Source organism: Salinisphaera sp. T31B1 (genome assembly GCF_040361275.1).
Lineage (GTDB): Bacteria > Pseudomonadota > Gammaproteobacteria > Nevskiales > Salinisphaeraceae > Salinisphaera.
Genome location: NZ_APNH01000002.1, coordinates 230,687 through 346,029 on the forward strand (window position 1 = coordinate 230,687; position 115,343 = coordinate 346,029).

At 63.8% G+C, this 115,343-nt stretch carries 85 protein-coding genes, 2 tRNA genes and 1 pseudogene (2 of these 88 running past the window's edge); 46 read left to right on the forward strand and 42 right to left on the reverse strand.

Annotated elements, in window-relative coordinates:
• From tolB to T31B1_RS08045, 7 genes are all read left to right on the forward strand, one after another.
• On the forward strand, nt 1-769 hold the 3' portion of the coding sequence (gene tolB / locus T31B1_RS08015) for a Tol-Pal system beta propeller repeat protein TolB (protein WP_353248970.1). It extends 530 nt beyond the left edge of the window; only the last 769 of its 1,299 coding nucleotides appear in the window; its start codon lies off the left edge, out of view; the stop codon is at nt 767-769.
• 66 nt (nt 770-835) lie between these two features.
• Nucleotides 836-1,414 carry a peptidoglycan-associated lipoprotein Pal gene (pal, locus tag T31B1_RS08020; protein ID WP_353248971.1) on the forward strand — a complete coding sequence of 193 codons (579 nt, stop codon included), beginning with the start codon at nt 836-838 and terminating at the stop codon, nt 1,412-1,414.
• 9 nt (nt 1,415-1,423) lie between these two features.
• Nucleotides 1,424-2,170 (forward strand): tol-pal system protein YbgF, encoded by a 747-nt coding sequence (ybgF, locus tag T31B1_RS08025; RefSeq protein WP_353248972.1) that lies wholly within the window; start codon nt 1,424-1,426, stop codon nt 2,168-2,170.
• An 83-nt stretch (nt 2,171-2,253) separates the two neighbouring features.
• Entirely contained in the window at nt 2,254-2,886 is a 633-nt protein-coding gene (gene queE, locus T31B1_RS08030) for a 7-carboxy-7-deazaguanine synthase QueE (RefSeq protein WP_353249597.1), read from the forward strand.
• Between the two features lies 1 nt (nt 2,887).
• Entirely contained in the window at nt 2,888-3,601 is a 714-nt protein-coding gene (queC, locus tag T31B1_RS08035) for a 7-cyano-7-deazaguanine synthase QueC (RefSeq protein ID WP_353248973.1), read from the forward strand.
• Between the two features lie 182 nt (nt 3,602-3,783).
• Nucleotides 3,784-3,859 (forward strand) — tRNA-Lys (locus tag T31B1_RS08040).
• A gap of 1,304 nt (nt 3,860-5,163) precedes the next feature.
• On the forward strand, nt 5,164-13,620 hold the full coding sequence (locus T31B1_RS08045; RefSeq protein WP_353248974.1) for a hypothetical protein: 8,457 nt from the start codon (nt 5,164-5,166) through the stop codon (nt 13,618-13,620).
• Between the two features lie 79 nt (nt 13,621-13,699).
• Here T31B1_RS08045 and T31B1_RS08050 read toward each other — a convergent pair whose 3' ends face one another.
• Nucleotides 13,700-14,665, reverse strand: coding sequence for a zinc-binding metallopeptidase family protein (locus T31B1_RS08050; protein ID WP_353249598.1), 966 nt, complete (start codon nt 14,663-14,665; stop codon nt 13,700-13,702).
• A gap of 510 nt (nt 14,666-15,175) precedes the next feature.
• On the opposite strand from T31B1_RS08050, the gene T31B1_RS08055 reads away from it, so the two are divergent.
• The 8 genes from T31B1_RS08055 (at nt 15,176) to T31B1_RS08090 (ending at nt 22,187) form a co-directional block, all read left to right on the forward strand.
• Nucleotides 15,176-15,910: a glycosyltransferase gene (locus T31B1_RS08055; RefSeq protein WP_353248975.1), complete on the forward strand. Its 735-nt coding sequence runs from the start codon at nt 15,176-15,178 to the stop codon at nt 15,908-15,910.
• 19 nt (nt 15,911-15,929) lie between these two features.
• On the forward strand, nt 15,930-16,202 hold the full coding sequence (locus tag T31B1_RS08060) for a lipid-A-disaccharide synthase N-terminal domain-containing protein (protein WP_353248976.1): 273 nt from the start codon (nt 15,930-15,932) through the stop codon (nt 16,200-16,202).
• The gene (locus T31B1_RS08065) at nt 16,199-17,791 is read left to right on the forward strand and encodes an ArnT family glycosyltransferase (protein ID WP_353248977.1); all 1,593 of its coding nucleotides are present in this window, start codon (nt 16,199-16,201) and stop codon (nt 17,789-17,791) included. The genes T31B1_RS08060 and T31B1_RS08065 overlap by 4 nt, the downstream gene beginning before the upstream one ends.
• Before the next feature lie 13 nt (nt 17,792-17,804).
• Nucleotides 17,805-18,485 (forward strand): response regulator transcription factor, encoded by a 681-nt coding sequence (locus T31B1_RS08070; RefSeq protein WP_353248978.1) that lies wholly within the window; start codon nt 17,805-17,807, stop codon nt 18,483-18,485.
• Nucleotides 18,472-19,812 (forward strand): sensor histidine kinase, encoded by a 1,341-nt coding sequence (locus tag T31B1_RS08075; RefSeq protein WP_353248979.1) that lies wholly within the window; start codon nt 18,472-18,474, stop codon nt 19,810-19,812. The genes T31B1_RS08070 and T31B1_RS08075 overlap by 14 nt, the downstream gene beginning before the upstream one ends.
• 132 nt (nt 19,813-19,944) lie before the next feature.
• On the forward strand, nt 19,945-20,883 hold the full coding sequence (locus T31B1_RS08080) for a phosphoethanolamine transferase domain-containing protein (RefSeq protein WP_353248980.1): 939 nt from the start codon (nt 19,945-19,947) through the stop codon (nt 20,881-20,883).
• Complete coding sequence (locus T31B1_RS08085) at nt 20,880-21,641, forward strand: phosphatase PAP2 family protein (RefSeq protein ID WP_353248981.1); 762 nt, start codon at nt 20,880-20,882, stop codon at nt 21,639-21,641. The genes T31B1_RS08080 and T31B1_RS08085 overlap by 4 nt, the downstream gene beginning before the upstream one ends.
• Before the next feature lie 132 nt (nt 21,642-21,773).
• A complete protein-coding gene (locus T31B1_RS08090; protein WP_353248982.1) occupies nt 21,774-22,187 on the forward strand; it encodes a hypothetical protein in 414 nt (137 codons plus the stop codon).
• 567 nt (nt 22,188-22,754) lie between these two features.
• On the opposite strand, the gene gloA is transcribed toward T31B1_RS08090, so the two are convergent.
• Nucleotides 22,755-23,267, reverse strand: a complete 513-nt coding sequence (gene gloA / locus T31B1_RS08095; RefSeq protein WP_353248983.1) for a lactoylglutathione lyase — start codon at nt 23,265-23,267, stop codon at nt 22,755-22,757.
• Between the two features lie 78 nt (nt 23,268-23,345).
• Here gloA and T31B1_RS08100 point away from each other — a divergent pair, with 78 nt between their 5' ends.
• From T31B1_RS08100 to T31B1_RS08120, 5 genes are all read left to right on the forward strand, one after another.
• Nucleotides 23,346-23,774, forward strand: coding sequence for a hotdog fold thioesterase (locus T31B1_RS08100; protein WP_353248984.1), 429 nt, complete (start codon nt 23,346-23,348; stop codon nt 23,772-23,774).
• A 69-nt stretch (nt 23,775-23,843) separates the two neighbouring features.
• Nucleotides 23,844-25,499 carry an acetolactate synthase large subunit gene (locus tag T31B1_RS08105; protein ID WP_353248985.1) on the forward strand — a complete coding sequence of 552 codons (1,656 nt, stop codon included), beginning with the start codon at nt 23,844-23,846 and terminating at the stop codon, nt 25,497-25,499.
• Between the two features lie 33 nt (nt 25,500-25,532).
• Nucleotides 25,533-28,109: a bifunctional diguanylate cyclase/phosphodiesterase gene (locus T31B1_RS08110; protein ID WP_353248986.1), complete on the forward strand. Its 2,577-nt coding sequence runs from the start codon at nt 25,533-25,535 to the stop codon at nt 28,107-28,109.
• Between the two features lie 63 nt (nt 28,110-28,172).
• Nucleotides 28,173-28,259, forward strand: a tRNA-Leu gene (locus T31B1_RS08115).
• A gap of 559 nt (nt 28,260-28,818) precedes the next feature.
• Nucleotides 28,819-29,307, forward strand: coding sequence for a DUF302 domain-containing protein (locus tag T31B1_RS08120; protein ID WP_353248987.1), 489 nt, complete (start codon nt 28,819-28,821; stop codon nt 29,305-29,307).
• Here T31B1_RS08120 and T31B1_RS08125 read toward each other — a convergent pair.
• The 17 genes and pseudogenes from T31B1_RS08125 to T31B1_RS08205 all read right to left on the reverse strand — a co-directional run bounded on the left by T31B1_RS08125 (nt 29,288) and on the right by T31B1_RS08205 (nt 47,174).
• A complete protein-coding gene (locus T31B1_RS08125) occupies nt 29,288-29,812 on the reverse strand; it encodes a DUF3280 domain-containing protein (RefSeq protein ID WP_353248988.1) in 525 nt (174 codons plus the stop codon). The two genes, T31B1_RS08120 and T31B1_RS08125, sit on opposite strands and share 20 nt — an antisense overlap.
• Before the next feature lie 118 nt (nt 29,813-29,930).
• Nucleotides 29,931-30,734: a hypothetical protein gene (locus tag T31B1_RS08130; protein ID WP_353248989.1), complete on the reverse strand. Its 804-nt coding sequence runs from the start codon at nt 30,732-30,734 to the stop codon at nt 29,931-29,933.
• Nucleotides 30,727-31,653, reverse strand: coding sequence for a quinoprotein dehydrogenase-associated putative ABC transporter substrate-binding protein (locus T31B1_RS08135; protein ID WP_353248990.1), 927 nt, complete (start codon nt 31,651-31,653; stop codon nt 30,727-30,729). The genes T31B1_RS08130 and T31B1_RS08135 overlap by 8 nt, the downstream gene beginning before the upstream one ends.
• Nucleotides 31,650-32,486, reverse strand: coding sequence for a quinoprotein dehydrogenase-associated SoxYZ-like carrier (locus tag T31B1_RS08140; RefSeq protein WP_353248991.1), 837 nt, complete (start codon nt 32,484-32,486; stop codon nt 31,650-31,652). Before T31B1_RS08140 ends, T31B1_RS08135 begins: the two co-directional genes overlap by 4 nt.
• A 65-nt stretch (nt 32,487-32,551) precedes the next feature.
• The gene (locus T31B1_RS08145; RefSeq protein ID WP_353249599.1) at nt 32,552-33,463 is read right to left on the reverse strand and encodes a quinoprotein relay system zinc metallohydrolase 2; all 912 of its coding nucleotides are present in this window, start codon (nt 33,461-33,463) and stop codon (nt 32,552-32,554) included.
• A 66-nt stretch (nt 33,464-33,529) separates the two neighbouring features.
• Nucleotides 33,530-34,156 carry a c-type cytochrome gene (locus T31B1_RS08150; RefSeq protein WP_353248992.1) on the reverse strand — a complete coding sequence of 209 codons (627 nt, stop codon included), beginning with the start codon at nt 34,154-34,156 and terminating at the stop codon, nt 33,530-33,532.
• A 126-nt stretch (nt 34,157-34,282) separates the two neighbouring features.
• A pseudogene (locus tag T31B1_RS08155) lies at nt 34,283-36,088 on the reverse strand (methanol/ethanol family PQQ-dependent dehydrogenase); the annotation flags it as partial.
• Between the two features lie 569 nt (nt 36,089-36,657).
• Nucleotides 36,658-37,077, reverse strand: coding sequence for a hypothetical protein (locus tag T31B1_RS08160; RefSeq protein ID WP_353248993.1), 420 nt, complete (start codon nt 37,075-37,077; stop codon nt 36,658-36,660).
• 381 nt (nt 37,078-37,458) lie between these two features.
• The gene (locus T31B1_RS08165; RefSeq protein WP_353248994.1) at nt 37,459-38,142 is read right to left on the reverse strand and encodes a response regulator transcription factor; all 684 of its coding nucleotides are present in this window, start codon (nt 38,140-38,142) and stop codon (nt 37,459-37,461) included.
• 151 nt (nt 38,143-38,293) lie between these two features.
• Entirely contained in the window at nt 38,294-40,504 is a 2,211-nt protein-coding gene (locus tag T31B1_RS08170) for a xanthine dehydrogenase family protein molybdopterin-binding subunit (protein WP_353249600.1), read from the reverse strand.
• A 34-nt stretch (nt 40,505-40,538) separates the two neighbouring features.
• Nucleotides 40,539-41,522: an FAD binding domain-containing protein gene (locus T31B1_RS08175; RefSeq protein WP_353248995.1), complete on the reverse strand. Its 984-nt coding sequence runs from the start codon at nt 41,520-41,522 to the stop codon at nt 40,539-40,541.
• A 9-nt stretch (nt 41,523-41,531) separates the two neighbouring features.
• A complete protein-coding gene (locus tag T31B1_RS08180) occupies nt 41,532-42,212 on the reverse strand; it encodes a (2Fe-2S)-binding protein (protein WP_502950940.1) in 681 nt (226 codons plus the stop codon).
• Between the two features lie 118 nt (nt 42,213-42,330).
• On the reverse strand, nt 42,331-42,963 hold the full coding sequence (locus T31B1_RS08185; protein ID WP_353248996.1) for a nucleotidyltransferase family protein: 633 nt from the start codon (nt 42,961-42,963) through the stop codon (nt 42,331-42,333).
• Nucleotides 42,960-43,997 carry an XdhC family protein gene (locus T31B1_RS08190; RefSeq protein WP_353248997.1) on the reverse strand — a complete coding sequence of 346 codons (1,038 nt, stop codon included), beginning with the start codon at nt 43,995-43,997 and terminating at the stop codon, nt 42,960-42,962. Before T31B1_RS08190 ends, T31B1_RS08185 begins: the two co-directional genes overlap by 4 nt.
• Nucleotides 43,998-44,232: 235 nt before the next feature.
• Nucleotides 44,233-45,180 carry a CbbX protein gene (cbbX, locus tag T31B1_RS08195; protein WP_353248998.1) on the reverse strand — a complete coding sequence of 316 codons (948 nt, stop codon included), beginning with the start codon at nt 45,178-45,180 and terminating at the stop codon, nt 44,233-44,235.
• A gap of 99 nt (nt 45,181-45,279) precedes the next feature.
• Nucleotides 45,280-45,696, reverse strand: a complete 417-nt coding sequence (locus T31B1_RS08200; protein WP_353248999.1) for a ribulose bisphosphate carboxylase small subunit — start codon at nt 45,694-45,696, stop codon at nt 45,280-45,282.
• Between the two features lie 26 nt (nt 45,697-45,722).
• Nucleotides 45,723-47,174, reverse strand: a complete 1,452-nt coding sequence (locus T31B1_RS08205; protein WP_353249000.1) for a ribulose-bisphosphate carboxylase large subunit — start codon at nt 47,172-47,174, stop codon at nt 45,723-45,725.
• 190 nt (nt 47,175-47,364) lie between these two features.
• Between T31B1_RS08205 and T31B1_RS08210 the strand changes: the two genes are divergently transcribed.
• On the forward strand, nt 47,365-48,297 hold the full coding sequence (locus T31B1_RS08210; protein ID WP_353249001.1) for a LysR family transcriptional regulator: 933 nt from the start codon (nt 47,365-47,367) through the stop codon (nt 48,295-48,297).
• A 58-nt stretch (nt 48,298-48,355) separates the two neighbouring features.
• Here T31B1_RS08210 and T31B1_RS08215 read toward each other — a convergent pair whose 3' ends face one another.
• From T31B1_RS08215 to tkt, 3 genes are all read right to left on the reverse strand, one after another.
• Nucleotides 48,356-49,237 (reverse strand): phosphoribulokinase, encoded by an 882-nt coding sequence (locus T31B1_RS08215; RefSeq protein WP_353249002.1) that lies wholly within the window; start codon nt 49,235-49,237, stop codon nt 48,356-48,358.
• Nucleotides 49,238-49,310: 73 nt separating this feature from the next.
• Nucleotides 49,311-50,339, reverse strand: a complete 1,029-nt coding sequence (locus T31B1_RS08220; protein WP_353249003.1) for a class I fructose-bisphosphate aldolase — start codon at nt 50,337-50,339, stop codon at nt 49,311-49,313.
• Nucleotides 50,340-50,378: 39 nt separating this feature from the next.
• Nucleotides 50,379-52,445, reverse strand: a complete 2,067-nt coding sequence (gene tkt, locus T31B1_RS08225) for a transketolase (RefSeq protein WP_353249004.1) — start codon at nt 52,443-52,445, stop codon at nt 50,379-50,381.
• 235 nt (nt 52,446-52,680) lie between these two features.
• Here tkt and T31B1_RS08230 point away from each other — a divergent pair, with 235 nt between their 5' ends.
• The 6 genes from T31B1_RS08230 to T31B1_RS08255 all read left to right on the forward strand — a co-directional run bounded on the left by T31B1_RS08230 (nt 52,681) and on the right by T31B1_RS08255 (nt 61,270).
• Nucleotides 52,681-53,016 carry a hypothetical protein gene (locus T31B1_RS08230; RefSeq protein ID WP_353249005.1) on the forward strand — a complete coding sequence of 112 codons (336 nt, stop codon included), beginning with the start codon at nt 52,681-52,683 and terminating at the stop codon, nt 53,014-53,016.
• A 160-nt stretch (nt 53,017-53,176) separates the two neighbouring features.
• Nucleotides 53,177-54,376 (forward strand): TolC family protein, encoded by a 1,200-nt coding sequence (locus T31B1_RS08235; RefSeq protein ID WP_353249602.1) that lies wholly within the window; start codon nt 53,177-53,179, stop codon nt 54,374-54,376.
• Nucleotides 54,366-55,682 (forward strand): efflux RND transporter periplasmic adaptor subunit, encoded by a 1,317-nt coding sequence (locus T31B1_RS08240; protein WP_353249006.1) that lies wholly within the window; start codon nt 54,366-54,368, stop codon nt 55,680-55,682. Before T31B1_RS08235 ends, T31B1_RS08240 begins: the two co-directional genes overlap by 11 nt.
• 14 nt (nt 55,683-55,696) lie before the next feature.
• A complete protein-coding gene (locus tag T31B1_RS08245; RefSeq protein ID WP_353249007.1) occupies nt 55,697-58,801 on the forward strand; it encodes an efflux RND transporter permease subunit in 3,105 nt (1,034 codons plus the stop codon).
• Nucleotides 58,802-58,942: 141 nt separating this feature from the next.
• Nucleotides 58,943-59,842: a cation diffusion facilitator family transporter gene (locus tag T31B1_RS08250; protein ID WP_353249008.1), complete on the forward strand. Its 900-nt coding sequence runs from the start codon at nt 58,943-58,945 to the stop codon at nt 59,840-59,842.
• Nucleotides 59,843-60,553: 711 nt separating this feature from the next.
• Nucleotides 60,554-61,270, forward strand: a complete 717-nt coding sequence (locus tag T31B1_RS08255) for a GntR family transcriptional regulator (protein ID WP_353249009.1) — start codon at nt 60,554-60,556, stop codon at nt 61,268-61,270.
• A gap of 80 nt (nt 61,271-61,350) precedes the next feature.
• Here T31B1_RS08255 and T31B1_RS08260 read toward each other — a convergent pair whose 3' ends face one another.
• Nucleotides 61,351-61,572, reverse strand: coding sequence for a hypothetical protein (locus T31B1_RS08260; RefSeq protein ID WP_353249010.1), 222 nt, complete (start codon nt 61,570-61,572; stop codon nt 61,351-61,353).
• Nucleotides 61,573-61,773: 201 nt separating this feature from the next.
• Here T31B1_RS08260 and T31B1_RS08265 point away from each other — a divergent pair, with 201 nt between their 5' ends.
• Together T31B1_RS08265 and T31B1_RS08270 are read left to right on the forward strand one after the other, a co-directional pair.
• On the forward strand, nt 61,774-63,141 hold the full coding sequence (locus T31B1_RS08265; RefSeq protein ID WP_353249011.1) for a virulence factor family protein: 1,368 nt from the start codon (nt 61,774-61,776) through the stop codon (nt 63,139-63,141).
• A 116-nt stretch (nt 63,142-63,257) separates the two neighbouring features.
• Nucleotides 63,258-63,506, forward strand: coding sequence for a DUF7218 family protein (locus T31B1_RS08270; protein ID WP_353249012.1), 249 nt, complete (start codon nt 63,258-63,260; stop codon nt 63,504-63,506).
• A gap of 95 nt (nt 63,507-63,601) precedes the next feature.
• Here T31B1_RS08270 and T31B1_RS08275 read toward each other — a convergent pair whose 3' ends face one another.
• On the reverse strand, nt 63,602-64,030 hold the full coding sequence (locus T31B1_RS08275) for a hypothetical protein (RefSeq protein WP_353249013.1): 429 nt from the start codon (nt 64,028-64,030) through the stop codon (nt 63,602-63,604).
• Between the two features lie 25 nt (nt 64,031-64,055).
• Here T31B1_RS08275 and T31B1_RS08280 point away from each other — a divergent pair, with 25 nt between their 5' ends.
• Nucleotides 64,056-64,418, forward strand: a complete 363-nt coding sequence (locus T31B1_RS08280) for a hypothetical protein (RefSeq protein WP_353249014.1) — start codon at nt 64,056-64,058, stop codon at nt 64,416-64,418.
• Nucleotides 64,419-64,610: 192 nt separating this feature from the next.
• Here the strand turns inward: T31B1_RS08280 and T31B1_RS08285 are convergent, their stop codons facing one another.
• Nucleotides 64,611-65,075: a hypothetical protein gene (locus tag T31B1_RS08285; protein WP_353249622.1), complete on the reverse strand. Its 465-nt coding sequence runs from the start codon at nt 65,073-65,075 to the stop codon at nt 64,611-64,613.
• A 64-nt stretch (nt 65,076-65,139) separates the two neighbouring features.
• Here T31B1_RS08285 and T31B1_RS08290 point away from each other — a divergent pair, with 64 nt between their 5' ends.
• From T31B1_RS08290 to T31B1_RS08355, 14 genes are all read left to right on the forward strand, one after another.
• The gene (locus T31B1_RS08290) at nt 65,140-65,853 is read left to right on the forward strand and encodes an SLBB domain-containing protein (RefSeq protein ID WP_353249603.1); all 714 of its coding nucleotides are present in this window, start codon (nt 65,140-65,142) and stop codon (nt 65,851-65,853) included.
• The gene (locus T31B1_RS08295) at nt 65,850-67,301 is read left to right on the forward strand and encodes a capsular biosynthesis protein (RefSeq protein WP_353249015.1); all 1,452 of its coding nucleotides are present in this window, start codon (nt 65,850-65,852) and stop codon (nt 67,299-67,301) included. Before T31B1_RS08290 ends, T31B1_RS08295 begins: the two co-directional genes overlap by 4 nt.
• A gap of 2 nt (nt 67,302-67,303) precedes the next feature.
• The gene (locus T31B1_RS08300) at nt 67,304-67,984 is read left to right on the forward strand and encodes a CpsD/CapB family tyrosine-protein kinase (protein WP_353249016.1); all 681 of its coding nucleotides are present in this window, start codon (nt 67,304-67,306) and stop codon (nt 67,982-67,984) included.
• A 66-nt stretch (nt 67,985-68,050) separates the two neighbouring features.
• Nucleotides 68,051-69,379: an O-antigen ligase family protein gene (locus T31B1_RS08305; RefSeq protein ID WP_353249017.1), complete on the forward strand. Its 1,329-nt coding sequence runs from the start codon at nt 68,051-68,053 to the stop codon at nt 69,377-69,379.
• On the forward strand, nt 69,376-70,812 hold the full coding sequence (locus T31B1_RS08310) for a BNR-4 repeat-containing protein (protein WP_353249018.1): 1,437 nt from the start codon (nt 69,376-69,378) through the stop codon (nt 70,810-70,812). The genes T31B1_RS08305 and T31B1_RS08310 overlap by 4 nt, the downstream gene beginning before the upstream one ends.
• Complete coding sequence (locus T31B1_RS08315) at nt 70,809-72,671, forward strand: ulvan lysase-like protein (RefSeq protein WP_353249019.1); 1,863 nt, start codon at nt 70,809-70,811, stop codon at nt 72,669-72,671. Before T31B1_RS08310 ends, T31B1_RS08315 begins: the two co-directional genes overlap by 4 nt.
• A 3-nt stretch (nt 72,672-72,674) precedes the next feature.
• Nucleotides 72,675-73,790: a glycosyltransferase family 4 protein gene (locus T31B1_RS08320; protein WP_353249020.1), complete on the forward strand. Its 1,116-nt coding sequence runs from the start codon at nt 72,675-72,677 to the stop codon at nt 73,788-73,790.
• Nucleotides 73,791-73,892: 102 nt separating this feature from the next.
• A complete protein-coding gene (gene asnB, locus T31B1_RS08325) occupies nt 73,893-75,767 on the forward strand; it encodes an asparagine synthase (glutamine-hydrolyzing) (RefSeq protein ID WP_353249021.1) in 1,875 nt (624 codons plus the stop codon).
• The gene (locus tag T31B1_RS08330; protein ID WP_353249022.1) at nt 75,764-76,951 is read left to right on the forward strand and encodes a glycosyltransferase family 4 protein; all 1,188 of its coding nucleotides are present in this window, start codon (nt 75,764-75,766) and stop codon (nt 76,949-76,951) included. Before asnB ends, T31B1_RS08330 begins: the two co-directional genes overlap by 4 nt.
• Before the next feature lie 53 nt (nt 76,952-77,004).
• Nucleotides 77,005-77,886: a glycosyltransferase family 2 protein gene (locus T31B1_RS08335; RefSeq protein WP_353249023.1), complete on the forward strand. Its 882-nt coding sequence runs from the start codon at nt 77,005-77,007 to the stop codon at nt 77,884-77,886.
• On the forward strand, nt 77,883-79,280 hold the full coding sequence (locus tag T31B1_RS08340; protein ID WP_353249024.1) for an undecaprenyl-phosphate glucose phosphotransferase: 1,398 nt from the start codon (nt 77,883-77,885) through the stop codon (nt 79,278-79,280). The genes T31B1_RS08335 and T31B1_RS08340 overlap by 4 nt, the downstream gene beginning before the upstream one ends.
• Complete coding sequence (locus T31B1_RS08345) at nt 79,261-80,442, forward strand: outer membrane beta-barrel protein (RefSeq protein ID WP_353249025.1); 1,182 nt, start codon at nt 79,261-79,263, stop codon at nt 80,440-80,442. The genes T31B1_RS08340 and T31B1_RS08345 overlap by 20 nt, the downstream gene beginning before the upstream one ends.
• A gap of 70 nt (nt 80,443-80,512) precedes the next feature.
• Nucleotides 80,513-81,964, forward strand: coding sequence for an oligosaccharide flippase family protein (locus T31B1_RS08350; protein ID WP_353249026.1), 1,452 nt, complete (start codon nt 80,513-80,515; stop codon nt 81,962-81,964).
• Nucleotides 81,961-82,638: a 4'-phosphopantetheinyl transferase family protein gene (locus T31B1_RS08355; protein WP_353249027.1), complete on the forward strand. Its 678-nt coding sequence runs from the start codon at nt 81,961-81,963 to the stop codon at nt 82,636-82,638. Before T31B1_RS08350 ends, T31B1_RS08355 begins: the two co-directional genes overlap by 4 nt.
• Here the strand turns inward: T31B1_RS08355 and T31B1_RS08360 are convergent.
• The 7 genes from T31B1_RS08360 to T31B1_RS08390 form a co-directional block, all read right to left on the reverse strand.
• Nucleotides 82,613-83,464 carry an alpha/beta hydrolase family protein gene (locus tag T31B1_RS08360; protein WP_353249028.1) on the reverse strand — a complete coding sequence of 284 codons (852 nt, stop codon included), beginning with the start codon at nt 83,462-83,464 and terminating at the stop codon, nt 82,613-82,615. The two genes, T31B1_RS08355 and T31B1_RS08360, sit on opposite strands and share 26 nt — an antisense overlap.
• Nucleotides 83,465-83,470: 6 nt before the next feature.
• Entirely contained in the window at nt 83,471-84,268 is a 798-nt protein-coding gene (locus T31B1_RS08365; RefSeq protein ID WP_353249029.1) for an alpha/beta hydrolase family protein, read from the reverse strand.
• Nucleotides 84,269-84,275: 7 nt separating this feature from the next.
• On the reverse strand, nt 84,276-92,339 hold the full coding sequence (locus tag T31B1_RS08370) for a non-ribosomal peptide synthetase/type I polyketide synthase (RefSeq protein WP_353249030.1): 8,064 nt from the start codon (nt 92,337-92,339) through the stop codon (nt 84,276-84,278).
• A gap of 19 nt (nt 92,340-92,358) precedes the next feature.
• The gene (locus T31B1_RS08375) at nt 92,359-95,598 is read right to left on the reverse strand and encodes a non-ribosomal peptide synthetase (RefSeq protein WP_353249031.1); all 3,240 of its coding nucleotides are present in this window, start codon (nt 95,596-95,598) and stop codon (nt 92,359-92,361) included.
• 374 nt (nt 95,599-95,972) lie between these two features.
• A complete protein-coding gene (locus tag T31B1_RS08380) occupies nt 95,973-96,698 on the reverse strand; it encodes a YbaY family lipoprotein (protein ID WP_353249032.1) in 726 nt (241 codons plus the stop codon).
• A gap of 12 nt (nt 96,699-96,710) precedes the next feature.
• Nucleotides 96,711-97,382, reverse strand: coding sequence for a DNA-3-methyladenine glycosylase I (locus T31B1_RS08385; RefSeq protein WP_353249033.1), 672 nt, complete (start codon nt 97,380-97,382; stop codon nt 96,711-96,713).
• Between the two features lie 155 nt (nt 97,383-97,537).
• Complete coding sequence (locus tag T31B1_RS08390; RefSeq protein WP_353249034.1) at nt 97,538-99,340, reverse strand: NAD(P)-binding domain-containing protein; 1,803 nt, start codon at nt 99,338-99,340, stop codon at nt 97,538-97,540.
• A 176-nt stretch (nt 99,341-99,516) separates the two neighbouring features.
• On the opposite strand from T31B1_RS08390, the gene T31B1_RS08395 reads away from it, so the two are divergent.
• A complete protein-coding gene (locus T31B1_RS08395; protein ID WP_353249035.1) occupies nt 99,517-101,544 on the forward strand; it encodes an oxidoreductase in 2,028 nt (675 codons plus the stop codon).
• A 59-nt stretch (nt 101,545-101,603) separates the two neighbouring features.
• Here the strand turns inward: T31B1_RS08395 and T31B1_RS08400 are convergent, their stop codons facing one another.
• From T31B1_RS08400 to T31B1_RS08420, 5 genes are all read right to left on the reverse strand, one after another.
• Nucleotides 101,604-102,662: an NAD(P)H-dependent flavin oxidoreductase gene (locus T31B1_RS08400; protein WP_353249036.1), complete on the reverse strand. Its 1,059-nt coding sequence runs from the start codon at nt 102,660-102,662 to the stop codon at nt 101,604-101,606.
• A gap of 31 nt (nt 102,663-102,693) precedes the next feature.
• Complete coding sequence (locus T31B1_RS08405) at nt 102,694-105,444, reverse strand: glycine betaine ABC transporter substrate-binding protein (protein WP_353249037.1); 2,751 nt, start codon at nt 105,442-105,444, stop codon at nt 102,694-102,696.
• A gap of 154 nt (nt 105,445-105,598) precedes the next feature.
• Nucleotides 105,599-107,419 carry a DNA helicase RecQ gene (recQ, locus tag T31B1_RS08410; RefSeq protein WP_353249038.1) on the reverse strand — a complete coding sequence of 607 codons (1,821 nt, stop codon included), beginning with the start codon at nt 107,417-107,419 and terminating at the stop codon, nt 105,599-105,601.
• The gene (gene trhA / locus T31B1_RS08415; RefSeq protein WP_353249039.1) at nt 107,420-108,127 is read right to left on the reverse strand and encodes a PAQR family membrane homeostasis protein TrhA; all 708 of its coding nucleotides are present in this window, start codon (nt 108,125-108,127) and stop codon (nt 107,420-107,422) included.
• 214 nt (nt 108,128-108,341) lie between these two features.
• Nucleotides 108,342-110,600 carry an acyl-CoA dehydrogenase gene (locus T31B1_RS08420; RefSeq protein ID WP_353249040.1) on the reverse strand — a complete coding sequence of 753 codons (2,259 nt, stop codon included), beginning with the start codon at nt 110,598-110,600 and terminating at the stop codon, nt 108,342-108,344.
• Nucleotides 110,601-110,876: 276 nt separating this feature from the next.
• Here T31B1_RS08420 and T31B1_RS08425 point away from each other — a divergent pair, with 276 nt between their 5' ends.
• Nucleotides 110,877-111,563 (forward strand): TetR/AcrR family transcriptional regulator, encoded by a 687-nt coding sequence (locus T31B1_RS08425; RefSeq protein ID WP_353249041.1) that lies wholly within the window; start codon nt 110,877-110,879, stop codon nt 111,561-111,563.
• A gap of 10 nt (nt 111,564-111,573) precedes the next feature.
• Here T31B1_RS08425 and T31B1_RS08430 read toward each other — a convergent pair whose 3' ends face one another.
• The 5 genes in view from T31B1_RS08430 to pabC are tightly spaced (at most 40 nt apart) and all read right to left on the reverse strand, a layout consistent with a single transcriptional unit that may run on beyond the window.
• Complete coding sequence (locus tag T31B1_RS08430; RefSeq protein WP_353249042.1) at nt 111,574-111,945, reverse strand: PilZ domain-containing protein; 372 nt, start codon at nt 111,943-111,945, stop codon at nt 111,574-111,576.
• A complete protein-coding gene (gene holB, locus T31B1_RS08435; RefSeq protein ID WP_353249043.1) occupies nt 111,942-112,934 on the reverse strand; it encodes a DNA polymerase III subunit delta' in 993 nt (330 codons plus the stop codon). Before holB ends, T31B1_RS08430 begins: the two co-directional genes overlap by 4 nt.
• Nucleotides 112,931-113,566, reverse strand: coding sequence for a dTMP kinase (gene tmk / locus T31B1_RS08440; protein ID WP_353249044.1), 636 nt, complete (start codon nt 113,564-113,566; stop codon nt 112,931-112,933). The genes holB and tmk overlap by 4 nt, the downstream gene beginning before the upstream one ends.
• Nucleotides 113,566-114,564, reverse strand: a complete 999-nt coding sequence (gene mltG, locus T31B1_RS08445) for an endolytic transglycosylase MltG (protein WP_353249045.1) — start codon at nt 114,562-114,564, stop codon at nt 113,566-113,568. The genes tmk and mltG overlap by 1 nt, the downstream gene beginning before the upstream one ends.
• A 40-nt stretch (nt 114,565-114,604) precedes the next feature.
• Nucleotides 114,605-115,343 carry the 3' portion of an aminodeoxychorismate lyase gene (gene pabC, locus T31B1_RS08450; RefSeq protein ID WP_353249046.1) on the reverse strand. The gene runs 71 nt beyond the window's last position, so the window shows 739 of its 810 coding nt (coding positions 72-810); the start codon falls outside the window, past its right edge — the gene reads right to left on this strand; the stop codon is at nt 114,605-114,607.

A 115,343-nucleotide genomic window follows, 5' to 3' on the forward strand; every position in this document is an offset into this window, starting at 1 on the left:
TGGCCTGCGTTACCGGTTGATCGTGTCCGACTACGATGGCAACAATCCGGCCACGGTTTATTCCTCGCGCGATCCGATCATGTCGCCGGCCTGGTCGCCGGACGGCAGCAAGCTCGCCTATGTGGCCTTCGACGTCAATCGTGGCCGCTCCAGCCTGCGCGTGCAGGATCTGGCGAGCGGTAATATCCGCGAAATCTCGTCGCGCTCGGGGATCAACGGTGCGCCGGCCTGGTCTCCGGATGGCCGTCGTCTGGCGATGACGCTGTCGTTCCGCGGCAATCCCGATATCTATACATACGACCTGAATACCAACCAGCTCACCCAGCTGACCAACAATGGCGCGATCGATACCGAGGCCAGCTGGTCGCCGGACGGCAGTCGGATCGTATTCACCTCCGACCGAGGCGGGAAACCGCAGGTCTATCGGATGCGCAGCGACGGCAGCAGCGTCGAACGGCTGAGCTACGACGGCGAAAGCAATCAACGGGCCAGCTATTCGCCCGACGGCAAACAGCTGACGTTGGTTCAGAAGAGCGGAAACGGCTTCCGTATTGCGGTTATGGACCTGGACAATAATAATATCCGTATCGTAAGCGACGGCCCGCTCGACGACAGCCCGAATTTTGCACCCAACGGGCAGGCGATCATCTACGCCAAACAGGGCCGGAACAACGAGCTGGCAACAGTATCCACCGACGGTCAGACGCGTTCGCGGCTCTCGCAGAGTGGCGAAGTGCGCGAGCCTGCCTGGGGCCCGCTCGGCTATTGATGGTTGACCGACAATTCACAACAAACGGCCGCAAGGCCTGCCTGGTTTTACAAGGAGTCTGAAGGGATGAGTGTTATCAAGAACGTTTTGGGGCAGCGCGCTGCGCTGGTTGCATTGCTGGTCTGCGCCATGCTCGCGCTGTCGGCGTGCGGCAAGAAGAACCTGCGCGATGGCGACGACATGCCGATGGCTGGCATGGGCGATAATTCCGATCAGGGCATGGGCATGCAGTCCGGTCGTGACATCGATGTCCGCGGGCTCGAGGGTATCGATCCGGCCGATCGTGCGATGTTCACGGATCCGAACAACCCGCTGTCGACGCGTATCGTATATTTCGATCTCGACAGCAGCGCCATTCCGTCGCGCTTCTCCGATGCGATTCAGGCACACGCGCGTTACCTGAGCCAGCATCCGAACGTGAAGCTTCGTCTAGAAGGTCATACCGACGAGCGTGGCACGCGTGAATACAACGTCGCTCTGGGCGAGCGTCGTGCCGAGTCGGTCCAGCAGGCCCTGGTGCTCTCCGGCGCCAGCGCAAGCCAGCTGTCGACCCTGTCGTTCGGTGAGGAACGGCCTGCCGAACTGGGTTCGAGCGAGTCGGCCTACTCGAAGAATCGTCGCGTCGAGTTCATTTACACCAAGTAAGTAATCCCCATGCGTCACGTACTTCCGATCGCGGTCGTCACGTTTGCCATGGCCACGGCGGCCGGGACTCTGTCCCGGCCGGCGCTGGCAGCGAGCAGTGATCAGACGAACCAGCCGGTGCTGCTCGCACAGAACAGCGGCGGGCCCAACATGTTTTCGCTGCTGCAGGATATCCAGCGGCTTCAGGAGCAGGTCCGCGATCTGCGAGGCCAGATCGATACGCTCAAGTATCAGTTGCGCCAGAATGAGCAGGGCCAGCGAGATCTATACGAAAATCTGGATAAGCGGCTCAGCGCGCTCGAAAATGGCAGTGCCGGCGGTACGGGTCAGTCGAGCACTGGCAGCGACGATTACGGATCGGCCGGTGGCGGTGAAGACGGCGAGATCCAGGCGCAGTACACCGACGCATTCAACAAACTCAAGAATGGCCAGTACGACGGTGCCATTACCGGCTTCAAGAACTTTCTGCAGCAGCATCCGGAATCCGCGTACAGCGATAATGCCTGGTACTGGTTGGGCGAAGCCAACTATGTCCAGCGCAACTACGACGAGTCGCTCAAGGCATTCCAGACGGTCGTCAACCGTTTCAAGGCCAGTAACAAGGTCGCCGGATCGTTGTACAAGATCGGCGTGATTCAGGCCGAGCAGGGCGAAACCGATAACGCGCGGGCGACACTCGAGCGGGTCGTTTCCCAGTATCCGGACGACAGCGCCGCGGACATGGCGCGCAAGCGTTTGCAGTCCATGGGCGGCTAGTGCCGATCGAAGTCGATCGCTCTATTATCCGGACGAAGTCGGCGCCGGTCACGGCAAGCCGATGGCCCGGACGTGTCGATGCCCTGCGTATCACCGAAATATTCTGCTCACTCCAGGGCGAAGCCCGCGAAGCGGGTGCAGTCACGACATTCATCCGTCTCACCGGCTGCCCTTTGCGGTGCCGGTACTGCGATACCTCGTATGCATTCACCGGCGGGCAATGGTGGCCGTTGGCCGAGATTCTCGCCGAAGTCGAAACGCTGGCCGCTGAATATGTCTGCGTGACGGGCGGCGAACCGCTGGCCCAGCCGAACGCTATTCCGCTGATCCGGCAACTCTGTGATGCCGGTTATCGGGTGAGCGTTGAAACGGCAGGTGCGCTGGACATCCGGCCGGTGGATACGCGCGCATCCCGCGTGGTGGATATCAAGACGCCGGAATCCGGCGAATCCGCACGCAACCGCTGGGACAACATGCCGGCACTCACCGGGCACGACCAACTCAAATTCGTACTATGTTCGCGGTCGGATTATGACTGGGCAGTCGAGCAACTCGCCGCGCTGAGACTGCCGCCAGGCTGTACGGTCTGGTTCTCGCCAAGCCATGGCGAGATCGACCCGACCCAACTCGCGGATTGGATCGTGGCCGATCGTCTGCCGGTGCGCATGCAACTGCAACTCCATAAACAACTCTGGGCCGACGCGCCGGGGCGCTGATATGAACCATTCCGATGGCAGGCCCGCCGACAATGCCACCCGTCGGCGCGCCGTCGTACTTTTTTCCGGCGGTCTGGATTCGACTACCTGTCTGGCCCAGGCGGCTGCCGACGGCTACGATTGCTATGCGTTGAGCTTCGACTACGGGCAGCGTCATACCGCCGAGCTAGCAGCGGCCCGGCGTATTGCCGCGAATGACCCAGCGGTCGTGGAACATAAATGTGTCACCCTGGACTTCGACGGCATGGGAGGCTCGGCGCTCACGGACGCGACGATCGCGGTGCCTGAAACGCCGACCGACGGTATTCCCAGCACGTATGTCCCGGCACGCAATACCGTTTTTCTATCCGTCGCGCTGGGTTGGGCCGAGGTACTCGGCGCCGAGTCGATCTATATCGGCGTCAACGCGGTCGACTACTCCGGCTATCCTGACTGCCGTCCGGCTTTTATCCGGGCCTTCGAGCAGTTGGCCAGCCTGGCCACGCGCGCGGCCGTCGAGCAGGGCGTTAGGGTGCGTATCCGAACCCCGCTCATCGATGACAGTAAAGCCGAGATCGTAACGCGAGGCACTGCACTGGGCGTCGATTACGCACAGACGGTGACCTGCTATCAAGCCGACGACGACGGCCGCGCCTGCGGTCGATGCGAGGCCTGCCGATTGCGCCGCAATGGCTTTGAGCAGGCCGGGCTCGCGGATCCGACACGCTACCGGTAAGCAGAATTGCGGGTTGGCCTATCATCGCGGCCGGTACGTGAATGGCGGCCAGCCCGTGCTGGCTGCTGTCATCACCTGAATCAACCGACCGGATGACAGCCAGCCAGTCGAGGATTGATAACGGATGACAAAAATCGCTGATTTTCGTCCGTAGATCGGGTATCATGCGCCGCGGTCGGACGGGGTCGTTAGCTCAGTTGGTAGAGCAGTTGACTTTTAATCAATTGGTCGCAGGTTCGAATCCTGCACGACCCACCATCTTTCCGCCCTGGCGCAGGTGCATCATGCAGGCGCATCGCGGTTTCGTTTAATGATTCCGATATCGCTCGCCATCCGGCTTTTTATCACCGCGGCTTCGTTGACCGTTTGACTGCCCGGTCGCCTCGCTCGTATGTCTTTCCAGGCACCGACGCCGTACGCGGTGTCGCCCATGGCCAACGTGCCGCGACAATGGCTCCGGCCCAGGTGACTGTCTGCCTTCATCTGTGCCGGCGGTCAAGTACTCAAAGCTATTATGGCGGCGCCCCGGGTGGCTCAGGTTGTTGGTTGAGTCACCTGTCCCAAACATGTCACCGAGTGACTTCTTCGCGTATCGAAAAAGCGGTTGCCGTGGCGGTGCAGTACCGATCGTTTCCGCTTGTAGCGTATCGTTGGACGACAGAGCGCATTACATCCCTCCGCCGCCATCCAGCCCTCGTAATCGGCGCCGGGTCTGCGTCAATATGCTTGCATCGCCTGCCATGGGCATACGCGTTCTAATCAGCGGAATCGCGCGCCTTGTTCTTAGCCCTGTCCATACGTCGACAGGCTCGGCCCACTGCTACGATCCCTGGCCCCCCGTACCGGGACAGCCGCGCGCAACCATCCCCTCATTCCCGCGTCCGATGGCCAGGCTGACGGCGGGCACTGCCTTGGCCCGCGTAGACGCCTTTGCGAGAAGAATCTGACGAATTCTTCGTAATTGTGCGGAATAGCGATGAGTCTGCACGGCAGCGTTGAGTTCGATCTATCATAGACATCACAGGGGCTGAACGGGGCAGCATCGGGGGAATTCAACTAGATCGTTCGGGTCGACCTCAGCGGTTTCAATCACGAGAGTAAGTGAGCGAGCATCGTGTGGTGATACAAGCTACGCGCGCTATCGCCACGATCCGCTAAGGGCGCGAGCCTAGGCCGTCGTCGCAAGCAAACGCGGACACATTCCAGTGTGTGCTGCTTCGAGACGACGTCAAACAGGCCGCCGCATAACGCCGACGCACGAATTTCTATATATCCGATGAACCGCCGCGCCGCGGCATGGCCACGCGTGGGTCCAGCATGCGCGCCGTCGCGCAGGCTATATGGGGTCGATACGATAGTTATCTCCGGCGTTGTTAATTATGAAATTTTTCCAGTTGCCTCGGTTTTTCGTCTCACTCCCAGGCAGCATTTCCCGCCGTCCGATGCTCAGCGTCGTCTTGAGTGTCACAAGCCTTTCTTTCTGGCACGCGCCAGCGTTCGCACAAAGCATCTCGAGTTGTCCGGCGCCACTACAGAACGGCAAATGCACGATCTCGGAGAACGTGCAGAGCTCGCTGATTCTGCTGCGCTCCTATGGCGCCGACTACGCGGGCACCAAGGATCGCCAGGGCGGCAATGGCGGCACGCTAGACATCGAGAATCACGCGAATGTGAGTTACTCCGGTAGCCAGAGCCAGGATTTTCTGGCCGCGGCGCTGTCTATTGGCGGACGATCCGATAAAGGCAATGGCAAGCACCCGGGCGGTAACGGCGGTACGGTCACATTCGTCAACTACGGCAATCTGACGTTCACCGGCAGCACGACGAGCTATTCGCCGATCGGCAACTACGGTTACCAGGGCGTGTGGGACGATGCCGGCATCGTGTTCGGACTGTACGCCGCCAGCGAAGGCGCGGTCGGGCAGAAGGGTTCGAGCAGCATCTTCGATGACAACGACGAGCAGAACGGCGCCGACGGCGGCAACGGCGGCTCGATCGAACTGTTGCAGAACGACGGCCACATACGCATCGAAACCGCGATGCCGAAGGGCGCGGTCGGCGTGTTCGCCAGCAGCGAAGGCGGTTCTGGCGGCGAGCAGGGTTGCAGCGGTTTCGATCCGTGCGGCGTGAGCGGCGACCAGAACGGCGGGCTCGGCGGTTCGACCGGGCCGATCAACATCGTCAACAACGGCAAGGTGGAACTCACCGGCACGGTGTCCAATATCTTCTGGGGCATCGGTGCCGAGAGCTATGGCGGCCATGGCGGCACCGAAGCCGCCGACGGCGGCACCGCCGGCGCGATCCAGATCGAGCATCACGGCGACGGCGGGATTATTCTGCGATCGCAGAATCTCAACGAGGCGTCGTTCGACCACGGCGTCGCCGGCATCAAGGCCGTGGCGCGCGGCGGCCACGGCTCCCAGTCGGACGACAACAGCGATCGCGGCGGCCGCGGCGGTGATCTGACCAGCGTCAAGGTCGTGGGCGCTCCCGAGGGCACACCGGAAGAGATCATCGGCATACGCGCCGACAGCGATATCACCGTCTATGCCGAGGGCATCCGGCCTAAAGAGGCATCCGCCGTGCCGGGCAACAACTCGGACAAGAGCCTGCCCATCATCGATATCCTGGCCCAGTCCGGCGGTATCGTGGCGGTGGCGCGCGGTGGCGACGGCGGCAATTCCCCGGACAATCAGCAGGGCAAGACCTATGCCGGCGGCGCTGGCGATGAAGCGGTCGACGGCGCGCGCGTACATGTGACGACCGATTCCAACACGATTCTCACGAGCGGCGATTATCTGCACGGCATTTTTGCCGGCGCCCGCGGCGGCGACGGCGGTACCGGACGCGGCCAATCGGATGCCGGGGGTGGCTCCAACGCCGCCGCCGTACGCGTGGATGCACTGGCGAATTCGCGGATTCGCACTGATGGCCGAGAAGCGATCGGCATCGCCGCACTGAGCGTCGGTGGGCGCGGCGGCTATGTCGACCGCGACAGCGACGGCGCGATCGATATCTTCTCGACGTCGGCTGGTTCGAGCGGTCGCGGCGGTACGGTGGGTGTGCGGGTCGAGGCCACCGACGGCGACGATTTCACGATCGCTACACGCGGGCGTAATTCCCACGCCATTCGTGCTCAGTCACTGGGCGGCACCGGCGGCGATGCCAACGGCAGTTTCCTGCTCGTCGGCGTGCCGGTCGAAGGCGGCGGCGGCGGTGACGGCGGACTGGTCGACGTCACCAACTACGGCGATCTGATGACCGACGGCAAATACGCCATGGGCGTCGTCGCCCAGTCGATCGGCGGCGGCGGCGGGGACGTGGGCGACTCCGAAGGCCTGATTTCAGTCGCCGGCAGCGCCGGCCAGGGTGGTTCGGCCAGCGCAGTCAACGTGCATCACGCGGGTCGTATCGTCACGCGCGGCGGCCTGGACCCGGACAAGATCGCCAACGATCCGGATGCCGACACCGCGAGCGGTGCGATCGGTATTCTGGCGCAGTCGATCGGCGGCGGTGGCGGCATCGGCGGCGGCCAGGATTCGGGGATCGTGAGCGTCGGCGGCGACGGCGGCGGGGGCGGAATCGGCGACGACGTGCTCATCGATTTCATCGGCGATTCGTCGATCGATACCTACGGCGACTTCGCCTTCGGCGTGGTCGCGCAGTCGATCGGCGGCGGTGGCGGCATCGGCGGCGACGCGTTCGCGACGGACGTTCTGTTTCCGGCGCTCGCTGTCGGCGGCGGTGGTGCGGACGGCGGCTTTGGCCAGACCGCAACGATCCGCAACTACGACACATCAGGACAGGCGCATCATCTGTCGGTGGCCACCAACGGCCAGAACGCACACGGCCTGATCGCGCAATCGCTGGGCGGCGGCGGCGGCAGCGGCGGTAACGCCTACGCGTTCGATCTGGGACTGGGCGCTTTTTCCCTGGCGACGGGCACCGGCGGCGCCGGCGGCGGTTCGCCGACGACCATCGCACTCGACGATTTTGCGATCACCACCGAGCGCGGCCATTCCAACGGCGTGCTCGCCCAGTCGATCGGCGGCAGTGGCGGAATTGGCGGTACGGCCGGCGGCTTCGATGCCAGCATTTATATCGCAACGGCAATCAACGTCGGCGGTAGCGGCGGCGGGGGCGGTTCGGCCAGTACCGTATCCGTGGATCTGGCCAACGGCATGATCGAAACCGCACGCGGCGTCGCGACCGGCGGTCTGAACCCGAAAATCGTCACCGACAGCCACGGCATCGTCGCCCAATCGATTGGCGGTGGCGGCGGCGTGGGCGGTTCGGGCGCCGGTAAGTCGATCGTCAAGACGCTGACCATACCGTCTACGGGCGGCCTCAGCGCCGGTTTCGATGCCTCGTTCGATGTAGGCGGCGACGGCGCCAGCGGTGGCGACGGCAGCGCCGTCAAGGTCGATCTCGACCGTGTGGCGATCGCCACCCACGGTCAGGGCAGCCACGGCATCGTCGCCCAGTCGATCGGCGGCGGCGGCGGTCTGGGCGGCACGGCCTCGGCCAAGGGCGGGGCGATCGGCAGCGTCGTCCAGGCGGTCGAAGAGTTCGCCAAGAGCGTGACCACGCCGGGTAAGCTGGTATTCAATAAGGTCAAGGAGAACATCAGCCCCGAAGAGCTGGAGGCGATCCCTCACGACGAGGGCGACCCAGAAGACCATATGCTGGCCTTCGACGAAAACGGCGAGCCCGAGCTCGAGTTCGACGGCAACGGGCACGACGACTACGACGACTACCCGGAAATCATCGTCGAGCCGGATGATCCCATCGAGCCGTCGGAACCGGATGTGCCGCGCGAGCCGCCGGCGCCCGATACCCCGCAGGCCCAGCATTTTCTCACGCTCAACTTCAACGTCGCCATCGGCGGTGATGGTGGCGGCGGTGGCGGCGCTGGCCACGTTGGCGTAAATCTCGCCAATGGTTCGTCCATCGAAACCTTCGACGCAGTCAGCCACGGCTTGCTCATGCAATCGATCGCCCAGCGCGGCGGCTCGGCCGGTACAGGCAACGCCGGTGCGCTGAATATCGGTTCGGAATACGGCTATAACGCCACGTTATCGATCGGCGGCAAGGGCGGCCGTGCCGAAAAGCCGGCCGGTCAGTTGTTCCTGGACCTCGATGAGTCCAGCCGCATCACCACCCACGGCGACAAGTCCAACGGCGTGCTGGCTCAATCCATCGGCGGCGGGGGCGGCGAATCCCAGGGCACGGCACTCGGCGTCTACGGCACCATTCCGTTCATCGATATCACGCCGAGCGTGGATCTACAGATCGGTCGTACCGGCGCCACCGGCTCCGACGGCGGCACGATCGCACAGCTCAATCTCGACGGCGCGATCGATACCTACGGCGCAGACGCCGATGGCGTGTTCATTCAGAGCATCGGCGGCAGCGGCGGTGCCGGTGGTTCGTTCGGCGCAGAATCCGGTGAAGGTGGCCTCGTTCGGGAGCTGTTCGAACTGATCGAAGACTACGAAAGCTGGCTCGACTTCAGCGATACCGTCGGCGGTCGCGGCGGGGCCGGCGGCAACGGCGGCACGATCGGTGCTCAGCCCGATGCCGACGGCAAGTACACGGACAACAACGGCGACGGTATCGACGATGCCATGCGTTTTTCCGGCACTATCCACACCCGACGTGAATTCGCCGACGGCATGGTGTTGCAATCCATCGGCGGTGGCGGCGGTGTGGGTGGGGCCGGCGTGGCCCAGGGCTCGATCTCGATCATTCCGGCGTTCGCCTTTGGCGGCAACGGCGGTGCCTCCGGCGACGGCCATTCGATCAACTACGGTTTCGACGACGGCGCGATCCTGACCGAAGGCGCCTCCGCGTTCGGCGTGATCATGCAGAGCATCGGCGGCGGCGGCGGCTTCGGCGGCACGGCCTCGCGCACCCGCTGCGGGCGTTTTTCGCTCGGCGGCGGCCTGGAATACAAGAATTTCGTCGCCGAGGCGAAAAAACGCCAGGCCGACATCGAAAACCGGCGCAAGGACAATCCCTATGCGCTGCCCAGCGTCCTGTTCGACGACGATGCGTCCGACGATGAGCCGGAAACCGAAAGCGAACGCTGCTTTTTCGATCTCGACGGCCCGGGCGCGTTCGACGGCAACACCGGCTCTGCGGGCAACGGCGGTGCCATCCAGCCGCGCCGCGAAGGCGTGAGCGGCGGCATCGCGATTCAGACGAAAGGCGAGTTCAGTACGGCACTGCTGGCGCAATCCATCGGCGCCGGTGGTGGTGCCGCGATCACCACCGACAACAAGACTCTGGTGTACCCCGATTCAGTGCTCGTCGATACCGAGGCCGTGGACGACGAATCGCAGGATGTCGAGATCCCGGAGAATATCACCAAGCTCGACGTGGTGCTGGGCGGCGATCACGGATCGCACGGCGATGGCAACACGGTCACGCTGGACAACCAGTTTTCGATCGCCACCGCCGGCCGCGGCGCGGCCGGTATCGTCGCCCAGTCGATCGGCGGCGGCGGCGGGCTGGTGCAGACCGTGGGCGCGGCCGAGCTCGCCCTCGGTGCAGCCGATGCCTCCGGCCAAGGCGATACCGTGACGATCCGTGCGACAGACTCCATGCTTTTCACCGCCCAGGAGACCGGCTACGGCATCATCGGCCAGTCGATCGGCGGCGGTGGCGGCCTTTATATTGGCGAACTGGCCGCCCAGGGTCCGGATGGTGCCGATCTGAACCTGGCGACCGGCGGCAGCGCCGATGCGGCAGGCAACGGCGGCGCCGTGAGCTTCGAGTCGTATCGCTCCGCGAACGCACAAACGCCTGACTTTCGCACCGGCGGCGATCATGCCCGAGCGATCACGCTGCAGTCGATCGGCGGCGGTGGCGGCGTCATCGGCACCGTCAACGCATACGGTTTGGGGCCGGGCGTGCCGATCGGCCTGCAGATGGGCGGCGCCGGTAGTACCGGCAGCGGTGGCGCGGTATCGCTCTCGCCTGCGGGCCGGTACACGACGTTTGGCGACGGCGCCGATGCCATCGTGGCTCAGTCGATCGGCGGCGGCGGCGGTATTATCGATCTCGATCTACGCCAAGGCAGTGCCGGTGGCGCAGTCAAGCCGCTCAGGCTCGGCAATATCGCCTCCGGGAGCGAGAGCGCCAGCCTGGCCGGCGGGACGATCGATGCCACGTTCACCGGCAATTACGGCCTGAACACCGATATCACCACCTACAGCGACCAGGCCTATGGCGTGCTGTTGCAATCGATCGGCGGAGGCGGCGGACTGTTCGACTATCTGGACGATCGTCGACTGGACCACGCGCGTCTGGGCGGCGCCTTGAACGGCGACCACAGCACGAGTGCTTCGAGCAAAATCCAGGTCAAGAACTTTCTGCACACCCTGACCACAGGCGGCGCCGACGCGCACGGTTTCGTGGCCCAGTCGATCAGCGGCGGGGGCGGTGTGCTCCGAAGCAATGCGGGCGCAGCGGGGCTTTCGCTCGGCCAGGATCGCGGTCTCGGGGCAGATGCCGGCAGCGTCGACTTGACGCTGGGTGCGACCGGCACCGGGTTTCGCACGCTCGGCTTGCGCGCATTCGGCATCGTGGCGCAGTCGATTGGCGGCGGCGGCGGCATCGCCAGCGCGGGCGACGGCGATAATATCGACGCGCTGGCCCTGGGCAGCGCCGGTGGCTCGGTGGCGAACGCCAGCGAGGTGGATGTCACCTGGACGCAGGGTCTATTGCAGACCGTGGGCGCCGGTTCGCACGGCATCATCGCACAGTCGATCGGCGGCGGTGGCGGTATCGCCGGCAACGTGGCGTTCACGTCCGGGCTTGATGCCAACGCGCTCAACGACACCTTTGGGCAGCCAGTGACCACGAGTGCGACCGGGGCTGGCGGTCCGGTGAACGTGAATGTGCGCGGCGGTGTCCAGGTGAGCGGCGATGGCGCGTTCGGCGTGATCGCCCAGTCGATTGGAGGCGGAGGTGGCCTGGCCGGTGTCAAGGACGGCGTATTTGCAGGCCGTACCTCGACCAGCAATGATGCATCGGCGCCAGTCACGGTGAGCGTTGCCGAAGGCGGCTATGTCAACGCGCTCGGTGCCAACGGATTCGGTGTGCTCGCCCAGAGTCTCGGTGGCCAGTCGGGATCGATCGACATCGATATCGACGGCTCGGTTTCCGGCGGTTTTTCGGCGGATGCCAGCGGCGCTCCGACGCGTTCTTCCGCCGCCCAGCTCGCCTTCGCGACGCCGGGCGCCGCATCACAATTGTCGCGCGCGGCCAGCGGCGGTGGCGTGCTGGTATCCGGTGGTAACCGCGACAACCGCGTATCGGTAGCGACAACCGGCCGGCTGTCGTCTTTTGCCGGCAGTGCGGTCCGCTATATCGCCCAATCCGGTGACGGGACGGCGCGACTCAATGTTGCCAACCAAGGCGTGATCTCGGGCGATATCGAAGGCTATTTCGATGACGGCCGCTCGATAATAAACAGTGTGGACAGCGCGGACGGAGACCGCGTTGCCGCGGTGACGATCGACAACGGCCGGGACGGACGCCTGATCGGCGCGCGCCGCTATCTGGCTGACGTCGTCAATCGGGGCGAACTGGTCGTGGGCTCGCGAGACGAGTTTCAAACGCTCGAAATCGCCGGCAATTTTTCGCAAGACGCGTCTGGTACGCTCAATCAGCGCGTGGATTTCGCCAATCGAGGCACCCAGCGGATCACCGTGGCCGGCGATGCCACGTTGGACGGCACGCTGCGCATCAGCCCGATATCGGTGGTCAAGAACCGCGCGGTGGAACTACTCACGGTCGGCGGCACGCTCGGCGGCCGCTTCCAGCGCGTCCATTCCACCCTGTTCGATTTCGATCAGAGCATCGAGGGCGATGCCCTGAGTGTAGCCGCAGTGCGTTCCGATATCGCACAGCAGCGTTTCGGCTTGAGTGAGCACCAGGCAGAGGTGGCCGGCTATCTCGAACGTATTTTCGATAACGGCGATACGAGCTTTGCATCGGTTCTGGCAGCCGCCGATACGCTGGCCGACTTGTCGGCCGACGAGTTCGGAGAGCGGCTGCTGGAGCTTTCCCCCGGCGCGATCACGGCCGACGCTGCGGCCAACTTCGAGCTGTCGCGGCGCCGTCTGGACGATCTGTTCGGCTGTCGTGACACGATGACTCAGCGGCTTGCCGACGGTGGCTGCCTGGCCGCACGAGTCAGCGTGCAGGATCTTGATCAGGATTCGGATGCGCACGGTGTGGGCTACGACGCTCGGCTATACGGCGTATCGCTGGCGGTCAAGGACGTGCCCATCGCAGACAATGTCACGGCTGCAGCCGCCATTGGCTATGACAACAGCGATTTCGACGGCAATCGGGGCTATTCGCACTCCGAAGGCGACATCTTTCACGCGGCGGCCGCGCTGACGCAGTATTGGCAGGGCTTTAGCCTGACAGGCGCGATCGGCACCAGCTACGGTTGGCATGACACCGAGCGCAGGATCGATTTTCTCGGTGAACGCCGCACGGCCCGAGCCGACCACGAAACGTTCAGCCTCGGCGGGCGCGTGCGCGTTGCCTATGAACAACCGCTCGGCCAGAACTATGTCAAGCCTTTCGTGGACGTGGACGTCGTGCACAGCCAGGCGGATGGGTTTCGTGAACATGGCGCCGGCGAGCTCGATCTGCGGATTGCCGACAGTGATGAGACGGGTATCGGCATCACACCATCGCTTGAACTCGGCACCCATCGTCGAATCGGTGAGACGATTGCGCTTACGGGTTATGTCTCCGGCGGCATCAGTTTGTCGTCGGTCGATGCCTACCGTACCGAAGCGACGTTTGCGCGGGCCAGCAACGCCAACGATGCGTTTGTTACTGCCGTGCCCATCGCCAATACGCTCGGCCGGGTGAGCGCCGGTCTCGACGTGCGCAAACAAGACCGCGTGGGACTGGGACTCCGCTACGACGGTGCCTATGGAAGCGGGTTCGAAAGCCATGGCGGATCGGTACAGTTTTCGCTGTCTTTCTAACGGCCGATCCGATCTCAGCGACAAATCGAGTCAAACCCGTCAATCAGCAATAACGATCTTATGCCACGACCCTTGCGCCTCAGATACCCTGAGCGCCGCGCCTGAGCCAGTTGTGAACGAACGCCAGCTTGCGGTGCGTGGCTCCGGCGAGCAGGAACGGATAGAGATCCGGCAGGCCCATGGCACGATTGATGTGGTTGATGCCGATGGCGATCGACGCGCCGACATAGATCAAGCGTTCCGAATCGGTTTCCGCATAGGCGTTCCAGCTGGGCGAAGGCAATTCAGGCGACGACAGACCGGTGGCGATAAAGCTATCGGTAATGTCGGTCAAATGGAGTAGGTGGGCAGTCGTTTCGGCCCAGTCTTCATGCGGATGGGCTGAGGCGTAGCTCGACAGATAGCGTTGCTGCCAGTCCTGGGGCGGCCCGTCGTGATAATGACGTTTGAGCGCATCGCCGTAGTTGTCTCTTTCGTCTCCGAACATCGCCCGAAACGCGTCCAGAAAATCCGAGCGGATGCTCAAACGCCACCAGAGCATATGGGCGATCTCGTGACGCATATGTCCGATCATCGTGCGATACGGCTCGCCCAACGCCTTACGACGCTGGTTGCGAAGCACCGGGTCGGCCTCGGCAACGCTGATCGTGACGACGCCGTTGGCATGTCCCATCGGAGCCGGTGCGTCATACTCGGCGAGCAGGTGGAATACCGGGCGGGTGCCCGGGTCTTCCGGCCTAAACCAGTGCCAGCGCCCCAGGTTATCGAGAACCCAGCGTTTGGCGGTTTCCGTCTGTGCCCAATGCGTCAAAGCATCTGCGACAGATAGATCGGGCGTTATGGCAGTCATCGCGCAAGCGCGACACAGCTCGCCTTCTGCAGGCGCAATCCAGTTGCAGCCAATGCGCTCTCGGTTGGCACAAAAAGGCGGCATCGCGAGGAATGCTCTGGCCTGTGGGTCATACGCCACGGGGATGCCGGCGGCGGTGGTCAGGTTATCGAACCAGAGGGATCCGTCACCTACAGGATTACTGAATACTTGCATGAAGGTTTGGAACCGCCGTAGTGCAGCTGGAAGACGTCCACTGTCGAGGGCAATGTCTTCCTGCCGCGCACACGAATCAATCCGTAGAAATACATCGTCTGCGTATTGGTCCATCACGCGGTCGCGACGAAAAAACGCCGAGTGTCGGCTCAGGCAGAATGCTGCGGCGACTTGGCGCCGTCCGGGCCGACGATGCCGGAAACCAGCTCGGCCATAGGCCCGCGTGCCCGGGGGCTGACTATCGCTGCCCGCTCGGCCCGGCAACGAAAAGACAGACCCGCCGTTGTCTCATGCTGCGGATTGTGGCCGAAACCTACCGTATGGACGCATGCGCAAGCGACCGCTGGGACGTGCCGGGTGTGCTTGCGCTGATCAACGCAAACCTAACGGATAAGCAACGAATGTCGGACCGCCCGGCTTTTACGCTGCGATCCGTGAATTGACCGGTCGCCGTGCGTGGTTTTCGAGTAAGACCGGCACGGGCACACGGAGGGCGATCCAGGAGACGACATGGACAACCGGCCCGAGGTTTCGGTGGTGATTCCCTTCTGTAACGAACAGGACAACGTCGCACCGGTGTGCGCGGCGGTCGACCATGCGCTGGGCGGTGTTGCGCGCTACGAGCTCGTCGCGATCGACGACGGTTCCACCGACGACACCGCCGGTGCGTTGGCGAGCGTCGCTCTTGAGTTCGGCGTGCTTCGAATACTCAAACTCGCGCAGAACCGCGGCCAGAGCACGGCCCTTGCCAACGGCATCCATGCGGCACGCGCACCGCTGATCGTGACACTCGACGGCGACGGGCAGAATCCGCCGGCAGACATGGTCCGATTACTCGATCACTATCGCAGTGAAGCCCTCGACGGACGCGCGGCGGTCGTCGGATGGCGCCGGCAGCGCGACGACAGTTGGCTTCGACGGCTGTCGTCACGCTGCGCCAATAGCGTACGGGCCCGGGTGCTTGGCGATCGGTGTCCGGACACCGGCTGCGGTCTCAAGGTCTTCCGGCGCGAGGATTTCCTTGCGCTGCCGCGATTTCAGCATATGCACCGTTTTTTGCCGGCACTTTTCGTGCGCGAGGGGGTACGTGTGATCAGCGTACCGGTCGCCCACCTACCGCGCCGATCCGGCCAGTCCAAATATGGGGTCCACAACCGGCTCTGGGTTGGTCTCGTGGATATGCTGTGCGTGTACTGGTTGATGCAGCGCCGCTGTCCTGTCGCATACGAGGCGATCGATGTTTAACGGTACCCAAGGCACTCAAATGGCCTGGCTCGCTCTGGGACTGCTCGGCCAGGGGCTTTTTTCGGCACGCTTTCTCGTGCAGTGGGTGGCCAGCGAGCGGGCCCGACGCAGCCATATCCCGGTGGCGTTCTGGTATTTAAGTATCGTGGGCGGTCTGACTCTGCTGGCCTATGCGATCTATCGAGCGGACCCGGTGTTCATCCTGGGACAGAGTAGCGGGGTGTTCATCTATGCCCGCAATCTCTATCTGATTCGAAGGCGCGAACGCGAATCGTGGCAAGCGCGCTCGTGAGCGATACCGCGGGCTCCGGGCTGACTCCGCGCGTGGTATGGGCGTTCGCGTTGCTGGTGGTGTTGCTGGCTGCCGGCGCTGCGGGCCGGGGCATGAACGACATACCGCTGGACAGTCATGAAATCTATGTCGCCCAGACCGCCGAGAACATGCTCGTTAGCGGCGACTGGCTGGTACCGCGTCTGAACGGCGAATATCGACTGACCAAGCCACCCTTGAGTTACTGGCTGGTTGCGGGTACCGCGAGGCTGACCGGCCACACGCAGGTGGGCCCGGGCGTCGCCCGATTGCCTTCCCTGGCTGCCATGATCGGGATCGCGCTGCTCGTATTCTGGTTGGGACTGCGCTTGTTCGACGGACCGACGGCGGTTGTGGCAACACTGATGTGTGTCGGATCGCTGGCGAGCTTCAAATACGGGCACAGTGCACGGCCCGATACCCTGTATGCGTTCTGGTCCACGGCGATACTGGCCGCCTGGGTGGGCGGACAACAGGCGAGGGTATCGCGCCAGGCCGCCTGGGCGTGGAGTCTCTGGGGGCTGTTCGCGCTGGCGAGCTTGACCAAGGGCCCGCAGGCGCCGGCGATTCTGCTCCTCGGCGTGCTGGTGCACGCCCTGGCCGCCGGCCAACGACCCCGACTGTTGCTGCGTCAACTGCGACCACTGCGGGGTATTGCGCTCGTTTTGCTGGTGACGCTGCCATGGTATCTGTTGCTTCGCCATGCCATCGGCAGCCAGACGCTGGCCGATTCGCAATTATCCGGTCAGCTCCTGACAATCGATCCGTGGCGTATTGTCACGCCGTTCTATCTGCTGCATGCGCCGATTCTCTGGCTGCCCTGGTCGTTGTTGTTACCGGCGGCGGTCATCGCCGCATGGCGTGACGCACGGGGCCCGGCCGGTCTATTGGCAGTCACTCTGATAGTGGCCATGCTGGCCTTCGCGCTCGGGCCTCAATATCGCGAGATCTACATGTTGCCCTGGCTCGCGCCGGCGATGCTGATGCTGGCCAATGCGGTGATGCGAACGTCACGGACGTGGCTGGCGCTGGCAGTGATCGTCGTGGCGGCAGCGGCGGCGTTGGCCTGGCTTGCCTATCAATCCGGTGCCGCAGCGACAATCGCGATCCTGCCGGCTTCGCTGTTGCTCTTGGCGGCCATCGATGGCCTGCGACGCCGTCAGGCGCCGCGAGCCGCCGCGCTGGCGGCCGCCGCTATCGCGCTTGGACTGTATCAGGGCGGCGCAGTGCCTGCCTTGTGGAGCCCGAGACGGTATGCCGAGCGTGCATTCGTGCACACGCTGGCCAGACGTATAGACTCGACCACGCCAATAATCGTCTGGGATTTCGATCCTGCCGTGTATTCCTACTATCTCGACCGGCCGGTGACCGGCAGCGAAGCATTGGCCAGGGTGTGTGACTGGATCGACCGTCGTTCCCGGGATCTTGTACTCGTGTATCCGTACAAGCGGCGTCAGGAACTGGCGCGCCGACTCGACGTCGTGCCGATGTGGCCCGATGCCCGATCGGAGTTCCAGGCCGCACACTTACCGCGCGGCACCACCTGTCACGAGACCCGTTCGCTCGACTGAGGGATTTCTGTCCATGCATATCCTCATCGTGGAAGACAATGACGATCTGGCCGCGAATGTCGGCGAGTACTGCGAAGAGGCCGGCGACGTCGTGGACTACGCCGGCGACGGGCTCACCGGCCTGCACCTGGCTACCGTCAATGAATACGATGCAATCGTGCTCGATCTGAGTCTGCCGGGACTCGACGGACTGTCGCTATGCGAGCGCTTGCGCGTCGATGCGGACAACAACGTCCCCATACTCATGCTCACTGCACGTGATACGTTGCGCGATCGCGTGAGCGGCTTCGAAATCGGAGCGGACGATTATCTGACCAAGCCGTTCTCACTCGAAGAACTGCATGTCCGGCTCCGTGCGCTGGTGCGCCGGGCCAGCGGCAGCCGACAGCGGCTCGCGGTCGCCGATCTGGTCTTCGATACGAGCACGCTGGTGGTACGGCGAGACGGACAGCGTCTGGAACTGCCCCGGATCGGCCTCAGGGTGCTTGAACTGCTGATGCGGGCGTCGCCGGCCGTCGTGCGTACGACCACGGTGGAACGCGTCATATGGGGTGACAATCCGCCGGAGAGCGATGCCGCTCTGCGTGGGCACATTCACCAGCTGCGATCGGTGATCGACAAACCGTTCGACAGCAAGCTGCTCAAGACGGTGCACGGAATCGGCTACCGTCTGGCCGACGATGAAACGCTCTAGAGCTGCGCTGGCCTGGCGGCCACGCCTGGGCCTGCGGGCCCGGTTTCTACTGTCGATCCTGGCACTCGTTATGGTGCTGCTGGGTGGCTTTATCTATGCGGTATCCGAGTTCCTGGACGTACTTGAAGACGACATGATCCACGGTGGGCTGGCACGCGACGTGGCGCACGTATCTGCGCTGTATCACCGCGATCCAAGCCTGCTGAACGTCCCCGAGCCTGGTCTACGGGTATTCGTGGTCGAGCGAGGCGAGACCGCCGAGCTGCCCGCGTCGCTGGCCCATCTCAAGGCGGGGCACTTCCGGGAAGTTCGCCTGCCCGATGCGCAGTACGAATACGGTGCGACACGCCGGGATATCGGCGATACCAGCCTCTATATCCTGCGCGATCTGAGCCCCGAGGAACGGCTGGAAAAAGAGCTGATCGCGCTGGCCTGGATCGTCGGACTGGGATCGTTGTTCCTGGCCGTGCTGCTCGCGCTATGGCTGTCGCATCTGGTGGTGCGCCCCGTACGCGAGTTTGCCGCGCGTGTGGCCGAGATCGTGCCCGGCCAGGCGCGGCCGGCCTTGCGCAGCGGCACCGGGGACCGCCAGCTCGACGTCATCGTGGAGGCGTTCGTCGGGGTCCTGGATCGTTTCGATACGTTCGTTGCGCGCGAGCAGGCGTTCACCGAAGACGCCAGCCACGAACTCAGGACACCCCTGGCGACGATCACCAGCTCGATCGATCTGATCGCCAAGGATCCGGCGCTCGGTGTCAAGACACGCACCCGTCTCGTGCGGGCGCAACAGGCAGCCGCCCGCATGCAGGAGCTGATCGATTCGCTGCTGCTGCTTGCGCGCGCCGAGGCCGGGCACGGTTACCGGACCGCGGTGGGCCCCGTGGTGCGCGAAGCGATCGCCATGCAGCGCCAGGCCGGTTCAGGAGATGATCAGGCCCTCTCCACACCGGACATTCGTTTCGAAATGGCCGAAGAACGGTATGTGCCGGTACCGGCCAGCATGCTGCTGTCACTGGTCAACAACCTATTGCGCAATGCCGTCGAGCATGCGCGCAGCGCTCGTATCGATATCAGGCTGGACCGAGAGCGTCTGTGCATCACCGACCATGGTTCGGGCATGGCGCCGGCGGTGATGTCGCGAGTGTTCGACCGCCGGTTTAGAGGAGAGAGCAGCCGCGGCCACGGACTCGGCCTGTATCTAGTCAAACGTATCTGTGAGCATTTGGGCTGGACAGTGGACGTGCAAAGCACGCCCGGGGTCGGCACCTCGTTCGATCTGACGTTTGCCGACGCCCTGCCGTCGAGCGTCGTTGTGGGACATCGCTAACGCTTTGGACACGGCCTCAGCACGGTCAGACGACGCGACGGACACGATCATCTCCGGATGCGACGCCGTGATCGAGCCATCCGTACCCCACAAGAGGTTGCCCGCAACCGAAGATGCCGTACGCAAGGTTTGATGGGGCTACTGCCCAGGCCGCGCAGCGACACGGTCGGACTTACGCTGGCCTCCGCTGCCTATATCGCCCTGTTTCTGAATACGACTTTCTGGAAGGCGACTTTCGCGGCTGCCGGGGTCGAACTGGCCCGCAATCTGGGCTTCGGGCTGTGTCTGGCACTTGCGGTCTGGGCGTTCTTCGTAGGGCTCGTGTCGTTCGTGGCCGTACGTCATGTATTCAAGCCGGTGCTCATTCTGATGTTGCTGCTGGCGGTGCCGGCCAGCCATCTGATGAACCTCAGCCATCCGACGATCGATGCGCTCGTCGACGAACTCGGGCATGACTACCGCCTAGACGGGGCGCATTGGCTCGTCCGGTGGGCTCTGGTTGGCGGGCTGCCTAGTCTGGTCGTCCTCCTCTGGCGGATCGACTACGACCGCTTCTGGCGTGAAGCCCGAAAGCGGATGCTGACCCTCTCCGCCGCCGCGTTGGTCCTCTCTGCTGCGGTGTATTCGTATTACCCGGCATTCGCGAACGTGGCACACGCACACCCTGAACTGCGCCGTCTCGTGAACCCTGTCTACCCGATCTACGCATCGGTTCAGGCCATGCGTCGAGCCATCAGGGGCAGGGCGCGTTCGTACGAACCGACAGACACGGCGACTCGGCCGGTGCGTGTCCCCGGGAAAAACGGTTCGACCCGCCCGATCGCACGGCGCGCCTCGCGGTCCTCCCAACCGCTCGCTGTACCGACGATTCATACGGACGACGGGGCCAATACCAGGGGTACGGCGTTCGGGTTGTGCGAGGCGCCGAGCCCGGCTATCGGGTTGTCGCTTCAGGACAGGCGTCGGCGGTCGACCGCGCCTTTGCTGGCGGCGTCCGCCAACGAACACGCCTCCGACGTACCCGAATCCGGGATTCGGCCAATTGATCAGAACAGGACCCTCTGCTTATGAGCCCAAGATCCCTCGACAGCCGCCATACGATCGCGCGCCCGGAACGCGCGTTGTTGTGGTTGGCCGATCCCGTACTCATCTGGCCTGTCGTGCTGCTGGTCTGTGCGCTCGTTGCCGTGCACTGGCTCGATCTGGACATGCGCCTGGCGGATACGCTGTACCGCATTGAAGGCGGTCGGTGGTCGCTACGCTATACTTGGCTGACATCCGAAGTACTGCACAAGGGCTCGCAGCGTCTCTCGATCGTCATCGGTGTCGTCACCCTTGCGACCATCGTCTGCAGCGGTTTCGTGGGCCGGCTCAGACCTTACAGGCGTGGGCTGGTGGCCGCATTCGCGGCAGCGATCACAAGCCTTTTGATCGTATCGCTATTTAAACATCAGCTGCCGTTTGCCTGTCCTTACGACATGCAGCGGTATGGTGGCAAACTCGCAGCCCGGTCGGTCTCCGAGCTGTTCTGGCATCAGGATGTCAGCGGCTGCTTCCCGGCCGGGCACGCCGCGGGCGGCTACTGTTTTGTTGTGTGGTTCTTCTTCGCCCGGCACTACCGCCTGCCTTACTACGGGTATGTGGGGCTGCCCGGAATGGTGCTCGGTCTGGTCAACGGCATCGATCAGCAACTGCGAGGTGCTCACTTTCTGTCACATGACCTGTCGGCGATTCTACTGTGCTGGGTCGTGGGCTATGCCGTATTTCATGGCGTGGTCGGTCGGTCCCCTCGGGTATCGCATGCCGCGCTGAGAAAATCCTCGGCTTAGCGCGGGCTGTAACCGGTGTGAATCGTGTGGTTCGGCTACGGTGCCGAGAGCTCGTCTGTTAAGACGGCTCGCAGCCGCGGCGGTTCTGGCTCACAATGCGTGTCGTTTTTTCAGTGGCCTGATACACCGTTCATGAATCACGACACTCCCATGGCCGAGATCATCGCCGGCATGTGCCGGGCAGACCATGCCGCCTGTCTTGAGTTCACACGTCGCCAGACCCGGGAGGATCAGCAGGCACTCGAGCTCGGCGCGGCCTTGCTGCGCGATCTCGCCGCGGACCTTCGTGCGCGCGATGTCGTATCGCTCATGGCCTGGTCCTCGCCCGAGGCTTACGACCCGGTCCCCGAGGCATTGCTCATCCAGGCGCTCAAGGGTGCTGCCGCGCAGGACGCCGATCGCGTACGCGCGGCGCTTACGCCCATGGGCTTCGCCGATCTGTGCGCAGTGGCGACCACGGCCGACTTTCTTCGCCAGGCCGCAGAGCATCTGCGCGTCTACGGCGGGCCTGCCCATGCCGCGAGTCCGCAACGCCGCTTGATATAGCCGCCTGGACGGTCGGCATGCGCGGTCGGCCAATCAACGCCGCAATGGCGTACGCATGGCCGGATGGCCGCGGTCCGTTGCTCCTGATACAGGTACTCAGGCAAAGCCGGTAGCCGTACCGCGATGCAGGAAAAGTAAAGCGGGATGGTCGAAGCGTAAGGAAAAGCCGGCTGAAAAGCGGCGAGCTGCAAGGCAGCACGCCCGGCAGCCGATGATCGGATGACGCATGATGCGCTCTCTGACCGGACGAGGTCTCTGGATATCTTTGGCGGCAATCGCACGACCGAGGCTGGTCGGCGATAGCTGCCGGCATGGAAAAATCGGGCGGCCACTGGCTTTTATGCCACGGCCGCCGCCGGCTAACACGGCAAAGACGGCAGGCCGAGCCCGATCGATGCGGCGTCGAATCGATAGAGAAACGATAGGCGACCGAATCCCCGGCCTTCATCTCGCACGCCGGGAGCCCGCACGCTCGCAGTTCGCCGGGATACTACATGTATCGGTCGCGCGATGGCCGGCGTGAACCGAATACGGCGATACCCCGACACGGGTATCGCCGTGTGACGATCAGCTGCGTGCGACCAGCTCGATCCAGTAACCGTCAGGATCGAGCACGAATGCGATATGACTCATGCGCCCGTCTTCCGGACGTTTCTTGAAGCTCACGCCGTTTTCGTCCATCCACCGACACGCGGCTTCGAGGTCAGGCACCGTGAAGCAGATATGTCCGTAGCCCTGTGGTTCTTCGTTACCGTTGTGGTAGCGAGCGTTCGGGTCCTTTTCGGTGCCCCAGTTGTGGGTCAGCTCGAGAACGCCCTCGCGCCCGTTGACATATTTCGCGCGCGCTTGCTGGTCTTCGGGCACATCGTCGTCGCCGGTGCAGGCCAGAAAGTAGAGCGTGAACTCGCCTTCGGGCATGTCGACCTTGCGCAACAGCCGCATGCCAAACACCTTGCTGTAAAACGCCAGCGACGCTTCGGGATCAACAATGCGCACCATTGTGTGATTGAACAGAAAACCGCGCGTCTGTTCGGGCACCTCGGAATGAATGCCGGGCGCTTCTTCGGTATTGAACGCCATTTTTGCTCTCAAACGGTGTGAATCAGTGCGTTGTACTATGCCTCAACATTCCATGGAGCCCAAGACAAGGAGTTGGAAGTGCCACGGATATGGTTCGACGACATCGATCTGGCGAGTGTCAACGCTTTGAACGACAAGGACATGATCAGTCGCCTGGGGCTGGTCTACACGTCCGTCGAGGACGATGCCCTGGAAGCGGAGTTCGTCATCGACGAACGTACTCGTCAGCCGTTCGGCCTGCTCCATGGCGGGGTATCGTGTGCGGTCTCCGAATCCATGGGGAGTGTGGGCGCCAATCTGTGCGTGGACGGGCGCAAGCTGGTCTGCGTGGGCGTGGATATCAATGCCAGCCATCTCCGCGGCGCATCCAGCGGTCTCGTCCGCTGCCGGGCCGAACCGGTGCGTATCGGCCGCTCGTCCCAGGTATGGCAAACCCATCTCTATGACAGCCGGGACAGACCGTTGTGTGTCAGCCGTCTGACGGTCGCTGTGATCGAACGGCGCTGACTGCACGAGCCGGCGTCGCAATAGTCTATGCTGGAGACCTGTACCTGATCGATAGCAAGGAATACCGGATTGAAAGCCTCCGATCTATTCGTCCGATGTCTTGAAGAGGAGGGCGTCGAGTATGTGTTTGGCGTACCCGGCGAAGAAAACCTCGATGTCATTGAATCCTTGCGTAACAGTCGTATACAGCTGATCGTCACACGCCACGAACAACACGCCGCGTTCATGGCGGCCACCTACGGCCGGCTCACCGGCCGCGCAGGCGTATGTCTGTCGACGCTCGGCCCGGGTGCGACCAATCTGCTTACCGGGATCGCCTATGCGCAGCTCGGCGGCATGCCGTTGCTGGCCATCACCGGCCAGAAGGCCATTCGCGACAACCGCCAAGGCCGATTCCAGCTCATTGATGTGGTCGATACGTTCCGTCCGGTGACGAAATGGAACAGCTCGTTGACCGACAGCGGCGTGATTCCGCGCAGCATTCGCCACGCTTTCAAGGTCGCCGAGTCGGAACGGCCGGGTGCTGTGCATCTGGAATTGCCCGAAGATATCGCTGGCGAGGAGATAGAGCCGAGCCGGCCACAGGCGCGCGTGAGCCTGCGCCGGCCGAACGCCGATGAACAGGCCACCGAGCAGGCCGCAAACATGATCCGTGCCGCGCGCCAGCCGATCATCATCTATTCATCCGGCGCCAACCGGAAGCGAATCACCGAACAGCTTCAGTCGTTCGTGGAGGCAACCGGCCTGTTCGCGATCGGCACCCAGATGGGCAAGGGCGTTCTGGCAGACGATCATCCCCAGAGCCTGTTCTGTATGGGCATTCACAACCATGACTATGTCCACAGCGCGATCGACGAAGCGGATCTGGTCATCACGCTGGGCTATGACGTGGTCGAATATCCGCCTGCGGTCTGGAACGCCGACAAAGACAAGCCGATTATGCATATCGACTTCGTGCCGGCCGAACCGGATGAATGGTACAGCCCGGCCCACGAAGTGATCGGCGATATATCCAACACTCTGGTCAATCTCCGTCAGCGGCTGGCCGGGCACCGCTTCGATACGACGCGTCTGGCGAGACTACGGACGTTTGTCGACGAGCGACTGCACCGCGGCGAGTACGAATACAGCTATCCGCCGACACCACAACGTATAGTCAATCAGGTTCGCGGGGTCATGGGGCGGGAAGATATCATCAGCCTCGATAACGGCATCTATAAGATCTGGTTCGCGCGGATGTACCCGGCCTACGCGCACAACACCGTGCTGCTCGACAACGCGTTGGCCAGCATGGGCGCCGGGCTGGCAGCGGCCATGGCCGCCAAGATGGTCCACGGCACGCGTCGTGTGATGGCGATCTGCGGTGACGGCGGCTTCATGATGAACAGCCAGGATCTTGAAACCGCGGTTCGTCTCAAACTCGATCTGGTCATTCTTCTGCTGCGAGATGACGGCTACGGATTCATCCGCTGGAAGCAGGCCGGTGCCGGCTTCGAGGACTTCGGCATGTCCTTCGGCAACCCGGACTTCGTGGCCTACGCCCGGGCGTATGGCGCGACCGGCTTGCGCGTGGCCGAGGGCGACCGGCTTGGCGATGTGTTCGAGCACGCCTATGCGCAGGGCGGTGTCGTGCTCGTCGATTGTCCGATCGACTACGGCCCCAACAGCGAGCTCGACCACGCGCATCACGTCGATCCGGCTGTGCTGGAGGGAAAGACTCTGTGAACGCTGCTCGTAGTCGCTACCGGCATCGATAGCATGACGTCCATCCGGTCGGCCGAACAGCGCGATGCGCTGATCGATGCACTCGCGAGGCGTCGTTTCGACGGCCTCGAAGCGATTCTGCCGGAGATCACGAACACGGCGAGAGATCTGCTATCGGTCGATCGGGTTTCGATCTGGCTGTTTTCCGACGATCGGCGGCTGTTGCACCGTATCGAGGTGTGTCCGGAGTGCGATCACTATCCGCGCAGCCGACCGCTGACACTCGATGTCACGCTACGACCCGACTATACCGAGCAACTGCTGCGAGACTCCGTCTACCGTCTTTCCGACCGCCGGGAAATGTCGCCGCGGGCAGGCGACGACCTCAGTCGCTATCTCGAGCAGCGCGGTATTCTGTCGCTCCTCGACAGTGCGATCGTCATCGACGATCGGGTATCAGGCGTGCTGTGTCATGAACACGGCACCACGCGGCTATGGAGCCCCGAGTGCCGCGATATCGCGCTGCGCCTGGCCGATATAACGGCTGACGCCATCGTATTCGAGCGCCGACGCCGGTCAGCGGCGCTGGGCTATCAGTTTCGCCTGCTGGTCGAAGCCAGCGCCGACTCAATCGGCATGGCCAATGCGCAGGGCGTCATCGAATATCTGAATCCGACGGCTCGGCGAGTGCTCGGACTCACGGGCGATGAGCCGGTTCACGGGATGAAGATCGAGGAATTTCTCGCGCCGAACGACAGGGAACGCATGCGTGCCAGTATTATTCCTGCCGCCCGTGAGACTGGGAGCTGGACCGGACGTATCCGCATGCTCACGCGCCAGGCCCGCGTGTTCGAAGCCACCACCACGATCAACGTTTATCGTGGCCGGGACGGGGCGGTGGAATATGTCGGTTGCGTGATCCGTGACCTGTCTTTCCAGATCGATGCTGAACGGCGTATTGCCGAGGTACGCGCCAACTACGAGGCGGCGCTGGTCAAGTCCGGTGATACGCTGTTCCAGATCGATACGCGCACACTGCAGATCAGCAACGCCGACGAGCACTTTCGCGACTTGCTCGGCTACGAGGCCGAACGCTACGAACACCTGACATTGCTGGATATCAGTGCCGAGACCGCAGACGAGGTACGTGCGCGTGTCGATCAGACACTCGCCGAGGGCCATCTGCTGTGCGGCGAGCGTCGACTGCGGGACGTCTATGGCGAGACGGTCGAAGTCGAGATGTCGATGGTGCGTATCGGAGGCTACGCGGGGCCGGCGATCTCGGTCCGACTACGCGATATCCGTGAGCTGGCCCAGCGACGTCGTTATGTCGAGCAGCTGGCTTATTTCGACCCGTTGACCGGCCTGGCCAACAGCAACTTCCTGCGCGAGCGTGCCGAGACAATGCTGGCCGAACGTTTGGCCATGGGCGGCCGGGTCGGCTTCATACTGCTGCAGATCGAGAGATGGCAGCGGATTTTCGATATTCAGGGCTATCAGGTCGCCGAGACGCTGATCCGCCAAGCAGGATTCCGGATCAAGGACGCATTCGCCGGCCACGACGTCACGCTTGCGCGCGTACTGGGCGGCGTTGAATTTGGTGTGCTGTTCGACGCGGATGCCGAAGCCGATGACGAGCTGGTGCGTATCGCCCACACCACGTTTCGCGACCTGTTTCGCGCCGAGGAAGAAAACATACAGCTGAGCATTTGTAGCGGAAGCGCAGAAGCGCCGCAGCACGCGGTGAACTTCAAGGATCTGACCAAACGGGCCGGTATCGCCTTACGCACCGCACATGCCCGCAATATGGACCATTGCTACTACGATCCGGCCCAATCGAGCCGGATACGTGACGAACGGTTGATCGAGGAAGATCTGCGCGAAGCGATCGGCACGTCACAGTTGACACTGCGCTACCAGCCGATATTGGCTGACAGCACGTCCGAATGTATATGGGGCATGGAGACTTTGGTTCGCTGGCAGCATCCGCAATTCGGCTTCCTGCCACCGTCGGACTTCATTCCGCTGGCCGAAGAGACCCAGCTGATCGTTACCCTGGACCGTCATATTCTGGCCGCAGCGGCACGAACGGCCGCCGCCTGGACCGGGCCCCTCGCGCATGCCGTGTTGACCGTCAACGTATCGGGCGTAACGCTGATGACGGCCGATATCTGTCGGCTGCTCGACGATGTACTTGCCGACAGCGGGCTCGATCCGACCCGCCTGTGCCTGGAGGTGACCGAAACCAGCATCATGACTGACCTGGCTCAGGCCGCCCGGTCGTTGGCTCGGGCGCACAATCTCGGCGTGATGATTGCGCTGGACGATTTCGGTACCGGCTATTCCTCGCTGGCGTATCTCAAGGATCTTCCGGTCGACATCCTGAAGATCGATCGCGACTTCGTCCGCGGTATCGGTATGGACCGGCGCGATGAGCGCGCCATTCAAACCGTTGTGCAGATGGGACATGATCTGGGCATTCGTGTGTTGGCTGAAGGGGTGGAAACCGCACCGCAGCGGGCTTGGCTGTGGTCCCAACAGGTCGATCTGATTCAGGGTTTTCATATCGCCCGACCGATGACCGCCGAAGTGGCTTGCGAGGGTGGGCTGCATACGCGCTTCAGGTGCTAATCGGTCGCGCTGTCGGCTGGAGACGCTGCGAAAGTAGTCGGCATCGGTTAGGATAGCTCCGCTGCCGTCGTGGTGGAATTGGTAGACACGCCAGGTTTAGGTCCTGGTAGCCGAAAGGCTGTGGGGGTTCAAGTCCCTCCGACGGCACCATATGGCAAGGCCACAATTCGCCTACGTGGGTGCGCATTTCGTACCCCGGCGCGCTGGTTCGTTGTCGATTCCCTCGAGTGAATCTACTTGCGTGCGTGATTGCCGACGCGCCGCCTGGGGATGTCGTATTCAGTCCGCAATACGAGACACCGCAGGCGCTGCGCCAAGGTGTAATGGGTCGCTATCAACGGTCTTTACCCTGCGTGCGGAGGCTACATAACGCACGCTGAGGGGTTGGCCGGCGAACGCGTGGAGCGTTGACTGTCTATGACCTAGCAACACGCCACCGGATGACCAGCGGCAGGCAGCTCCAGAGGGTCCCGCCGATATAACCCGCCGTGCTTCGACGCGTGCCAGGCAGACGGCCGCTGAGCGCTTTTGCAGCGCGAATGCCTGGGATTCCACCCGCGCGTTCGCAGGCTCGTCACTCCGTTTGATCCGAACACGCGGGTGGGAAGCGAATCGGGCATCGCTAAGGCAGCAGGCGAACAGCCATCCCGTACCCGCAGCTGGGGCGGGGCAGCTGGCTACGCCCGATGGCGTCTGCTAGATTCACCACATGACCACTGCGAAACGCTTTCATGGCCTGCTGTGGGCGCTGATCCTGGTCAGCGGATTGGCCGCGGCTCAATCGACCGAGCGGCCGCGCTACGACCGTATGGCCGAACCAGACAAACAGTTCGTGGACGTCGTGCTGGATCTGGAGCAGAGCATCGGCCAGCACAATTTTGCCGTGGTAGGACATAACGAGATCGGCCAGGCGGTTCGTGAACGAGGCCACCCGGCATTCGGGGACGCGGCCATCGTGCACTTCTGCAATCTCGAGTACGCGCGTCGCGCGATGGACATAGACCCGGCCTATATTCTGTACATGCCATGCCGCATTGCGGTGTACGAAAGTGCCGGGCGTATCCATGCCGCTAGCCTGCTACTGCCCGAACACACCCCCGAGCAGGCGTTCAACACCTTCGCCGTGGAGATCAATCGGCAGATACGAGAGATCGTCGATTACGCGGTCTCGGATACGATCAGCCCGGATAGCGGTTGACCGGCACGCGGTCCGGAATCGGGCTCGAACTGTCGTGGTCGATGGGTGTGGTAGTGGCCTGCGAACGATAGTTGTCCCATAGCGCATGCTCAACGAGATACAACGCCGAGGCTCGCCAGGAATCGTCGGTATTGTTACGCATGTCCACGGATGCGCCGCCGACTTCGGCACCGGTATCGGTGCGCCGCAGGGTGGCGTTGATATTGAGAATCAGGTTGCTGACCTTCTGAACCCAGCCGGTCATGACCAAGTCAGCATCGGCGGCGCGACCGATATCCACATCGCAGCCGTTACAGTCGTATAGATAGCGATACGTCTGTTGCGCCTGTTCGATCCGTGCGGTCACCGGCTCGCTGGAAATGACCTCGAATGCATCGAGATGATCCACGCTCCGGCGAACGATCTGTTCGGTTCGCTGGAGCCGCTGTTGCTCTTCGTGGGACGCGCCGCCGTTCAGCTCTCCCTCCAGACTGGTATCGACCATGTCGAACGGGAGTATCAGCACCGTACGCATCGGCAATGCCGAAGACTTTGCCGATGGAGCTGCGGTGACTGAAGCCGCCACAGCAAACCAGGCGACGCACACTGCGGCCGAGAAGAGGGCGGCCCGTAGCACGGCGCGATCAGGCATTCGGTTTGTCTTTGCTCTGCTGAGCGACGTCGGTTTTGACTTCGCTCAGCTGCAATCGTTCTACCGGCGCCGTATCGCCCGCACCGGGTATCTCGCTGCGAATCTCGACCAGGCCGCCTGGCACTTGGTCGGACAGGGTGAACACGTAGCGTTTGCTCATTTCGTCGGCGATGTCGTCGCTATGTCCACGCGCATTCGAAAATGGCTGAATGACGATCTGCTTGGCCGCGACCGTACGTCCGTCGTATTCGGTCTGCGTATCCTCAACCTTCGCCGCGTTCTGCAGTGCGAGCTTGATCTGACGCTGGAAGAATCGCCAGTTGCCACCGGTGCGCTGTGCCATCTCGACGACGTCGTTCTGCAGGAACATCATGACGGCCGGGTTGCCGTGGGCGTTGGGCACATCGGGCACGTAGCGGTGACGATCACCGGTGAGGAAATCCACTTTCACGTTCTTGGCCGAGCCATCGCCCTGTTCGACAATCAGGTCGACATGATCGTCATAGCTGTTGGCACCGTCGCCGGTACGCGCCAGGGTGTAGATCAGCTCGGTGGGCGGTTGAATATTGGCCAGATGATCGGTCATGAACAGCAGATGATTGGCCTGGGAGAATTCGTCCCCGTCGCTCTGCTCGTCTGCGCTCTGAGCCTGATCGGTGGTGGCGTTGGCGCCGGGCTCTGCAGCGAAGACGGCTGCCCCGAACGTCGTCGAACAGACGATCGCAAGCGCCAACACCGAAGACCGAAAGCCATGCGCCCGATACGGTAGCTCGCGGCGGTTGGCATGGTTAATCATCGTCGTCCTCCTGTGGTTTGCGATCTTCGTCGCGCAACGGCACCAGCGGCACCCCGTACTCTTTGAGAATGGAAATAATCTGCTCATGGTTTTGATCGATCAGACTCTGAACCTTGTTCAGCCATGCATCATTGCCGTACCGGACGGCCATGGAGACAGGAAAATCGAAGTTGTTGCCGTCATCCGGAGAGAAGGGCACCACCTTGATCTTGGCGTTGGGGTCCTTCTCGGCGTAATAGCCGGCGATGGGGCCCCACACCATGGCGATATCGATATCGCCATTAACCAGATCCTTGGCGACCATATCGGCCGGGTCCACATCAAAGCCGCCGGACTGGGCCCGATAACTCACGATCTGCCCGATCATGCCGTGGTTGATGACCCAATCGCCTACCGGTGAGCCAGTGAAAACCCCGATCCGCAGCTTGCTCCGTTTGTCTTCGGGCAGGTTAGCCAGATCGTCCGGGGTCTCGATACCGTCGAGCCCGTGACCCTCTAGATAAGCAAACGCGTAAGTGGAGCGATAATACGGCAGGGTGGTCTTGCCAACCTCGAACCCGCTGCCCACGCTGATGATCAGGTCGCAAGCATAGCGATTCTCGTCGCCCAGCCATCGCTTGAGGGTATTCCGGCCAAACCCCATCTGCTCCGGGTACCAGTAGTAGTCGACCGGTACGCCGAGCTTGTCGCCCAGCAGCGCTGCGATCTTGTTCTCGAAGCCTTCGCGCTTGTCGTCGGAGAACGGCATGTTGCTCGGATCGGCGCAAACACGCAGCGTCTCCGCAGCCGGATTTTCAGCCGCGTCGCCGTCGCCTTGAGCCAGTCCCGTCAACGGTATGGTCAACCCCAGGGCCACGCCGGCGAGTACGCCGTACAAGCCGGCGCGGCTGCGTTGGGAACGTTGTGTGGTCGTGATCATGAAGCACTCTTTTTATGGTCGGCCGCCGATGGGCTGTTCGCCTGCATCGGCCAGCTCTGCTTGAATACGTTGTCTTTGTTGTCTTCCACCTGGGCCGAGAGCTCTCCGGGTACGTCGGTATCGACATCGAACTGGACGCTCGGGTTTTCGCTCAACGAGAACGTCATGTGACTATTGAATACCCGCTCGTCTCCCTTGCTAACCTGGATCGCGTCGACGAAGTGCGCGGGGTAGACCAACCGTGTGAGCTGGTCCATTTGCAAGCCCGTGATATTGGGATGGCGGATCATCAATTGTGTCAATGAGCCTTCGCCTTCATCCATACGAACTTGGCGCAATCGCATTTCGCCCATGTGCTCAAGCGCTTTCTCCGGATCGCGCCCCACCGGCGCGGAACAGCCGCCGCTGGCTTTTACATAGCGTTTGACCATGTAGAGCTGGCCGTCGCTGACCTTGGCGATCACGCGCATGTACGTATAGGAGTTCACGCGCACACGCGTAGCCAGATCTGCGCTGCGAGCGGCCGGACCGAATTCGAATATGGCGGACATCGGTTCGGGATTGTTGTCGATGACGAGCCAGAGCTTGTCGATCTTCCGATTACCCTCGCCGGCAAGCTTGTCGGTGATACGAATCGGCACGACGGCCGGGTCCTCGGCCCGGTAGGGCGCATCCAGGGCCAGTAGCTGTGATCCGTCTTCGATCGTCTGATTGGGGAAATACGCCTTGCGAAGACTTTTCCAGACCGCCTCGTCGTCGGCGTTTCGACTGGACTGGGCGCTGGCCAGCGGTGAAGCCAGGACCGCCGCGATCAGGAACACCCGAACAATCATGGACCATGAGCATCCGAATGCTCTGGGCGCGGCCGTGCTTGGATGAGTCGCATCAGATCTGTATTTCATTGCCACTCCAGTTCCGTATAGGCCGCCGTCACGTTGCGAGGGTTGTACTCATCGAACAGCAACCAACGATCACGCTCGTCTTGAGCGACATGGTCCTGGGCCCATCGGAGCCCACGGCCGTGGTCGAGGGCTTCGCGTACCCCGTGCTCGATGGCATTCAGATAACGGATTTCGGGATCGAGCACGGTTGGCCATCGTCCGTCGACGGGCCCGTGGCCGGGGATCGCATGAACTATGTCCGTACGTGCAGCCAGTTTGTCGAGCGCCGACTGCCAGCCGGTGATACTGCCGTCGATCGATGGTACGCGATCGACGAATAACAGATCACCCAGCCACAGCGTGCCGGTCTTTTCGTCGAACACGGTAAGGTCGTTGTCCGTGTGGGCAGTCGGCCACGCACGCAATCGCAGGGTGCGTTCGCCCAGATCGAGAGTCATCTGGTTGGAAACGGTCTGGTCGGGCAGCACGATCCAGCTAGAGTCGGTATGTACGTCGAGACTCTCTGATAATCGGTCGAGGTAGGTGGACGCGCGCGAGGCGAGTGCTCGCGATAGCCCTGCGGCGCCGACGAAGCGGGTGCCGTCAGATACGAAGGCCCGATTGCCAAGCACATGATCCGGATGCATGTGTGTGTTGATCACGTAGCAGATCGGCGTGGTCGTACGTGCTTCAACCGCACGCCGAAGCGCAGCGCCAACTGCAGGGCTCCCGCCTGTATCGATGACTGCCACACAGCGGCTACCGACAATGAAGCCGATGTTTGCTATGTCGCCACCGTTTTCGCGGTTCTCTTCGGCCTGCGCGCCTGCGTGATAGAACACGCCGGGCGCAATCTCGGTCGTCGGTAAGACGTTCGGGAGAGCCTGAGGCGACGCATCGCCGGCCCAGGCCGACGATGCCCACACCATCAAACCGATCGATACGACCGAGGCCAGCCGGTGCCACCACACCACGGGTTGCTCACGGTGCTCGCTTCAACCCTTGTCCTGCATCGGCTGCGGTCGGCCGGCGGGCAGGGCGCCATCGGAGCGCGCTTTCAAAAAGGCCCAGATCTGCTGGACATGGTTCATGACATCTTCGTTCTCGGACCAGGCCGGCATCACGCGGTACATGCCCGTCGTGCTGTCCATCGTGGTGACACCCCCGGCCACTGCCGCGGTGAAACGCCCCTGATCCATGCCTTTCAGGCGGTCTACCAGACTGGGCGCGAATGTGCTGCCCTCTGCGTTCTGAGCATGACACTGCGAACAGTGACCGCCGAACTTCTCGTAACCGACCATGACGTCCTCGCTGACCTTGCAGGGTCCGCTACCGTCGCAGTCGACTTTATAAGGCTTGCCGTCTTCGCCGCCGCTAGAAGCGGTCTGGCTACTGGCCGAACTGTTGCTCGAGCCGGAAGAATCGGACTTGGCGGCCGCGCTGTCGCCGCTTTTCTCGCTGCCAGCGGACGACTGGGTGTCGGAAGGGGCGTTGTAGTCGGCGCCCATCTTGCTGTAATCGTTGACAATCGGGCCGTCGTCGGCAGCAAATACCGCACTCCCCCATGGCGCGATGGCCAGGGCGAGTAGGACGGTGGCGACGGTCTGACGTTTGTAGGTCATGGCTCTCTCCTCGGTTGCACTTTCGAAAACCGCTTCGTCGGCGGCTAAAAAAAGCCCGTATCCGGCCGGCATCAAGCCGAACCGAATACGGGCCAGTACGACTGTTAAGTCATACGTTCTTCAGGCTTACTTGGACGCGACCTTTTGGCTCTCGTCCGCCTTCTTGGCGACCGAATCGGGCAGCGCGAAGACCGTCAGCACTCCACCCAGCTGGGTGTAGTTCTTCAGATCCTTATAACCACCCACGGCACCGAGGCCAGCGTTCGGGTCGGTCAGGCCTGCGGCCATACCGATACCAGCCCAGCCGCCAATGCCCGAGAGCACGCCGATGTACTGCTTACCCTCGTACTTCCAGGTGTTGACGTTGCCGATGATGCCCGACGGCGTTTTGAAGCTGTACAGCTCCTTGCCGGTCTTGGCGTCTACCGCCTTCAGATAACCTTCGAGCGTGCCGTAGAACACGACATCGCCGGCCGTGGCCAATGCGCCACTCCACACAGAGAAGCGTTCCGGCACGGACCACTTGATCTTGCCAGTGGTCGCGTCATAGGCGATGAAGGTGCCCATGCGGTTTTCGACATTGTCGCCAACCGGGTTGGTGATGTCCTGCGGGCCCGGGTACATCGCCACCGTCGAGCCGACATAGGGTTGGCCGGCCGTGTAATCGACCTTGGACGGTTCGTAGTCCATGCAGACATGATTGGTCGGCACGTAGAACAATCCGGTCTTGGGCGAATACGACGCCGGCTGCTGGTCCTTGGAACCGAGCGCGGCCGGGCAGATGTCCGTCACGTTCTTGTCCACCTTGCCGTCGGTCGAGTACTTGGACACGACCTGCGGACGACCCGTCTTCATGTCGACCTTGGTCGCCCAGTTGACCGCCGGGTCGTACTTCTCGGCCACCAGGAGTTCACCGTTGGTACGGTCCTGGGTGTAGGCGAAGCCGTTACGATCGAAATGAACGACAAGCTTGCGATCCTTGCCGTCGACCTTCTGATCGACCAGGATCTTTTCGTTCACACCGTCGTAGTCCCATTCGTCATGGGGCGTCATCTGATAGAGCCACTTCGCTTCGCCGGTATCCGGGTTGCGAGCGAAGATCGTCATCGAGTACTTGTTGTCGCCCGGACGCTGGGTCGGGTTCCAGGTACCGGGGTTGCCGGTTCCGTAGTACAGCAGATCCAGATCCGGATCGTAGCTGAACCAGCCCCAGGTCGTACCGCCACCGATTTTCCACTGGTCGCCTTCCCAGCTCTTGATGCTGGTGTCTTTACCGACAGGCTTCTGAGTGACCGCGTTGATGGTCTTGTCCGGATCGATCAGCATCGAGTCATCGGGCCCGGTGCTGTATGCCCGCCAGGCCATCTTGCCGTCCGAGATGTTGTAGGCCGTCAGATAGCCACGCACACCAAACTCACCGCCGGAAATACCGGTGATGACCTTGTCCTTGACCACGAGCGGCGCATTGGTCGCTGTCTGACCCTTGCTCGGGTCACCGTTGACGCTCTTCCAGGCCACCTTGCCGGTCTTCTCGTCGAGTGCGACCAGGGTGGTATCTGCCTGCTGAAGGAAGATCTTGCCGTCGCCGTAGGCCAGACCGCGGTTGACGGTATCACAGCACATCACCGGAATGACCTGCGGGTTCTGGGTCGGCTCGTACTTCCATTTGATCGCGTGGGTCTTCAGATCGATCGCGAATACCTTATTGGGGAAAGGCGTCGCCAGATACATGGTGTCGCCCTTGACCAGAGGCCCGCCTTCATGACCACGAAGCACGCCGGTGGAGAACGTCCACGCGGGTACCAGTTGGCCTGCGTTTTCGGAATTGATCTGGTCGAGTTCGCTGTAGCGCTGGCCGTTGTACTGGCCACCCCACATGATCCAGTTGGCTGGATCCTTCTGCATGCTGAGCAGATCGGTACTCGAGCTCGAACCGCTGCTGGAACTGGAGCTGCTGGAACTGGACTTGTCGGAACTCTTGGCGCTGCTGTCCTGGGCCAGGACAAGGCCAGAGCCCATCAGCGTGGTAACGGCAAGCGTTGCCGTCGCCATACGGACTGCCCTTTTGGTAGGTGTCAATCTCACGACGTTTCTCCTCCGTCTCGTGATTTGTAAAGCAAAACGCCGGATACAGAAGCACTGACCCAGCTTCGCCGTTTATGGGTTGTGCGGACCGTTGACCGGTCAACCCCTCACCACCTTCGATAGCACGGCTCAAGAATCGTCGTCAATTGGGTTGCCCTACATACAACCGGTTTTTCTCCACGAATTTGAAGTGGTTCGGTACCAGCATGCAATGGGAAATATTCCCGATTCCTTGACGTGGTTGGCCCAGCGCTCAAGTGCTGTATTGAGCCAGGCAGAGACAGCCTGCTCGCGATAGCTGCACGCTTAACTTATTCATTACTTAATTTAATCGGACAACCGGCCTATCCAGTCATCACTGGCGCGCTGCAGTGCAACAGAATCCGCGGTACCTTGAGCACGATTTCGAATGCCGATCAGCTGTTACTGTCGGTTTTCGCCGGGGTGTCGTTTTTCGCCGGTGCGTTGCCAGCATTCGTGTCGATCAGGCAGCGATCGGCCGCCTTGGACTTGATGCTTGCCAACTTGGAGCGACTGTCGCGGGCAAGCGACCCCTCGCGCAGCACTTCCGGACGTTCTCCTGCTGCCTGCTTGCCGCGGGTATAGGTGTCGAGCGTGACGTAGTCGTCGTACGACAGGTTGTCGGCGATATAGTCGATGCTGCACGAGCATTTGTAGAGTGTGTCGTAGTTTTCTCCGCCCAACTGATTCATGCATTCAAACACGTACTCGGCACGGGCTTCGGTCGGGTAGTTGTGGGCAGGCAGCTTGGCTGCAAGACCCAGCCCTGGGACGAAGGCGGCGGCAAGCAGGGCAGACATGCGGATCGAGATCATGGTCATCCTCCGGAAAGTGGGTGTTGTTATACGCACAGTTGGAACAACCGACAGTGCAACCCATCACCGGACTTTTTGCAAAGCGTGATCGCGATTTTGGATCGATGTGGACACTGGACAGGGCCGCGGCGCATTGCTGGCTGGCGGACGAAACGGTTAATAAACCGGAGTTTGGGTTTGGCTTTTTACGCCAATGCTCGGGTGCGCACAACGCGTACCGCGGGACGCGGCGTCGATTCACGGAATGGCCGCCCGAACCAGGGTCGCCGGTCCGCCAAGCTCCCGAACTCATGACAGAAACATAATTCTGCCGTCCATTCAGGTATTTGGGCATTATTCTTAAAGCTAGAACTTGCCTTAGCTCGGTCAATGCCTATAGGTTCACGGTGTGATGGCTGCGTCGACCAGCTGATACCCCACACCATGGATCGTGCGAATCGAGTGGCGCTGGTCCGCTTCGCCGAGCAGATGACGCAAACGGTGGATATGACCGCGTAGTGCGGCGTCTGATTCGGGCGGCTGATCGTTCCAGATGGCGTGCTCGATCTGATCGCGGGTCACCACGGCCGGGTGAGCGCGCATGAGCAACTCGAGAATTCGGAAGCTGATCGGCGCGAGCTCGAGCCGTTGCCCGCCGCAGTGAACCAGCCGCTGCTCGCAGTCCATGCGGAGTTGGCAGACGTTGAGTTCGCGCGTGGTCTTCGTGCCGCGGCGCACGATGGACTGCAGGCGAAGATAAAGCTCCCGCAGCGAGAAGGGTTTGACCAGGTAGTCGTCAGCCCCCGCCTCCAAGCCTTCGATGCGGTCGGCCAGGGTATCCCGCGCGGTGAGTATCAACACCGGCGTCATACTGTGCATTTGCTGACGGAGCCGCTGGCAGAGCGCGATCCCGTCGACACGCGGCAGTCCGACGTCGAGCAGAATGGCGTCATAGCGGTTTGCCTCGCATAGACGTAGGCCGAGTGCGCCATCACTGGCGAAATCCGGTTCGTCACCGCGTTGTTCCAGATATTCGCCGATCGTCGCGGCGAGATCGTCGTTGTCCTCGATTATCAGCACATGCATCGGCCGGTCCGTCACTCGATGTTGCCGACCACAATTGTCGGCAACCGCTCAGACAACACGCGCAACGATTCGTTTTCAACGACCGGCGCTTGCGGTGATCGGCTCGGAGAGCGCGTCGCTGGGCCAGGGCGACGCGCCGCCGCCGTGCCGATCAGGTCTGCATGAGCGATTCCAGCCGGATCGGCAACTCGCGTACGCGCTTGCCGGTTGCATGGTGCACGGCATTGGCGACCGCAGCCGCCATACCGGTTACCCCGATCTCGCCGATGCCGCGCGCGCCGAATTCGTTGAATTCGTAGTCCGGGTAGTCCAGGAGCACGACCTCAACCTCGGGAGGCTGATCGGCATGGACCGGCACGAGATATTCGGCATAGTTGTTGTTGACCGGCAGGCCGGAGCGCTCGTCGTAGTCGGTCGCCTCGAACAACGCCATGCCGATCCCCATGGCGATCGCGCCTTCGACCTGATTGGCAGATGTCTTTTCGTTAATGATCTGGCCGACATCGATCGCACTGACCACACGTGAAACCCTAAGACGGGAAATGCCTGCGTCCCAGCGCACCTCCACGAAATGGGCGCCGAACGAACGGAACGAGAACTCGCCTTCGGGCGCACCCGGCGTATGAGCCTCACCGTCGGCGTTGGCGAGCTTTTGCTGCTTGAGGATATCCGTATAGGCAACGGACTTTCCGTTTGCTGAAGACAATTTCCCATTCGCGAAATTCAGCGCGTCCGGCTTCGTGCCCTCGAATTGGGCACCCTCTGCGCTGGCATAGCTCTTGAGCGCTTCGATCGCCGCCCGCGTGGCCTCTGCCACGGCCGGCAGGGTGGTGGCCGTGGCCCAAGAACCACCAGACAGGGGGCCACTCGGATAACTCGAGTCGCCCAGTTCGACCTCGATCTGGTCGATATCCAGACCGGTGATCGCCGACACCGCCTGGGCGACGATGGTATAGGTACCGGTACCGATGTCCTGGGTCGCACAGGAAACATAGGCCGTGCCGTCGGCGCGCAGCGACACCCGAGCGTCGCATTCCATCTTCAGCGCTTCCCAGTTGCAGGCCGCCATGCCCCAGCCGATGACGTCATTGCCCTCACGCATGGACCCGACCTCGTGATCGCGCCGCGACCAGCCGAACTTCTCCGCGCCGCGTTCAAACGCTTCCATCAGGTGGATGCTCGAAAATGGGAGATCCATGCTCTGGTCACGCTCGGTATAGTTGGCCTTGCGGAACTCGAGCGGGTCCATTCCGAGTTTCTCGGCCATTTCGTCCATCGCGGATTCGAGCGCGAACAGTCCGGGTGCGGCGCCCGGTGCTCGCATGGACGTCGGCGTGCCGTGGTGGGCGGCGACCGTTGCATGACTGACGCGCAGGTTTGCACAGTCATACAGGCTCTTGGTGCAGCTGCCCGTGGTCTCGACATAGGTGTTCACCATCGAGGTGGTGTTGACCGAGTCGTGGCTGAGCGCGGTCAGCTTCCCATCGTCGGTGGCACCGATGCGAATCCGTTGATGGGTCGGCGGGCGATGACCGGTCGTGGTGAACATCTGGCTGCGGGGGACGACCAGCTGGACCGGCCGGCCGATCTCGCGGGACGCAGCTGCTGCAGCGACCGCGTGCGGCCAGATCCATAACTTGCTGCCGAAACCGGACCCGATGAATGGCGCCCGCACCTCCACGCGCTCGGGCGGCAGGCCGAATATCTTCGCCATGGCATTGCGCGCGAAGATGACGCCCTGCGAAGCCTCATGAAGAATCAGGTCGCCGTTTTCCCAGCTTGCGGTACTGGCGTGCATCTCCATGGGATTGTGAGTTTCCATGGGAGTGACATAAGTCGCGTCGACCTGGTTCGTCGCCGAGGCGAACGCATCGTCCGGATTGCCACGGCTGTGCCCGCTCGACTCATCGGGCTTGGGCTGGCCGGCCTGTGCCATGGCCTGTTCGAGATTGGCGATCGGTTCGGCACCGGCGCTGTAACGGACCTGGACCGCATAAGCAGCGGCTCGGGCGTTGGCAAAGGTGTCGGCCACCACGAGCGCGACGAACTGGCCCGGGTAGTAAACCTTGTCATCTTCGAACGGAAGACGGGTTTCATCGACCTTGTTCTGCTGGGCGAAGCTGCTCGGGGTCCGATACAGATCCGGAAAATGGCCGTGATGAAAGATATCGAGCACCCCCGGCATCTTTTTCGCCTGGCTCAGGTCGATCTGCTCGACGGTGCCGCTGGCCACCGTGCTGAACACGCCGTAGGCATAAGCCAATCCCGGCAGATGGTAGTCGGCGGCATACCGGGCGCGGCCGCTGAGTTTCTCCGGGCCATCGATACGCGATCTGGACGCGCCGATGACCTTGTCCTGAATCTTGTCAGTCATGATATTCGCTTGTCCTCGTGGCTCAGGCCTGGGTGACGGTGGTCAGGCTACGTACGATGGCCTGCTGGCCGAGCGGAATCTTGAACGCGTTCTGGCTATAAGGTCTGGCGTCGGCGAAAGCGATTTGCGCCGCCTTGGTGAAGGCTGCCTCGCCGATGGACTGACCGATGAGCGACTTCTCGGCTGCCTGGGCCCGCCAGGGCTTGGTGCCGACGCCGCCGAGCGCGATCCGCGCGTCGCGAATCGTGCCGTTATCCGTGGCCACGATCACGCCAGCCGAAGCAAGCGCGAACTGATAGGACGCGCGATCGCGGAGCTTCAGATAGTGCGACCGATTGCCATTGATCGGGGCGTCGAGCACGACGTGGGTGATCAACTCGTCGGTATCGAGGGCATGCTCCCGGTCCGGCGAATCACCGGGCAACAGGTGGAAATCGAGAAAATCGATTTCACGCTCACCGTTCGGACCCGATACGACCACGGTCGCGCCGATGGCCGCCATGGCGACACACATGTCCGAGGGGTGGCTGGCGATGCATTGTTCGCTCGTGCCCAGCACTGCGTGCACGCTTCGGTTATGCCCGCCGATAGCCGAACAGCCCGAGCCGGGAGCGCGTTTGTTGCAATCGGATACGCCGTCACGGAAATAGGGGCAGCGCACCCGTTGCATCACGTTGCCGCCGGTGGTCGCCTTGTTGCGAAGCGATGTCGATGCGCCCGACAGCAGGGCTTCCGCCAGCACCGAATAATGAGCGCTCACACGGGGGTGATATGCCAGATCAGTATTCGACACCATAGCGCCGATCTTCAACCGGCCGTCCTCGAGCGTCTCTACGTCGTAGAGCGGCAGGCCGTTGACATCGACCACACGCTCGGGGCGCATGACATCGAGCTTGACCAGGTCGAGCAGGGTGGTGCCGCCCGCCACGAACGACGACGGCTGCCCGCGGTGGGCTGTTACCGCAGCATCGACGCTGTCGGCCTTCTGATACTGAAAGTTTCGCATCGAATGCTCCTAGACCTTGCCGCGCGCGGACTGAACCGCGGCCAGAATGTTCTTGTAGGCGCCACAACGGCAGATATTGCCGCTCATGGCCTCGCGGACGGCCTCATCGCTAGAGTCGATGTGCTCGCTTGCCAGAACATAGGTCGCGGTCATCATCTGGCCAGACGTGCAATAGCCACACTGATAGGCGTCGTGATCCAGAAATGCCTGCTGCACGGGATGGAGCCGGCCCGGCTCCGACAGACCTTCGACTGTGGTGATCTCGTCACCGTCGTGCATGACCGCCAGGCTCAGACAGGAGTTGATCACGCGGCCGTTGACGTGCACGTTGCAGGCGCCGCACTGGCCGTGATCGCAGCCCTTTTTGGTGCCTGTCAACGCCAGATCGTCGCGTATGGCATCCAGAAGAATGACGTTGGGGGCGACATCCATCTGCTTCGTCTGCCCGTTGATCTTGAAGGTCACTCGCGTGGTGCCGTCGGCCGGCGCGTCCGTCGAATCACGGTTGACGCCTGCCGCACCGTCGGCTGCCCAGCTTGATCCAAGCCCGGCACCGCCGGTCGCCGCGGCGAGGCTGGACATGCCCACCGTCTTCATGAAACGTCTGCGAGAGGCCGAATGGGCCGGCTCGGTCTTCGCGGTCGGGCCGGCGGGGGTGGCCTCGGCGGGATCCTTGGGATCGTCGGTCATGGGAAACTCCGTCGATGGTATCGGTGGCGTGCCCGTCGGCCGGCGCACGCTGGACTCAGGCAGTGATTAGAGACAGGGTAATCGTACGTTCCCGGCCAGCTTACCCAAACCGGATCGTTCACTGTAGTCGCGAGTGACCACGCAGCCGCGAATCGGACGTGCGGCGCAGACGCCGCAATGCCTCTGGTGTGTCAACGTCCAGCACGCTGGACCGGGAGGCAGTGACCAGCTGCTTTCGCGCCGACGGCACGCGGTCCAGTATGGACTGGGCGCCGCGATCACCGCTCAATGCGGTCACGGGCCCGAACAGCGATCGCGATATCAGTACCGGATGACCGACTCGCCCGGCATATGCCGGGCGCACGTAATCAATGCCCGGGCGCCAATGGCGGCACAGACGACGCACCAGTTGCGTATCGATGGTCGGCATGTCGGCGAGACAGACAAACGCGGCGTCGCAGTACGGGGGCAGCGCCGCCAGACCCCGGCGTAACGAGCCGGCCATACCGTGGGCGTGCAATCGATTGTCGACCAAACGTACCGATTGCAACCGCGGCTGGCAGGCATTCACCGTACGCCGGATCCATGCAGCTCGACGGCCGGTGACGACCACCACTGGCCGTACCGGCGCACCGGACAACGCCGTCAGCACATGTTCGAGCAACGTCAGCCGCCCCAGTCGAGCCAGTGGCTTCGAGCCGTAGCCGAACCGCCGGTTGCTTCCTGCCGCCAGCACGACGGCTCCGATCATGCGAACGCGGTTTCGCGCGGGCAGCGTTCGACCAGGGCGGCCAGCATCGACAGGGCGATCTCCCTGGGTTCGCGAGCGCCGATATCGAGCCCGGCCGGGGTATCGAGCCGAGCCAGATCGGTGTCGCCGTAGCCTTCGGCGCGCAGCCGCTGTGCCCGCTCGTCGGCCTTGTGTCGGCTGCCCAGAGCGCCGACACAGAACGCCGGTGAGGCCAGGGCACGACAAAGCACGGTGTGGTCGTCGTCCATATCGTGGGTAAGTGTGTAGACCGCGCTTGAGGCATCGAGCTTCAGCGCATCGAGCGCGCGTGCCAGGGGTCTTGTGTCGTAATGACACAGGCGCGTCTCGGGCGGCGGCGCGGTCGGGCCGTATGGCCGCAGCAGCACCACCTCATAGCCGAACAACGGCGCCGCCTGACACAACGCGAGGGTCACGGGATCGCTGCCTACCACTACCAGACGCGGCACCGGACGGTATCGCTTGGTGAAACCGCCCTGGCCGATGTCGGGACCGGCCGGCTGAAAGCGGTGAGCCCCGGATTCGAGATCGATACGAACATCCAGCGTCTGGCGAGCCCGACGGGCTTCTCGCAGACGCGCGGCATAAGCCTCTATATCGGCAATCGCGCGTACGAAAATCCCGATTCGACCGCCACAGGTCAGCTGCACATCCAGTACGGGGCTACCCGCGCCGTAGTCGAGCATGACGGGGCGACCGGTCGCGAGCACTTCCAGTGCCTGCGTGGCGACGGCGGCCTCGACACAACCGCCGGACACATACCCCGCGACCTGGCCCGCGTCGCTGATGGCCATCTCGCTGCCTAGCGGCCGCGGCGACGACCCGCGGATGTCGACCAGCGTGGCGATCGCCACGCGTCGACCGGCATCGGCCCAGCGTTCAAGAATGGGCAGGAGGTCGTCGACCAGACCGTAGGTCGGCCATGCCGGCCAGTCGTCCAGCGCGGCGCGCGGGCGCTCGGCAGGCTCCACACGACGAGTGGAGCTATCCGGGAACGGCGTAATCTTGTCTGACATGTAGTCCCATGACGATAACCAAAGGCCCGGCGCCTTGCCAGTGCCGCGCATCGGCGACACCGGAACACCGCCGTTACGGATCGCTCAACGCGGCGGCGTTATCCGCCGGTTCGGGCTATCTAATGGCACAACGGGTGGTTTGCAAGCATAACGGCGACCAACCGACCGCTGCGCGTGCCCGTATTCATCCGAGCCGTTCCGATCGGGCCGACAATACGTAGCGTCGCCGTACGGATCATGTCCGATCGGCGGCACGTTCGTCTGCCGTGGGCTCGACGAACACCCGGCTGGCCCGCACATCGTCGACTTCGATACGAGTCAGATCATCGCGCGTGATCTCTCCGCGTGCTTCGAACAGCCGCTTGGCCTGACGTAGCCGCATCCGATCCAGCGCGTTCCGGATCGAGCGGGCGTTGGCGAAATGCGGCTGCTGCATGCGGCGCTCGATGTACTGATCAAAGGCCTCGGCTGCCTCTTCGCTAAAGTGATAGTTCTGTTCGGCGAGCATCAGCTGGCTGATCGAGGCCAGCTCGCCGGCGGAATAATCGGGGAAGTCGATATGGTGGGCGATACGCGAGCGAAAACCCGGGTTCGATTCGAAAAAGCGATCCATACGATCCTTGTAGCCGGCCAGCACCACCACGACATCATCGCGGTTGTTCTCCATGACCTGTAGCAGGATCTCGATGGACTCCTGACCGTAATCGCGCTCATTTTCGGGTCGGTAGAGGTAATACGCCTCGTCGATGAACAACACACCGCCCATGGCCCGTTTGATGACTTCCTTGGTCTTGGGCGCGGTATGACCGATGTACTGGCCGACCAGGTCGTCGCGGGTCACTGACACCAGATGGCCTTCCCGGACATAATCGAGTTTGTGCAGGATCTGGGCCATCCGTTCGGCGACCGTGGTCTTGCCCGTACCCGGATTGCCGGTAAAACACATATGCAATGTCGGCGCACCGGCGGTCAGCTGAAACTGCCGGCGGACGCGGTCGACCAGGAGCAGGGCGGCAATTTCGCGGATACGCGTCTTGACCGGTTTGAGACCCACCAGCTCCCGATCGAGCTGGTCGAAGACCTCCTGTATTTGCGACTGTTCGAAGACGTCGTCCAGATTGACGCTGGCGTTGGGGTCCAGGGTCTTTGTCTGCTGGCTGCCTGGTGTGGCTGTTTCGCTCATCAGGAACTCCCGTGAACTCTCGAAACGATGAAACCGGCCGCAGAAGTGCCAGGCTCGGCGGCGCGGTGGCCACCGGACCTGGCTTGCCGGGCGCGGCTTCTAGTACCGCTGACCTTCCGGCCGGTCGGTGGCATAGCTGTGGATGGTGTAGCGCACGCGACGGCCTTCGCATTCCTGGCGGACCACGCCGAAGCCGGGTTCCTCGGGCGGGCGGTTGACGATGAACGACAGACGCGGTGTTTCCCATTGGTGCGTACTGTCGAACGCGGTCACCCGGATGTAGTGGTTGGGAAAGGTCTTGCGGCATTCCGCCAGATCCATCATCAGGCCGGCCGGGTCCTTGAGATCGAACATCGGCTGGCCGTACATGTCCCAGTAGGTATTGCGGGGGTGCGGGTCATCGGTGTACTCGAGGTTCACGGCCCAGCCGTTGTCGAGGCAGTATTTGACCTGTTTCTTGATCTGCTCGTCGGTGAGTTCCGGCAGGAAGGAGAACGTACCCTGTGTGATCTTCATGCTGTTTCTCCGGTCTTGTATCGCGATCAGGCGGATGTGGTGGCCGTCGGCACGAAGTCCGGCGTATCGGTGGAGGTGTAGTTGAAGGTGATGTCCTTCCATGTATCCAGCGCGTGCTGGAGCGGCTTGCAGTCCTTGGCCGCCTTGTTGAGGATGTCCGGGCCTTCGGCCAGATAATCCCGGCCTTCGTTACGCGCCATGATCATGGCCTCCAGGGCCACGCGGTTGGCGGTGGCACCGGCCTGGATGCCGTCGGGGTGGCCGATGGTGCCGCCGCCGAACTGCAGCACCGTGTCCTCGCCGAGGTAGTGCAGCAGCTGGTGCATCTGGCCGGCATGAATACCGCCCGAGGCCACCGGCATGCATTTGTTGAGCCCCGCCCAGTCCTGGTCGAAGAATACGCCGTGCTCCAGATTGGTCTTGTTGAACGGCTCGCGCAGCACGTCGTAGAAGCCCGCGATCTGGTTCGGATCGCCCTCGAGCTTGCCGACCACCGTGCCCGCATGGATATGGTCCACGCCGGCCATGCGCATCCATTTGGAGATCACGCGGAAGGACACGCCGTGATTCTTCTGCCGCGTGTAGGTCGAGTGACCGGCGCGGTGCAGATGCAGGATCATGTCGTTCCTGCGTGCCCAGTTGGACATGGACTGGATCGCGGTATAGCCGATCACAAGATCGATCATCACAATCGTCGAACCCAGATCCTTGGCGAACTCCGCGCGCTCGTACATGTCTTCCATGGTCGCCGCGGTGACGTTCAGGTAGTGGCCCTTGACCTCGCCTGTGGCGGCACTCGCCTTGTTGACGGCCTCCATCACGTACAGGAAGCGGTCGCGCCAGTGCATGAACGGCTGCGAGTTGATGTTCTCGTCGTCCTTGACGAAATCGAGCCCGCCCTTGAGCGCTTCATAGACCACGCGGCCGTAATTGCGACCCGACAGGCCGAGCTTCGGCTTGGTGGTCGCCCCCAGCAGGGGACGGCCGAATTTGTCCAGGCGCTCGCGCTCGACGACGATGCCGGTGGGCGGACCCTTGTAGGTCGTCATGTAGGCGGTCGGGATGCGCATGTCTTCCAGGCGCAACGCGCGGATGGCCTTGAAGCCGAACACGTTGCCGATGATCGAGGCGGTGAGGTTGGCGATCGAACCCGGCTCGAACAACTGGATGTCGTAGGCGATATAGGCGAAGTACTGGTCTTCGCTGCCCGGCACCTGGTCGACCCGGTAGGCCTTGGCGCGGTACTTGTCGCAGGCGGTCAGCCGATCGGTCCAGACCACGGTCCAGGTGGCGGTCGAGGATTCGCCGGCTACGGCGGCCGCGGCTTCTTCAGGGTCCACGCCGTCCTGCGGCGTGATCCGGAACAGCGCGATGATATCGGTATCGATCGGCTGATAGTCCGGCTCCCAGTAGCCCATCTTCTTGTAGGGAATGACGCCGGCTTCGTAGCGCTTGTTCTTCTGAATGGTTTCGGCCATGACGAATCTCCTTCGGCTTGTTCTGTCTGAGGTCGTTGATCGGGTGAACGGCTTTCTCGCGACACGCACAGACTAGGTCTCGCCATTGATAAATAAAAGTAAATAGTTATTATTGTTTGGATAAGAAAATATAGGCGCTGCGAACACCTCGTTCAGACCGAAACGCAGTGCCGCCAAACCAAGGTGCGAGATGAACGTAACGCTGCGACAGCTCAAGGTTTTCGAGGCCGTGGCTCGGCATTCCAGCTACACGCGTGCGGCAGAAGAGCTGCATCTAACCCAGCCGGCGGTATCGATCCAGGTCAAGAGCCTCGAGGAGTCGGTTGGACTGGCGTTGTTCGAGCAGTTCGGCAAGCAGATCTATATGACCGGCGCGGGCGAAGAGATCTTGCGTTATGCCCGCAGCATCGCCGCGCAGGTCGACGAGATCGGCGACGTCGTGGCGCGGCTCAAAGGCGTGTCGCTCGGCAGCCTGCATCTGGCGGTCGCCACCACGGCCAACTATTTCATCACGCATCTACTGGCGGCGTTTCATCGCCAGTATCCGGACGTTTCGATCAATCTGTCGGTGACCAACCGGCAGGGGTTGCTCAAGCAATTGGCGGAAAACCGGATCGATCTGGTGGTTATGGGCGAGCCGCCGCCCGAGCGCGATCTGGCTGGGCAGGCGTTCATGGACAATCCGCTGGTCGTGATCGCCTCGCCCGACCACCCCCTTGCGGCACGCAAGCGCATTTCACTGAAAACGGTCGCGGCCGAGCCGTTCGTGGTGCGAGAAGAAGCCTCGGGGACCCGTGCCGCGATGACGCGATTCGCACGCCGGCACCAGATCGCATTCACACCCGCGATGGTCATGACCAGCAATGAAGCGATCAAGCAGGCGGTCGCGGCCGGGCTCGGCCTGGGTCTGGTCTCGGCGCATACGCTCGAGCTGGACCTGTTTGCCGAACGGCTGAAGATCCTCGATGTCGCGCACTTTCCGATCGTACGGCACTGGTATATCGTCCATCGCAAAGGCAAACGGCTGTCACCGGCCGCCGAGGCCTTTCGCGGTTTTCTCGTCGACAACGCCGACACCGTCTGGCCAGCCCGAGGTATTCAGCAGACAATGACCGCGGGTTGATCGCGCGATGCGAGCAGGAAGCCTGCGTGAACGCGCCCGCGCAGAACGCGGGCATCGGTCAGCGATAACGAACCACGCCGGTGGTCACCATCGATTCGATCAGCGGCTGCATGATGATTTCCATGGCGAAGCCCATCTTGCCGCCCGGCACGACGATACTGTTGCGCCGCGACATGAACGAGTCGTGGATCATCGACAGCAGATACTGGAAATCCACGTTGATCTTTTTAGGATCCCGGAAGCGGATGACGATCAGGCTTTCATCGAGCGTCGGGATATAGCGGCTGATGAACGGGTTCGACGTATCGACCGTCGGCACGCGCTGGAAGTTGATGTGGGTGCGTGAAAACTGCGGCGTGATGTAGTGCACGTAGTCGTGCATGCGCCGGAGGATGACGTCCATGACCGCTTCGGTGCTGTAGCCACGCGTGGCGCGATCGCGATGCAGCTTCTGGATCCACTCCAGATTGATGATGGGCACCACGCCCACGAGCAGATCCACGTAGCGGCCGACATCGATGTCTGCGCTGACCACGCCGCCATGCAACCCTTCGTAGAACAGCAGATCGACGTCGTCGGGGATATCTTCCCACGGGGTGAACGTACCGGGCTCCTGTCCCCACGGTTCGGCTTCCTGCTCGTTGTGCAGATAGAACCGACGCTGGCCACCGCCATGTTCGCCGTGCTCCCGAAAGAGTGCCTCGAGCCGGTCGAAATGATTCGCCTCCGGCCCGAAATGGCTGAAGTGCCGGCCTTCGGCTTCGGCCTGACTGACCTGAGCCTTCATTTCCGTGCGCTCGTAGCGATGAAAACAGTCGCCTTCGACTGTAGCCGGCTTGAACCCGTCACGCCGGAAGATGTGCTCCATGGCTTCGCGCACGGTCGAGGTTCCGGCTCCCGACGAACCGGTCACCGCGAACACGGGATGTTTGATCGACATGGGCTCCTCCCCGCACGCGATAGCGTGCAGACCCTTCAATGATGCTGGATTCGGATAACCGCGGGGTAGCGCGTCAGGCCACCTTCTTTTCGTCCTCCGGATCGTACTGACCCAGGGCGGCCGCGCGGTTGCAACGGGCTCGGTGCGCAAGAGCGCTCTGTGCCACATTCACATTGGCCGCATCGCCGCGCCAGGCTGCCAGGGCAGGCTGTTGCAGCGCGCGCGCATACGAGAACGTCAGCTTCCAGGGTGCCTGACCGGCATCGAGACGGTTCATGGCGTCGAGATGAGCGGTGGCATCCTCGTTGCTCTGGCCACCGGACAGAAACGCCACCCCCGGAACCGCGGCAGGCACGTTCGCGTACAGACAACGCAGGGTGGCCGCGGCGACCTCGTGCACGCCTGCCTGCTGGCCGGCATGCTGACCCGGCAGGACCATGCTGGCCTTTAGAATGAGTCCGGCCAGATGCACACGCTGGTCGTGCAGGGCATCGAAAAGGCAACGCAAGGTCTGCTCAGTGGCGTGGTAGCAGCGGTCGATATCGTGCGCCCCGTCGAGCAGCACCTCCGGCTCGACGATCGGCACGATCTCGGCCTCCTGACACAGCGCGGCGTAGCGGGCCAGCGCCTGCGCGTTGGCGACAAGACAGCCTCGGCTGGGCAGACCGTCTCCGATGGTGATGACTGCACGCCATTTGGCAAAGCGTGCGCCGAGCTGGTGATATTCGCCGAGCCGCTCACGCAGCCCGTCCAGACCCTCGGTGACTTTCTCCCCGGGGTGGCCGGCCAGATCCTTTGCGCCGGTGTCGACCTTGATGCCGGGGGTGATGCCGTGATCGGCCATCATCCGAGCGAATGGGCGGCCGTCGGCCGTGGTCATTCGCAGCGTCTCGTCGTAGAGAATCGCGCCGCTAACGTATTCGGCCAGGCCGGGCGTCGATACAAGCATCGCCCGATAGTCGCGCCGATTGTTTTCAGTGTTGTCGATCCCGTAATCGGCAAAACGCTTGCCGCAGGTCGGCGTGCTTTCATCGAGGGCCAGCAGCCCCTTGCCCGCGTCGAGCAGATGACGCGCGGTTTCTTCCAGGACGGATCGGTTCATGGGGTTCTCCTCGGAATATTGGTTTGATGAGCAGATCGATCAGGCTGGCGCCTCGGTTACGCCGAGTACGTCCCGGAGTGCCGCCGCCACGTGGCTGGCGGTCAGCCCGAACAGTTCGAACAGGTCTTCGGCCGGTGCCGACTCGCCGAACCGATCGACGCCGAGTATCAGCCCGTGCGGGCCGACAAATTCGCGCCAGAGGCGCGTCACCCCGGCTTCGATCGCGACACGGGCGGTAATCGTCGGCGGCAGCACGGCCTCGCGGTAGCTGCGCTCCTGGGCGGCGAATATCTCGACGCATGGCATGGAGACGACACGTATGGCGTGTCCCTCTACGCCGAGCGCGCGTGCCGCATCCAGTGCTGGGGTGACTTCGGAACCGGTGGCGATCACCAGCGCATCCGGCGCACGGCCGGGTTCGTGCAGCACATAGCCGCCGCGTAGGATGCCTTCGACCGCGGGAATGTCGCGCCCCAGATGCGGCAGGTCCTGGCGCGAAAGCACCAGCGCCGTCGGGCCGTCGGTTCGCGCGATGGCCGACATCCACGCACCGATGACCTCGATATCGTCGGCCGGGCGCCAGACATCGAGGTTGGGTATCAACCGGAGGCTGGCCACGTGTTCGACCGACTGATGTGTCGGCCCGTCCTCGCCTAGGCCGATCGAATCATGGGTGAATATCAGGATATTACGGATACCCATCAGCGCTGCCATGCGAATGGCGTTGCGGGAATAATCCGAAAAGGTAAGGAACGTGGCCACGAACGGGATGAAGCCGCCATGTAGACTCATCCCGTTGGCCAGGGCCGTCATGCCGAATTCGCGCACGCCGTAATGCAGGTAATTGCCCCGTCCGGCGGGCCGCCTCACGGCGTGCGCGCCGGCCCAGTCCGTCCCGTTCGAACCGGACAGATCCGCGGAACCGCCAAACAGCTCTGGCAGATGGGCGGCGGCGGTCTCGATCATGCTCTTCGAAGATTTACGCGTCGCGGCATTCACGCCTCGCGTCTGGCTATGGTGCATATGACGCATCACGAATTTCTGCCAGCCCTCCGGCAGCCGGCCGCATTCTCTTCGACAGAATTCGGCCGCATGTTCGCCGTAGCGCGCCTCATACCGGGCGAAACGCCCACGCCAGTCCTGTTCGAGTCGGGCTCCGTCCTCGCGCTTGTTCCAGGCCGCGTAGACATCGTCGGGAATGGCGAACGGTGTCGGATCCGCCCAGTCCAGACTGTGGCGTGCGGCCGCTATTTCCTCGGCCCCGAGGGCGGCGCCGTGTGCACCGGCGCTGTCCTGCTTCCCGGGTGCGCCCCAACCGATGATCGTCTGGCAGCAGATCAGCGAGGGCCGAGCGGTATCGGCCCGGGCACTGTCGATCGCGGCTGCGATCGCATCGGCGTCATGGCCGTCGACCTTGGCTAGCACATGCCAGCCGTAGGCGGCGAAACGAGCCGGGGTGTCGTCGGAAAACCAGCCGTCGACCCGGCCATCGATGGAAATTCCGTTGTCGTCGTAGAGCACGATGAGCTTGCCCAGGCCGAGATGCCCGGCCAAAGACGCGGCTTCGTGGGAAATACCTTCCATCAGGCAGCCGTCGCCGGCCAGGCAGTAGGTCCAGTGGTCGACAATCGCCAACTCGGCGGTATTGAACTTGGCCGCCAGACAGGCTTCGGCCAGGGCCATGCCCACGGCATTGGCAAGGCCCTGACCGAGCGGTCCGGTGGTAGTTTCCACACCGGGGGTGACGCCGAACTCCGGGTGGCCGGGCGTCTTCGAATGAAGCTGGCGGAAGTTCTGCAACTCCCTGAGCGGCAGATCGTATCCAGTCAGGTGGAGCAGAGCGTATTGCAACATGCTCCCGTGCCCGTTGGATACGATCAGACGATCGCGGTCGGGCCAGTGCGGATTCGCAGGGTTGAACCGCAAATAGTCGTTGACCAGGACCTCGGCGATATCGGCCATGCCCATGGGCATGCCGGGATGCCCGGAACTGGCCTGTTCGACGGCATCCATCGCGAGAATACGAATCGCATTCGCCAGCCGTCGACGGGGCGGGCGAGCCAGGACTTTCGACGCGCGTTGGCTCTGCACCTCGATGGCTTCCATAAGGGTCTCCTCGCTGGTCCGGCCTGATCGCGGGGGCACGGGCACGGACACGGCTCAATGGCCGCGGTTTCGATCCAATATGGACGAGGTATTTGATAAGTAGAAATAAATATTTATTGGGCTGGGAATAATTGTTCATTATCGTTCGAGCGCGCACGAACCACTGCCGGCGCGGCGGCCCGCGCGGCCGATCGCCGCTGGCCGGCTTACACACGCTCGTGCTAACGTTCTGCTCATGAAGCGCTTTCGTGCATGCCTGCGCCCCTGGTTGGCGATGATGCTGATGTGTCTGATCACGTTCAGCGCACAGGCGTGGGCAGGTCATGTCGACTTGGCGGTCGACCATGAGCCCGGCCGCGCGAGCCTGTCCCATACGGCCGCCGTATCCGGCGTCGACACCGGCCATGCCGAACACGCCGAACATTGTTGTCATGGTTCGGCCCATCTGCTTGGCCTGCATGCCCACCCGGGCACGGCCACCCGTTCACACGCGAGCCGGCCCGGCGCCGTGAATGGCGGACGTTACGACAGCGTGATACACACACCCCCGGTCGACCCGCCCATCGTCTGAATCCTCATCGCCGCTGCCTATACAGGCGGCCGTTTCAATGCATTGAGGATTCATCATGCGTATTTCCCTACGCCTGCAAAAGTCGGCTACGGCCGGCCTTTGTCTGCTGGCGATCGCCGGGCAATCACCTGCGGTCACCTAGATACCCCAGCCGCTCAGGCTGGAAGACGCGCTCGATTGGGCGCACCAGTACAACCCCGTGGTCCGGGCCGCGCGTATCCGTATTCAGCGCCGTACCGGTGCGCTTACGGATGCCGGCGTACCGGTCCCGTCCAACCCGAGGCTGGAGTTGGAAGCCGGTCAGCGAAGCCAACCGCAGGGCAACAGCACCGATATCGGAATCCGTCTGAGTCAGGAGTTCTGGATCGCGGGCCAGGGCGGTCTGCGTGAAAACGCCGCGCTCAGCGCCCTGGCCGCCGCGCGGCTCGACTACGACTTTCTGGCCGCTGGTGTGCGTGCACGTACGCGCGCCGCTTTTCTGTCGGTATTGGTCGCCGAAGAAGCTGTCTCGACAGCCGAGCGCGTCGAGAACGTCAACCGGCGGCTGCAGGCCTTCGCGCGCAAGCGGCTGGATGCCGGGGCAGGCACGCGGATCGAGGCCAACGCCGCGGGTATCGGCTATCAGCGAGCCCGCGCTCTGCTGGCCGAGGCACGCAATCAGGCGACTCAGGCACGACTGCAGCTCAAGGATCGGCTGGCCATCGACCCGGCACGGCGTCTGGCTGTCGTCGGCGATATCGGATTTTCCCAGCAGGAGCTGCCGGAGAGCGATACGTTGCTCACCCGTGCGGTGGCAAGACGAGGCGACCTGGAAGCAGCCGCCGCGCGGGTCGCTGCCGCCAAAGACCAGCTATCGCTGGCAAAACGTCGCCTTGTACCGAATCTGACCGTCTTCGGCTTCTATCGGGAAGAGGCCGGCGGGCGCGGTGACGGTGGCGCCGATATCAGTGGAGGCGGGGTCGGCTTCGAGCTCCCTCTGCTGGATCGCTATGCCGGCGATCGCGAGATCGCCTCGGCCGACCTCGACTCGGCGCGTCTCGATCAGGACACCCTGCAGCGGGCGGTGCGTCTTCAGGTACTGTCCGGTATCAGCGCCTACCGCAGTGCCCGCGAAAGCGCCGATGCCCTCGGCCGCGCCGTGCTCGAAGCCGCCGAGCATACACTCGAACTGACCCGGCGCTCGTTCGCCGCCGGCAAGGTCGGCGCGCCGGCCATCACCTCGGCACAGAACAATCTCATCGACGTGCGCCGCGATTATCTCGAGGCGCTGGGCGCATTGATCGCCGCCGGTACCGATCTGGAAAGAGCCACCGGCGGGCTAGTGGTCATGGCAACCGGGGAGAGCGAAAATGCGCAATGATGCTTGTTGCCCGCGACTGACCCCGACACTGTTGCTCATCGTGGTTTCGGCCATGGGCATTGCCGGCTGTGACGGCGGTGCCGCACCGCGAACCGAGCCGTCCGAACAGCGCGACTCGGGCCGTGAGGGGCACAGCCAGAGCGCATCGCATGCCCCGACCGATCACGATCACGGCGACGCCGAGCCGGCTCATCCGCACGAGTCGGACCACGACGGCACGCCTGACCGGGTCGAACTGAACGCCGATCAGCGCGAGACGCTCGATCTGCAGATCGGTGCCGCTCGCAGCGGCAGCGCCGCTGCGATGGTCACGGCACCGGCCACCCTGCACTTCGATGCCGACCGGGTCGCGCGGGTCGGCCCGCGCCTACGGGCCAAGGTCCGTACCGTGAAGGCCGATCTCGGCGATACGGTCGCCGCTGGCGATGTACTTGCGGTTCTCGACAGCGTCGAGCTTGGCCAGAGCAAAGCGGCCTATCTCACCGCCGCGGCCCGCTATCGCACCCGCGCCGCGGCCTACGAGCGCGATCGCCGGCTAGCCAGCGATCAGATCGTGAGCGAGTCGGATGTTGCCGAGGCGCGCGCCGATTTTCGTCAGGCCGCCGCGGAGCGACGGGCGGCGCGCGCCGAACTTGCGCTATACGGGCTGAACCAGACCGCCATCGATGCGATCAGAGACGATAGCGATACTTCACTGTCGCGTCTGACACTCACTGCCCCGCGGGCGGGACGGATTGCCCGCCGGGATATGGTCGCCGGCGAGACGGTCGGCCCCGACGAAACACCCATCCATATCGTCGACAACCGCCGTATGTGGTTGATGATCGAAGCCGCGGAACAGGCCTTGCCGAGAATCGCGGTGGGCCAGACCGTGCGTTTCGACGTGCGGCCATTGCCCGGCGAGACATTCTCCGGGCGGATTGACTGGATCGCTCCCGAACTCGACCGCGAGTCGCGCAGCGTGCGGGTACGGGCCGTGGTGGACAATCCACAGGGCCGCCTGAAGGCGGGTATGTTCGCCACCGCGCGTATCGATACGGAGGCAAAGGCCGGCGCGAGTGCCCAGCATGCGGTGGTACCGATCGATGCGGTACAGCAAATCGAAGGCCGCTCCGGCGTCTTCGTACCCGGTCCCGAGCACGGGGGCGTGTTCGTGTTCGTACCGGTCACCACAGGCGCGGAGAGCGGCGATGACGTCGAGATCACGCAGGGGCTGTCGCCTGGCGATGCGCTGGTCACGAGTGGCGCCTTCGATCTCAAAGCCGCGCTGACCGCCGGTGGCCGTAGCGCCGCCCACAGCCACTGACCCCGGAGCCAACCATGATCAATGGATTGATTCGCCTGGCGATGGCGAACCGGCTGATGGTGCTCGTGATCGTTGCCACGCTCGCCGTGGCCGGCACGCTGTCCTGGCGCGCATTGCCGCTGGACGCGTTTCCCGACGCCACGCCGCCGCTGGTACAGGTTTATACCGCCAGTCCCGGGCTGTCGCCGGTGGACGTGGAGACACTGATTTCCTATCCGATCGAGATCAGCCTGTATGGCCTGCCGCAACTCGAACGTGTGCAGTCCACCTCGATCTTCGGCCTGTCGCGGGTCGATATCTATTTCGAGGACGGGACCGATATCTATTTCGCCCGACGGCTGGTCAACGAACGGCTGGCCGACGCCCGACGCGACATGCCGGCCGGGCTGGGCGAGCCCCAGCTCGGCCCGCTGACCACCGGACTCGGACGCATTCTGATGTATTCGGTGGAAAACGAACCCGGCGGCTCTCACTCGCTCACTGCACTGCGCACCGCTCAGGACTGGATCGTCAAACCGCAGCTACGCACGATCGACGGTGTCACCGGCGTACTCTCGATCGGCGGATTCGAACAGCAATACCAGGTCGAAATCGACATGGACGCGCTGACCGCACGCGGTTTGAGCCTGGCGGACGTGCGCAATGCGCTGCAGCGCAACAATCGGAACGTGGGCGCGTCGTATATAGAACGCGGCGGGGAAGAGGCGATCGTCCGCGGCTACGGCTGGGTCTCTTCGGGCGCTGCCGGGCTCGACGATCTCCGCCAGACGCAGGTGGCGACGACCGAGGCCGGTACGCCGGTTACCGTCGGCGACGTGGCGCGCGTGGACTACGGTCGGGCGATTCGGCGCGGCGCGGAGCTGGCTAACGGCGAGGAATCGGTCGCCGGCTACGTACTCAAGCTCATCGGCGCCGATACCCAGCGCGTGCTCGAGGACGTGAACACGAAGCTGGCGGAGATCAACGCTGCGCTGCCCGCGGGCATGACGACCTCGGTCTATTATTCGCAGGCAGAGCTGGTCGACAAGGCTACCGGGACGGTAATCGAGGCACTGTCCATCGGGGCGGTGCTGGTTCTGGTCTTGCTGTATCTGTTTCTCGGCAACCTGCGGTCTACGCTCATCGTGATCTCCAGCGTGCCGTTGTCGCTTTTGATCGCGTTCGTGGCCATGCGCGCGGCCGGGTTGTCGGCCAACCTCATGAGTTTGGGTGGGCTGGCGATCGGCATTGGCATGATGGTCGACGGCTCGGTGGTGATGATCGAGAACATCTTCCGTCATTTCGAAAACGATGGCGTGGATGACCGCCCCATGGCCGAGCGCACCGGTGCAGCTGCGCAGGAAGTGGGGCGGCCGATCGTGTTCGCTGTGGCGATCGTGATCATCGTGTTCATCCCGCTGTTCTCGCTCGAAGGCGCCGAGGGAAAGCTGTTTTCGCCCATGGCCTACACGATCAGCTTTGCGCTGGCCGGCGCACTCGCGCTATCGCTCACGCTGGTACCGGTGCTGGCGCTGCTGTCATTCAGGCGGGCCGAGATCGTACGTGAACCACGGTTGGTCGCTTGGCTCAAGCGGGGCTATCGGCCATTGCGCGATGCCGCACTGGGCGCGCCGGGCCTGGTGTTCGGCGTGACGCTCGCGCTGTTCGTCGCCAGTCTTGCCGTGTTTCCGCAGCTGGGCACGGAGTTTCTGCCCACGTTGCGCGAGGGCACCTTCATGGTCCGTTCGACCCTGCCGCCCGGCGCGAGTCTCGACTCGGCGATCGGCTACGGTCAGCGTATCCAGAACACCGTCACCCAGTTCGAAGACGTCACCGATGCCTATTCGCGTGTCGGCCGCGCCGAGGTGGGCGGCGACCCGGAGCCGGTTAATGTGGTGGCGACCACAATCAACCTCAAACCGCTAGCCGACTGGACATCCGGCTATTCGTACGAAGGGTTGCAGAACGCGATGAGCCGGCGACTGGGCGATACGGTACCGGGGCTGGCCAACAACTTCTCGCAGCCTATCCAGCTACGCACCGACGAACTGTTGTCCGGCGTCCAGGCACAGCTGGTGGTCAGCATCTTCGGCGACGATCTCGACCGCTTATCGGCAATTGGCCGCGACGTCGCGGGGCTGGCTCGCAACACCGCGGGCGCAGTCGATGTGCGTGTTCAGCAGCAGGGCGGCAAGCAACAGGTCGTGATCCGCCCGGATCGCGCGGCTCTGGCACGCTACGGGCTCAGTGTGGACACGGTACTGCAGGCCGTATCGCTCGGCGTCGGTGGACAGACGGTCGGACAGGTGTTCGACGGGGTACGCCGTTTTGATATCTTCATGCGCCTGAAGCCCGATCAGCGTGAACGCGTCGCGAACCTGCGCGAACTGTCGCTGCGTACGCCCGACGGGGCGCTTGTGCCATTGTCCCGCGTTGCCGATATCGAAATCTATACCGGTCCAAAGAAGATATCGCGCTCGAACGCCAGCCGGCGACTCTACGTACAGATGAACGTACGTGGCCGCGATATGGGCGGCGTGGTCGACGACCTGCGCACCGCCATTGACGAGCAGATCGACATGCCGGCCGGCTATTTCGTGGACTTTGGCGGTCAGTTCGAGAATCAGCAGCGCGCGATGCAGCGGCTGTATCTGGTCGTACCGGTCACGCTCGGCCTGATCTTTATTCTGCTCTACAGCGCTTTTGCGAGCCTGCGCTATGCCGCACTCATATTCCTCAACGTGCCGTTCGCGGTGATCGGCGGCATTTTTACGCTGTGGCTGTCGGGGCTGTATCTGTCGGTGCCGGCAGCGGTGGGCTTCATCGCGGTGTTCGGCGTGGCCGTTCAGAACGGCGTGGTGCTGGTGGCCTATATCAACCAGCTGCGCGAGCACGGCATGGCCATTGACGAGGCCGTACGCACTGGCGCCGAGCATCGTCTGCGCCCGGTATTGATGACCGCGCTCACCGCCATACTCGGGCTCATCCCATTGCTGCTGGCCGACGGTATCGGCTCGAACGTGCAGCGCCCACTGGCCGCGGTGGTCATCGGCGGGCTGGTGAGCTCGACCCTGCTCACCCTGCTGGTACTGCCGAGCGTCTATCGGTGGTTCGCAGCGCCCGGGGCGAGCCAGACGTGACCCACGCCGCGGCGACAACGAGCGCCCGGATGCTCGGCCGTTCGTTGTCGCTTACACTGACTGCGAGCAGGCCCCGGAGCCCGCTCGCTGACTTGGCCGAGCCGGCCCTGTTATTCCGCACCATGCCGGATCTGGACGCATATGCATCGCACCATCGCCTACGCGCTCGGCAGTGTCGCCGTGGGAGTCGTCGTTCTCGGCCTGAAGTATCTGGCCTACTGGTTGACCGGCAGCGTGGCACTGTACTCGGACGCGCTGGAGAGCATCATCAATATCGTCGCCGCGGGCGCTGCGGTGGTGGCACTGCGCGTGAGCGCCATGCCGGCGGACGACAACCATCCGTTCGGCCATTCCAAGGCCGAATATTTCTCGTCGGTGTTGGAAGGCGTGCTGATCGTGATTGCCGCACTCGCGATCCTGCGCGAGGCCTGGTTGTCGCTTTCGCATCTCAAAGCCATCTCGGCACCGGTCGAGGGACTGGCGATCAATGCGCTGGCCACTCTGATCAACGGACTCTGGTCGTGGGTGCTGATCCGGCAGGGGCGCAAGCTACGCTCGCTGGCGCTCGTGGCCGACGGCAAGCACCTGTTCACCGATGTCATCACCTCGGGCGGCGTGTTTCTCGGTGTCGTGCTGGTCGGGTTAACCGGCTGGCTGATCCTCGATCCGCTGATCGCCGCACTCGTTGCGCTCAACATCCTCTGGTCCGGTTGGGGATTGGTACGAGAATCGGTGGGCGGCCTGATGGACGAATCGTTGCCGGCCGAGGAACTCGACCGTATCCGCGAAGTGATCTTCAAGCATGCCGAGGGTGCCTACCAGGCCCACGACCTGCGAACACGGCTGGCAGGGCGAAAAACCTTCATCGAGTTTCATCTGGTCGTCGCCGGGCAAATGCCGGTGGACGAGGCCCATGAGATCTGCGATCGGCTCGAGTCGGCACTTCATGAGGCGGTCGACGACTGTGTGGTTACCATCCACGTCGAACCCGAGGACAAGGCCAAGATTGCGGATGTTTACGTGCCGTACGAAGGGCCCTGAAGACGTCGGACCTGAAACGCCAGACAGGGGGTTCGCGCGCCTGCGGCCTCGCGTGACGATCATCTGGCACCAGACGGGCAGGGCAGCGGCAGCGAGCGCCCAACGTCCCCCTCTGAGAGCGGTTCGATTGCTTGCGGCGGGCCCGATACCGCGAACCGGGGCGCTCCGACGATCCGGCGTCACCGCGCTGGGCGACTGCATGGGGCGCACAAGACGGCCCGGGCGAGTCGTCACCGTTCGGCGAGGGGGCCAGTGCAGATGCACGTGTCGCTCGACCGGGTAACGACAGACGTTCACGAGCCGCTAACGGTTGCCGATACCGTGAAAAACGAAGCAGACCGCCGTCGCAAGGCGAGCAGACTCCGGCAATCGGGCCCGGTTGATCATCACGACCTGGGGCCGGCTCACGGCAGCCACCCCGAACGGCTGGTCAACCCCGACCGGTGCATGGCGGCCATTCGACGCCGGGATGGATGATCATTAAATGACCAACGCGCCGTGATCGACCACGAGCCATGCGATCCGGCCAGGTCACCAACAATTCATCCACAGGGTTGCCCAGATGCGATGTGCAAAACTTCGCACCGGCGATGCGTTAAGGTTGGTGGGACGTAAGGACGCTCTAAGTACGGCGATACCGTGCAACAGCATCGAACCAGAGCGTTGCAGACTTCCCCACAGAGAGCGTCTCACGACAGGGTATCTGGAACTATGACCACGACCAGCGCCTCTGCCAAGCCGAAAGTCGCGTCCGCCAAGCTCGTGTACAACGAGCTGCGCAGCATGATTCTGAATTTCGAACTCTACCCCGGACGTCGCGTGACCGAGACGGAGCTGGCCGCGTATTTCCGTGTCAGCCGCACACCGATCCGCGAGGCCGTGCAGCGCCTCGAGGCGGAGGGCTATCTGACCGTACGGCCCAAGCAGGGGTGTTTCATTCGCGAGCTGGATATTCAACGTATCCGGCAGTACTACGGAGTACGTATTGCGCTCGAGATGCGTGCCTTGGACCAGGCCGCGCTTTACATGACGGACGCACAACTTACCCAACTCGCCGCGGAATGGGATCCGGACACCCAGCCGGGTCGCGAGGACGATCCCGAGCGTATGGAAGAACGCGATGAGTCGTTTCATCTGCGCCTGGTATGCGGGGAGGCCAATCGGGTGCTCGCCGAGTATCTGCGCGACGTCAACAATCATATCCGCGTGATCCGCCGCCTGGATTTCAGCGACGGCCAACGTATCGACGAGACCTATCGGGAGCATCATCAACTGTGCCAGCTGTTGCTCGAGCGCGATGCAGGGGCTGCCAAACAGCTGATGGTCCGTCATATCGAGCGAAGCGAGAACTTCGCCAAGACCCTTACCCTGACGCAGCTGGCCCAGAGCCGTATTCGCTCACGCCTGGCACAAGACCCTGGGCACTGAATCCGGACCGCATGCCGTGGCTCGCCGTCGAACGGACTGGCCTACAGTGTGCGACCCGGTCGATCGAAGCCTGCGCGCGATCACATGTATTCGAGCAGGCTGAGCACGCAGGCGATACTCAGGCTGGAAGCGATGACGAGACCGCGAAGATGGATACGGCGCCGCCGCTCGGGATCGGGCACGAACGCCAGCAACGCAGCCGAGCGATCAACAGCGACCGCGCGATAATTCGCCAGACTCCGCCAGGCCCCAAGGGCAAAGATCAGGACCAGGCTGGCCAGAATGTAATCGGTGAGCCACATGCGGCTGTCTCCTCGACGGGGGCCTAGGCCGGTCGTACGACGACCAGCGCAACCATCCTAGTCGGCAAGCGTTACATTCCCGTGTGAGGCCATTACCACAAAAGCGGTAGACAAATCGGCGCACACGCCCACCGAACCTTCCGCGTGTTCCGCGCTCCAAGAATCATCGGTCCACGAGACGGCAGGAGCGCCGGGCAGGCCGTGTCGAACACCAGAACAATCCTGTCGATCGTGCGATGCGCGATCCTGTGCGTGGCAGCGAGCCTGCTGATCCTGACGGCGTGCGGAGGCGACGAACAGGTATCTCATGGGCGCTTTGCGAGTGTTTCGATCATCCACGGCGATAGTGACGCGCAGGCAGTCGTGCTTTTTTTCACCGATCGCCGCCTGCCGGCAAACACTCCGCAGCTGGCGGCACGACTCGGCGCCAATCGCGCTCTGGTGGCGAGCATAGACACCAACCGCTTTCTCGACACTTTTGCCGGTGAGACCTCCGACGGCTGCGTCCGTATTGCCGGCGATATCGACAACCTGTCCCGCTATATTCAGGCCTCGAACGGCCTGTCCGGATACCGGCCGCCCATCCTGGTGGGGGTCGGGGAGGGCGCCCGGGTGGTTCGCGCAGCACTAGGCCAGTCCGAGCCGGGCGTATTCACCGGCGGATTGTCGTTGGACATGACCGCCACAGGCGCGCCCGCACAACCGCTGTGTGACGCCGACCGGCCTACGCTGAGCGCGCCATGGTTTGTGAACGTGTCAGGTCAGGACGAAGGCGAACTCGGGCCGCTCATCGCGGATTCGCCGCAGGCAAAGCGTATCGACAGGCCCACAGCCGGCAACGATGTCTCCGCCGTGATCGATGAGGCGATGCCGAAGCTGCGCCAGCGCCAGGCCTCGATCATGACTGCCGCACCCAGCGGCGTACTGTCGGATTTGCCACTGATCGAAGTCCCCGCGACATCCGATCGGTCGAACGACACCATGGCCATCGTGCTCAGCGGAGACGGCGGTTGGGCCGGCCTCGACAAGCAGGTCGGCGCCGGCCTGGCCGCACGCGGCATTCCGGTGGTTGGCTACGATTCGCTGCGTTATTACTGGACATCGCGAACCCCGGATGAAGCCGCACGTGATCTGGGTCGGGTCATGGATTATTACCGCGCACGATGGCATAAAAGCCGGACCCTGCTCATCGGCTACTCGTACGGTGCCGATGTCTTGCCGTTTTTGGTCAATCGCTTACCGGTTGGCGATCGAGACCAGATCGCCCGGGTCATCCTGCTCGGCCTGGCCGCGGATGTTCGGTTCGAATTCCATATCTGGTCGTGGCTCGGTCTCGGCGATGGCGGACGTCCGGTGCGCCCGGAAGTCGATCAACTGGCGCCCGGACTGGCTGTCTGTATCTACGGCCGCGGTGATACCGACAGTATTTGTGATTCACTCAACCCGAAACAGATCGAGCTCAAGGCGCTTGCCGGTGGCCATCATTTCGATGGCGACTACACGACGCTTATCCGCTCGATCATGGACGCGGTGCCGGCGCCGCACGCGTTGTCGAGCAGTGCAGACTGAGCGACCGTACGGCCGTAGTACTCGATAGACTGCGATGCGTAATGTTGCGGATGCGCCCGATGCCTCAGCTGGCGTTGAATAGGCGTATTCGAATCCATCCGTAGCCAATCGAAGACATGCCCGACAACCACGGCCGCTCGGTCAAGAACGATGCCCAATACGAAGCGCTGCGAGAGCAGGGTGCCAGCAAGGAAAAGGCGGCGCGTATCGCCAATACGCCGAACGCGGGCAAGAAAGGGGGCCGCTCCGATCCCTATGACCAATGGACCCGCGACGAACTCTATGCCCAAGCGAAACGCGTCGGTATTGAGGGACGTTCGCGCATGAACAAGCGTAAATTGATCGAAGCGCTGCGATCACACTGAGCCGGGCCCCAAGCGGTCACGCCGTCCCGTATACGTATAAGTGCGGGCATCCCGCGATCCCTTGATCACCCCATGTCCGAGTGCGCCCGGCGAGTTCATATGGCCGTTGGCTGAGGCCGTGCTGCGCTGACAAAGGCCTGGGGACCAGGGCGATCGCTTATCGCGTGGCTCGATCGAAACGGTATGCCCGGAGTGGATCCCGGCAGATACGGATGGTGATCAGAAGTGCGTACACGGATCATGCCGTCCACGGCGTCACCGCCGCAGGCCGAGCCAGCCGCCGATGGGCCGGATATCTGTCCGTCTCCAGCCTTCATCCGATTCAAGCGGGGTTTGATCATGTACAGCGAGCGCATGCTGACAAGCGAGTTATCGCCGCCATCCAGCGCGACCGATGTCGGTGCGTGGCCCGACAGCGCGCCGTTCGTTTTCGACAACCACGAGCCGCGCTGGCCGACCGCCGTGCTGTTGTCATTGCGTAAGCTGCCGTCACTCGCGTTGGTGGTGGCCACCGTCGGCGTCATGCTCGCATTCTGCGGTATCCCGATCATGCTCAACGATGCGGTGGCGCTGACGCCGAAGAGCGCAGCGCCGGGGCTCGGTTTGGCGGGACTGGCCATCGGCCACGCCGTCGTCAAACGATGGCTGTCCGCATTGTCCTGTTCACCGGCCGGCCTCGACGCGATCGCCGAACTGAAACACCGGGCCGCCGGTTACCAGGTCAAGGGACCGCTCGTCGACGCGCAGGCACGAACCCACGACTGCTGGCGGGTCGGTCATGTACGCGAAGCGCACCGCGTCCTCGACCGGATGAACGACAGGGTGACTGAATGGGACGATCGGCCACGCGACCACCGGGGCGTCGCGATCTCCCGACGCGACACGCGTGATCAATCGGCAACCGTGTCATGACCTATAATATGTGATTTAACATAATATACATTATGCGCATTATGATCTGTAGCTCAGATCATTTCTTTCGTTGTTTCGACCGCCCCTGGATCGACGGATATCACCGGCATCGCCGACTGAATGCCTAGCAGCGGGATTGGTCTGGTGACAGGTATGCATGGTCCCGGGCAGCGACCGGTACTACCGCTCACGTCAATGGATCGCGAGTGTTCGCCCCCAGCAGAATGTGTTGTGGTGCGGTGGTAGACAACCGCGTTCGCGCTCAGCAGCCCGACCTGGGGTTTTTACCGGCTTGTGAAGATTGGCCGGCCGTTGAGTCCCGGCTTGACGGCCATTGGAATCGCAGGTGACGCGCGTCTGCAACTGACGCATAATCATCCAATACGACGGGTGGCGCCAGGCACTGGGTGCCCCGTCACGTGCCATGGTGTTGGGGGACTCGGGCATGATGATTCGCGCTTTACTCATGGTCGCGGTATTGACGGTGGGTTTGACCGGTTGTGCGCATTCGCCGGCGCCGAGCACTTCTTCGGCTCCGGTCGAGACCCCTACGATGACCATGCCGCGCGCCTCCGACCGGCCGGCGGGAGCCCGGGTTACCGCGCGCTCGCAGCCGATCGCCGCATCGAGATCGGAAACACCTGCGGTATCGAACAACCCCGCCGTCGCTGCTTCACTTGCTGATAGCTCTTCAGAGTCCGACGCGGCGCGTGGGATTTCGCTGGGCAGTGGCGATGTAATCGAATTCCGCATGTTCGGACAGCCCGACATGACGACTACGGGCTACATATCACCCGACGGCGATCTGTCGTTGCCCTTGATCGATCAGGTTCATGTCGGCGGCCTGACGCCCAACCAGGCGCAAAAGACGATCGCCGAAGCGTATCGCCGCGGCGGTTATTTCGCGAACCCCCAGGTCAGCATCACCATCACCGAATATCGCAGCCGTCAGATTTCCGTGCTGGGCGAAGTCAGGCGTCCAGGGCGGTATCCGATGAAAAGCCGGACCGATCTGCTGGATGCCATTGCCGGAGCCGAGGGTATGACACCCCAGGCCTCGCGGGACGTGATCGTCATCCGGCGTGCCGACGGTGACACTGGCACCCAGCGTTACACGCTGAACATCGACGACCTGGTATCCGGCCGCGCCAGCACGGATGATTTCACGCTTGCCGGTGGTGATACCGTTTTCGTTCCGGAAGCGCCGTTGTTCTATATCTATGGCGAGGTCCAGCGGCCGGACGCCTACGCGCTTCGTCCCGGCATGACCCTGATCCAGGCGATTTCGACCGGCGGAGGCCTGACCGAACGGGGCTCGAATTCTCGTATTGTCATTCATCGGGATATCGACGGCCAGCCGCGAACGATCGACCCACAGCCCGATACCGTGGTCGAGCCGCGCGACACGATCTTCGTCAAGGAGCGCATCTTTTGAATCGTCGTTCCGATCGCGTCCCCCTGCCCTTGATCCCCACGGCCCGGCTGCCGGCCACGCTCGGCCAGATTTGGCGTGCGCTGCGCGCGCGCTGGCGTGTGGTCGCCGCCGTCACTGGGTGCTTCGTCGTGCTGGCGACCGTGGCGATTCTACTGCTGCCGGATACCTATACGGCCCGCGTCGCGCTCATCATCGATTTCCCGGGCGACGATCCGGTCACCGGCCAGCTTTACCCGTCGAACCTGGCTGAAAGCTATAAGGCGACGCAGGTCGATCTGCTCACCAGCTATAAGGTACGTCTGGCCACTGTCAAGGCACTCGGTCTCGACCAGGATAGCGATGCCAAAGCGCGTTTCGCCGAGCAGGCCGGCTCCGGTGCCACACTCGACGAGTGGCTGGCACAGCAGATCGGCCGCCATACCAGCGTCGAGGCTGGCGCCACCAGCCAACTGCTTGCCTTGGGCTATACCGACAAGAACGCCGAACGCAGCGCAACGATCGCCAATGCGCTGGTACGGCAGTATATCGACGCGGCCACCGATATGGCGCTGGAACCGGCGCAGGCCCGCCAGGCCCGTTACAGCGCTTTTCTCGATCAGCTCAGCCAGCGCGTAGACAAAGCGCAGGACCAGCTGACACGCATGCGCCAGTCTCTCGACGTGATCGCCGGTGGTGCCAACAACGAGATCGACACACAGCGGCTGGAAGACCTCGGGCTGAAGCTCAATCAGGCAGAAGCCGAACAGCAGGCGGCGCGTGCCAAGGTGGATCAGGTGCAAGCGCTCAAGTCGCAGGCTCAACCGTTGACTGCACAGGCCGATATTCTCAGTAGTGCCTACGTCCAGGAGCTCAAGGGCCGGTTGCTGGCCATGCAATCCGACTATGCCCAGCAGCGTCACGCACTCGGGCCCAATCATCCCCGTATTCAGTCCCTGGAAGCGGAGATGGCGACCGTACGCAGCCGGCTGCGGGACGAGATCGATGCCTATGTCGAGTCAAACCGGAGTCAGGCCGAGATGGCCACAAAACGCGAAGCGGCGCTGCGATCGACCTTCGAACGCGAACGCGCGGCGGTGATCGATCAGCAGGACAAGCGCGATCGGGTCGCAAAATACGAACGTGACCTGGCCGGCGCACGGCAGGTCTACGAAGGCGCTCTCCGGGAATACGATCAGGTCCTCGGCGGCAGCGAAATGCAGCGACAGAATATTTCCGTGGTCAGCTGGGCAAACCCGCCCCGTCACCCCACCGGCCTGGGCGCAAAAGCAAAACTGATCGTGGCGTTGCTGTTCGGTTTGATGGCCGGCACGCTGGCCGCCTTGCTCATGGAGTTGTTTGACCGTCGCGTGCGCGGCGACGAAGACGTCACCCGTGAGCTAGATCTGCCGCTGCTGGGCATCCTCCCGCCCTCAGCGAGCGGCGTCAGCCGTCGCCACGCGGAGTCCTGAACATGGCCGACAGCGGTATCTTCAACGGACAGGAGATCGTCCGAGTCGGCCATATCGATCCAAGTGTGGCCGTGATACGCGATCCGGCGGGATCCTTTGCAGAGCATCTGCGCACTATCGGGATGCGACTGCTCGTCGGCCCCGGAGCCGAGGCGGCCCGTGCACTGGCCGTGGTCAGCCCGAGCCACGGCGATGGCCGAAGCACCCTGGCGGCAAACCTGGCCGTGGTCTTTGCGCAAGCGGGGCGTCGTACCGTGCTCATCGATGCCGACCTGCGCCGGCCGTTCCAGCATCGGCTGTTCGGATGCGATCCGAAGCCGGGGTTCGCCGGGTTCGACGATCGCATCGACGAGCGTCCGCTTGCCCGCCCCGTGGACGACGTACCGGGGCTGTACCTCATCACGGCGGGCCGTTCGACTGACGCCGAGTTCGACCCCGCGGCGCTCGCCCCGGCGCGTTTTGCCCGGCTGTTGTCGCTGCTGACCGGGCAGGTCGACCAGGTGGTGATCGACACCCCGCCGGGTCTGCATTATGCCGATGGCCCGGGGGTCGCAGCTCAGACCGGCGCGGCGCTCATGGTCGTCCGATGCGGTCATACCGGCATCGCCCGTGCCCGTCGGCTGGCCGATGAAGTCCAGGCCATGGGTGCCACGGTGCTCGGGACGGTGCTCAACCATGGGTGACAGGCTCGACTCGCCGGTGGCTGAGCTTGACGATATCGCCCACCGGAACCGGATCTGCCGACGCCCATGAACATGCACCCGGCAGAAGGCCACGACCGGCGCTTCGCCGCAACGCTCGCCATCCTGTTGCTGTTGGCGCTTTTTTTCGCCGTCCTGCCGGAGGGACTGAGCTGGCAAACCGGGGAGGAAGTCGCGGCACGGGAAGGCTCCGCGCTGCGGCGATTGCAATGGTTGCCACTATTCGCCGCCTCCGCGCTGCTGATCTGGGCCCGTCGTGAAGTGGCGTATGCGTTGTTGCGTTTCGTCAATCCCTTTCTGCTGGGCTTCATTGCCTGGGCACTGCTGAGCATGACGTGGTCGGGCTATCCCGGCGTCACGCTGCGCAAGGGCGTTCTGCTGGTCGGCAGCGTTTCGATCGCTGCGTCGTTTCAGGTTGCCGCTTGGGATGCGAACCGGCTGCGTCGTCTGTTGAGACTCGGAATAACAACACTCCTGATCGCCTCGCTGGTCGCCGTGTTCGTTGCGCCATCGATCGCGCGCGTGTCGGCGTATAACGATGCCTGGGTGGGCGTCACCCAAAGCAAGAATCATCTCGGTCTGCTCGCGGGTTTCGGCAGCCTTTTGTGGCTCCACGCGCTCGCGGTCGGCGACGGGCCACCGCTGCGTGCGCTCGTCGCCACGGCCTTCTGTCTCGGCATGCTGCTGATGTCGCAGTCGGCGACTTCGCTCGGCTGCACGCTCGCGCTCGTTCCGGCCACGTGGCTTATGCTGCGTCCGCCGATCGCGCTCGGCCACAGCCTGTTCGCTGCGCTGCTCGCGCTGCTACTGGTTGGAGCATGCAGCGCGTTCATTGTGCTGATTCTTTTCGGTGTGCCGACTTGGCAGGATTTCGTCCGCCCGGTCGCTGATCTGCTGGGCCGCGACATTACGCTCACCGGGCGCTTGCAGATATGGACGCTGACGGTCGCCGAGATCGTCAAGCATCCCTGGCTGGGCACCGGCTACGGCGCGTTCTGGCTCGGCGCGGGCGGGCCGGCCCCGTGGCTGACGCAGAACCTGTACGGCATCCTGTGGCAGGCGCATGATGGCTATCTGGATGTGCTCAACGAGACCGGTCTGATCGGTATGGCCCTGGTACTCGGGTTCATTGGCGTTCATCTGCGCCAGATCGGCCTGCTGGCATCCCACGATCGTGGTAACGCTGTTCTGCACGCAGTGTTTTTGGCGTTTTTCCTGCTGAGCAATATCGCCGAATCGAGCCTGTTCCGTCCCATCCATTTCATGTTCTTCCTGTCGATCGTGATGTCGCTGAGTCTCAGCCGCGCGGTCGCCGATCTCGCCGTGTCGCGGCCGCAATGGTCCACGGCCGGCGCCGAACGAGGCGTCCATCGATGACACGCCGGATCTGTCGAAGTGTTCTAGCCCTGCTCGGCGTGCTCGCGATGACGGCGCACGCCGCTCCTGCGGCGGCGGTGCTACGCGCCGAAACGGTCCTGCCGGTGCGCCCGGTCAGCGCAGCCAACGCCAGCGTCTTCGCCACACCGCTGGCCTATCGGGACGACGTGATCTATACCGTCAACGTCGAAACCGGCACTGCCCCGGTGCCGCTGCACGGGCTCGGCCTGCGAACGGTCATCCGGCGTGGTGAGCGGGACGCGACCGGACGGTGGCGCTGGCGCAGCCATGTGCTGGATACGACCACCCCGAACGATCCCTACCACACCCAGGCCTCGGTCGGGCTCGACGAGCGGGGATACGTACATGTCGCCTATGGAATGCACTACGTCCCATGGCAATACGCAGTCTCGACCGAGCCCGGCATGATCGAATCGTTCATCTTCCGCGGCCAGCGCATGACGCGCGACCAGCGATATGCCTCCCAGCACCGTGACGTGGAATTTCCCGGCCCCGGCACGGCCGCCATTCCGGGCATGCAGGTCACCTATCCGGCGTTCTTCAACGACCGCCACGGCGCACTCTACGTCACCTATCGCTACGCCCTGTTTCCCGCGCGCACCTGGCAGGAACGGGTATTCGCCGGCGCGATCGCCCGCTACGACGTCGATACGCGGCAATGGCGCCAGCTCGGCGGCGCGGTGCGTATCGATCGCGACGACGCGGCGCTGCCGCCCGGCCAGAACGAGACATTCACTCGACCGTTCGCGGGTGAACCGGGATGGTGGGCCTATCAGATTCGGCTGGCGTTCGACCCTAACAATGGCATGCACGCATCGTGGCTGTGGCGTATCGGCAACTCGGGGCCGGACAACACTCGGCCCAGTTATGCCTACGCCCCGGCCGGCAGCGAGCGGTTCTTTCGCAGCGACGGCAGCGCCTACACGCTTCCCATACGCCTGAACGACGCCGAGAGAATCGCCCCGGACACCCTGCCCGCCCTGTCGCCGCGCGGCTTCTACAATCCGGCCCGCATGACCGTGACAGCAGGCGGCGTGCCCGTGGTGACGGTGCAAGCGCTGAACGGCCGCCGCTACGCGATCCGCCGCACCGCCGACGGCTGGGCCGAGCCCGAGCGCGTGCCCCGCGACGGCTGGCAGATCCGTTTCGACGACGAGGGCCACGAATGGGCGTTCGCCAGCGGCCTGACTGTGCTGCGGCGGAATGTCGATCTCGACGGCGTGCCGGCCTCGGACTGGCAGACCGTGTTCGACGGCCGCAAGACCCCCGCGACCCGTTTGTGCAATCCGCGTGTTGTCGAAGCGGCGGATGAGCGCGCCTTTTATGTCCATGCCAATCAGCTGGACGCCGGTGGCCGCTGTCGCGACGACCGGATCGCGATCCTGGCATTGCACCGTAGCGATAGCGAATGAGCCGGGGGTTCGACGCAGAGGCGCACACCCTCATGCTGCGGCTGTGCCGCGGCATGAGCGCTCATCTGGAGCCGGTCGAGGACGATGCCCTGGCCCTGCACTGCCCCGCCTGCGACGTGCACCACATACGCTCGATCGAAGCGGTGGTCGCATTCGCCGCGGCGTACCGGGCCACCGGTGACCGCCACTGGGCCAACGCTGCCCGCGGGCTGGGGCGTTGGGCGATCGCGCGCCAGAACGTCGATGGCGCCTGGATCGAATCCGAAGCCAATCCGTGGCGAGGGATCTCCATCTTCGTGCTGCTCGCTCTGGCCACCGCCTATCGTCTGCTGCAGACCGCAGAGGAGCCGATACTTAACAACGACGAGGCACCGCGCTGGCGTGACGCCATCAAACGGGGCGTGTCATGGGCCGAGACCATACGCCCGACCGGTCATATCGGCCAGGCCGCCGCGGCCCTGTGCCGGCGTATTCGCTGGCCCGGTGCGGCGCGCAACGGCCAGTTCTGGAACACCAACTATCTCGCGACGCTGGCCCTGATGTTTCATGAATGTGGGCGCGCGCTGGGCCGCGATTTCGATGACCGGTCTCGGCGTTATCTCGAATTCACCCTGTCGCGTATCGGCGTCGACGGGCTGATCGTTGGTGAGGTCAACGAGCCTGCGCCAGGCTGGGCCAAACCGTTTCGCCGAGTCGACGCGATCGACCCGGGCTACAACCTCGATATGACGCTCGGGGTGCTCGCCCTGTATGCCCATCATCGCGGGGACGATGGACTGCTCGAACGCGTGGCGACCAGCGCGGCCGCTCACCTGCCGCTGCTTTATGCCGATGGCAGTGTCGACAACGGCATGGGTGCGCGCGGTTACAAGGCCGCCTGCTGGGGCAGTCAGACCGCCCACGGCCTGCAGATGCTCGCCGCCGGACTCGCCTCGGTCGACGCGCGTTTTCTACGTGCGGGTCAGCGCAACATGACGCTGTTGCAGCGCTGTCTGCACGATGATCTGCTCCAGCGCGCGCCATGTGGCGGCGACGGGCCGCCCCCCTGCCTTTATGCGAGCTTCGCGCGGGCGGCCAATCTCGCGCTGGCACTCGCAGTCAGCAGCCCGCGGGCGTCCGCCGCGGATACGCCGTTGCCATGCGAAACGACCGCGCCGAGTCGGTGGCAACTCGCCTCGCTCGACACCACGGTGATGCGCGGCGGCGCCTGGATGATGACGCTCAGCGGCCAGTCGCGCGATTCGTCGCGCCTGCCCTATCGTTTCATCACCCCCGCCACCGGGGCGACGCTAACCCGACTGCACCACGACCGTTTCGGCCCGGTACAGGCGGCGGGCTTCGCCGTCTATCAGCGGGTGGAAGCCGAGCACATGCCAGCGCAGGCTCAGGCCAGCGCAGCCGGCCTCGTCAATGCAAGTGGCGACTTGCGATCGATACACGACAGGCGTGTGCTCATCGAGCCGCTCGGACCCAGCGCTGTGCACGCACGGGGGCGTCTGCGCACACGGCGTATCTGGCAGCGCGGTGCGGCCTACGAGATGGACTATGCGATCGAACACGACCGAGTGGTCAAGCGGCTGCAACTCATGCCGAATCGTTGCGACCATGTATTGATCGAACCGCTTGTGGCGATGCCCGACGCACGATTCGCGCAGCCCGATGCACATCACGTGATCGTCGAACGTGCCGGCCTTCGACTGCAGATCACGCTGCATATCGACGCGGGCACCTGCCGGATGCAGCTCGCGGAACCGATCCAGCCCTATTCGCCGCCACTGCCGATCCGGCCGCTGCACCTGGCCTTGGGCGCCCACGGCCGACAGGCGCTGACCCTGATATTCACCGTTACCGACTGCTGATCGATGCGTATTCTCGTCCACGCCCCCATGCACTACGAGTACAGCACCGAGCTGGCCAGCGCGCTGGCCGCCCGCTCGGACGTGTCAGCGGTGTTGCTCGTGGTCTGCGCCGATTTCCCCTACGAGCAACAATGCGACTGCGCTATCGAGCGTCTGTACCCGGACCAGTCGCGCGTGCCGGGCAAGATGGCGAAGCTGCGCGCCCATTTCGGCGCGCTTGCACGCCTGATCGCCCTGCTGCGTCGATGGCGACCCGATATCCTGCACATCCAGGCGCTTCGCCACACCGATATCGACTGGCCGCTGCTGCTCGCCGCACGCCTGCTGTCGGTACCGATCGTCTGGACCGCGCACAACGCGCTGCCGCACGAGCGGCGCGCCCATCATCGCCTGCTCTACCGCACCATCTACGGCGGATCAGACCGGTTGATCGTGCATACCCGGCATACACAGGCCGAACTCGAGCGCTTTGGCGTGCCGGGCGAACGCATGGCACGCGTGCCGCACGGCAATCTGCGTCGCATGGTCGGCCGGCAGTGGCCGAAAGCGCAGGCCCGATGTGATCTCGGGCTCGAGACGGGTGACCAGACACTGGTACTGCTGTTTTTCGGCCGTGTCCGGCCCTACAAAGGCCTCGACCTGCTGCTGGCGGCCATGGCGCGGCTCGAGCAGCGCGACATCGTGCTGCTGGTCGCCGGCGAGGACCTGTTCGACGAATGGAGCACGGTCGTGGCACCGGCCAACGTGCGCATGGATCTTCGACGGATCGACAACGACAGCGCAGACCGCTACTTCAGTGCCGCCGATCTGGTGGTTCTGCCCTATCGGCGCATCGATCAGAGCGGCGTGCTGATGCTGGCCATGTCGCACGGCGTACCCGTCATGGCGACCGCGGTGGGCGGACTGGCGGAGGTGATCGAACACGGTCGCACCGGCTTTCTGCTGCCGCCCGAGGACATCGAAGCACTGACTTCGGCAATCGGCCGGATCGACGACGATCGGGATGGCCTGGCTCGGGTGCGACAAGCGACCCGGGATGCGGTCGATAACGAATACGGATGGGCGACGATCGCCGCTCAGACAATGGCGGTGTACGGCGCGGTGGCACGAAAACGCTGAGCGTTGGCGCACGCTTGGCTCAACGTCATAATTTCTGCGGGGCGGCGGTCCGGAGTCACGATTGCGAAGGCCGTCGATGAGACACGGGGGGAGATATATCGCATGTGCGGTTTCACAGGATGGGTCTCGACCGGCGCTACCGGCGCGCGGCGCGCCGAGTTATGCGCGATGCAGGCCACCCTCGCGCATCGGGGGCCGGACCAGTCGGGCGAGCATCTGTTCGAGACCGCCGACGGTGGCGAGGTCGCGCTCGCTCATTGCCGCCTATCGATCATCGACCTGGACGGCGGTCGCCAGCCGATGTTCGATGCCGATTACGTCCTGGTCTACAACGGCGAAATCTACAACTACCAGGCGTTGCGCAAAGAACTGGTGGCCGGCGGATGCCGCTTCGACGATGCCTCGGATACCGCAGTCGTGCTTCAAGCCTACAAGCAGTGGGGCATCGATTGCCTGTCGCGGTTTCGCGGCATGTTCGCCTTCGCGCTCTGGGATGCAGCCGCCGGCCGGATGATCTTTGCCCGCGATCCGTTCGGAAAAAAGCCGCTGTTCTTCCACCGACAGGGTTCGCGCCTGGTGTTCGGCTCCGAAATCAAGGCCGTGCTGGCATTTCCGGGCGTGCGGCGATGCGCCGACCCGACGGTCCTAAGCGACTATTTCCTCTATCGCTATGTGCCACAGCCGCACACCTTGTTCGACGGCATCGAGAAACTGCCGGCCGGCAGCTATGCAATCTGGGAACGCGGCGAGCTCACCACGCATCGCTACTTCACCCCGCCGGACGCGCAGCCGCGCGCCACGGCCCCAGCAGATCGCCGAATGCCGGTCGACGGCTTTCTCGACCGGCTGACCGATGCGGTCGCCATACGCATGATAAGCGACGTGCCCTACGGCGCATTCCTGTCGGGCGGACTGGATTCGTCCGCGATCGTGGCGCTGATGGCGCGCCAGTCCACCCAGCCGATTCGCACGTTCTCGGTCGGCTTCGCCGAGGCTGACTACAGCGAGCTCGACCATGCCCGCACCGTGGCCGAACACATTGGCGCAGATCATCATGAACTGCGGCTGTCGCCTGACGATCTCATGGACCACCTGCCCGCGCTCACGCGTTTCCGCGATGCGCCTGTGGCCGAAACCGCCGATATTCCGATCTACCTGCTGTCGCTGGAAGCCGGGCGCCACGTCAAGATGGTGCTCACCGGCGAAGGCAGCGACGAACTGCTTGCCGGGTATCCCAAGCATGCCTTCGAGCGTTATGCGCCGGCCTACGGCGCGCTACCGGATCCGGTACGTCACAAACTGATCGAACCGACGATCGCATCGCTGCCCTACCGTTACCGGCGTATCAAGACCGTCGCGGCCACGCTGGGGCTGGCCGACCCCGACGAACGGCTGCCGCGCTGGTTCGGCGCGCTGGCCCGCGCCGAGCGCGAGCGCCTGCTCGCGCCGCAATCGGTCGACCGTGCCCCGGTTGACGCGCGCTGGGCGCGCGTTGCCGGTAACAGTGCGCTGCGCCATGCGCTGTACTTCGACCAGGCCAGCTGGCTGCCCGACAACCTGCTCGAGCGCGGCGATCGCATGACCATGGCGGCCTCGATCGAGGCGCGCATGCCGTTTCTCGACGAAGAACTGGCCGCGTACGTATCGGGCCTGCCGGATCGATGGCGACTGCGTCGGCATACCGGCAAGTACCTGCTACGCGAGGCTATGCGCCGATTGCTACCGGCCGCGATCATCGACCGACCCAAAGTCGGCTTTCGCGTACCGGTCAATGAATGGTTCCGCGGGCCGATGCAGGATTATCTACGCGAGCATTTGATCGCAGACGCCACCCGTACCCGTGACTACTACCGGCCGGGCGCGGTCGCGCGGGTGCTCGACGAACACGCGGCCGGCCGTCAAAACCACGAAAAGCTCATCTGGACGATGCTCAACCTCGAACTCTGGCATCGCCACTGTCTGGAAATGCGCCCATGAGTCACACCACCGGCGTGCTGATCATCGTCGAGAATCTGCCGCTGCCGTTTGACCGGCGTGTCTGGCAGGAAGCCTGTGCCCTGCGCGACGCCGGCTATCGCGTCTCGATCGTGTGCCCACGCGCGCCGGGCTACGACGAGCCACGCGTGGACATCGACGAGATCGCAATCTATCGTCATCCGCTGCCCGTGGAGGCCGATTCGGCGGCCGGCTACGCGCTGGAATACGGCGCCGCGCTGTTCTGGCAGCTCGTACTGTCGCTGCGGATTGCCTGCACGCGCGGCTTTCGGGTCATCCACGCCTGCAACCCGCCGGATACCATCTTCATCGTCGCGGCTTTCTGGCGATTGATGGGCAAGCGGTTCCTGTTCGACCATCACGACCTCTGCCCCGAGCTCTACGAGGCTAAATTCGGTCGGCGCGATCGTTTCTATCGACTGATGCGCACGCTCGAGCGCTGGACGTTCCGTATGGCGCGGGTGTCGCTGGCCACCAACGACTCCTTTCGGCGTATCGCGATCGAACGCGGCGGCATGGCACCGGAAGACGTGTTCGTGGTGCGTAGCGGCCCGAATCTCGATCGTATCCGGGCCATGCCCGCCGATAAAGCACTGCGCCGCGGCCGTCGGCACCTCGTGGGCTATGTCGGGGTGATGGGACGCCAGGAGGGTCTGGACACCCTGCTCGAAATCATCGCCGACATCGTGCACCGGCGTGGGCGCGACGACATCCAGTTCTGCCTCGTCGGGTTCGGCACCGAACTCGAGACACTGCGCCGGCAGGCAATCGATCTCGATATCGCAGCGCATGTGGATTTTCCCGGCCGGCTGGAGGGCGAGGCGCTGATGACGGTGCTCAGCACTGCCGACGTATGCGTCAGTCCCGACCCGCTCAATGCCATGAACGACCACTCGACCATGAACAAGATCATGGAGTACATGGCCCTGGGCAAGCCGAGCGTGCAATTCGATCTTACCGAAGGCCGATTTTCGGCCCGAGAGGCGTCCCTGTATGCGCGACCGGGCGATACCGCCGACTTCGCCGACAAGCTCTTGCAACTCATCGACGACCCCGACCTGCGGCACGCCATGGGGGCCTACGGCCAACAGCGCGTGCGCGACACGCTCGCCTGGCGCTTTGAGGTGCCCAAGCTGCTGGCGGCCTACGAACGGGTGCTCGAATGACGACAACCCCACCACCGAACATCGAGCCACCCCGGACCGAGGCGAGCCATTCGTTGCAGACAGCCCCCATTCTGGTGATCTCGCCGGTGCGCGACGAGGCGCGCTATCTGGAAGCCACCATCAAATCCATGTGTGGGCAGACCATACGCCCGGCAGAATGGGTGCTCGTCGACGATGGTTCCACCGATGGCACCGGCGAGATCATCGATCGCCATGCCGCTCGCGAGCCCTTCATGCGCCGCGTCGCCAAGCCCGACCGCGGCTTCCGGCAGGTCGGCAGCGGCGTGATCGAGGCGTTCCGGTATGGCCTGTCGCAGGCGCGGCGCACGGACTATCGCTATATCGTCAAGCTCGACGGCGATATCACCTTCGGCCCGCGTTATATCGAGCGCATGCTCGCGGCATTCGAGGCCGATCCGGCACTGGCTGCCGTATCGGGGCGCGTGTTCCGGCCTGAAGGCGAACGCCGCGTCGAGGAACGCCTTGCCCCGGACATGGTGACCGGGCAGTTCAAGTTCTACCGGCGCCGTGCCTTCGAGGCGATCGGCGGCTTCGAGCAGACACTGCAGTGGGACGGTATCGATATCCATCGCTGTCGCATGAACGGCTGGCGTACCGCCAATATCGACGATCCAGACGCCGTGATCATGCATCACCGGCTGATGGGCTCCTCCCAGCGCAGTATCGTCGACGGCCGGTTGCGCTGGGGGCGTGGCATCCACTACATCGGCTATCACCCGTTGTATGCGCTGGCATCGGGCGTATTCCGCATGCGTGAAAAGCCCTATGTCATCGGAGGTCTGCTGATCGTGGCCGGCTACGGTTGGTCGGCGTTGCGCCGTCGCCCCCGTTATCCCGACACGGCATTCCGGCACAGCCTCAGGCGCTGGCAGCTGGCACGGCTCGGCGCGATGCTGCGCCGGGGCAACCGATGATTGCGCCCGGCCGCAACGGCAGCATATTCGCACCGGTACTTCACGGTGCGGTATTCGCTTCGGTCGGGGTGGGCAATCTGTACCTGCTTGCGCGTTTGTTCGGTCAGGTCTTCGATGACAGCTATCAACTGCTGGCCTTCGCCGTTTTCGTGGTGCTGTTCACCTTTTTCGGGCGCTACAGCATGGTATGGCAGTGGAAGGTCGGGCGCAGCGGCTCGATCGGCACTCGAGTGCTGGTAAGCTGGCTGGTGCTGGCCGCAAGCCTCGTGTTCATCGGCTTTCTCACGCGCCAGACGCAGGATCTTCAGCGGCGCGTGATCCTCCTCTGGTTGGTCAGCACGCCGCTGTGGTTCATGGTGGCCCATCTGGGTGTACGGCGCCTGTTCCTGACCTTTTTCCCGAGCAGTCTCCGTTCGCGGTCCACGTTGATCGTGTTTCTCAATCCGGCTTCGCATCGCTTGGCGCAGATGTTTGCGAACCTGGACACGCCACAGTTCCGCCTGGTCGGTTTCATAGAGGACCGCAACGGCGAACGCGCCATGCCGCCGCCGTCAGGCATGGAAATCGTCAGCGATACACAGAATCTGGCGAACTACGTCAATCAGCATCGTATCGAGGTCGTGTTCGTGGTGCTCCCGCTGGAGGGCGCCAGTCGAGCGATGCGGGTCGTCGAGCAGCTGGGCAATACCACTGCCTCGGTGTATTACGTGCCCGACTCCAATCTGTTTCAACTGGACTACATGCGCTTTTCGGAGGTCGGCGGTATTCCGGTCTTCACACTCACCGAAACCCCGTTCTTCGGCGCAGACGGGCTGCTCAAACGCCTGATGGATATCGCATTTTCATCTGCGATCCTGATCACGATCGCGCCTTTTTGCCTGCTGGTCGCTCTAGCGGTGCGAATCAAGATGGGTTCGCCGATCATATTCACGCAGAAGCGTTACGGTCTCGACGGCCGCGAGATCAACGTTCACAAGTTCCGGACCATGACCGTGGCCGAGGACGGCGATGTCGTTGTGCAGGCCAGCCGCGATGACAAGCGCATTACCCCACTGGGCGCATTTCTTCGGCGCACCTCGATCGACGAGTGGCCGCAATTCTGGAACGTGCTCAAGGGGGATATGAGCCTGGTCGGCCCTCGACCGCACGCGGTGGCCCATAATGAGCAGTATCGCAGCCTAGTCGACCGTTACATGGTGCGGCACAAGGTCAAGCCCGGCCTGACTGGCCTCGCCCAGGTCAACGGCCTGCGCGGCGAGACCCGCGAGCTCGATGCCATGAAACGACGCGTCGAGCATGACCTCAAGTATATTCGCGACTGGTCGCCGGGCCTGGATCTGTCGATTCTCCTGCGCACGGCCTGGATCGTCTTCCGTGATCGATCCGCGTACTAAGCCGGGCCGGTACTGGCTGGCCGCCGGTCTGCTGGCCGCCTCCCAGACGACTCTGGCCGGCGCGCTCGAAGTGCGGCCATACGTGGAATACGGCACCACCTACAACAACAATCTGCTGACGGTGCCCAATGCTCGCGCGCGCAGCGAAACCATCCGCAAGGCGTCGATCGGCACATTGGTCGACTGGCCGGTTTCGCGTCAGCGCCTGATTGCGTCCGGGCAAGTCAGCCGGTTTCGCTACCGTCGCTACGATCAGCTCGATCACAGCGAATACGAAGGCCGTGCGACCTGGGAGTTCCAGTTCGGCCATGCCGTATACGGCGCGCTGGGCTACCGTCGCGAGCGTTATCTGGACGACTTCGATAATCGCCAGCGCGCGATCACGGACTTCATCGACGTCTCCGAGCCCACGCTCGAAACCTATGTCCAGGTCCATCCCGACTACCGCATCCGAACGCTGGTCAGCCACCTGAGACTCGATCACAGCCTGGCGGAACAATCGCGCTTCGACCGCGAACAGACCCAGGCTCGCGTCGAACTGCAATATCAGGGCGTACCGGACTCGGTTTTCGGATTCGGCGGCGAAACCATCGACGGCCGCTTTCCCGGGCGCGTATCCACCGATCCGCTGTCACCGACGTTTACCCAGAACAGCGTTTTTGCAACCTTCGACTGGGAATACAGCGGCATATCACGCATCCAAGGCCAGCTCGGTTATACCGAGCGCGACGCGGGCACGCGCGATGACCGCGACTTCGGCGGCATGACTGGCCGGCTGGCCTATATCCGCACCCTCTCGGCCAAGACGCATGTGACCCTCGAGCTGTCGCGCTTCATCTACTCGGTGGACGACGTCGACGCGAATTTCGTACGGGATACGGGCGGCCGGCTCGTGCTCGACTGGGACTACAGCCCGAAGCTGGCACTCAACGCAAGCCTTGGCCGTCGCGAACAGGTCTACCAGACACTGGGCGCCGATCTCGCACGTAGCGATACCGTGGACGAACTGGCCGCAGAGATGATCTATCGTCCGCTGCGCCAGTTTTCAGTCACCGCCACCGCAGCCTATACCCAGCGGGATTCGAACGTGGCCAGCGAAAACTACGACGCGGTGTCCGGCGGGCTGTCGTTCCGCTGGTCGCCGAATCCGGAGAACCGATGAACCATCGGCGATACGCCAGCATGCAGGACTGTCATGGTCTGCACCGTCCATCCGCCGAGCGATGCCGCTGATGGGAACACGTGTCGATCCCATGCTCGGCTGGATCTCGCTGTCGTCGCTGGACGCCGTCGGTCGTATCGGGCTCAAGGTGCTGGCCACGGTCCTGTTCGCGCGCTGGCTCACGCCCGACATCTTCGGTCAGTCTTCGCTGACGATCGTGCTGGTCGCGCTGCTCGCGATCATCGTCACCGCGCCTTTCGAGGAGGCGCTGACCCAGCGCAAGGTCGTGGACAGTCGTCATTTCCGTACGGCGCTGACCGTCGTCACGGCGCTGAGCGTGGTCATCTGCGGCGTTGTCTTTACGGTCGGGCTCATCGTCGACCATGTGGCGGGGGAACAGTATCCGGTGGCAGCGACGGTTGCGTGGTTCAGCGTCATCCTGTTCGCCCAGGGCCCCATCTCGATCTACACCGCCCTGGCCCGGCGTCAGCGCGCATTCAAACGCATCGCGATGAGCAATCTCTCGGGTGACACGATCGGTACCGCCGTCGGTCTTGCCCTGGCCTGGTCTGGCGTCGGCGTGTGGAGCCTGCTCGCGGTGCGGTTCGTATCCGCCTTCGTGGTTCTGAGCGCACTGATGGCGGGCAGTCCGGTTAGGTTCGGGTTCGGTCTGTCGCGCGACCGCTTGCGCGATCTGTCGTCGTTTGCCGGCTGGCTGTTCGCGGTACGCTGTACCGATCGCATCTCCGATGCGTTGTTCCAGGGGCTGGTCGCCAGCTTCTTCGGACTCAACGGCGCCGGCTATCTGAACATGGCGTTGCGTATCATCGAGCCCATGCGTGGGGTCACCGGCTCCATGGGGCACAACATCGCGATGTCGTTCTACGTGCGCGCACAGGACGACCCGGCCCGACTACGTGCCAGCGTCGAGCAGACGCTCTCGAGCACCTCGCTGCTGCTGTTGCCGCTGTTCATCGGCCTGGCCGCGAGCGGCCCGACCATCATCACCCTGCTCGCCGGCGCCGCCTGGGCTCCGTCGGGACCGCTGGTCAGCTGCCTGTCGCTGGCCGCCGCGCTCACGGCCTGCACCAATTTCCTGCAGAGCGCGATCGCCGCGCGCGGGCGCGTGGATCTGACCTTTGCCGCCACCGCGCTGGAACTCGGGCTGATGGTGATCGCATTGTGGGGATTGACGCATTGGGGCTTGCTGGCCGTCGGCGCGGCGCGTCTGGTCTCCAACGCCGGCGAGGCGATATTCAACGTCGCAGCGGCCGGCCGGGTGTTCGATCTGCGCGCCCGCCGGATACTCCGGCTTATCGGCCCCGTCGCGCTGTCCGCGGCAGCCATGGGCTGCGTCGTCGCCGCCGTCGGCAGCCGGCTCGCCGGCGCCTTCTCGCCGGGGATGACGCTTGTCGCCCAGATTCTGCTGGGCGTTGCGATGTACACGGTACTGGCGTTGCTGTTTCACCGCGTGGCCCTACGCTCGGTCCATGCGCGTCTGTTCAACCGACGCGCCGCATGAGGTCGAGGACGCGGTCGTGTGACCGACAGACGCTGGCTGCGCATCTGCCAGACGGGGTCGTGGGTTACACGGGCGTGGATCGTGGCGACGCCGACGCCCTGCCCGCCGCCGAGCGCGCGCTGGTCGTCGACGCCGGTGAGCTCCGACGCCGGCAGTTCGCGGCCGGGCGCGTGCTGGCACGGCAAGCGCTGTACCGAATCGGCCACCCCCTGGACGCGCTGGGCCGCCGCGACGACGGCTCGCCCGACTGGCCCGACGGCGTGTGCGGCAGCCTCTCCCACACCGCCGGCCTGGCGCTGGCCGTGGCCGGACCGCGCACACACATCGCGTCGATCGGCGTAGACATCGAGCCACTCACCGACTTCCCGGCGGCGGCCGTCCGGACCGTCTTCACGGCCGCCGAACGTGCGCGGCTTTGCGCCGACGACCAACGGCTGGCGAGCTTCAGCGCCAAGGAATCGGTCTACAAGTGCCTGGCGCCGCTGGGCGCGGTGGATCTGGATTTCCTAGACGTCGAAGTGTGCTGGCAGACCGACCGCTTCGATGTTCGGCCGGCGACACCGGGAGCGATCGATCCGGCGTTGATCACCGCGGTACGCGGCCGGCGTTTCACCCTCGGCGAAGGACGCTATATCGCCACGGTGGCCATTATCGGGCCCGCGTCTGCGCGGTGAATGCGCTGTCCATCCAGTCGCGCAGGCGCGCGATCAGTTCGGCCCGCGCGTCCGAGCGCGAGAAGGTATGGTCGGCTGCGGGTACGAAGTGCTCGCTCAGGGCGGACCCGAACGCGAGATCGGGAAAGGCGTCCGCGAACTGCGAGCCGTAGTTGTAGACATCCTGTACGCCGCCGGAATAGACACAGAACAGCTGCACGTCGCGCGCGAGCAGCTGCGCCAGATCACCGGCCAGCGCATCGCGGTCCGGCATGGCGAAGAAATACAGATCGTCGGCGGCCAGACCCGGGTCGGGCACGTCCGGCTGTCGCTCGCTGTGCAGGTAGCGCTGCCATGCGTTGCGCCAGCGGCGCAGCGACACGAGCCGCTGCAGGTAATAACGAATGCGAAAGCCGGTCGTCGGCAGCGCATACCCGTCGATCATCGCCACACCGGCCACGCGTGAATCACTCAGCGCGTAGCGAAACGCATCGTCTGCGCCGCTACACAGCCCGCAGACCACGACCGATGCGACACCGGCGTGCCGGATCAGCGTATCGGACGCGGTCGCGCATTCGCTGCGCATCTCGATCACCCGGTCCGACGAGACCGGAATCGACGGCTTGCGGCTTTCGCCCAGCCCGCCGAAATCGAAACGCAGCGTGGCATAGCCGGCATCGTTGAGTGCCCGAGCGAGCGCTGTGTAAAGACCGCGCGGGCCCACGCGATGCTCGACGCCGGCGTTGAGGAACAGCACGCCGGGCGAGGTCTGTGTCACGGCCTGCGTCGGCTGGCCGAGGATGCCGACGAGGTTGTCCTCACGGCCGAATTTCAGGGCGGTTTCCATGAGGCTTTAAGACGATTCCAGAAGCAGGTCGAGCAGCGTGTTCGTGGACCGGGGCAGCGTGAGGCGGCGGTACTGGGCGTCGACGTCGTGCCAGTCCATGGGTTCGGGCAGCGCGACGCAGCGCCCGCCGCGATGGGCGAGATGGGTCAGCAGGTCGTCATCGGCTGTCTCCAGGCCACTGGAACACGCCAAATGCCAGTCCACGGCTCCGCGCGGAAGCATCCGGGACAGGCGTGCCTCGGCCAGCGCATCCGTGACCGGCCGCGGCAGATGGAAGCCTAGGTATTCGTCCGTATCGTGTTCGGCATGACGATGCCGCAGCGGCCGATAGCGGTTCATGGCGCGCGTATACGTCACGTGCATGTCAGTGAGCTCGTGCATGAACTGCGCGCCGTCGAACACCGGATCCCACAGCACGGCCCGGTTGACCGAGCGCGAGTGCACCGCCGCCTGTGCACCCATCAGGGCGCCGACGCGTAGCCCCAGCAGACGCACGTCGACCAGCCCCGTGTGGTCGGCCAGCCAATCGATCGCGTGGCCGACGCTGTCGACCCAGGCGGTCCAGCTGCGCTCGGTCTGGCGTCCCTGGGAATCGCCGGTGGCAGCGTAGTCGAAGCGCAGCACGTGCGCGTTGCGCCGCGCGGCCGTCTCGGCCAGCTGCCAGCATGCCCGGTACGCGCGCATGTATTCGTGCCCGATGCTCTGACAGATCACCACCGCCGTTTCCGGCGCTGTGGTGTTCATCTCGGCCGGATGGTAGGCGCCGTACAGGCTGTTCGAAGGTCCGAAGAAGAACGGTTGCAAATCGACCTCAGCGACGCTTGCCAAAGCCCAAGCGCGAGATCAGCCCGTTGCCGCCGCCGTTCCGGCTGCCTGGCGGCGGCTCGGCGGGCGATGTCGACGGGCTGTCGTCGGGAACGGGCTCTGCGGGTGCCGACGGCGGCGCGTCGAGGCGAACCGCAAGCTGGGCGAGGCTGTCGAGCATCATGGAACGAACCGGGATGACGCGGTCGTATTGCTCACGCACCGCGGTGACCGCGCGTACCGCGAGCAGCGAATGGCCGCCGAGATCCAGAAACGTGTCGTGTGCCCTGGCCGAGACCTCGAAACCCAGCACCTCCGACCAGACACGCGTGAGCCGCGTCATCGACTCGGGTGATGCCGATACGCCGGCCCCGATGCCCGCGGCCTGAGCGGCGCGGCGGTCGGCGAACGGGTTGGGCAGGCCGGCCCGGTCGAGCTTGCCGTTGGGCAGGGTCGGCCAGTCCGAGACCCGGACGAATTGTTGCGGCACCATGTGCAACGGCAGCCGCTCACGCAGGTAGCGGCGCAGCGCCGCCGGTTCTACCGCTACCGAATCGGCCTGCGGCTGCCAATAGGCCACCAGCTGACGGTCGCCCGGCTCGGCCTCGCGAACGGCCACCGCACAGCGATCCACGCTCGCATGCGATTCGAGCATCGTCTCGATCTCGCCGAGCTCGATCCGAAACCCGCGGATCTTGACCTGATTATCGGCACGGCCGACATATTCGATCTGGCCGTCGGCCCGCCACCGGGCAATATCACCGGTACGATAGACCAAGCCCGAGCCGCCGGCCCATACGTCCGGCACGAAACGAGCCGCGGTGAGATCGTCGCGATCGATATAGCCCGCGGACACCCCGACGCCGCCGATCAGCAGCTCGCCCTCGGCGCCCGCGCCGAGCGCACGGTCCTGTGCATCCACGATATGCACGCGCCAGCCGGCAATGGGCCGGCCGATGCTTGGCGCAGCACCCGGCGTGCGCTCGCCTACCGTGGTGAAGATCGTCGCTTCGGTTGGCCCGTAGACATCCAGCACGCGGGTCACGCCGTTCTGGGCATGCAGTTGTTCGACAAGACTGGCATGGACCGCTTCACCGCCGACACAGACGGTGCGCGCCGTCGCCGGCAGCGTGGCGTGGCGCAATAGCTCGACCATGGCCGAGGGCACACCGCTGACCATGGTCACCTTCGCAGACGGGGGCTCCACCAGCGACAGCAGATTGTCGATAAGTACCAGCGTGCCGCCGGCACACAGCGGTACGAAGATCTCGAACACCGAGAAATCGAAACAGATCGAGGCCGAACCCAGCACGCCTTCGAGCTCCGCGTCGGAGAACGCGGTCCGCGACCAGGCGAGAAATCCGAGCAGATTGCGCTGACGCACAAGCACGCCCTTCGGGCGGCCGGTCGAGCCCGAGGTATAGATGATATAGGCGATGCGGTCTGGATCGACGCCCGGCTCGGGCGGGGCATCCTCGCAGGCCATCGCCTCGTCGATATCGGTGCGTTGCAAGCCCAGATCCGGTACACGGCCGTCGGACAGGATCAGCGGTGCGCCGCTGTCCTCGGCCATGAAGCGCAGTCGCTCGACCGGATAGTCCGGATCCATCGGCACATAGGCCGCACCGGCCTTGAGGATGCCGAACAGGCCGGCGACCATCGCCGGGCCGCGGCTCACGCACAGCCCGACCCGTGCCCCGGGTGCAACGCCCTGGCTCGCGAGCGCGGCCGCGACCGCGTCCGAGGCACGATCCAGACGCGCGTAATCCCAGCGCGCCTCGCCATGGCATACCGCTGTGGCCGTGGGCGTTGCCGTGGCCTGAGCGCGAAACAGCCCGGCGATATCCACCTCGTCGTCGAAGACGATCGGCGCAGGGTTGAAATCCTCCACCGGCGGCGACGGCGCAGACGCCGGGTCCAGCGACAAATCATGCACCATCACGTCGGGCCGCTCGCTCACTTCGCCCAGAATCCGGTCGTAGGCGGCGATCCAGCGGTCGACCACCGCCCCGTCGAACAGATCGGCGTTGTAGTCGCAGTGCAGCAGCAGGCGGTCGTCGTTCTGGGTGAGGTTGAAATGCAGATCGAAATTGACCTGGGTCTTGGGCGCTTCGTGCAGGTCCGCGCTCAGGCCGCTGAATTTCAATGGCTCGCCGGTAGGCGAGAAATTGAACACGACCTCGGCCAGCGGCAGCCGCGCCGGGTCGCGTTCGAGCTTCAGCGCGCGAATGATCTGCCCATAGGTACAGTCGGCATGGATGCAGGCCTGGGTGATCGCATCGCGTACGCGCACCACGACATTCGCAAAGGCTTCGTCGGCAACACAGCTCAGTCGTAGAGGCAGCAGCTGGACACAGTGGCCCACCAGCGCATCGTGGCCTTCCAACGCCTGGCCGGCCACCGGCATGGCGATCACGACCTCCGACTGGCCGGCCAACCGGCACAGCAGCACTGCATAAGCGGCCATGTATACCGAAAATGCGGTGGCGTTCTCGCGCGCCGCACAGGCACGTACTCCGGCCTGTAGAGCGGGCGGGATGTCGTGCAGGCGATTACCGGCCGGTGCGGCATCGGCGCGTTCGCGCGGCGCCCGCGTGGGCAGCGCCAGCGGTGCCGGTGGATCGGCATACAGCGCCGTCCAGTAAGCCAGCTGGCGTGTGCTTTCCTGAACCCGATCGAACTGGGCGCGGGCATAACGGGAGAACGGGATGGGCGTCGCGAGCTCGGCCGGCCGGGCGTCCACGCGTGCTGAATATAACGCCGCGAGATCGGCAAACAGCACGACCGCCGACCAGCCGTCGCAAAGCAGGTGGTGCACGACGAGCGCTGCGAAATGGCGCGTGTCGGCTATACGGCAGACCCGCAAACGCATCAGCGGATCGCGACCGGCGAGATCGAAATCCATGCGCCCCAACGCCTGGATCGCGTCCATGGCGTCGGCTTCGGGATCCGCGGCGTCGCGACAGTCGAGCCACTCGACGGGGATCGGCACTGCATCGATACGCCGCTGGGTCTCGCCGTCGCCCGCGAAACGAAGCGACAACGCTTCGTGGCGCTCGGCCATGGCCTGGACCGCGGCTTCGAATGCCACCGGCTCGAGCGCGCCGCACAAATCGAGATACACCAGCTCGTTGTAGGCATGCGCGATCTCCGGGCGCACCGCCTGGGCGAGCCAGATCTCGCGCTGGGCCTCGGTGAGATCGATCGCCTCCCCCACCGCCAGGCCGTCCGGCGCATCCTGCCGGGGCCGCGGCATCCGCGCGACTGCCCGTGCCGGTGCCGCCGCCTCGTCGTGAGCCACGGCATCCACGGTGGGCATGAAGCCGGCGGCCTGCAGCGCGACGACGCTGTCGCGCACGACTTCGGCGACGCGGGCGATGTCGGCGTCGCTGTGGGCGATGGAGAAAAAGCAGTTCTGACCGCCGTCGCGGATATAGATGCCTTCGGCGAGCATGCGATAGAACATCAGCTGCACGAACGGCTGGTCGCCCGGCACGTCGAAGCGGAACCAGGAGCTGAAACAGCGGATGCGCACCGGCACGCCGCGCCCGGAGAAGAACGCGTTGAGTTCGTCGGCGAAGGCCGCAGTACGCCGGTCCAGATCGGCCTGCAGTCGGCCGCCGTCGGATTCGAGGAAATCGAGAACGGCATCGGCGGCAGCCATGACCAGCGGGTGCCGCACGAACGTGCCGGCGAAGAAGGTCATCGGGGCTTCCGGCACGGAGTCGTCACCGTAGTCCCAGGCCCCGCCGTCGATGCTGTCCAGCCAGCGCGACTTGCCGGCCAGCGCGCCGATCGGCAAACCGCCGCCCACGATCTTGCCGTAGGTGCACATGTCCGCATCAATACCCCAGAGCCCGTTCAGTCCGTCGGGGGCGCAACGAAAGCCGGTAATCACCTCGTCGAGAATGAGCGCCGCCCCGGATTGCGCGGTGATCCGGCGCAGCTCACGCACGAACTCGACGGGCTGCACCTCCGGATGCCGGCTCTGTACCGGTTCGACCAGTATCGCGGCGATCTCGTCGATATGTGCGCGCACGATATCGAGCGAGGCCGGCTGGCCGTAGTCGAGCACGATGGCGTTGTCGACCGAGGCCTGGACGATGCCGGGTGCTGCCGGGCGCGTCGACAGCGTATCGTCGGCCAGGTGGGCCCGGCCGAGCACCTCGTCGAATGTGCCGTGATAGTCGCCGGTGAAGTAGACGATCTTGTTCTTGCCGGTCACCGTGCGCGCACAGCGCAGCGCGGCCATAACGGCTTCCGAGCCGGTGTTGCAGAACGTCACGCGCTCCTGGCCGACGATACGACAGAATTTTTCGGCAACCCGCGGGGCGAGCGGCGTCTGTGGGCCCGTCTCGAAGCCGCGCTGCAGCTGGGCCTGCACGGCATCGACCACCACCGGGTGGGAATGGCCCAGAAAGCCGATGCCGAAGCCCATGGTGATATCGATGTATTCATTGCCGTCGATATCGATCATGCGCGCGCCGTGGGTCCGGTCGGCCGCGATCTGATAGACCAGCTCCTTCCAGCTGCGGCGGAAGTTGGCGACGCCGCGCGGATCGGCCAGGTGCCGGCGCGCCTTTGCGGCCAGCCGCTTGGAAGCGTTCGTGCGCCGGGTCAGATCGTCGATCAGACTGTCGAGAAACGCCTGCTGAGCGTTGTCGAGGCCGCCGTCGCGATCGACGTTGATCCGTTTGTAGGGCCCGAATCGATCGGCGGATGTCGCCGCCAGATTGCGGCCCTGCGCCGCGCGATCGATGCGGGCGTGCACGACCGGTGATGACGATACGGCTGGCGCCGCCTCGCCGCGCTCGCCGACTTGGCCGCCCTGGCCGCCCAGTACGGCCAGCTGCTGGCGCATGATCTCCAGCTGCTGCTCGATCAGGCGTTCGGTCGCCCCGCCGCCGGCGCTCGTGCTGGCATTGACCGGAATCGGACCGGCCGGTATCGGAGCGCCCGGCCCATTTGTTTGTTCGATCATGGGCGCCTTGGCCGGCGCCGTGGGCGGCTCGAACCGGCCGGCGGGCAGGTTGGCGTCCAGATGCGCGCCGAGACGCGCCAGGGTGTTGAGTTCGTCAAGCAATTGCCTGAAGCGCAGGTTGATCTCGAAACGTTGCGAGATCTCGGCGGCGACCTGGGTAAGAAACAGCGAATCCATGCCCAGCGCGGCAAAGCTGCGGTCAGCCTCGTCGGCCCCGATCGTGATACCGGACAGCGTGTGAAAGATGTCGCGCAGGGTGTCGCGCAGATACGCCGCGCGATCGGGCGGCGAGCCACCGGCCGGAGGCAACGACGGCGGCGCAGCCGCGGTGGCCGTCTCGGGCGTGTCGATCGCATGCCCGCCGGAAGACGTAACCGGCGCCGGCGCTGCGCGGTCGACACCGGCGGCAAGCGGCGGCTCGATCCAGTGTCTTTCGCGTTCGAACGGATACGTCGGCAGATGCACACGCCGCCGCGGATGGGTTTCGGTTTCGAACACGCCGTGCCAGTCCGGCGTCACCCCGGCGGCCCAGAGCTCGCCCACGGCGGCCAGCATCGCCCGGTCAGCCGGCGTTTCGCTCGCGGCATGGCCCTGACTGGCCACACACAGCGGCGCGCGACCGTCGATGCGATGCTGGCGCGCCACCGCGCTGAGGTTCTGGCTCGGGCCGCATTCGATATAGACCCGCGCCGGATCTTCCAGCAGACGCTCGAAAGCCGGCGAAAAACGCACGGTCGAGCGGAGCTGGTCGGCCCAGTAGGCCGGGTCGGTAGCCTGGCCGGCCTCCATCCAGTCGGCCGTCCGACACGACACCAGAGCGGCCCCGGGCGCGGCCAGCGCGGCCTGGCGCAAGGTCTGCATGAACGGCTCCAGTACACCGTCCATCATCGGTGAGTGAAAGGCGTGCGATGTATGCAGACGAATCGGCTCCTCGCCGTCGTCGGCCAGCCGACCGGCGAGCGCATCGATCGCGGCATCCGGGCCGGAGACGATACACAGCGCCGGGCCGTTGACCGCCGCCAGCGCGATCTCGTCGGACAGCAGCGGCGCAACGTCGGCTTCGCTGCGCCGTACGGCAAGCATCGAACCGCCGGGCATGTCGGCCATCAGCCCGGCCCGCACCGCCAGGATGCGACAGGCCTCGGCTTCGGTGAACACGCCGGCCAGACAGGCGGCGACGAACTCGCCCACGCTGTGGCCGAGCATTGCCTGCGGCTCGATGCCCCACTGGGCCCACAGCCGCGCCAGCGCGAGTTCGACGACGAACAGTGCCGGTTGCGCGATGCCGGTATCGCGCAGCCGGGCATCGGCGTCCGCATCGGGGGTGTCGGGGTAGAGCAGCGTTCGGATATCCACGCCGAGATCGCCGACAAGGAGCTCGGCCAGGCGATCGATGGTGTCGCGGAAGACGCCGGGCCGTTCGTAGAGTGCACGTGCCATACCGGGGTGCTGTGCACCCTGGCCTGGAAACAGAAACGCGACCGGCGGCTGGTCGGCCTCGGTGGGCGCAACCTGCTCGGCGCGCTTGGCGGCCGTACGCAGCGCCTGGGCAGCTTCGGAGGCGTTGGCGGCTACCACACTGACACGGTGGCTCATCTCGGCGCGGCCGATGGCCAGCGTCCAGGCGACATCGGCCATGGGCGCATCGGTATGTTCCTCGAGCCAGTCGGCGAGATCGAGACAGCGCCGTGCCAGTGCCGGTGCGCTTTTCGCCGACAACACCAGCAGCTGAGCGGCGCCGGGCGCAGGCACACTCGCCTGCGGCGCCGGTGCCTGTTCGACCACGACATGCGCGTTGGTTCCGCCTACGCCGAACGACGATACGCCGGCCACACGCAGCCCGTCGGCGGGCCAGTCGCTCAGCTGTGCGGCCACCCGGAACGGCGAACCGTCGAAGGCGATACGCGGGTTCGGCTCGCTGTAATGCAACGTGGCCGGGATCTTGCCGTGGCGCAGCGCCTGGATGGTCTTGATTAGACCCGCCGCACCGGCCGCCGCATCCAGGTGGCCGACGTTCGACTTGACCGAGCCCAGCATCACCTGCCCGACCGCGTCGCTCTTGCGACGCCAGGCCTGGGTCAGGCCATCGATTTCGATCGGGTCCCCCAGCGGGGTGGCGGTGCCATGGGTTTCCACATAGCCGATCTCGTCGGGGTGCACATCGGCCACGGCCTGGGCCATGGCGACGACTTCGCCCTGACCGGCCGCGCTGGGCGCACCGTAGCTGACCTTGTCGGCGCCGTCGTTGTTGATCGCACTACCGCGGATGACCGCGAGCATCTCGTCGCCGTCGGTGAGCGCGTCTTCGTAGCGCTTGAGCACGAACACACCCAGCCCGCTCGAGAACACGGTGCCGCAGGCCCGTGCGTCGAACGGACGACAGTGACCGTCGAGCGAGCGGATCCCCCCCTCCTGGGCGATATAGCCCTGTGCCTGTGGCAGACCGATGGACACGCCGCCGGCGATGGCGATATCGCTTTCGAAGGCCAGCAGGCTCTGGCACGCCATATGAACCGCTACGAGCGCCGTCGAGCAGGCGGTCTGTACGTTCACGGCCGGGCCGCGCAGGTCGAACTTGTAGGCGGTACGGCTGGGTAGATAATCCTTGCCGCTGGCGATCATGGCGGCGAACGCCTCGGGCGTGCGTAACTTGACCTGATTCTCGATCGCCTGACGATCGGCCAGCATGTGATAGAGCATGTACTGCTCCATGTTGCCGGCACCGGCGAATACGCCGATCGGGCCGTCGAAGCGCTTCGGATCGACGCCGGCCTGCTCGAGTGCCCCCCAGGCCGATTCGAGCCACAGCCGTTGCTGCGGATCGAGCGTGGCCGCTTCGCGCGGTGCGAAACCGAAAAAGCGCGCATCGAACAGATCGACATCGTCGAGCATGCCGCGTGCGGTCACGAAATCGGCCCGCGCCATCAGGCGGTCGATATCCGGCTCGTAGGGACGCAACTGATCGGCGTTGAGCGCGACGATCGATTCACGCCCGGCAAGCAGATTGGCCCAGAATTCGTCGGTGTTCCGCGCGCCCGGAAAACGACCGCCCATGCCCACGACGGCAATACGTTGTGCATTGTCCCCCATGCCTGATGCCCCCTGGTGACTAACGTCCGGTGCGCGGGCGGCGCGACAGTGCGGCCCGACGTTTGGCGGCGCGTGAATCCAGCGCCTGTCGCTGCTCGTTATCGGCCGTGGCACCACTGGGATCCAGTCGCTCGGCCAACTGCCGGATCGTGGCGTGCCGGAACAGTTCGGCAACCGTCAATGATTCGGAAAAACGGGTCTCGAGCGTGCCGCGCACGGTAACGATGCGCAGCGAATCGCCGCCCACATCGAAGAAATTGTCGTCGATGCCCGGCGACTCGATACCCAGCACGGTGCACCAGATGTCGGCAATGGCGCGTTCGATATCGTTGCGTGGTGCCACATAACGCGTCCCGGTCGCCACGCGCTGGGGCGCGGGCGCGGGCAGCGCATTGCGATCGATCTTGCCGTTCTGGGTCATCGGCAGCCGGTCCAGCTCGACAAACAGCGCAGGCAACATGTGCGCGGGCAGTCTCGCGGCCAGGTAATCGCGCAGTGCGGCGGTGTCGGTCGGCGTGTTGAGGCGGACATAGGCCACCAGCCGGTCGCCGCCCTCATGGCGCAGGATGACGGCGGCATGGTCGACCGCGTCGTGTCCGGCCAGTGCCGCCTCGATCTCGCCCAGTTCGATGCGAAAGCCGCGCAGCTTGACCTGGTTGTCCATGCGCCCGCAGATCAGCAGGCGGGCCGAACCGTCGGCCTGACGATGCCAACGCACGCGGTCGCCGCTGTGGTAGAGACGCATCGGGGGATGTCCCGGATGGACCGAGACCTCGATAAAGCGTTCGGCGGTCAGCTCCGGGCGGCCGAAATAACCCTGGGCCACGCAATCGCCGCCGATCAGCAGTTCGCCGGTCACCCCGGGGGCGACGATGCGATTGTGCGTGTCGACCACGTAGTAAAAGGTGTTCGCCGTCTGGGTGCCGATATGGATCGGCCCGTCGTCGACCGGGTCGCCGCTGCAGTAGACGGTGGTTTCCGTGGGCCCGTACAGATTCCAGAGCTCGAAGCCGGGCCCGGCATGGGCACGCAGATCCTCGGACAGCGCCGGGTCGAGGGTCTCGCCTCCGACCATGGCCTTGCAGCGGCCGGGCGGCTGCCAGCCGGCCATGCGCAGCAGTCGGTAGGTGGTGGGCGTCGCCTGGATCACGTCGATCGTATGGCGTTCGATCAGCTCGGCCAGGCGTCGGCCGTCGAGTACCTCGTCCATATCCGCGATCACGGTGGCCGCGCCGACCACCAGCGGCAGGAACAGCTCGACCAAAGAGATATCGAACGACAGCGTGGTCACCGCCAGAATCCGCTGCTCAGCCGCCAGCCCGGGGCGCTCGGCCATGGACTCGAGGAAGTTCATGACGTTGCGATGGGTGACGACCACGCCCTTCGGCCGTCCCGTCGAACCTGAGGTAAAGATCACGTGGGCCGGCGTGTCCGGCCCGATCGTCACCGGAACGAAACCGGCCACGTCTCCGGATACCGCCATGTCGTCGTCCATGAGCAGACACGGCAGATCGGATGGCGGCAGACCGTCTGCCACAGCGCGTTCCGTCAGAATCAAGTGCGCCTGTGCATCACTCCACATCAGCGCAAGGCGCTCGGCCGGATAGCGTGGATCGCAGGGCACGTAGGCCGCACCGGCGCGCTGCACGGCGCAGGTGGCGATCACCATCCGCTCGCTGCGACCCACGGCCACGGCGACCCGATCACCCGGTTTTACCCCAGCCTTCTGCAGGCGCGCGGCCAAGGCATCGACGGCCTGTTTGAGCTCGGCATAGCTGGTCCGCGTGTCACCGCTGACGACTGCGATGCGCTCGGGCGCCGCCTCGGCCTGTGCGGCCATCGCATCGTAGATGCAGGCGTACGGCCCGGGCGCGCGTTCGGTGCGGTTCCAGCGTTCCAGATGATCGGCCACGTCGCGCGGCGTCTGCCAGGCCAGATCGGCGACTCGCACGTCGGGCCCGCGTACGGCCATATCCTCCAGTAGTACCACCAGGCGATCGATCAGATCATCGGCAATCGACGGCTCGACGAGCCTCCGATCGTATTCGAGCGTGAGCTGCAGCGCGTCGCCGCCGTAGCCGAGCAGCGTCAACGGGTAGCCGGTGAACTGTTTGAGCGTGAACCGCCAGCGACTGTCTCCGACGGTGCCGGCCACCGCATCGGCGACCGCGCCGTCCAATGTCCGGTAATCGTAGACGACTACCGACTGCAACGGGCTCGGCCCACCCAGCGCATCGGTCTGGCGCATAATTTCGCCCAGACCGATACGCTCGTGTTCCCGTCCCGCGCGCGTGGCATCGCGTGCGGCCTGCATGATCTCGATCGCCGTGGATTCCGGCGCGATCGGCAGGCGCTTGGGCACGGTGGTGATGAACAGCCCTACGATATCCGTGCCGCCTGCCAACCCCGCTGGGCGGCCGCCGCGGGTCACGCCGAACACCACGTCCCTAGAGTGCGTGTGCCGCCAGAGCAGAATCGCCCAGGCGGTTTCCAGAAGTCCGGCCCAGCCCACCACGCGCCCTCGCGCAATGCGCGTCAGCGCGGCGGTGGTTGTCGTCGACAGATGCCGATCGCAACGGCCACTGCCGGTGCGCCCCCTGTCGTCCCGATGGTCGGGTACGGGCGACCAGGGCAACGGGGTCGGGGCCGACAAGCCTGCAAGATAGTTTCGCCAGTAGCCACGGCAAGGCTCATCGTCCTGGCTCTGGAGCCAGTGAACGAATTCACCGAACTGTCGCGGCGCGGGCAGCTCGGGCAGCGGATTGTCGTTGCGCAGCGCGTGGTAGTACTGCATGAGCTCGCGCACGATGAGAACGAACGAACGACCATCGGCCAGGATATGATGAAACGTCCACAGCACGCGCCATTCCGTCTCGCCGACACGAATCACGGTCAGGCGCATGGCCGGTGCCGAGCCGAGATCGAAAGGCTCTAGCGCATCTGTGGCGGTTGCCTGCGCCAGCACATCCGGCCGCCCCCGACTATCGAGGTATTGCGTGGGCACCTCGGCGCGGGCCTGGACAATCTGTACGGGTGCCTGTCTGCCCGACCATTCAAAACGGGTCCGCAGAATATCGTGGCGATCGATCACCTTCGCCCAGGCCGCCGCGAAAGCCGGCTCGTCCAGGCGCTCGTCGATGGTCAGAACAACCTGTTCGACGTTCGAGCTAGCCTCGGGGTCGGCCAACGTCTGATACAGCATGCCCTGCTGCATCGGCGTCAAGGCGTATTCGCCGGCCACTGCTGCGTGCTCAGCCATAGGATGCACAACCAGCGAGGACCGCTGCTCCGAACGCCACCGTCGGCTGCACGACAGCGGTATACACGGCGCCACGATCTCGCCGCATCAGACGCAACCTATGCAAGGCCAAGCCAAAGAATGCGACACCGCTCCCCCATCGTGCGCAATCACGCCGCATCATGATACGCGATTTAACCGGGTTGCAACATATTGGGCGGACGAATTCCAACGCCTGATCGACCCGCATATGCGCGAGCTAGCGCGCGGACACACGCCCGAGCAGAGGCGTTCTTCTTGCGACATGGCCGGGGACACAAACCAATCGAAACAGGTCGTCCCTGCCCACCCGGAACCGGCCCCGTATGCCCTGCTATTCCGGACGGACCGTTGCCCTAACTCTTGGGCGCGTCGCTTGATGCCGGATCGTTGGAGCCGCCGTCCGGGGCGCTTGCACGGACCATTGCGCAATCGCGGTGGGTGGCGCCGTCGACAATCATGTCGGCCGTTTTGTCCTCGCGCAACTCGATACGGTTGCCGTGATCGTCGGCATACGCACTGCTGCTCTGGCCGGCCGACTCCGAATCCAGAGTGAGCCGGCGGTTGCCCATGCGTAACAGCACGCGACCCTCGCCTGCGCCGACCTGGGCGAAAAAGCCGTCAGGACACTGATACCGCTCAAACACGAGTGACGACTCGTCGACCAGTCGTGTCAAGGCCAGCGAGACCGGCGCGCTCTGTTGCAGCGGCTGGATCCGAGCGGTTTCACGGGTTGTCCATTCGACATCGCCCTGGGCATCGAGAATCTGCGCCCTCAGCGCATAGCTGCCCTCGGGATTGATCAGGTTCCGGGCGACCTCGAAATCGAACCGAATCGGCTTGGACTTCAGGTTGTGCAGCGTACGCTCGGCCACGATCCGCTTTTCCGCGCCCTCGGGGCCGCGTTCGAACATGCTCACGCGGGCGGTTGCACCATCGCCGATCTCATCGGCGTTGAAGACCAGTTCACCCGAGACCTTGATCGGCCCGGTGTCACCGCCGCTGCAGGCGGCCAATCCCGCGCACGCCGAGAAAATGAGCGCGTAAAGCGCATAGCGGCTTAGAGTTTTTCTAAATGGCATCGAGCATCTTGGTCAATCAATTGAAAACGCGAGGATCTGGCTGATCTGGCAATAGTCGCGAGACGACTCTGCGGCCCAGCCATTGAATCGCTGCTGAATGGCCTGCAGATCCGCCACGCGCGTGGTCTTTCCGTTATGTGCGCCCCACTCGGCCAATCCACGGACCACCCAGCTCGTCAGCATGAACGTATCCTTACCGCACATGCGCAAAAACGACGGTGCGGACTGGCCGCCCAGCTGAGTGAAACGGCGCCGTAATTCGAGCCACAGATCGACGATTTCGTCTTCCGGCCATTCGGCCAACCAGAATCCGAAACTTCCGTACTCGGCGATGATCGCCTGCATGGCGCGCGCGTTATCGCGAACGGCGAATATCTTCTGCCGATGCCGGATGAGGCGCTCGTCGGTGGCAAGACGGCGCAGATCCGTGTCGTCGAGCGAAGCCACCGCGGCCAGATCGAAATCGTCGAAGGCGATCTCGAACGCCGGCCAGCGCGCATCGACAAGCCGATGCGTCAGTCCGGCACGAAATATGCGCCGGGACATGACCGACAGATAACGATCGTCGCCGATCATGGCCAGAGACTCGGGGGGCTCTGCGCGGGTCAGCCGGGCTTCGAGCGCCTCGCGTCCGCCGCAACGCGCGATGGCCGCCGCTTCGATCGTATCGAATGTGGTCGTCATTCAGTGAGCGTAAAAGCTTCAGTTGGACAGCAGTTTACGCGATCGACCGGCCGACGGCCTCAAACTGTTGTGCAAAATACAAACATTGGACTCGCCACGGGGCCGGAGCCCATCCGTCGCCGAGACAGGTCCCCGTCGCCTGCCCTCGACAGACATCAACTTAGATGATGTGTTTGTTGCAAACCATAGACCGGAGTAGGTATGCCTTCCATGCGCGCTTTTAGCTGCAACGCGAGATAGTGAGAGTAGTGGCGTGACTGAGCCAGGTTTCCGCCGTGGAACCATAGCCCTTCTTGCTGGGTCGGCTTCCACATGTTGCGCTGTTCGCCCTCCCACGGGCCGGGATCTTTCGGTGTATCGGACCCCAGGCCCCAGACCTTGCCGACCTTGTCGGCCACCTGTTGGGAGATCAGATCGGCCGCCCAGCCATTCATCGAGCCATACCCGGTGGCATAGATCACGACATCGGCTGGCAGCTCTGTATTGTTGGACAAGACCACGCTGTCTTCAGTGAGCGCCGTGACCTGAACGCCGCTCTCCAGCTTGATCTTGCCGTCGATGATCAGCTGTGAGGCGCCGACGTCGATATAATAGCCGGAGGCGCGACGCAGATACTTCATGAACAGCCCGGAATCGTCCGGACCGAAGTCCAGCATGAAACCGGCGTCTTCGAGCTCGCGGTAGAACTCGGCATCCTCTTCTCGAATGGTGTCGAAGATCGGCTTCTGGAAATCGGCCATGATGGCGTAAGGGATCGATGCGAACAGCAGATCCGCTTTTTCGGTCGTGATGCCGTCGGCCAGGGCTTGTTCCGAATACAGCGGACCCAGCGCATGTTTCATCAGCGATTCGGAACGCGAGATATGCGTGGATGAACGCTGGACCATGGTCACATCCACGCCGTGTTCAGCCAGTGCCGCACAGATATCGTGGGACGAGTTGTTCGAGCCGATCACCACGACCTTCTTGCCCTGCATCTCCTCTGGGCCTGCATGTTCGGACGAATGCTGCTGAAGGCCGCGAAAGCGATTCTGGCCCGGTAACTCGGGCACGTTCGGCTTGGCCGACATGCCGGTGGCGAGCACGAGCTGCTTCGGTTGCAGCGTGATCTGCTCGCCCCGGTGGTCGACCACGACAGTCCAGGTCTGTGTTTCGGGATCGTAGCTGGCACATTCGGCACGGGTCGAACCCCAGAAGTTGAGCTCCATGACCCGCGCATACATCTCCAGCCAGTCGCCGATCTTGTCTTTGGGCGAGAATACCGGCCAGTTATCCGGAAACTTGATATACGGCAGATGGTCATACCAGACCGGGTCGTGCAGACACAGCGATTTATAGCGTTTACGCCAAGAATCGCCTGGACGCTCGTTCTTCTCGACGATCAACGTTGACACCCCGTGCTGACGCAGCCGTGCGGCCAGCGCTATACCGCCCTGGCCGCCGCCGATGATCAGGACGTACGGCTGGGTCGTCACCCCCAGTTCGGCGAGCTCGGTTTCGCGTTCCTCGGCCCAGGACGGCTCGCCCTGCCGATCGCCGTGTTTGGCGCCCAGCGGCCGCGACGAACCCTGCGGTTCTTCATGGCCCTTGAGCTGGTGCATGGTGGTAAGCAGCGTCCAGATCAGGCCGTCCTTGAGCCGAACGTAGCCGTAACCGCTGGCCGCCGCTGTATCGAATTGGATGAACCCTTCGGTGATGCCATCGGCCTGCGTCGCGGGCTCGGCGTCATCGACGCTCCAGTCGGCCGGCCGGACCTCGTCGATACACGAATCGAGCATCTCGCGGATTTCGGCTTTGCCCTCCACGGTCTTGATGTTCCAGGTGAACGCCAGGAGATCGCGCCAATAGCACTCTCGGGAGAACAATTCGAGCGCGGCGTCGAGATCGCGATTGCTCAAGGCCCGGTTCAAGGCTGAAAGCACGCTTTGAATCTTTGCGGTGGCTGCAGTATCGAGCATCTTCACTCCTGGCTTGTCGCACGGCCGGTTCTTCTCGGCGATTGCCTCGCTCGAGGTTTTCTTCGACCCTGCCACAGCCGCCCAGCGACGACAATCCGTCGACCGCCCGGCATCGTAATGCCGGTAACCATTTCGGAAACGCTACAATTTCCCAAACCTTAATCGTCGACTCCGGCATGGCACATCCGCATTACCCGAAGCTTTTCGAACCGCTCGATCTCGGCTTCACGACGCTCAAAAACCGTGTCCTGATGGGTTCCATGCATACGGGCATGGAGGATTTCTTCTGGCACTACGACGAGCTGGCGGCCTATTTCGCCGAACGTGCCGCCGGCGGGGCCGGGCTGATAGTGACCGGTGGCATCTCGCCCAACATTGCCGGATGGGTATCGCCCCTGGCGGGACAGATGAGTCACCGGTTGCACGTGTGGCCCCATCGCAAGATCACACGCGCCGTCCATGCCGAAGGTGCGAAGATCTGCATGCAGATCCTGCATGCGGGCCGATATGGCTATCATCCGTTCATCGTATCGGCGTCGGATCGCAAGTCGCCGATCACGCCATTCAAGCCGAAACGACTCAGCACCCAGGACGTCAGGCGCACGATCGACGACTACATACGATGCGCAGAGCTTGCACGCGAAGCAGGCTACGACGGCGTCGAAGTCATGGGTTCCGAGGGGTATCTGATCAATCAGTTCCTGGTCGAGCGCGTCAACGATCGCGATGACGAATACGGCGGCAGTCTCGACAATCGCCAACGCCTGGCGGTAGACATCGTAGCCGGCATCCGTAAAGCACTGGGGCCGGATTTCATCCTCATCTACCGGCTGTCGCTGCTCGATCTGGTCGAAGACAGTCAGGGCTGGGCCGAGGTCGTCACACTCGCCCAGAAGATCGAAGCCGCCGGCGCAACGCTCATCAATACCGGTATCGGCTGGCACGAGGCGCGTATTCCCACCATCGTCACCCGTGTGCCGCGCGCCGGCTTTGCCTGGGTCACGGGCAAGCTCAAGAACGAAGTCCGCCTGCCGCTGTGCACGACCAACCGGATCAATACGCCCGATATCGCCGAGGGCCTGCTGGCCGACGGGACCGCCGACATGGTGTCCATGGCCCGGCCATTCCTGGCTGACCCCGAGTTCGTCAATAAGGCATCAGACGGCCGCGCAGACGACATCAACACCTGTATCGCCTGCAATCAGGCGTGTCTGGATCACACCTTCAAGGCCAAGCGCGCCAGCTGTCTGGTCAATCCTCGTGCCGGGCGTGAAACACGCCTGAATTTCCCGCCTCTGGCCCGCGCCCGTCAGCTGGCCGTGATCGGCGCCGGGCCGGCCGGACTGGAAGCGGCCACCCGCGCAGCCGAGCGTGGTTTCGAAGTCACCCTGTTCGATACGGCCCAAGAGATCGGCGGCCAGTTCAACCTGGCCAAGCGCGTTCCGGGCAAGGAGGAGTTCTTCGAAACCCTGCGATATTTCACCCGCCGGATCGACCAACTCGGTGTGACGCTTCGGCTGAACACGTTCGTGCAAGCCGACGATCTCCTCGATCAGGGCTTCGACGAGATCGTGATCGCCACCGGGGTAACGCCGCGCACGCCTGGGATCCCGGGGGTCGCCCATGCCAAGGTGGCTTCGTATGGCGATATCATCACCGGCCGGGTGACCGCCGGCGCCCGTGTCGCGGTCATCGGAGCGGGCGGGATCGGCTTCGATGTGAGCGAGTTTCTAACCCATACACGGCCGTCGCCGGCCGAAGACCGCGACCGGTTCTTCGCCGAGTGGGGGGTCGACCCCAGCGGCGACGCGGTCGGCGGCCTGACCACGCCACATCCAAGCCCGTCGCCGCGCGAGGTCTATCTGCTTCAGCGCAGCGACGAAAAACCCGGCAAGCGGCTGGGCAAGACGAGCGGCTGGGCGCATCGCGCGTCCCTACGCCACAAACACGTCACGATGCTGCAAGGCGTCAGCTATGAACGCATCGATGACGCCGGCCTGCACATTCGTATCGACGAACAGCCGCGTGTGCTGGCGGTGGACACCATCGTGATCTGTGCAGGCCAGGAAACCCGGCGCGAACTTGCCGATGCGCTTGAGCGGCGCGGCGTGCGCGCTCACGTGGTCGGCGGTGCGAAGCTCGCCGCAGAGCTCGATGCCAAACGTGCCATCCGCGAGTCGGCGGAGCTGATCGCCCGGTTGTAGACCACCGCCCGGCGAAGCGCCTGACGTCGCCCGACTTGCGGACCATGTGTCGCGAGTGGTCAGAGTGCGTCCAGATGCTGGCGAATGCTGTCGACGATCTGCGCCGCACTCCGCTTGACGGCCAATGCGGCGGCCTGCCCCGCCCATAGCGACATGTACTCGGCTCGGCCCTGTGCACCGGCGGCCGCGCGTACGTCCTTGGTCCAGGCGTTCTGGATCGGATAATCGGGCAGCTGGTCGGCCACCGGCGCCAGTTCGTCGATGAACCGGTTGCGAATACCACGGGCCGCCTTGCCCGAAAAAGCGCGGGTCACCACGGTCTCGCGGGCCGCGGGGCCTGCCAGCAAGGCCTCTCGATGGGCCGGCTGGGCGCCGCTTTCGTCACACACCACGAATGCACTGCCCATCTGGACCGCGCCGGCGCCGAGCATGAGCGCCGCTGCAACGCCTCGGCCGTCCATGATGCCGCCCGAGGCAATGACCGGCACCGACACGCTGTCCACGATCTGCGGCACGAGCGCCATGGTGCCGATCAATGCCTGCTCGGCCGGGTGCATGAACGTGCCGCGATGACCACCGGCTTCGGCGCCCTGGGCCACGATCATATCGACATCGATCGCGGCCAGCGCGATGGCTTCGTCGACGGTGGTCGCGGTACCGATGACCACGGTCCCGCCCTCTTTCAGCCGCGCAACCTCGACCGGCTGCAGCGCACCGAAGGTGAAGCTGAACACCGGCACGTGTGCCGCAACCACCGCTTCGAACTGGTCATCGAAGACCGGCGCATATCGCGCCGGCGGCGCGGGCCGTTCGATCCCCAGGTCGGCGCGGAAGACATCGAGCCGACTATTGCTGCGTTCCACCGCTGCCGCATCCTCGGCCGGCTCGCCGGGTACGAACAGATTGACCGCGAACCCGCGGCCGGTTCGTTCACGGGTTTGTTCGATCGTGCTCGTAATGGCCTCCGGGGAGAGATACCCGGCACCGATCGACCCAAGACCGCCCGACTCGGACACGGCGGCAACCAGTTCCGGCGTCGTCGTGCCGCCGGCCATGGGCGCCTGGATGACGGGCGTCTGCATGCCCAGCAGACGGACGATGCGTTTGTCGTATTTCATAGCGATATCTCGCGCGCGTGCGCTCCGTGGCTCAGGGCAGGATCCAGCCGACCACGCGGTCGTCGTGCGTGGCCACCCACTCGCGGGCGATCGTCGCCGGGTCTTCGCCGCCGAACGCCAGTCGGCCGGTCATCGTGATCAATTCAGATGTCGGAATCTCGAAATTCTCGAGCAAACGTACGATATTGGGATTGGTCTCGGCCAGTGTCGTTCGATAGGCCATTCGAATCGGCGATATCGGCCAGGCCGTGCCCTGCGACAGATCGCTGTCGGCCACGCCGTTGCCCACGATCGTCGCCCAGGTCGCCGGGTCCGAGTGCGGCTCGGAGACCAGCGTCAGGTCGAACGCCGCGTCGAAATAGCTCGGCTGGTAGCAGAAGAACAGAAACGGCACGTGCCGGCTGCGGTAACGACGCAGCGCGTGCACCAGCAGATCCGGATCGAAAGTGAGTTCGTCGTAGGCCGACAGATACCCATAGCCGGCGGCCCGGCGACGCTCGATTCGGCTCGAGGCCCAGTCGGGCGCTCCCATCCATAGGTCACCGCGGCCGTTGCCATCGAGATCGAAGATCGCCACATCACGCGGCTGTCCGATCTGCCGGATATCAGGTCCTGCCCCGGCCTCGACCGCCGCGCGGTTCATGCATAACCCCTGACGTCCTTCGGGCCCGCGCGGTGTGAGGGAGACGGTATGAAACGCATCGACATATCGTCGGATCAAGGGACCGAGATTGGATACCCATACGGCCGGATGAATGTCGATGCCTCCGGTCGACCGGCTCATCGAATCGAATATCCGTTCGTTGGCTGCCGGCTGAAGCGTGGCGTGGATATCGAAATACCGTTCGATGACTGCTTTGAGCACCTCGGCCTTGATCTGTGCGGCCGGCCAGTTGGGCACGCCGATACCCAGCTCGCGTGTCGGGCTCGCGCCGGTGACCATGCCCACGGGATTACTTTCCGAGCGCGTATGACCGCGCAGCTGCTGATACCCCAACGCATAGCCAAAACCGCCGAACACCATCAGAAAAACGAGCAGCGAGGCGCCGAACTGGGGGCGCCCATAAAAAACCCGTGAAACCGGGAGCGCGGCCGCCGCTGCCGTGCGGCGTTCACTGCCGCCGGCCCAGTCGGACAGCGTCTGCCGCGCACCAGCATGGCAAAGCTGTTGCGACTCGTTGGCGAAGGCCGCCCGATCCTTTTCGACGACCAGAAACAACAGATACGCAGCGACCGACGACATGGTCAGGGCAAAGCCGTCGAAGACGAACCCGTCACCGCGGAACAACACGGTCACCGCCACGTTGAACACGGCCAGCAGAACCAGCACGACATACTCGCCGCCAGAGATCATGTTCGCGCTCAACGCGACCAAGCGGCCGCCAGCCCGGGGCAGTGCGCGAAGTACCGAGGCCGCGGACGCGCAAGCCAGCCCGTCGGCCTGTCGTTCCAGGTCTTGCCCGAGCCGACGCAGTCGAGCCTGCTCCTCGGCCGTACCCGGCCCGGGCCCGGTGAACACGAGCACGTCCTCGACGTAGCTGCAGGCCTTGTGTGCCGATACGATCGGCAGCCCTGCACGCGCGGCCGCGTCGACCGCCTCGCCGAATACGAGGAGCTGTTCGGTGCGCTGTTCGACGTTGGCCGACACGCGCGTCAGGGCATAGGTCACCAGCAATGCGTAGAAGATCGTCGACACCGCCACCAGGTCGAAATAGCCGGCAAACGTGAATACCGGTGCAAACACGCACCATGCGCCGACCACGATCGTGAAGACATATAGCTGGTTGAACGACGAGCGCATCGGATAGCGTAAACCGATGAGCAGATTGGCCGAGACGATCATCACCGACGAGACTGCCTCGTAGCGGTTGAGCAGCCGCCCCTGGAGCAGAGCCATGACCAGCAGGGCGCCGATCGGCATGAGATACCACATGGCCGTGATGGCGGCATTTTTGGCCCGGTAGATGCTCAGGTCGTAGAGCGCGCTACCGAGACCCAGGATCAATACGCCGACCGCGATCGCGCCGCCTATCGAACGCGCATCGATCGCCGGCATGCCCTGCCCGCTCAGTCCCAGCACGACCAGGAAAGCCAGCGCGGCCAGCACTCGGACGAACAGCTCCGCAACCACCGCGATCGTGAATCCGCTGGCCTCATCGCCTTCGTCAGCGCCGATACGTAACAGGATTCGACGGCGCGCGAACACGTTCAGGGCCATGGCGATGCCCCCGGCCGCGGCCAGCAGCGCCACCTTCAGTACGAGCGTGTCCCACAGAATCCAGTCGACGAGATCGATCTCCTGGGCCATGAGTGTGGCGAAGCCGACGAACGACACCAGCACGAAGACATAGTCGCGCCGGTTCAGAGTGTGCCTGGAGATCCGTGTGGCCAGCGTATCGAACAAGAAGAACAGTACCGGCCACGACTCGAACACCAGGATCGCGGTCACATCGAATCGATCGCTGGCCGCCAGTGCCAGATACAAGAACAGATGGTTGATACAGATCAACCCGCCCGAGGCCAGCATGGGCACGGCCAGCTTAGCTCCCGGATGTCGGAGGCGGCTCAACACCCGCCGCGCCAGCGCTCGCGCCGGTGACCAGATCAGCACGATGACCAGCATCGACGCGGCGGCCATCGTATGCAGAAGTGTGCCGAGCTGAAGCGGTGTCTGGCTGGCCAGCAGCAGGTTGCTGGCAGGTGGATAGATCGCCCATAGGCCGATCGAGACCAGCATCAGCAATACGGGACGCACGAGGACGGAATGGCCGGTTTGCTGCATGAATCGAATCGGAGGCGGATCGGTGAAGCACGACGCGCCGTGGCATGATCGCTCGGCGTTGCCTTGCACCGGCGCGCATCCCCAAGCGCTCGTCGAGCGTCAGACTCTAACCGATCACAAACCCGGCGCGCAGCCCGACGGCCGGGCCGGCCCGCTAGCCGCCGTGTGTTTGATACCGGCTGATCGTGTCCACGAACACGCGGCCGTAAGCATCGCGCTTTTTCTGACCGACGCCGGGTACATGCTCGAGTTCGGCGGTGGTGGTCGGCCGACGCGCGAGCATCTCGCGTAGCGTGGCGTCGTGGAAGATCACATACGGCGGCACGTCCTGCTCCCGGGCCAGCTCGGTGCGCAGAGTGCGCAACGCTTCCCACAACGGCTCGTCCTCGATCTCGATGGGGGGCAGATCCTTCTTGAGCCGACTGCGACCCCGGCGTGCGCTTCGGTCCACGCGAAGCTCAAGCGTGCATTCGCCCTTGATCAGCGCCTTGCTGTCACCGGCCAGTCGAAGCCCGCCGAAGCGCTCATGATCGACCTGTAGATAGCCGAGTGCGATGAGCTGGCGCATCAGCGATCGCCATTTTCCGATGTCGACGGCTTGACCGATGCCGAAGGTCGACAGCTTGTCGTGGCCGGTGCTCGACGCCCGCTCGGATTCGACGCCGCGTAGATGATCGACGACATAGCCAGCACCGAAACGCTGTCCGGTTCGGTACACTGCCGACAGCGCCATACGCGCTGCCCGGGTCGCATCCCAGGTATCGGGCGGGTTCAGACAGGTGTCGCAATTACCGCATGCCTGCTGCAACGTCTCGCCGAAATAGCCCAGCAAATGAATACGCCGACAGCTGGCCAATTCGCAGTAGGCCAGCATGGCATCCAGCTTGCCGCGCTCCACGGCCTTGCGCTCGTCCGGCGCATTGCCCTGCTCGATCATGCGCCGACGCTGGATTACGTCGTTGAGGCCGTAGAGCATCCATGCATCGGCCGGTTGACCGTCACGTCCGGCACGCCCGGTTTCCTGATAATAGGCTTCGATGCTCGCCGGCAGATCCAGATGGGCGACGAAACGTACGTCCGGCTTGTCAATACCCATACCGAAGGCGACCGTGGCACAGACGATGACGCCCTCTTCTCGCAGGAAACGCGATTGATGATGATCGCGCAGCTGGGCCGGCAGCCCCGCGTGATAGGCCAGCGCCGTCCGACCCCGCGCATTGAGCCAGTCGGCGGTCTCCTCGACCTTGCGGCGCGACAGACAGTACACGATACCGGCTTGCCCTTCGTGCTCACGATCGATGAAATCGAGCAGCTGTTCGCGCGCCTTGCCCCGCTCGGCGACCCGATAACGAATATTGGGCCGGTCGAAGCTGTGCAAGAAGGTATCGGCAGCTTCCAGGCGTAGACGCTCGACGATCTCGGCACGGGTCGGCAGATCGGCGGTGGCCGTCAACGCCAGCCGCGGCACCTGCGGGAACTGGTCGGCCAGTGCCGCGAGCTGCCGATACTCGGGCCGGAAGTCGTGGCCCCATTGCGAAACACAATGGGCTTCGTCGATCGCGAACAGTGACAGTTCGCAGCCGTGCAGCAGATCCAGCGTGCGCGGCTGCATGAGCCGCTCGGGGGCGACATAAAGCACATCGAGCGTGCCGTCGCGGGTGTCGCGTTCGATCCGAGCCTGGGTTGGGCCATCGAGCGTCGAGTTCAGATATGCAGCACGGACGCCGAGCTGGCGCAAGGCCGCGACCTGATCCGACATGAGGGCAATGAGCGGCGACACCACGATCGCGACGCCGGGGCGAACCAGTGCCGGGATCTGATAGCACAACGATTTGCCGCCCCCCGTGGGCATGAGCACGAGTGCATCGCGCCCGGCGCAGACGCTGTCGATGATTTCGGCCTGACGCCCACGAAAGGCGTCGTAACCGAACACGTCCTGCAGGACGCTCAGCGGCTCGCGGCAAGCCAGGCCCATCTACTGAAGCATCCGCGCAGCCGAAGGTGCCAAGGGTATGACATAGAACAGCACGGCGAAGAAATGGAACACGCTGCCGCCAATCACGAACAGATGCCAGATCGCGTGGTTATACGGCAGGCGGTTCCATGCGTAGAAGATCACGCCGACCGTATAGGATATGCCGCCGGCCAGCAGCAGCCATACTCCGCCGGCGGCCACATGTTCGATCACCGGACCGATGACCAGCACCACGGTCCAGCCCATGGCGACATAGAAGGCGGTCGACAGATACTTGACGTCGTTGAGGCGAGTGAGCTTGATCACCACGCCACCGATGGCCAGCAGCCAGATCAGTGCGAACAAGGACCAGCCCCACGGGCCGCGCAGATTGACCAGGGTAAACGGCGTGTAGGTGCCGGCAATCAGGACATAGATCGCCAGATGATCGAAGATCTTGAGTACGCCCTTGGCCGCGGGCGGATGAATGGCGTGGTAAAGGGTCGACGACAAATGGCTGAGAATGAGCGAGACGCCGAAAATCGTCACCGCAACGACGTGCCAGACCGTGCCTTCAAGGGCGGCATAGACCACCATGAGCACCAGGCCCGCAATGGACAGGGCCGTGCCGATGCCGGAGGTGATCGCATTGGCGATTTCTTCCCCTAGCGTATAGCCAGCGCTGTTGACGCGACGCGACGTCTGCGCATTGTCCATGACCGAGTTCATGGCCTCATTCTGCCATGCCAACGCCCTATTTGCCGTTTCAATCGTGACGATAGAACGTGCGCCGGAACCCCGTAACGGTACGCCGGCGGTTACCGGTGCGTCGCTGTCAGCCCCGCGATCAGGGCCGGCAGTTTATGCCCGGGCGCCGGGTTGGCCCCGGCGCCGCACGAACAGGCCGATGCGTCGCGCTCGATCAGCCCGCCATCGAAAGAACCTACTGGTTGGCCGCTCGGGGCAGCGACGGTGACGCGCCGGTATCCGGCTCCTGAGCATCCCGGTAGTAGGTTTCCTTATCGAAGGTATCGACCTGAATCGCATCCAGACGGGCCCGCTCGGCGTCGCGAATCCGATCCGCGTCTTCGCTGTCGATCACGCCGGCTTCCACGGCGGGATCAAGTGCTTCGATCAGGCTCGGAGCGCTGATCTGTTTCTTGTGAAGCGCCTTTTTGACCTTCAATGTAGCCTCCTGCGCTGCACTGACCAGTCGCCAGGCGTGCAGCAGACGCCCCATGCCGGGCTCTTCGGCGCCGGGGTTGCCCAGTCCGGCGAGCGCGATACGTTCGTACTGCTCGCCCGGCGCCTGAATCGCGGCGGCCACGGCACGGTCCATTCGATCACCCGGCCCGGTGGACAACGGATTGATCCGCAGCCAGAAACGCCCCGGATAGCGCATCAGCCAGCCCAGTACCGGCACGTCGAAGTTCGCATAGATGCCTTCGAAAGCCTGCTGTATCTGCAGCAGGCTGTAGCGCAATGCCCAGTGGACGACGGGCAGATCTTCCTTCCTGGCGCCCTCGGCCTCGAAACGGCGCAACGTGGTCAGACCGAACAGCATCCAGGACAACGCATCGGCGAAGCGTCCGGACAGTTTGCCGCGCTGCTTGAGCTTGCCGCCGATCAAAAACATCGCCAGATCGGTGAGAAACGCAAACCGAGACGCCGCCCAGCCAAGCTTGCGGAAATACTGTGCGGTTTCGCCGGACACCGGGCTACGAACGGTCCGCCCTCGGGTCAGGCCGCGCACCACACCGCGCAGGAAGTTCATCGCCGAATGACCGAGCCAGCCGAGGATGGCTTTGCGGAACGCCGGCACATCGTCGTTCTGAATCGCGTTCAGCGTGGGCAGCGCGTAAGGGTGACAGCGTACTGCCCCCTGACCAAAGATCATGAGTGTACGCGTCAAGATATTCGCGCCTTCAACCGTGACGCTCACCGGCGCACCGATATAGCCGGCTCCGAGGATGTTGTTCGGGCCCTGCATGACACCGGCCCCGGCCATGACGTCCATGCCGTCGGTGACCATTCGCTGCCCGACTTCGGTGGTCTGCTGCTTGAGAATCGCCGAGATCACCGGCGGGTGATTGCCGTTGTCCACCCCGGCGCAGACGTATACCCGCGCCGATTCCATCGTGTAAGCCATCGCGGCGATACCGGCCACCTTCGCCTCTACACCTTCCATCAGACCGATGGGGATGCCGAACTGTTCGCGCACGATGCTGTAGGGGCCGACAGCCGCCGCACTGGCTTTGGTCAGCGCCACGCCGCCGGCCGGCAGCGACACCGCCCGACCGCCGCCGAGCTGCTCCATGAGCATTCGCCAGCCCTGGCCGGCGCCGTCGGCGCCGCCGACGATGTTCTCGGCCGGCACGACCACATCCTCGCCGATGATCGTGCCGTTATCGAACGCCGAAATGGGCAGATGATGTTCGCCCAGATGCAGCCCCTTCATGCCTTTCTCGAGCATCACCACGCTGATGCCTGGATGCTCGCCCTTGCCCAGCAGGTTGTCGGGATCGTGCAACGAACAGGCCAGGCTAACCAGGTTGGCCACGGGAGCCAGCGTGATGTAGCGCTTCGAGAAGTTCATGCGAATCTGCGGCGCGCCGTCCTCGCCTTCGAACACCACGCCCTCGGCCTTGATCGATGCCGCGTCCGAACCCGCTGTCGGCTCCGTCAGGCCAAAGCACGGGACGTATTCGCCGCGCGCCAGGCCCGGAAGGTACTTGTCTTTCTGTGTCTGCGTACCGTAAGCGATAAGCAGTTCGGCGGCGCCCAGCGTGTTGGGGATCACAACCAACGTGCCGATCGGACCGAGCCCGGATGTCTTCATCATGACCGCGCTGCGGCCAAGTACCGAAAAACCGGAACCGCCGTACTCCTTCGGAATGATCAATCCGAAAAAGCCATTTTCCCTCAAGAACTGCCAGATATCGTCGGGAATCCGACGGGTCTGGCGTAGCGCCCAGGTGTCCACCCGGCGGAGCAATTCCTCGACCGGCCCATCCAGGAACGCCTGCTCTTCGGCCGACAACTGCGGATAAGATTCCGCCATCATAGCGTCGAAATCGGGATTACCGCTGAAAAATTGACCGTCGACCCAGACAGAGCCGGCCTCAAGGGCGTGTCGTTCGGTATCTGAGATCTTGGGCAGAAGTTTGGCGTCGTTGATCTTCTTCAAAAGCGTGGCGAACATGAGGCCTCCGTGAGCGTTGACACGAGCGTCGAGGTACGGGCGGTCGACCGCTTGAGCAGAAACGACGTCTTTTCTGTGACCTGACTATACGCTGCCGTATTGTCGCAGACAAAGATAATTTGTATTACCGGCGATCGCGACCGCGCTACAACGAATCATGATTACCACGCACAATGTCTGATTGCGTGCAATTATTAAGGGCTTTGAGCCAAACTTGGGCACACGTGGGCTGATTGCTATCGTAAGTCACCTGATATCCCGTAATGGTGATTACCATTGATCGATCGATACCCACGAACCACCAGCGAACGCCAGCGCACGCTCGCCCAGCTCGACCAGGCCACGCGTGAACGGATCGAGGCCGCCGCGCTCGAGTTGTTCTCCGAGCGCGAGTTTCATCGGGTCAAGCTGATCAACATCGCGCGGGATGCACGCATCAGTCTGCAGACGCTGTACAAATATTATGGCAGCAAGGAAACCGTGCTGTTCGCGAGTCTGGACACCTGGCTGGGCGATCTGGCGAGCCGCATGATCGATCATCTTCAGGGGATCGAGAATTTCGAGGATCGTCTTCGCAAGGTGTTCTGGGTGCTGCTGGATTATTTCGAGCGCAACCCGAAGGTAGCGCAGATCATCCTGAGTTCGGTCTATCTCAACACCTGGCGAGAGGACGACACGTTCCGTCAGCCGGCGCTTATGTCGGTCTTTCTCAACGTGATCAACGAAGGACGCGAACTTGGCATCCTCACCCGCGAAGTCGACGAGATTGAGATCTCCGATTTCATCTGGGGTGTGGCCAATCGCGTGGTCGCCATGTGGCTGGTTCGAGGCCGCAAGGAGCCGCTCGCGGCCAAGGCGCCGGCGATGTTCGGTATGGTCTGGCGTGCCATCGCCAGCGAACGGGTGCTGGCCGAACGCCTGCTCGCGGATCAGGTGCCGCAGCGGGCCTCGGCCGCTGGCTAGATACGCATCGCTATAGCGTGAACGTTGGCCGGGCCGTCTCGAGCATACCGGCCAGTAGTGTCTCGATACGCCGTTGCGTGGTGCCGTTGTCCTGAGCGGAGAACTGGATACCGATGCCGGCGGGTCGCTGTATGCCGGCCGAGCGCGGCGTCAGCCAGATCACCTTGCCGGCCACCGGCAATCGTTCGTTCTGTGCCGCAAGGTGCAACAACAGGAACACGTCGCTCCCCATATCGTACCGCGCCTTCCCGAGGGTCTCCTGATGCACGAACAAGCCGCCATTGCTGACGAACGGCATGTACGAGGCATAGAGTTCGTCGTTGTCGGCGATGTCCATGCGCACGATGCCGGACTGGCTGGCGATGTTCGGTTCGGTCATCATGATGTCGCTGGCCTGCGTTTGAGCGATGCCTTCAAATCGAGCAGAACCGACTCTATCACCAGCTGCCAGTCGGCGTTAGTACCTGCCAGTCGGGCGGCCTCGGCGACCTGGGCCAACCAGGGCTGAAGCGCGGCCGGATCCAGCCGGTGTGCAATCTGTAGCAGCGTTCGCGGCAACGTCGTATCGCGCTCGTCGTTCAGGGCCACCGCCATCAGCGCCGCCGCACGGCGATAGAGCCAGTCCAGCCACAGATCGACCGGCTGTCTTGCCATGCCCTCGGCAACGCTGGAGACATCCTGCCGGTTGCGGATCACCGCCGACAGCGCATCGTCCCAGCTTCGTGACAAGCCATCGTAATCGCGTTCACGCCGATCCTGGACCGCAAACGGTGTGCGCAGACTGTCTGCGTCCAACCCCGCAGTATCCACTTCCTGCGCCTCGAACCACATGCGCGCCATGTCCGCGGACGGCGGTGGAACCCGCCAGAGCTGGCACCGGCTGCGTATGGTAGGCATGAGCGCGGAGACATGGTTGGTAATAAGCAGGATATGGCAGTTCGGCGGCGGTTCCTCGAGCGTCTTGAGCAGGCTGTTGGCCGCGCTGGGCGATAACTGTTCGGCCGGCTCGATCCAGCCGACCCGTCCACTGTCGTACTGCGGCGTCAAGTACAGTCGGCGCGTGAACGCACGCACCTGTTCGACCTTGATCTGCCGGCCAGGCTCCTCCGGCACGAGACGCGATATATCCGGGTGTGTCGCAGCGGCCACCTGTCGACAGGCAGCGCACACGCCGCAGGCCTCGCCGGCATCGCTGCGTTCGCGACACAGCAACGCCGCCATCATGTGATCGGCGAACAGGCGCTTGCCCACGCCCGGCGGCCCGCAAACGAGCAGCCCGTGCGCCACGCGGTCGCGTTCGATGGCGTGGGCGAAATGAGACCACAACTCGGCCTGCCAGGCCGGCAATATGCCGGATGCGTCGCTACTCACAGCCACTCCGCGATCGCGCGTCGTATCTGGTCGGCGACGTCCTGCCATTCGGCATCGGCCCGAATGATCCGATAACGGTCGGGCGCGGCCGCCGCTCGGGCGCGGTATGCGGCGCGCACGGTGTCATGGAACGCCAGCGTCTCTCGATCGAATCGGTTGGCCTCACCGCGGCGCCCGGCGCGGGCCAGGCCGGCCTCGACCGGCAGATCGAACAACAGCACGCCGTCCGGCCGTCTGTCGCCCTGAACCAGCGCTTCGAGGGTTGCCACCGCTGCATCACCGAGCCCCCGCCCCTGGCCCTGATAGGCAAAGCTGGCATCGGTAAAACGGTCGCTGACGACCCAGGCGCCGCGCGCAAGCGCTGGCTCGATAACCTCGTCCAGATGCGCAGCCCGGGCGGCGAACATCAGCAGCAGCTCGCTCATGGCCGGCATCGGCGTGTCGAAATCGGCCATGAGAACAGCACGTACGGCTTCGCCGAGGGCCGTTCCACCGGGTTCGCGGGTCTGTACCACCTCGTAGCCAGCTTGGCCGATCGCATCGGCCACCGTCGCCAGCTGGCTGGACTTGCCGGCGCCCTCACCCCCCTCCAGCGTGATCAGTCGTCCCGGCTTGTCTGTCGTGGCCGCCATCAGGAACCGCGCTGGTATTTGTCGACCGCCCGGTTGTGTTCGGCGAGCGTATCGGAGAACACGTGGCTGCCGTCGCCTCGCGAGACGAAATAAAGCGCCGTCCCGGCGTCCGGATGCAGCGCCGCATGGATCGATTCACGAGACGGCATGGCGATCGGCGTCGGCGGCAAACCGGGCCGCGTATAGGTGTTGTACGGCGTATCCCGGCGCAGATCGGCGCGACGGATGTTGCCGTCGTAGTTTTCGATGCCGTAGATCACGGTCGGATCGGTTTGCAGGAGCATCCCTTTTTTCAGGCGCCGGGTGAATACGCCGGCGATGCGTGTCCGCTCGGCCGGCACCGCGGTTTCCTTTTCCACGATCGAGGCCAGAATCAGCGCCTGATAAGGGGTGTCGACCGCCGTCTCGTCGGAGCGCTCGGCCCAGGCCTTGTCCAGGTACTGCTGCATGGCATCATAGGCCCGCTTCAGGAAGTCGATATCCGTCATTCCCCGCGGATATAGATACGTATCGGGCATGAAACGCCCCTCCGGCATTTCACCCGGATGGCCGATGGCCGCCATGAGTTGTTCGTCACTTTTGCCCGTCAACCGGTGATCGAGCGCGTCGCTGTCCGCGATCAACTGCCGAAACTCACGGAAGCGCCAGCCTTCGACCAATGTCATCCGGTACTGCCGCGTCTTGCCCGAGACCAGAAGCTCGACCAGATGCGCCGGCGTCTGTCGAGCTGGCACGACATATTCGCCGGCCTTGATACGGCTGGCCGTGCCGGTGGCGCGGGCATAAAGCGACAGGTACCGGGCATCGCGCGGCTTGACCATGATGCCGTCATCGACCAGACGCTTGGAGATCGCCCGAAAACTCATGCCCGGCTCTACCGTGATCAACTGACCGGACTGATTGGCCAGCGGCGTGCTGAAAAAACGCCAGGCATCGGCCGCGAGCAGGCCGCCGCCGATCAGTACGATCAGGAAAAAGAGGAGCGCGGCCCGTTTCAAGACCGTTGCCCGCCAATGGCACGTTTGTAGAGCTGCGTGTTCAATCGTTGTCCTTCATCAATGCCTGCAGGTATTCGCGAGCTGAATCGCTGGACTCGAATCGCTGCCCGCCGAGCCGTTCGACCGGGATCGGCCCACTCACACTGTTACAGGCGACCGCCGCGCAATACCGGCCGAGATCGGCGAGATTGACATCCCTCTCGTGCACGCGCGTTCCGGCGCTGCCCAGTGCCGTCATCAGCCGCTGCCGCGTGGCCCCGATGATACCTGCCCGCGCCAGCGCCGGTGTCACCCACTCCCCGTCGGTCTGCAGAAAGACAAGATTGCGCATGGTGGTCGAAACGATGCGCCCGGCACTGTCGCACATGAACGCATCCGACACGCCGGCGTGCTCGCATTCCTGGCGCGCCAGTACCTGCTCGAGCCGGTTGAGATGCTTCACGCCGGCCAGGCGGGGCTGCTCGGCCAATATTACAGGCGAGCGTTCGAGTACCAAGGTGCCCGGCACGGACTCGGGAAGCGGATGCGCGGAGACGATGCGCCTTACGCTGCCGGCGGGCGGAGTGTAGCCGCGACCGCCGCTCCCGCGGGTGATCATGATCTTGAGCACGCCAGACCGCCCGTTCGCGAAGAGTGCTTCCGATTCGCCGCGCAGACGCTGTGTGTCCGGCGCCGGCAGCGACAGGCGTGCACAGTCGTGGGCCAGACGCTGGATATGTACCGCCCAGGCCTGAATATTGCCGTGGTCGACCCGCAACGTACGAAACACGCCGTCCCCA

Excerpts from the sequence above, each read along its gene's own strand:
- pal (WP_353248971.1), top strand. The coding sequence starts at position 836 with ATGAGTGTTATCAAGAACGTTTTGGGGCAGCGCGCTGCGCTGGTTGCA.
- ybgF (WP_353248972.1), top strand. The coding sequence starts at position 1,424 with ATGCGTCACGTACTTCCGATCGCGGTCGTCACGTTTGCCATGGCCACG.
- queC (WP_353248973.1), top strand. The coding sequence starts at position 2,888 with ATGAACCATTCCGATGGCAGGCCCGCCGACAATGCCACCCGTCGGCGC.
- T31B1_RS08050 (WP_353249598.1), bottom strand. The coding sequence starts at position 14,665 with ATGCAAGTATTCAGTAATCCTGTAGGTGACGGATCCCTCTGGTTCGAT.
- T31B1_RS08055 (WP_353248975.1), top strand. The coding sequence starts at position 15,176 with ATGGACAACCGGCCCGAGGTTTCGGTGGTGATTCCCTTCTGTAACGAA.
- T31B1_RS08060 (WP_353248976.1), top strand. The coding sequence starts at position 15,930 with ATGGCCTGGCTCGCTCTGGGACTGCTCGGCCAGGGGCTTTTTTCGGCA.
- T31B1_RS08070 (WP_353248978.1), top strand. The coding sequence starts at position 17,805 with ATGCATATCCTCATCGTGGAAGACAATGACGATCTGGCCGCGAATGTC.
- T31B1_RS08075 (WP_353248979.1), top strand. The coding sequence starts at position 18,472 with ATGAAACGCTCTAGAGCTGCGCTGGCCTGGCGGCCACGCCTGGGCCTG.
- T31B1_RS08080 (WP_353248980.1), top strand. The coding sequence starts at position 19,945 with ATGGGGCTACTGCCCAGGCCGCGCAGCGACACGGTCGGACTTACGCTG.
- T31B1_RS08085 (WP_353248981.1), top strand. The coding sequence starts at position 20,880 with ATGAGCCCAAGATCCCTCGACAGCCGCCATACGATCGCGCGCCCGGAA.
- T31B1_RS08090 (WP_353248982.1), top strand. The coding sequence starts at position 21,774 with ATGAATCACGACACTCCCATGGCCGAGATCATCGCCGGCATGTGCCGG.
- gloA (WP_353248983.1), bottom strand. The coding sequence starts at position 23,267 with ATGGCGTTCAATACCGAAGAAGCGCCCGGCATTCATTCCGAGGTGCCC.
- T31B1_RS08110 (WP_353248986.1), top strand. The coding sequence starts at position 25,533 with ATGACGTCCATCCGGTCGGCCGAACAGCGCGATGCGCTGATCGATGCA.
- T31B1_RS08120 (WP_353248987.1), top strand. The coding sequence starts at position 28,819 with ATGACCACTGCGAAACGCTTTCATGGCCTGCTGTGGGCGCTGATCCTG.
- T31B1_RS08130 (WP_353248989.1), bottom strand. The coding sequence starts at position 30,734 with ATGATTAACCATGCCAACCGCCGCGAGCTACCGTATCGGGCGCATGGC.
- T31B1_RS08135 (WP_353248990.1), bottom strand. The coding sequence starts at position 31,653 with ATGATCACGACCACACAACGTTCCCAACGCAGCCGCGCCGGCTTGTAC.
- T31B1_RS08140 (WP_353248991.1), bottom strand. The coding sequence starts at position 32,486 with ATGATTGTTCGGGTGTTCCTGATCGCGGCGGTCCTGGCTTCACCGCTG.
- T31B1_RS08145 (WP_353249599.1), bottom strand. The coding sequence starts at position 33,463 with ATGGTGTGGGCATCGTCGGCCTGGGCCGGCGATGCGTCGCCTCAGGCT.
- T31B1_RS08150 (WP_353248992.1), bottom strand. The coding sequence starts at position 34,156 with ATGACCTACAAACGTCAGACCGTCGCCACCGTCCTACTCGCCCTGGCC.
- T31B1_RS08160 (WP_353248993.1), bottom strand. The coding sequence starts at position 37,077 with ATGATCTCGATCCGCATGTCTGCCCTGCTTGCCGCCGCCTTCGTCCCA.
- T31B1_RS08165 (WP_353248994.1), bottom strand. The coding sequence starts at position 38,142 with ATGCATGTGCTGATAATCGAGGACAACGACGATCTCGCCGCGACGATC.
- T31B1_RS08175 (WP_353248995.1), bottom strand. The coding sequence starts at position 41,522 with ATGCGAAACTTTCAGTATCAGAAGGCCGACAGCGTCGATGCTGCGGTA.
- T31B1_RS08180 (WP_502950940.1), bottom strand. The coding sequence starts at position 42,212 with ATGACCGACGATCCCAAGGATCCCGCCGAGGCCACCCCCGCCGGCCCG.
- T31B1_RS08185 (WP_353248996.1), bottom strand. The coding sequence starts at position 42,963 with ATGATCGGAGCCGTCGTGCTGGCGGCAGGAAGCAACCGGCGGTTCGGC.
- T31B1_RS08190 (WP_353248997.1), bottom strand. The coding sequence starts at position 43,997 with ATGTCAGACAAGATTACGCCGTTCCCGGATAGCTCCACTCGTCGTGTG.
- cbbX (WP_353248998.1), bottom strand. The coding sequence starts at position 45,180 with ATGAGCGAAACAGCCACACCAGGCAGCCAGCAGACAAAGACCCTGGAC.
- T31B1_RS08200 (WP_353248999.1), bottom strand. The coding sequence starts at position 45,696 with ATGAAGATCACACAGGGTACGTTCTCCTTCCTGCCGGAACTCACCGAC.
- T31B1_RS08205 (WP_353249000.1), bottom strand. The coding sequence starts at position 47,174 with ATGGCCGAAACCATTCAGAAGAACAAGCGCTACGAAGCCGGCGTCATT.
- T31B1_RS08210 (WP_353249001.1), top strand. The coding sequence starts at position 47,365 with ATGAACGTAACGCTGCGACAGCTCAAGGTTTTCGAGGCCGTGGCTCGG.
- T31B1_RS08215 (WP_353249002.1), bottom strand. The coding sequence starts at position 49,237 with ATGTCGATCAAACATCCCGTGTTCGCGGTGACCGGTTCGTCGGGAGCC.
- T31B1_RS08220 (WP_353249003.1), bottom strand. The coding sequence starts at position 50,339 with ATGAACCGATCCGTCCTGGAAGAAACCGCGCGTCATCTGCTCGACGCG.
- tkt (WP_353249004.1), bottom strand. The coding sequence starts at position 52,445 with ATGGAAGCCATCGAGGTGCAGAGCCAACGCGCGTCGAAAGTCCTGGCT.
- T31B1_RS08230 (WP_353249005.1), top strand. The coding sequence starts at position 52,681 with ATGAAGCGCTTTCGTGCATGCCTGCGCCCCTGGTTGGCGATGATGCTG.
- T31B1_RS08240 (WP_353249006.1), top strand. The coding sequence starts at position 54,366 with ATGCGCAATGATGCTTGTTGCCCGCGACTGACCCCGACACTGTTGCTC.
- T31B1_RS08245 (WP_353249007.1), top strand. The coding sequence starts at position 55,697 with ATGATCAATGGATTGATTCGCCTGGCGATGGCGAACCGGCTGATGGTG.
- T31B1_RS08250 (WP_353249008.1), top strand. The coding sequence starts at position 58,943 with ATGCATCGCACCATCGCCTACGCGCTCGGCAGTGTCGCCGTGGGAGTC.
- T31B1_RS08255 (WP_353249009.1), top strand. The coding sequence starts at position 60,554 with ATGACCACGACCAGCGCCTCTGCCAAGCCGAAAGTCGCGTCCGCCAAG.
- T31B1_RS08260 (WP_353249010.1), bottom strand. The coding sequence starts at position 61,572 with ATGTGGCTCACCGATTACATTCTGGCCAGCCTGGTCCTGATCTTTGCC.
- T31B1_RS08270 (WP_353249012.1), top strand. The coding sequence starts at position 63,258 with ATGCCCGACAACCACGGCCGCTCGGTCAAGAACGATGCCCAATACGAA.
- T31B1_RS08275 (WP_353249013.1), bottom strand. The coding sequence starts at position 64,030 with ATGACGCCGACGGTGGCCACCACCAACGCGAGTGACGGCAGCTTACGC.
- T31B1_RS08280 (WP_353249014.1), top strand. The coding sequence starts at position 64,056 with ATGCTCAACGATGCGGTGGCGCTGACGCCGAAGAGCGCAGCGCCGGGG.
- T31B1_RS08300 (WP_353249016.1), top strand. The coding sequence starts at position 67,304 with ATGGCCGACAGCGGTATCTTCAACGGACAGGAGATCGTCCGAGTCGGC.
- T31B1_RS08305 (WP_353249017.1), top strand. The coding sequence starts at position 68,051 with ATGAACATGCACCCGGCAGAAGGCCACGACCGGCGCTTCGCCGCAACG.
- T31B1_RS08310 (WP_353249018.1), top strand. The coding sequence starts at position 69,376 with ATGACACGCCGGATCTGTCGAAGTGTTCTAGCCCTGCTCGGCGTGCTC.
- T31B1_RS08315 (WP_353249019.1), top strand. The coding sequence starts at position 70,809 with ATGAGCCGGGGGTTCGACGCAGAGGCGCACACCCTCATGCTGCGGCTG.
- T31B1_RS08320 (WP_353249020.1), top strand. The coding sequence starts at position 72,675 with ATGCGTATTCTCGTCCACGCCCCCATGCACTACGAGTACAGCACCGAG.
- asnB (WP_353249021.1), top strand. The coding sequence starts at position 73,893 with ATGTGCGGTTTCACAGGATGGGTCTCGACCGGCGCTACCGGCGCGCGG.
- T31B1_RS08330 (WP_353249022.1), top strand. The coding sequence starts at position 75,764 with ATGAGTCACACCACCGGCGTGCTGATCATCGTCGAGAATCTGCCGCTG.
- T31B1_RS08340 (WP_353249024.1), top strand. The coding sequence starts at position 77,883 with ATGATTGCGCCCGGCCGCAACGGCAGCATATTCGCACCGGTACTTCAC.
- T31B1_RS08350 (WP_353249026.1), top strand. The coding sequence starts at position 80,513 with ATGGGAACACGTGTCGATCCCATGCTCGGCTGGATCTCGCTGTCGTCG.
- T31B1_RS08355 (WP_353249027.1), top strand. The coding sequence starts at position 81,961 with ATGAGGTCGAGGACGCGGTCGTGTGACCGACAGACGCTGGCTGCGCAT.
- T31B1_RS08360 (WP_353249028.1), bottom strand. The coding sequence starts at position 83,464 with ATGGAAACCGCCCTGAAATTCGGCCGTGAGGACAACCTCGTCGGCATC.
- T31B1_RS08370 (WP_353249030.1), bottom strand. The coding sequence starts at position 92,339 with ATGGGGGACAATGCACAACGTATTGCCGTCGTGGGCATGGGCGGTCGT.
- T31B1_RS08375 (WP_353249031.1), bottom strand. The coding sequence starts at position 95,598 with ATGGCTGAGCACGCAGCAGTGGCCGGCGAATACGCCTTGACGCCGATG.
- T31B1_RS08380 (WP_353249032.1), bottom strand. The coding sequence starts at position 96,698 with ATGCCATTTAGAAAAACTCTAAGCCGCTATGCGCTTTACGCGCTCATT.
- T31B1_RS08385 (WP_353249033.1), bottom strand. The coding sequence starts at position 97,382 with ATGACGACCACATTCGATACGATCGAAGCGGCGGCCATCGCGCGTTGC.
- T31B1_RS08390 (WP_353249034.1), bottom strand. The coding sequence starts at position 99,340 with ATGCTCGATACTGCAGCCACCGCAAAGATTCAAAGCGTGCTTTCAGCC.
- T31B1_RS08395 (WP_353249035.1), top strand. The coding sequence starts at position 99,517 with ATGGCACATCCGCATTACCCGAAGCTTTTCGAACCGCTCGATCTCGGC.
- T31B1_RS08400 (WP_353249036.1), bottom strand. The coding sequence starts at position 102,662 with ATGAAATACGACAAACGCATCGTCCGTCTGCTGGGCATGCAGACGCCC.
- T31B1_RS08405 (WP_353249037.1), bottom strand. The coding sequence starts at position 105,444 with ATGCAGCAAACCGGCCATTCCGTCCTCGTGCGTCCCGTATTGCTGATG.
- recQ (WP_353249038.1), bottom strand. The coding sequence starts at position 107,419 with ATGGGCCTGGCTTGCCGCGAGCCGCTGAGCGTCCTGCAGGACGTGTTC.
- trhA (WP_353249039.1), bottom strand. The coding sequence starts at position 108,127 with ATGAACTCGGTCATGGACAATGCGCAGACGTCGCGTCGCGTCAACAGC.
- T31B1_RS08420 (WP_353249040.1), bottom strand. The coding sequence starts at position 110,600 with ATGTTCGCCACGCTTTTGAAGAAGATCAACGACGCCAAACTTCTGCCC.
- T31B1_RS08430 (WP_353249042.1), bottom strand. The coding sequence starts at position 111,945 with ATGATGACCGAACCGAACATCGCCAGCCAGTCCGGCATCGTGCGCATG.
- tmk (WP_353249044.1), bottom strand. The coding sequence starts at position 113,566 with ATGGCGGCCACGACAGACAAGCCGGGACGACTGATCACGCTGGAGGGG.